77 protein-coding genes and 2 pseudogenes are annotated in these 90,589 nt (G+C 75.2%); 44 read left to right on the top strand and 35 right to left on the bottom strand.

The genetic code is table 11. The features are described from left to right. Window positions 1-512: 512 nt before the first annotated feature. Both ACFVHB_RS19870 and ptsP read left to right on the top strand, forming a co-directional pair. Window positions 513-962: a PTS glucose transporter subunit IIA gene (locus tag ACFVHB_RS19870; RefSeq protein WP_380323517.1), complete on the top strand. Its 450-nt coding sequence runs from the start codon at window positions 513-515 to the stop codon at window positions 960-962. Window positions 963-1,060: 98 nt separating this feature from the next. Further along, window positions 1,061-2,731, top strand: a complete 1,671-nt coding sequence (gene ptsP, locus ACFVHB_RS19865) for a phosphoenolpyruvate--protein phosphotransferase (RefSeq protein ID WP_380323514.1) — start codon at window positions 1,061-1,063, stop codon at window positions 2,729-2,731. Between the two features lie 102 nt (window positions 2,732-2,833). Here ptsP and ACFVHB_RS19860 read toward each other — a convergent pair whose 3' ends face one another. The 3 genes from ACFVHB_RS19860 to ACFVHB_RS19850 all read right to left on the bottom strand — a co-directional run bounded on the left by ACFVHB_RS19860 (window position 2,834) and on the right by ACFVHB_RS19850 (window position 6,570). Continuing rightward, window positions 2,834-4,861 (bottom strand): acetoacetate--CoA ligase, encoded by a 2,028-nt coding sequence (locus tag ACFVHB_RS19860; RefSeq protein ID WP_380323511.1) that lies wholly within the window; start codon window positions 4,859-4,861, stop codon window positions 2,834-2,836. A 131-nt stretch (window positions 4,862-4,992) separates the two neighbouring features. After that, a complete protein-coding gene (locus ACFVHB_RS19855; protein ID WP_380323508.1) occupies window positions 4,993-5,562 on the bottom strand; it encodes an NUDIX domain-containing protein in 570 nt (189 codons plus the stop codon). A gap of 39 nt (window positions 5,563-5,601) precedes the next feature. After that, window positions 5,602-6,570 (bottom strand): NUDIX domain-containing protein, encoded by a 969-nt coding sequence (locus ACFVHB_RS19850; RefSeq protein WP_380323505.1) that lies wholly within the window; start codon window positions 6,568-6,570, stop codon window positions 5,602-5,604. 171 nt (window positions 6,571-6,741) lie between these two features. Between ACFVHB_RS19850 and mmuM the strand changes: the two genes are divergently transcribed. From mmuM to ACFVHB_RS19820, 6 genes are all read left to right on the top strand, one after another. After that, window positions 6,742-7,698: a homocysteine S-methyltransferase gene (gene mmuM, locus ACFVHB_RS19845; RefSeq protein WP_380323502.1), complete on the top strand. Its 957-nt coding sequence runs from the start codon at window positions 6,742-6,744 to the stop codon at window positions 7,696-7,698. 129 nt (window positions 7,699-7,827) lie between these two features. Continuing rightward, window positions 7,828-8,592, top strand: coding sequence for an IclR family transcriptional regulator (locus ACFVHB_RS19840; protein WP_380323499.1), 765 nt, complete (start codon window positions 7,828-7,830; stop codon window positions 8,590-8,592). Window positions 8,593-8,886: 294 nt separating this feature from the next. Continuing rightward, a complete protein-coding gene (locus tag ACFVHB_RS19835) occupies window positions 8,887-9,624 on the top strand; it encodes an MIP/aquaporin family protein (RefSeq protein ID WP_380323496.1) in 738 nt (245 codons plus the stop codon). 107 nt (window positions 9,625-9,731) lie between these two features. After that, window positions 9,732-11,258 carry a glycerol kinase GlpK gene (gene glpK, locus ACFVHB_RS19830; RefSeq protein ID WP_380323493.1) on the top strand — a complete coding sequence of 509 codons (1,527 nt, stop codon included), beginning with the start codon at window positions 9,732-9,734 and terminating at the stop codon, window positions 11,256-11,258. Window positions 11,259-11,409: 151 nt separating this feature from the next. Next, on the top strand, window positions 11,410-13,005 hold the full coding sequence (locus tag ACFVHB_RS19825) for a glycerol-3-phosphate dehydrogenase/oxidase (protein WP_380323490.1): 1,596 nt from the start codon (window positions 11,410-11,412) through the stop codon (window positions 13,003-13,005). Window positions 13,006-13,150: 145 nt separating this feature from the next. Further along, entirely contained in the window at window positions 13,151-13,606 is a 456-nt protein-coding gene (locus tag ACFVHB_RS19820; RefSeq protein ID WP_380323488.1) for a hypothetical protein, read from the top strand. A 76-nt stretch (window positions 13,607-13,682) separates the two neighbouring features. On the opposite strand, the gene ACFVHB_RS19815 is transcribed toward ACFVHB_RS19820, so the two are convergent. Both ACFVHB_RS19815 and ACFVHB_RS19810 read right to left on the bottom strand, forming a co-directional pair. Next, window positions 13,683-15,077 carry a GntP family permease gene (locus ACFVHB_RS19815; protein WP_380323485.1) on the bottom strand — a complete coding sequence of 465 codons (1,395 nt, stop codon included), beginning with the start codon at window positions 15,075-15,077 and terminating at the stop codon, window positions 13,683-13,685. Continuing rightward, window positions 15,074-15,640: a gluconokinase gene (locus ACFVHB_RS19810; RefSeq protein WP_380323482.1), complete on the bottom strand. Its 567-nt coding sequence runs from the start codon at window positions 15,638-15,640 to the stop codon at window positions 15,074-15,076. Before ACFVHB_RS19810 ends, ACFVHB_RS19815 begins: the two co-directional genes overlap by 4 nt. Before the next feature lie 151 nt (window positions 15,641-15,791). Here ACFVHB_RS19810 and ACFVHB_RS19805 point away from each other — a divergent pair, with 151 nt between their 5' ends. Both ACFVHB_RS19805 and ACFVHB_RS19800 read left to right on the top strand, forming a co-directional pair. Continuing rightward, the gene (locus ACFVHB_RS19805; protein ID WP_380323479.1) at window positions 15,792-16,499 is read left to right on the top strand and encodes a FadR/GntR family transcriptional regulator; all 708 of its coding nucleotides are present in this window, start codon (window positions 15,792-15,794) and stop codon (window positions 16,497-16,499) included. Window positions 16,500-16,661: 162 nt separating this feature from the next. Then, window positions 16,662-17,000 (top strand): hypothetical protein, encoded by a 339-nt coding sequence (locus tag ACFVHB_RS19800; RefSeq protein WP_380323476.1) that lies wholly within the window; start codon window positions 16,662-16,664, stop codon window positions 16,998-17,000. On the opposite strand, the gene ACFVHB_RS19795 is transcribed toward ACFVHB_RS19800, so the two are convergent. The 4 genes from ACFVHB_RS19795 to ACFVHB_RS19780 all read right to left on the bottom strand — a co-directional run bounded on the left by ACFVHB_RS19795 (window position 16,982) and on the right by ACFVHB_RS19780 (window position 24,871). Further along, a complete protein-coding gene (locus ACFVHB_RS19795) occupies window positions 16,982-17,740 on the bottom strand; it encodes a metallophosphoesterase (protein ID WP_380323474.1) in 759 nt (252 codons plus the stop codon). The two genes, ACFVHB_RS19800 and ACFVHB_RS19795, sit on opposite strands and share 19 nt — an antisense overlap. 19 nt (window positions 17,741-17,759) lie before the next feature. Next, on the bottom strand, window positions 17,760-22,325 hold the full coding sequence (locus ACFVHB_RS19790) for a hypothetical protein (protein ID WP_380323471.1): 4,566 nt from the start codon (window positions 22,323-22,325) through the stop codon (window positions 17,760-17,762). A gap of 40 nt (window positions 22,326-22,365) precedes the next feature. Beyond that, complete coding sequence (locus tag ACFVHB_RS19785; protein WP_380323468.1) at window positions 22,366-23,241, bottom strand: hypothetical protein; 876 nt, start codon at window positions 23,239-23,241, stop codon at window positions 22,366-22,368. A gap of 85 nt (window positions 23,242-23,326) precedes the next feature. Continuing rightward, window positions 23,327-24,871: a hypothetical protein gene (locus tag ACFVHB_RS19780; RefSeq protein WP_380323465.1), complete on the bottom strand. Its 1,545-nt coding sequence runs from the start codon at window positions 24,869-24,871 to the stop codon at window positions 23,327-23,329. Window positions 24,872-25,014: 143 nt separating this feature from the next. On the opposite strand from ACFVHB_RS19780, the gene ACFVHB_RS19775 reads away from it, so the two are divergent. The 5 genes from ACFVHB_RS19775 (at window position 25,015) to ACFVHB_RS19755 (ending at window position 29,206) form a co-directional block, all read left to right on the top strand. Further along, window positions 25,015-26,049 carry an IPT/TIG domain-containing protein gene (locus ACFVHB_RS19775; RefSeq protein WP_380323462.1) on the top strand — a complete coding sequence of 345 codons (1,035 nt, stop codon included), beginning with the start codon at window positions 25,015-25,017 and terminating at the stop codon, window positions 26,047-26,049. A gap of 173 nt (window positions 26,050-26,222) precedes the next feature. Further along, the gene (locus ACFVHB_RS19770) at window positions 26,223-26,774 is read left to right on the top strand and encodes a hypothetical protein (protein ID WP_380323459.1); all 552 of its coding nucleotides are present in this window, start codon (window positions 26,223-26,225) and stop codon (window positions 26,772-26,774) included. Window positions 26,775-26,904: 130 nt separating this feature from the next. After that, window positions 26,905-27,681 (top strand): LamB/YcsF family protein, encoded by a 777-nt coding sequence (locus tag ACFVHB_RS19765; RefSeq protein ID WP_380323456.1) that lies wholly within the window; start codon window positions 26,905-26,907, stop codon window positions 27,679-27,681. After that, window positions 27,678-28,346 carry a 5-oxoprolinase subunit PxpB gene (pxpB, locus tag ACFVHB_RS19760; RefSeq protein ID WP_380323453.1) on the top strand — a complete coding sequence of 223 codons (669 nt, stop codon included), beginning with the start codon at window positions 27,678-27,680 and terminating at the stop codon, window positions 28,344-28,346. Before ACFVHB_RS19765 ends, pxpB begins: the two co-directional genes overlap by 4 nt. After that, window positions 28,343-29,206, top strand: a complete 864-nt coding sequence (locus ACFVHB_RS19755; RefSeq protein ID WP_380323450.1) for a biotin-dependent carboxyltransferase family protein — start codon at window positions 28,343-28,345, stop codon at window positions 29,204-29,206. The genes pxpB and ACFVHB_RS19755 overlap by 4 nt, the downstream gene beginning before the upstream one ends. 99 nt (window positions 29,207-29,305) lie before the next feature. Here ACFVHB_RS19755 and ACFVHB_RS19750 read toward each other — a convergent pair whose 3' ends face one another. After that, window positions 29,306-30,085 (bottom strand): alpha/beta fold hydrolase, encoded by a 780-nt coding sequence (locus tag ACFVHB_RS19750; RefSeq protein ID WP_380323447.1) that lies wholly within the window; start codon window positions 30,083-30,085, stop codon window positions 29,306-29,308. 146 nt (window positions 30,086-30,231) lie between these two features. Here ACFVHB_RS19750 and ACFVHB_RS19745 point away from each other — a divergent pair, with 146 nt between their 5' ends. Then, window positions 30,232-30,768, top strand: a complete 537-nt coding sequence (locus tag ACFVHB_RS19745) for a PadR family transcriptional regulator (RefSeq protein WP_380323444.1) — start codon at window positions 30,232-30,234, stop codon at window positions 30,766-30,768. Between the two features lie 120 nt (window positions 30,769-30,888). Here the strand turns inward: ACFVHB_RS19745 and ACFVHB_RS19740 are convergent, their stop codons facing one another. Further along, window positions 30,889-31,503: a DUF4396 domain-containing protein gene (locus ACFVHB_RS19740; RefSeq protein ID WP_380323441.1), complete on the bottom strand. Its 615-nt coding sequence runs from the start codon at window positions 31,501-31,503 to the stop codon at window positions 30,889-30,891. A gap of 144 nt (window positions 31,504-31,647) precedes the next feature. Here ACFVHB_RS19740 and ACFVHB_RS19735 point away from each other — a divergent pair, with 144 nt between their 5' ends. After that, complete coding sequence (locus ACFVHB_RS19735) at window positions 31,648-32,343, top strand: class I SAM-dependent methyltransferase (protein WP_380323438.1); 696 nt, start codon at window positions 31,648-31,650, stop codon at window positions 32,341-32,343. Between the two features lie 277 nt (window positions 32,344-32,620). After that, on the top strand, window positions 32,621-33,466 hold the full coding sequence (locus ACFVHB_RS19730; protein ID WP_380323435.1) for an undecaprenyl-diphosphate phosphatase: 846 nt from the start codon (window positions 32,621-32,623) through the stop codon (window positions 33,464-33,466). Window positions 33,467-33,583: 117 nt separating this feature from the next. On the opposite strand, the gene ACFVHB_RS19725 is transcribed toward ACFVHB_RS19730, so the two are convergent. Beyond that, entirely contained in the window at window positions 33,584-35,092 is a 1,509-nt protein-coding gene (locus ACFVHB_RS19725) for a HEAT repeat domain-containing protein (RefSeq protein ID WP_380323433.1), read from the bottom strand. A 289-nt stretch (window positions 35,093-35,381) separates the two neighbouring features. Between ACFVHB_RS19725 and ACFVHB_RS19720 the strand changes: the two genes are divergently transcribed. Further along, window positions 35,382-35,888 (top strand): hypothetical protein, encoded by a 507-nt coding sequence (locus tag ACFVHB_RS19720; RefSeq protein WP_380323430.1) that lies wholly within the window; start codon window positions 35,382-35,384, stop codon window positions 35,886-35,888. Window positions 35,889-35,984: 96 nt separating this feature from the next. Here the strand turns inward: ACFVHB_RS19720 and ACFVHB_RS19715 are convergent, their stop codons facing one another. Further along, window positions 35,985-37,469: a hypothetical protein gene (locus ACFVHB_RS19715; protein ID WP_380323427.1), complete on the bottom strand. Its 1,485-nt coding sequence runs from the start codon at window positions 37,467-37,469 to the stop codon at window positions 35,985-35,987. A gap of 463 nt (window positions 37,470-37,932) precedes the next feature. On the opposite strand from ACFVHB_RS19715, the gene ACFVHB_RS19710 reads away from it, so the two are divergent. After that, window positions 37,933-39,147: a phosphotransferase gene (locus ACFVHB_RS19710; protein WP_380323424.1), complete on the top strand. Its 1,215-nt coding sequence runs from the start codon at window positions 37,933-37,935 to the stop codon at window positions 39,145-39,147. Between the two features lie 94 nt (window positions 39,148-39,241). On the opposite strand, the gene ACFVHB_RS19705 is transcribed toward ACFVHB_RS19710, so the two are convergent. The 3 genes from ACFVHB_RS19705 to ACFVHB_RS19695 form a co-directional block, all read right to left on the bottom strand. Next, window positions 39,242-40,561: an acyl-CoA dehydrogenase family protein gene (locus ACFVHB_RS19705; protein ID WP_380323421.1), complete on the bottom strand. Its 1,320-nt coding sequence runs from the start codon at window positions 40,559-40,561 to the stop codon at window positions 39,242-39,244. A gap of 464 nt (window positions 40,562-41,025) precedes the next feature. Beyond that, a complete protein-coding gene (locus ACFVHB_RS19700) occupies window positions 41,026-41,520 on the bottom strand; it encodes a hypothetical protein (protein ID WP_380323418.1) in 495 nt (164 codons plus the stop codon). An 810-nt stretch (window positions 41,521-42,330) separates the two neighbouring features. After that, window positions 42,331-42,594, bottom strand: coding sequence for a DUF397 domain-containing protein (locus ACFVHB_RS19695; RefSeq protein ID WP_380323523.1), 264 nt, complete (start codon window positions 42,592-42,594; stop codon window positions 42,331-42,333). A 397-nt stretch (window positions 42,595-42,991) separates the two neighbouring features. Here ACFVHB_RS19695 and ACFVHB_RS19690 point away from each other — a divergent pair, with 397 nt between their 5' ends. The 3 genes from ACFVHB_RS19690 to ACFVHB_RS19680 all read left to right on the top strand — a co-directional run bounded on the left by ACFVHB_RS19690 (window position 42,992) and on the right by ACFVHB_RS19680 (window position 44,601). Beyond that, window positions 42,992-43,531 carry a PTS-dependent dihydroxyacetone kinase phosphotransferase subunit DhaM gene (locus ACFVHB_RS19690; protein WP_380323415.1) on the top strand — a complete coding sequence of 180 codons (540 nt, stop codon included), beginning with the start codon at window positions 42,992-42,994 and terminating at the stop codon, window positions 43,529-43,531. A 141-nt stretch (window positions 43,532-43,672) separates the two neighbouring features. Beyond that, complete coding sequence (locus ACFVHB_RS19685; RefSeq protein WP_380323412.1) at window positions 43,673-44,089, top strand: NAD-dependent epimerase/dehydratase family protein; 417 nt, start codon at window positions 43,673-43,675, stop codon at window positions 44,087-44,089. Between the two features lie 242 nt (window positions 44,090-44,331). Next, window positions 44,332-44,601: a hypothetical protein gene (locus ACFVHB_RS19680; protein WP_380323409.1), complete on the top strand. Its 270-nt coding sequence runs from the start codon at window positions 44,332-44,334 to the stop codon at window positions 44,599-44,601. Between the two features lie 61 nt (window positions 44,602-44,662). Here the strand turns inward: ACFVHB_RS19680 and ACFVHB_RS19675 are convergent, their stop codons facing one another. From ACFVHB_RS19675 to ACFVHB_RS19660, 4 genes and pseudogenes are all read right to left on the bottom strand, one after another. Next, on the bottom strand, window positions 44,663-45,811 hold the full coding sequence (locus tag ACFVHB_RS19675; RefSeq protein WP_380323406.1) for a lipase: 1,149 nt from the start codon (window positions 45,809-45,811) through the stop codon (window positions 44,663-44,665). Further along, window positions 45,808-46,296, bottom strand: a complete 489-nt coding sequence (locus ACFVHB_RS19670) for an NUDIX domain-containing protein (protein ID WP_380323403.1) — start codon at window positions 46,294-46,296, stop codon at window positions 45,808-45,810. Before ACFVHB_RS19670 ends, ACFVHB_RS19675 begins: the two co-directional genes overlap by 4 nt. 702 nt (window positions 46,297-46,998) lie before the next feature. Beyond that, window positions 46,999-47,535: a sugar transferase gene (locus tag ACFVHB_RS19665; RefSeq protein WP_380323400.1), complete on the bottom strand. Its 537-nt coding sequence runs from the start codon at window positions 47,533-47,535 to the stop codon at window positions 46,999-47,001. Between the two features lie 73 nt (window positions 47,536-47,608). Further along, window positions 47,609-47,800, bottom strand: a pseudogene (locus ACFVHB_RS19660) (sugar transferase); the annotation flags it as partial. Window positions 47,801-48,009: 209 nt separating this feature from the next. Here ACFVHB_RS19660 and ACFVHB_RS19655 point away from each other — a divergent pair. Further along, window positions 48,010-49,198, top strand: a pseudogene (locus ACFVHB_RS19655) (IS110 family transposase). 51 nt (window positions 49,199-49,249) lie between these two features. On the opposite strand, the gene ACFVHB_RS19650 reads toward ACFVHB_RS19655, so the two are convergent. The 3 genes from ACFVHB_RS19650 to ACFVHB_RS19640 all read right to left on the bottom strand — a co-directional run bounded on the left by ACFVHB_RS19650 (window position 49,250) and on the right by ACFVHB_RS19640 (window position 51,963). Next, the gene (locus tag ACFVHB_RS19650) at window positions 49,250-50,551 is read right to left on the bottom strand and encodes a glycosyltransferase (RefSeq protein ID WP_380323397.1); all 1,302 of its coding nucleotides are present in this window, start codon (window positions 50,549-50,551) and stop codon (window positions 49,250-49,252) included. Then, the gene (locus ACFVHB_RS19645) at window positions 50,544-51,344 is read right to left on the bottom strand and encodes a polysaccharide deacetylase family protein (protein ID WP_380323394.1); all 801 of its coding nucleotides are present in this window, start codon (window positions 51,342-51,344) and stop codon (window positions 50,544-50,546) included. Before ACFVHB_RS19645 ends, ACFVHB_RS19650 begins: the two co-directional genes overlap by 8 nt. Window positions 51,345-51,690: 346 nt before the next feature. Then, a complete protein-coding gene (locus ACFVHB_RS19640; protein ID WP_380323391.1) occupies window positions 51,691-51,963 on the bottom strand; it encodes a hypothetical protein in 273 nt (90 codons plus the stop codon). Between the two features lie 550 nt (window positions 51,964-52,513). Between ACFVHB_RS19640 and ACFVHB_RS19635 the strand changes: the two genes are divergently transcribed. Beyond that, window positions 52,514-53,458, top strand: coding sequence for a polysaccharide deacetylase family protein (locus ACFVHB_RS19635; RefSeq protein WP_380323388.1), 945 nt, complete (start codon window positions 52,514-52,516; stop codon window positions 53,456-53,458). Window positions 53,459-54,472: 1,014 nt separating this feature from the next. Here the strand turns inward: ACFVHB_RS19635 and ACFVHB_RS19630 are convergent. Beyond that, window positions 54,473-55,249, bottom strand: a complete 777-nt coding sequence (locus ACFVHB_RS19630; RefSeq protein ID WP_380323385.1) for a glutamate racemase — start codon at window positions 55,247-55,249, stop codon at window positions 54,473-54,475. 18 nt (window positions 55,250-55,267) lie between these two features. Here ACFVHB_RS19630 and ACFVHB_RS19625 point away from each other — a divergent pair, with 18 nt between their 5' ends. After that, window positions 55,268-56,446, top strand: coding sequence for a glycosyltransferase (locus tag ACFVHB_RS19625; RefSeq protein WP_380323382.1), 1,179 nt, complete (start codon window positions 55,268-55,270; stop codon window positions 56,444-56,446). A gap of 24 nt (window positions 56,447-56,470) precedes the next feature. Then, window positions 56,471-57,220: an SAM-dependent methyltransferase gene (locus ACFVHB_RS19620; RefSeq protein WP_380323379.1), complete on the top strand. Its 750-nt coding sequence runs from the start codon at window positions 56,471-56,473 to the stop codon at window positions 57,218-57,220. 1,205 nt (window positions 57,221-58,425) lie between these two features. Here ACFVHB_RS19620 and ACFVHB_RS19615 read toward each other — a convergent pair. Both ACFVHB_RS19615 and ACFVHB_RS19610 read right to left on the bottom strand, forming a co-directional pair. After that, window positions 58,426-59,106, bottom strand: a complete 681-nt coding sequence (locus ACFVHB_RS19615; protein WP_380323376.1) for a thiol:disulfide interchange protein DsbA/DsbL — start codon at window positions 59,104-59,106, stop codon at window positions 58,426-58,428. Between the two features lie 170 nt (window positions 59,107-59,276). Next, window positions 59,277-60,200: a slipin family protein gene (locus ACFVHB_RS19610; protein ID WP_380323373.1), complete on the bottom strand. Its 924-nt coding sequence runs from the start codon at window positions 60,198-60,200 to the stop codon at window positions 59,277-59,279. 335 nt (window positions 60,201-60,535) lie between these two features. Between ACFVHB_RS19610 and mscL the strand changes: the two genes are divergently transcribed. The 5 genes from mscL to ACFVHB_RS19585 all read left to right on the top strand — a co-directional run bounded on the left by mscL (window position 60,536) and on the right by ACFVHB_RS19585 (window position 66,361). Beyond that, the gene (mscL, locus tag ACFVHB_RS19605; protein WP_380323370.1) at window positions 60,536-60,997 is read left to right on the top strand and encodes a large conductance mechanosensitive channel protein MscL; all 462 of its coding nucleotides are present in this window, start codon (window positions 60,536-60,538) and stop codon (window positions 60,995-60,997) included. 404 nt (window positions 60,998-61,401) lie between these two features. After that, complete coding sequence (locus ACFVHB_RS19600; protein ID WP_380323367.1) at window positions 61,402-62,226, top strand: DUF6643 family protein; 825 nt, start codon at window positions 61,402-61,404, stop codon at window positions 62,224-62,226. A gap of 208 nt (window positions 62,227-62,434) precedes the next feature. After that, window positions 62,435-63,328, top strand: coding sequence for an MOSC domain-containing protein (locus tag ACFVHB_RS19595; RefSeq protein ID WP_380323364.1), 894 nt, complete (start codon window positions 62,435-62,437; stop codon window positions 63,326-63,328). A 156-nt stretch (window positions 63,329-63,484) separates the two neighbouring features. Continuing rightward, window positions 63,485-65,908 (top strand): right-handed parallel beta-helix repeat-containing protein, encoded by a 2,424-nt coding sequence (locus ACFVHB_RS19590; protein ID WP_380323362.1) that lies wholly within the window; start codon window positions 63,485-63,487, stop codon window positions 65,906-65,908. Window positions 65,909-65,998: 90 nt separating this feature from the next. Beyond that, the gene (locus ACFVHB_RS19585; RefSeq protein WP_380323359.1) at window positions 65,999-66,361 is read left to right on the top strand and encodes a DUF6191 domain-containing protein; all 363 of its coding nucleotides are present in this window, start codon (window positions 65,999-66,001) and stop codon (window positions 66,359-66,361) included. A gap of 29 nt (window positions 66,362-66,390) precedes the next feature. Here ACFVHB_RS19585 and ACFVHB_RS19580 read toward each other — a convergent pair whose 3' ends face one another. After that, complete coding sequence (locus tag ACFVHB_RS19580) at window positions 66,391-67,509, bottom strand: PLP-dependent cysteine synthase family protein (RefSeq protein ID WP_380323356.1); 1,119 nt, start codon at window positions 67,507-67,509, stop codon at window positions 66,391-66,393. Between the two features lie 248 nt (window positions 67,510-67,757). After that, window positions 67,758-69,080, bottom strand: a complete 1,323-nt coding sequence (locus ACFVHB_RS19575) for an ROK family protein (protein WP_380323353.1) — start codon at window positions 69,078-69,080, stop codon at window positions 67,758-67,760. Window positions 69,081-69,097: 17 nt separating this feature from the next. Between ACFVHB_RS19575 and ACFVHB_RS19570 the strand changes: the two genes are divergently transcribed. The 4 genes from ACFVHB_RS19570 (at window position 69,098) to ACFVHB_RS19555 (ending at window position 72,136) form a co-directional block, all read left to right on the top strand. After that, window positions 69,098-70,330 carry an MFS transporter gene (locus ACFVHB_RS19570; RefSeq protein ID WP_380323350.1) on the top strand — a complete coding sequence of 411 codons (1,233 nt, stop codon included), beginning with the start codon at window positions 69,098-69,100 and terminating at the stop codon, window positions 70,328-70,330. A gap of 258 nt (window positions 70,331-70,588) precedes the next feature. Then, window positions 70,589-71,179, top strand: coding sequence for a Barstar domain containing protein (locus ACFVHB_RS19565; protein WP_380323347.1), 591 nt, complete (start codon window positions 70,589-70,591; stop codon window positions 71,177-71,179). 133 nt (window positions 71,180-71,312) lie between these two features. Continuing rightward, complete coding sequence (locus tag ACFVHB_RS19560) at window positions 71,313-71,501, top strand: barstar family protein (protein ID WP_380323344.1); 189 nt, start codon at window positions 71,313-71,315, stop codon at window positions 71,499-71,501. A gap of 32 nt (window positions 71,502-71,533) precedes the next feature. Further along, window positions 71,534-72,136: a HutD family protein gene (locus tag ACFVHB_RS19555; RefSeq protein ID WP_380323341.1), complete on the top strand. Its 603-nt coding sequence runs from the start codon at window positions 71,534-71,536 to the stop codon at window positions 72,134-72,136. Window positions 72,137-72,229: 93 nt separating this feature from the next. Here the strand turns inward: ACFVHB_RS19555 and ACFVHB_RS19550 are convergent, their stop codons facing one another. Next, a complete protein-coding gene (locus tag ACFVHB_RS19550; protein ID WP_380323520.1) occupies window positions 72,230-73,111 on the bottom strand; it encodes an esterase/lipase family protein in 882 nt (293 codons plus the stop codon). A gap of 201 nt (window positions 73,112-73,312) precedes the next feature. Between ACFVHB_RS19550 and ACFVHB_RS19545 the strand changes: the two genes are divergently transcribed. Next, on the top strand, window positions 73,313-74,590 hold the full coding sequence (locus tag ACFVHB_RS19545; RefSeq protein WP_380323338.1) for a PucR family transcriptional regulator: 1,278 nt from the start codon (window positions 73,313-73,315) through the stop codon (window positions 74,588-74,590). Between the two features lie 40 nt (window positions 74,591-74,630). Beyond that, window positions 74,631-75,095, top strand: a complete 465-nt coding sequence (locus ACFVHB_RS19540; RefSeq protein WP_380323335.1) for a hypothetical protein — start codon at window positions 74,631-74,633, stop codon at window positions 75,093-75,095. Window positions 75,096-75,148: 53 nt separating this feature from the next. Here ACFVHB_RS19540 and ACFVHB_RS19535 read toward each other — a convergent pair whose 3' ends face one another. Further along, complete coding sequence (locus ACFVHB_RS19535) at window positions 75,149-75,907, bottom strand: acyltransferase (protein WP_380323332.1); 759 nt, start codon at window positions 75,905-75,907, stop codon at window positions 75,149-75,151. A gap of 236 nt (window positions 75,908-76,143) precedes the next feature. Between ACFVHB_RS19535 and ACFVHB_RS19530 the strand changes: the two genes are divergently transcribed. Next, entirely contained in the window at window positions 76,144-76,917 is a 774-nt protein-coding gene (locus ACFVHB_RS19530; protein ID WP_380323329.1) for a maleylpyruvate isomerase N-terminal domain-containing protein, read from the top strand. A gap of 30 nt (window positions 76,918-76,947) precedes the next feature. Here the strand turns inward: ACFVHB_RS19530 and ACFVHB_RS19525 are convergent, their stop codons facing one another. Further along, complete coding sequence (locus tag ACFVHB_RS19525) at window positions 76,948-77,721, bottom strand: enoyl-CoA hydratase family protein (RefSeq protein WP_360184313.1); 774 nt, start codon at window positions 77,719-77,721, stop codon at window positions 76,948-76,950. 272 nt (window positions 77,722-77,993) lie between these two features. Here ACFVHB_RS19525 and ACFVHB_RS19520 point away from each other — a divergent pair, with 272 nt between their 5' ends. Both ACFVHB_RS19520 and ACFVHB_RS19515 read left to right on the top strand, forming a co-directional pair. Further along, window positions 77,994-78,791 (top strand): ATP-grasp domain-containing protein, encoded by a 798-nt coding sequence (locus tag ACFVHB_RS19520; RefSeq protein WP_380323326.1) that lies wholly within the window; start codon window positions 77,994-77,996, stop codon window positions 78,789-78,791. A gap of 65 nt (window positions 78,792-78,856) precedes the next feature. Next, window positions 78,857-79,297 (top strand): RidA family protein, encoded by a 441-nt coding sequence (locus tag ACFVHB_RS19515; protein WP_380323322.1) that lies wholly within the window; start codon window positions 78,857-78,859, stop codon window positions 79,295-79,297. Between the two features lie 37 nt (window positions 79,298-79,334). Here the strand turns inward: ACFVHB_RS19515 and ACFVHB_RS19510 are convergent, their stop codons facing one another. Further along, on the bottom strand, window positions 79,335-80,795 hold the full coding sequence (locus ACFVHB_RS19510) for an MFS transporter (protein ID WP_380323319.1): 1,461 nt from the start codon (window positions 80,793-80,795) through the stop codon (window positions 79,335-79,337). A gap of 83 nt (window positions 80,796-80,878) precedes the next feature. On the opposite strand from ACFVHB_RS19510, the gene ACFVHB_RS19505 reads away from it, so the two are divergent. Both ACFVHB_RS19505 and ACFVHB_RS19500 read left to right on the top strand, forming a co-directional pair. Continuing rightward, a complete protein-coding gene (locus ACFVHB_RS19505; protein WP_380323316.1) occupies window positions 80,879-81,871 on the top strand; it encodes an ArsR/SmtB family transcription factor in 993 nt (330 codons plus the stop codon). A gap of 250 nt (window positions 81,872-82,121) precedes the next feature. Further along, a complete protein-coding gene (locus ACFVHB_RS19500) occupies window positions 82,122-84,452 on the top strand; it encodes a glycosyl hydrolase family 18 protein (RefSeq protein WP_380323313.1) in 2,331 nt (776 codons plus the stop codon). A 98-nt stretch (window positions 84,453-84,550) separates the two neighbouring features. On the opposite strand, the gene ACFVHB_RS19495 is transcribed toward ACFVHB_RS19500, so the two are convergent. Beyond that, on the bottom strand, window positions 84,551-85,828 hold the full coding sequence (locus ACFVHB_RS19495; RefSeq protein WP_380323311.1) for a geranylgeranyl reductase family protein: 1,278 nt from the start codon (window positions 85,826-85,828) through the stop codon (window positions 84,551-84,553). 172 nt (window positions 85,829-86,000) lie between these two features. Here ACFVHB_RS19495 and ACFVHB_RS19490 point away from each other — a divergent pair, with 172 nt between their 5' ends. Beyond that, window positions 86,001-87,368, top strand: a complete 1,368-nt coding sequence (locus ACFVHB_RS19490; protein WP_380323308.1) for a dipeptidase — start codon at window positions 86,001-86,003, stop codon at window positions 87,366-87,368. 79 nt (window positions 87,369-87,447) lie between these two features. Here the strand turns inward: ACFVHB_RS19490 and ACFVHB_RS19485 are convergent, their stop codons facing one another. Together ACFVHB_RS19485 and ACFVHB_RS19480 are read right to left on the bottom strand one after the other, a co-directional pair. Continuing rightward, entirely contained in the window at window positions 87,448-88,272 is an 825-nt protein-coding gene (locus ACFVHB_RS19485) for a DUF4184 family protein (protein WP_380323305.1), read from the bottom strand. Window positions 88,273-89,033: 761 nt separating this feature from the next. Continuing rightward, entirely contained in the window at window positions 89,034-90,101 is a 1,068-nt protein-coding gene (locus ACFVHB_RS19480) for an NUDIX domain-containing protein (RefSeq protein ID WP_380323302.1), read from the bottom strand. Window positions 90,102-90,589 lie beyond the last annotated feature (488 nt).

Genomic DNA, 90,589 nt, shown 5'->3' with positions numbered 1-90,589 from the left:
CAACATATCTGGCGTTGACTTTTGGCACGCTGTTGAGTTCTCAAGGAACGGACACTTCCTTCGGACCGCCTTCCAGCGGGCCCTCCGGGCGCTTCATTCTTTCGTGTTCCCAGCTTACCAGATGCTTTCCGCTCCGTTTACCGGTGCTTTTCACATCTGAAATCTGCTGTTAACCGTCGTCTTGCGGCGACTCGACTAACCATAGCGGCTCCCGCGGCGGAGCGCGAATCGGGCCGCGTCGGTGTCACCCGGTCGGACGCATGATTTGTTGCTCTCGCGAGCATATACAGCAATGGTCCCGATTCGCCAAGATGCCTGTAGAGTGCGGCGCATCGGTGAAGAGGACTAGACCACTATCGGTCGACGAGGTGTCGGCCGGGGTGGTGGCAGGGCGTGGCTCTACGCCCAGGTATGTCAGCGGATGTCCGAAGTTGACATGATTTAGGCTTCAGTTGATCGTTGCGCCGCAGCTCGCGGCCGCTCGCTGTACTGCGCACTTGGGAGGCACCACCATGACCACTGTGACGTCGCCACTGACCGGCCGGGTCGTCGGGCTCGCCGGCGTGCCGGACCCGGTCTTCTCGGGCGCGATGGTCGGTCCCGGCACCGCGATCGACCCCGTGCGCCGGCCGACCGAGGCCGTCGCCCCGGTGGACGGTGTCGTCGTCTCCATGCACCCGCACGCGTTCGTCGTCGTGGACGCCGCCGGGCACGGTGTGCTGACCCACCTCGGCATCGACACCGTGCAGCTGAACGGCGAGGGCTTCGAGCTGCTCGTCTCCAAGGGCGACACGGTGACCCGCGGCCAGGCCGTCATCAAGTGGGACCCCGCCGCCGTCGAGGCCGCCGGCAAGTCGCCGATCTCGCCGATCGTCGCCCTGGAGGCCGCGGCCGACTCCCTCACCGGTGTCCGTGAGGACGGGGAGGCCGCCGTCGGCGACGCCCTGTTCAGCTGGAGCTGACCTCTTTTTCCGACACACCCGCCCCGGCCCACTCGACGGGGCGGCCCGGCACACAGCGGTACCCGGCGGGGCCGCTCCTCTCAGCGGAGACAGTGACAATGCAGAAGACGCTGCGCGGCGTGGGTGTCAGCCACGGGGTCGCGATCGGTCAGGTGCGGCACATGGGGACGGCGGTGCTGGAGCCGCCGGCCACCCAGATCCCCACCGAGGACGCCCCGCGCGAGCAGGCCCGCGCGCAGGCGGCGGTCGAGGCGGTGGCCGCGGACCTGACCGCGCGCGGCAACCTGGCCGGCGGCGAGGCGCAGGCGGTGCTGGAGGCCCAGGCGCTGATGGCGCAGGACCCCGAGCTGATGGCCGACGTCGCGCGCCGGATCGCGGTCGGCAGCAGCGCCGAGCGCGGCGTCTACGACGCCTTCGCCGCCTACCGCGCGCTCCTCGCCTCGGCCGGGGACTACCTGGCCGGCCGGGTCGCCGACCTGGACGACGTGCGGAACCGCATCGTGGCGCGGCTGTTGGGCGTGCCGATGCCGGGCGTCCCGGACAGCGACGAGCCGTACGTGCTGTTCGCTCGGGACCTGGCGCCGGCCGACACCGCGCTGCTCGACCCGACGCTGGTGCTCGGCTTCGTGACCGAGGAGGGCGGGCCGACCAGCCACAGCGCCATCCTCGCGCGGGCCATGGGCGTGCCGGCCGTGGTCGCGCTGCCCGGGGCGGCCGGCGTCGCCGAGGGCACCGTCGTCGCGGTGGACGGCAGCTCCGGCGACGTGCTGGTGGAGCCGTCGCAGGAGAAGCAGGACGAGCTGCGCCGGATCGCCGCCGAGCGCAAGGCCGCCCTGGCCGCCTCCTCCGGTCCGGGGCAGACCTCGGACGGTCACCGGGTGCCGCTGCTGGCCAACGTGGGCGGACCGGCCGACCTGCCGGCCGCGCTGGAGGCCGGGGCCGAGGGCGTCGGGCTGTTCCGGACCGAGTTCCTCTTCCTGGACGACTCGGCGAAGGCGCCCGGCGAGGAGAAGCAGGTCGAGGCGTACCGCAAGGTGCTGGAGGCGTTCCCGGAGGGCCGGGTCGTGGTCCGGGTGCTGGACGCGGGCGCGGACAAGCCGCTGGACTTCCTGACCCCGGCCGACGAGCCGAACCCGGCGCTCGGTGTGCGCGGTCTGCGGACGCTGCTGGAGCACCCGGAGGTGCTGCGGACCCAGCTGCGCGCGCTGGCGAAGGCCGCCGAGGGCCTGCCGGTCCACCTCGAGGTGATGGCCCCGATGGTGGCCGACCGGAAGGACGCCGAGGACTTCGCGGACGCCTGTCGCGAGGCCGGGCTGAACGCCAAGTTCGGTGCCATGGTGGAGATTCCGTCGGCGGCGCTGCGGGCGCGGTCGATCCTGCAGGAGGTGGAGTTCCTCTCGCTGGGGACCAACGACCTGGCCCAGTACACCTTCGCGGCCGACCGCCAGGTGGGCGCGCTGGCCCGGCTGCAGGACCCGTGGCAGCCGGCGCTGCTCGACCTGGTCGCGTTCTCGGCCGAGGCCGCCCAGGCCACCGGGAAGAGCTGCGGCGTCTGCGGCGAGGCGGCCTCGGACCCGCTGCTGGCGGTGGTCCTGACCGGTCTCGGGGTCACCAGCCTGTCCATGGGCGCGGCGTCGATCCCCTACGTGCGGACCACGCTGGCCAAGTACACGCTGGCGCAGTGCCGCCGGGCGGCCGAGGCGGCCCGGGCGGCGGACAGCGCCGAGGCGGCGCGGGCCGCGGCGCAGCAGGTGCTGTCCGGCGAGTAGCACCGGACCGCGGCGCGCCGTCGGGAGCGGCGGCGCGCCGGGACCGAGCCGTCGAAGGGGCGCCCCCGCCGTCGTGGGGGCGCCCCTTCGCCGTGCCGGGCGTCAGGCCTGGGCGGCCTGGCGCTCGCGGCGGAGCTGCTCGAAGAAGCGCAGGTGGTCGAGGTTGTCGACGGAGCCGGGGTTGACGGCCTGCTCCAGCGGGGTGCCGGAGAGCAGTCGCTTCACCGGGACCTCGATGCGCTTGCCGGTGAGGGTGTGCGGGAGGCCGCGGACGGCGATGACCTCGTCGGGGACGTGCCGCGGGGAGAGTTCGGTGCGCAGCGAGGTGCGGATGCGGCCGGTCAGGTCGTCGTCCAGGGTGGCACCAGGGGTGAGGACGACGAAGAGCGGCATCCAGTAGCCGCCGTCGGGCTCCTCCAGGCCGATGACCAGGGACTCGGCGATCTCGGGGAGGCGCTCGACGACCTCGTAGATGTCGGAGGAGCCCATCCGGACGCCCTGGCGGTTGAGGGTGGAGTCGGAGCGGCCGTGGATGATCACGGTGCCGCGCGAGGTGGCGGTGATCCAGTCGCCGTGGCGCCAGACGCCGGGGTACGTGTCGAAGTAGCTGTCGTGGTACCGGGTGCCGTCGGGGTCGTTCCAGAAGCCGGTGGGCATGGAGGGGATGGGCTTGGTGACGACGAGTTCGCCGACGGCGTCGGTGAGCGGGCGGCCCTGGACGTCCCAGGACTCGACGGCGGCGCCGAGGCAGGGTGCCTGGATCTCGCCGAGGTACACGGGCAGCGTGGGGACGCCGCCGACGAAGCAGGAGCAGACGTCGGTGCCGCCGCTGACGGAGGCGAGCCAGACGTCCTCCTTGACCTCGTCGTAGATCCAGCGGAAGCCGTCGGGCGGGAGCGGGGAGCCGGTGGTGCCGATGCAGCGGACGGCGGAGAGGTCGAGGTCGCGGCCGGGGTGGAGGTCGGCCTTGCGGCTGGCGATGACGTAGGCGGCCGAGGTGCCGAGGACGGTGGCGCCGGTGCGGGCGGCGACGGACCAGAGGGCGCCGGTGTCGGGGTGGCCGGGGCTGCCGTCGTAGGTGACGATCGTGGACCCGACGAGGAGGCCGGCGAGGAGGAAGTTCCACATCATCCAGCCGGTGGAGGTGTACCAGAGGAAGCGGTCCTCGGGGCCGAGGTCCAGGTGGAGGCCGGCCTGCTTGAGGTGCTCGACGAGGATGCCGCCCTGGCTCTGGACGATGGCCTTGGGCAGGCCGGTGGTGCCGGAGGAGTAGAGGACCCAGAGCGGGTGGTCGAAGGGGACGTACTCGTACGCCGGCTCGACGTCGTCGGCGACCAGGTCGTCCCAGTGCAGGGCGCCGTCGGGGGCGGGGGCGCCGAGCAGCGGGACGTGGACGACGGTGCGCAGGGTGGGGAGTTCGCGGCGGAGTTCGGCGACGACCTCGGTGCGGTCGTGGTCCTTGCCGCCGTAGTGGTAGCCGTCGACGGCGAAGAGGACGGCGGGTTCGATCTGCTGGAGGCGGTCGAGGACGCTGCGGGCGCCGAAGTCGGGGGCGCAGCTGGTCCAGACGGCGCCGACGGCGGCGGTGGCGAGGAGGGCGACGGCGGCCTGCGGGATGTTGGGCAGGTAGGCGCTGACGCGGTCGCCGGGGCCGATGCCGCGGGCGCGCAGGGCGGCGGCGAGGGAGGCGACCTGGCGGCGGAGCTCGGCCCAGGTGAGGGTGAGCGGCTGCTCGGTGGTCTCGTCGAGGTGGAGGACGGCCGGGCGGTCGTGGTTGGCCGGGTCCTCGGCGGCGCGCAGGGCGTGCTCGGCGTAGTTGAGGCGGGCGCCGGGGAACCAGCGGGCGCCGGGCATGGCCGGGTCGGCGAGGACGGCGTCCGGGGCCTGCTGGAAGCGGACGTCGAACCACTGGGTGACGGCGGTCCAGAAGCGGTCGAGGTCTTCGACGGACCAGGCGTGCAGGTCGGCGTAGCGGCGGGCCGCCTCGGTGTCGTCGGCGGTGGGGGCGAGCGGTGCGGCCGGTGCGCCGTGGTGCTCGGCGGCCCAGGCCTGGAACGCCACGAGGCCGGTGGCGGCGGCGCTCTCGGGGTTGGGGCGCCAGAGCGGCTGATCCTGGGGTGGGGTGCTCACGGTGGTGGTCTCCCGGCCGGTGGATGGGACGGGCGCGCTTGTGGCAGGGCCCGTCCGGTTGGGCTGTCGGTGCAGACCATGCCATGTGAGCGGCCCGCGCGCCAGGGTCCGCCGGGCGGACGCGCGGCTGGTCAGCCCGCTGCCGGGGGCCGGCCGCCGGGGGTGAACTCGCCGCGGAACCAGGAGCGGGAGACGTTGGTGTGGAAGTCCCAGGCGAGCCGGGTGTCGGGGGTGGCGAGCAGCCAGCCGTCGGTCTCCTCGGTGGGCTGCGAGGGCGGGAGGTCGGCGAGCGGGCGGGCGGGGAGCAGTCCGCAGAGGAAGACGAAGCGGCCGTGCGGGTCGGACGCGGTGGAGATCAGGGTGATGTCGGCGGAGTCGGCCAGGATTCCGGTCTCCTCCCGGAGCTCGCGGACGCAGGCCTGCTGCCAGGTCTCGCCGTAGTCGATGTAGCCGCCGGGGAAGGCGAGTTCGCCGTAGCCGGGTTCGATGGTGCGGCGGATGACGACCAGGGCGGGGTCGGAGTCGGGGCGGGTGACGGGGAGGACGGTGACCGCGACGGGCAGCGGGTTGCGGTAGCTGATCTCGGCGCAGCCGGGGCAGGTGCGGGGCCAGGCCTTGGTGTCGGCCGGGTAGGGCGTGCCGCACCAGTGGCAGTGGGAGTTGGGCCGGTTGCTCGTCCTGTTGACGTCTTGAGTGGTCATGGCCGGATGGTAGTGCGCGGGTGGGACCGGCGGCGCCGGTCAGCGGATCTCGTCCTCGCGGGTGGGGCGGAGGAGGGCGGGGTGGAGGAGCCGGGCGTCGCCGGCGTGGTAGGTGCGGGCGCGCGGGCCGCCGCGGGCGCCGCCGCGCTCGGTGGTGGTGCCGGTGCTCTCCACGAAGCCGGGGACGGAGAGGACCTTGCGGTGGAAGTTGCCGGGGTGGAGCTTCTCGTCCCAGACGGCCTCGTAGACGGCGCGCAGCTCGGGGATGGTGAAGTCGTGCTGGAGGAAGGCGGTGGCCAGCGGGCTGTACTCGATCTTGTCGCGGGCGCGGTCGAGGCCGTCGGCGAGGATGCGGGCGTGGTCGAAGGCCAGGGTGATCGGCGTGGACCGCTCGGGCTGGGGGCCGGTGGGCCCGTCGACGCCACCCCCGTGGGTGTCGACGGGCTCACCGGCTGCTCGTGACCGGCCGGTGGACGGCCGGAGTTCCAGGGCGCTGACGGGGTGCCAGGCGGCGGTCGCCGCGTCCGAGCCGGCCCGGGGGTCGGGCAGGTCGGGGGCGAAGGCCAGGTAGGCGACCGAGACGACGTGCATGCGAGGGTCCCGGTCGGGGGCGCCGTAGGTGCCGAGCTGTTCGAGGTGGATGCGGCTGAGGGCGGCCTCGGCGTCGGCGCTGCCGTGCAGGCCGGTCTCCTCGGCGAGCTCGCGGGCGGCGGCCTCGTCCAGGCCCTCCTCGCCGGCGCGCAGGAAGCCGCCGGGCAGGGCCCAGGAGCCCTGGTAGGGCGGGGCGGCGCGCTCGACCAGGAGGACGTGCAGGCTGCCGTGGCGCAGGGTGAGGGCGACGACGTCGACGGTGACCGCCACCGGGGTGTAGGCGCGCGGATCGTAGGCGGCCAGCCAGGCACGCTCGTCGACGCCGCCGGCTCCGGCGTCCGTACCGGCTCCGGCACCGGCATGCCGGCGGGCGTCCGTGCCGGTGTCGGTTTCGGCCGGGGGCTGCTCCGTGGTCATGGCCGGCTCCTCTCCGGTGCGGTTCTGCCGTGCGTGCGACGGTCGTCGTTCTCGGGATGAGCACAACGTAGCGACCCGTTGACTCTGCGGCAAATGATTTTCCGGGCGGCGCCCGGCCCGTCCCCTTCTCTAGGCTGTGAGCAGGGTCCCACCGTGAGGAAGGGGTCTTCGGTGACCGGGAAGGACTTCGCCGCGGCGCTGGCCGACGGCCCGCTGGTGCTGGACGGCGGGCTGTCGAACCAGCTGGCCGCGGCCGGGCACGACCTGTCGGACGAGCTGTGGTCGGCGCGGCTGCTGGCGGACGCCCCGGAGGCGGTCGTCGCCGCGCACCGGGCGTACTTCGAGGCGGGCGCGGAGGTCGCGATCACCGCGAGCTACCAGGCGAGCTTCGAGGGGTTCGCCCGGCGCGGGGTGGACCGGGCGGCGGCGGCCGGGCTGCTGGCGCGCAGCGTGGAGCTGGCCCGGGAGGCGGCGCGGCAGGTGGCGGGCGGGCGGCCGGGGGCGGGCCGGCCGCTCTGGGTGGCCGCGTCGGCGGGCCCGTACGGGGCGGTGCTGGCGGACGGGTCGGAGTACCGGGGGCGGTACGGGCTGACGGTGGGCGAGCTGGAGGCGTTCCACCGGCCGCGGCTGGAGGTGCTGGCGGCGGCCGGACCGGACGTGCTGGCGCTGGAGACGGTGCCGGACGCGGACGAGGCGCGGGCGCTGCTGCGGGCGGTGCGCGGGCTGGGTGTGCCGGCCTGGTTGTCGTACAGCGTGACCGGCGGGCGCACCAGGGCCGGGCAGCCGCTGGCGGAGGCCTTCGCCCTGGCGGCGGAGGCGGACGAGGTGGTGGCGGTCGGGGTGAACTGCTGCTCGCCGCGGGACGCGGACCGGGCGGTGGCACTGGCGGCGCGGGTGACCGGCAAGCCGGTGGTGGTCTACCCGAACAGCGGCGAGGACTGGGACGCCGCGGCGCGGGACTGGCGCGGTGAGCCGACGTTCCGCCCGACGGGGGTCCCGCCCGCCGGAGGCCGGGGGATGGTGACCGGCTGGCTGGCCGACGGAGCCCGGCTGGTGGGCGGCTGCTGCCGGGTGGGGCCGCGGGAGATCGCCGCGCTGGCCGCCGAGGTGGCGCGCGGCCGGGGCTGACGGCGTCGCCCCCGGCTTCCGCGGGTGTTACCGAGGGGGAAGGTGCACGGACCCGGGGAGGCCTGGCAGACTCATCCCGTTACCACTGCGGTCGACAATGTCGACCGCCTGTCAGCGCGGAGGTACCGAATGCCCGGCCCGATCCAGTCGCTCTCCCGGGCCGCCGCCATCATGCGCCTGCTGGCCGGCGGTGAGCGCCGCCTCGGTCTGTCCGAGGTCGCCACGGCGCTGGACCTGGCCAAGGGCACCGCGCACGGCATCCTGCGCACCCTGCAGCAGGAGGGGTTCGTGGAACAGGACCCGGAGAGCGGCAAGTACCAACTGGGCGCCGAGCTGCTGCGGCTGGGGCAGAGCTACCTGGACGTGCACGAGCTGCGGGCCCGCGCCCTGGTCTGGGCGGACGACCTGGCCCGGGCGGCCGGCGAGACCGTCTACCTGGGGGTGCTGCACCAGCAGGGCGTGCTGATCGTGCACCACGTGTTCCGCCCGGACGACACCCGGCAGGTGCTGGAGGTCGGCTCGATGCAGCCGCTGCACTCCACCGCGCTGGGCAAGGTGCTGCTGGCCTACGACCCGGTGGCCCGCGGGGAGCTGGGCGAGGGGCCGTTCGAGTCGTACACCGCGCGGACGCTGACCGAGCCGGCGGACGTGGACGCCGAGGCGGCGCTGATCCGGGAGCGGGGCTGGGCGGACTCGATCGAGGAGACCTGGGAGGGCGTGGCCTCGATCGGCGCGCTGATCCAGGACCGGCGGCGCAACCCGGTGGGCGCGGTCTGCGTCAGCGGCGCGGTGGAACGGGTCTGCGAGGACGGCTTCGTGAAGCCGTCGCTGGTCGCGTCGGTACGCAGCGCGGCCCGGGCGATCTCCCGGGACCTCGGGGCCGGCCGGTTCTGACGGCGCGGCGCGCGGAGCCCGCGCCGGACACCCCACGTTCACGCTGAGGCGCGGACAGGCAGCACGCCTGTCCGCGCCTTAGCGTTTTGTCCGTGTTCGTGGATAACCGACCGACTACTTCGGGTGAAGGGTCACAGCTGCGTAACCCGGCCTTGACGTGAAGGCGGCCCGGGGAGGAAGCTTCCGCATGACGGTCGACATTGTCGAACGATGGCCGAGCGGATCTCTCCCACAGAGCGCTCACCCGCACCGTGATCGCCCGGCCACCCGCCCCCACCCGCACCTCCGGGCCATATGGACAAGGGAGTCTTTGTGTCCGCGTTCTCCAACGGCGACATCTTCGTCGGCGAAACCCTCGGCACCGCCGCCCTGATTCTTCTCGGCGGCGGCGTCTGCGCCGCCGTGACGCTCAAGAAGTCGAAGGCCATCAACGCCGGCTGGCTGGCGATCACCTTCGGCTGGGGCTTCGCGGTGATGATCGCCGCCTACATGTCGGCTCCGAAGTCCGGCGCCCACCTCAACCCGGCCGTCACCCTCGCCCTCGCCGTCAAGAGCGGCGAATGGGGCGACGTTCCGCTCTACCTCGGCTCGCAGCTGCTCGGCGCGATGATCGGCGCCGTCCTCGTCTGGGCCACCTACCTCGGCCAGTTCAACGAGAACAAGGAGCCGACCCTGGGCATCTTCTCGACCGGTCCCGAGATCCGGAACCCCGTCCAGAACATGCTCACCGAGATCATCGGCACCTTCGTGCTCTGCTTCGCGATCCTCACCCAGAGCACCAACGAGGGCCTGGGCAAGTCCGGCCTCGGCATCCTGATCGTCGCGTTCACCGTCGTCGGCATCGGCCTCTCGCTCGGCGGCCCGACCGGCTACGCCATCAACCCGGTCCGCGACCTGGGCCCGCGCATCGTCCACTCGCTGCTGCCGATCCCGAACAAGGGCGGCTCCGACTGGTCCTACGCCTGGGTCCCGGTGGCCGGCCCGATCGTCGGCGGCCTGCTGGCCGGCGGTCTGTACAACGCCATGTTCTAAAGCCGGCCATCTTCGCCGGGCCAGGCTTCGCCCCACCCGAGTTCGGGGACTGACCCGAGAGTCGGACCCACCCACCCGAATCCCCCAACCTTGAGCCGAGGACCCTCATGACCTCCACTGGCACGGGCAACTACATCGCCGCGATCGACCAGGGCACCACCTCCAGCCGCTGCATCATCTTCGGTGCGGACGGGCGGATCGTCGCCGTCGACCAGCAGGAGCACCGGCAGATCTTCCCCCAGCCCGGTTACGTCGAGCACGACGCCGCCGAGATCTGGACCCGGGTCCAGTCGGTCGTCCGCGGCGCGCTGGAGAAGGCCGGTCTGACCAAGGACGACATCCGCGCGATCGGCATCACCAACCAGCGCGAGACCACCGTCCTGTGGGACAGGAACACCGGCGAGCCGGTGCACAACGCGCTGGTCTGGCAGGACACCCGCACCGAGGCGCTCTGCCGCGAGCTGGGCCGCAACGTCGGCCAGGACCGCTTCCGCCGCGAGACCGGCCTCCCGCTGGCCAGCTACTTCGCCGGCCCGAAGATCCGCTGGCTGCTGGACAACGTCGAGGGCCTGCGCGAGCGCGCCGAGGCCGGCGACATCCTGTTCGGCACCATGGACACCTGGGTGATCTGGAACCTCACCGGCGGCGTCGACGGCGGCAAGCACGTCACCGACGTCACCAACGCCAGCCGCACCATGCTGATGAACCTGCACACCCTGCAGTGGGACGAGAAGATCGCCGAGTCGATGGGCGTGCCGCTGTCCGTCCTGCCGGAGATCCGCTCCTCCGCCGAGGTCTACGGCGAGGCCGTCGGCGACCTGGCCGGCGTCCCGGTCGCCTCCGCGCTGGGCGACCAGCAGGCCGCGCTGTTCGGCCAGACCTGCTTCGACAAGGGCGAGGCCAAGTCGACCTACGGCACCGGCACCTTCCTCCTGCTGAACACCGGCGAGGACGTCGTCAACTCCTACCACGGCCTGCTGACCACGGTCGGCTACCGGATCGGCGACCAGAAGCCGGTCTACGCCCTGGAGGGCTCGATCGCCGTCACCGGCTCGCTCGTCCAGTGGCTGCGCGACCAGCTCGGCATCATCTCCACCGCCGCCGAGATCGAGACCCTCGCCAACACCGTCGAGGACAACGGCGGCGCCTACTTCGTCCCGGCCTTCTCCGGCCTGTTCGCCCCGTACTGGCGCTCCGACGCCCGCGGTGTGATCGCCGGCCTGACCCGGTACGTCACCAAGGGCCACCTGGCCCGGGCCGTCCTGGAGGCCACCGCCTGGCAGACCCGCGAGGTCGTCGACGCCATGCAGAAGGACTCCGGCGTCGAGCTCACCGCCCTCAAGGTCGACGGCGGCATGACCAGCAACAACCTGCTCATGCAGAACATCGCCGACGTCCTGGACGCCCCGGTCGAGCGCCCGTACGTGGCCGAGACCACCGCGCTCGGCGCCGCCTACGCGGCCGGCCTGGCGGTCGGCTTCTGGAGCGACCTGGACACCCTGCGGGCCAACTGGCACCGCGCCGCCGAGTGGACGCCGCGCATGGACGAGGCCACCCGGGAGCGCGAGTACAAGAAGTGGCTCAAGGCCGTGGAGCGCACCATGGGCTGGGTGGAGGAGGAAGAGCAGAGCTGACCGCGAAGCCGGTCGGGGCCCCGTGCCCCGACCGGCTTGCCCCCGTTTCACCGGCCCGCCGCACCGGGCCGACCGGCCTCTCCGCAGGGGCCGCACCGCACACCGAGAGGAGTAACGGCGCCGCCCGACCCGCGTCGCCGTAACACACACCATGGCAACCATCCCGACCCTGGGCGCCGAGCGCACCGCCGGCCGCACCGCCTCCCGCGCCGACACCCGCGAGCTGCTGGGCAAGGCCACCTACGACCTGCTGGTGATCGGGGGCGGCATCCTCGGCACGGCCGTCGCCTGGACGGCCTCCCAGGCGGGCCTCAAGGTCGCCATGGTCGACGCCGGCGACTTCGCCGGTGCCACCTCCAGCGCCTCCTCCAAGCTGGTCCACGGCGGTCTGCGCTACCTGCAGACCGGCGCGGTCAAGCTGGTCGCCGAGAACCACAAGGAGCGCCGCGCGCTCGCCACCGACGTCGCCCCGCACCTGGTCAACCCGTTGACCTTCTTCGTGCCGGTCTACAAGGGCGGCCCGCACAGCGCCCCCAAGCTCGGCGCCGGCGTCTTCCTCTACTCGGCGCTCTCCGCCTTCCGCGACGGCATGGGCCGGGTCTCCACCGCCGCCCACGCCGCCCAGCAGGTGCCCGCGCTGCGCACCGAGGGCCTGCGCTCGGTGGCCGTCTACGGCGACCACCAGATGAACGACTCGCGCGTCGCGGTGATGACCGTGCGCGCCGCCGTCGACGCCGGCGCCGTGGTGCTCAACCACGCCGAGGTCACCGGCCTGCGCTTCACCGGCGGCCGGGTCACCGGCGCCGAGCTGAGGGACCGCCTGGACGGCACCGAGTTCGGCGTCAACGCCCGCCTGGTGCTCAACGCCACCGGCCCCTGGGTCGACCACCTGCGCAAGATGGAGGACGCCGGCGCCGCGCCGTCGATCCGCCTCTCCAAGGGCGCGCACGTCGTCGTCAAGCGCCGCGCCCCGTGGCGCGCCGCGCTCACCATCCCGATCGACAAGTACCGCGTCTCCTTCGCCATCCCGTGGGAGGACCACGTCCTCCTCGGCACCACCGACGAGGAGTACACCGGCGACCCGCAGGACGTCCGCGCCACCGAGGCGGACATCGACCAGATCATGGGCGAGGCCGCGCACGCGATCCGCGACGAGCACCTCGACCGCGACCTGATCACCTACGCCTTCGCCGGCCTGCGCGTGCTCCCCGGCGGCCCCGGCGACACCGCCGCCGCCAAGCGCGAGACCGTCGTCACCGAGGGCAAGGGCGGCATGCTGTCCGTCGCCGGCGGCAAGTGGACGACCTACCGGCACATCGGCCGCACCGTGCTGGAGAAGCTGGCCCACGTGCCCGGCACCAGCCTCGGCGAGGACATGTCCCCGATCGCCCCGACCGTGCCGCTGCCCGGCGTCGGCGCGCCGAACGCCGTCGCGCACCGCCTGCTGATCGACCGCGAGCCCGGCTCCCGCATGGAGCCGCTGGTCGCCAAGCACCTGGCCAGCCACTACGGCACGCTCTCCTTCGAGATCGCCCGCCTGATCGACGAGAACCCGGAGCTCGGCCGGCCGATCCACGAGGACGGGCCGGACGTCTGGGCGCAGGTCGCCTACGCCGCCGACAACGAGTGGGCCTACACCACGGACGACGTGCTGCGCCGCCGCACCACGATGACCGTACGCGGCCTGGACACCCCGGAGATCCGGGCCGAGGTCGACGCCTTCCTCGCGAAGCGCGGTACCAAGTGAGCACAGCCTCGCGAAGCGCGGTACCAAGTGAGCACAGCCTCGCGAAGCGCGGGACCAAGTAGGCACAGCCTCGCGAAGCGCGGCGCGAAGTAAAGGGTGACCCGATCGAGTGGTTCGTCGTCGTCCGCCCGCTCGGGACCAGCTGATGGCGGCGGGGCGGCCGGTCGCGGTCGCGCTGGCGGCCGTGCTCTCGGCCGCCCTGCTGGCCGGCTGCTCGGACGACGGCGCGCAGGACCGGCGGCTCGCGTTCGCCGCCGACTACGCCGCCCACCCGCACCTGAAGGTCACGGGCTGCCCCGTGCCGGAGACGCTGGGCCTGGTCCAGCAGGTGGTGTGGCGGCTCGCCGACGGCTCCGCGGAGCGGCTGGCGCCGCTGGCCGCCGCCGAGGGGTCGGCCGACGGACGCCGGGCCGCGGCCGAGGCGTGGGTGCGCGACTACGCGCGGGGCGCCGCCGGCGAGGTCACCGCCGACTTCGGCGACGACCCGGCCGAGCGGCAGACCGTGCGGCTCACCTTCCACGGGACCGGCCAGGTGAAGGAACTGACGCTTCGCCCGGACGGTCCGGACGGCGGGGCCGGCTGGCGGGTGCTGCTCGCCTGACCCCGCGCCGCCGGCAACACGGAACGGGCGGGCGCCCCCTCGCGGAGCGCCCGCCCGTTCGCGTGTCCGGGGTCGGCTAGATGATCAGGCTGAGCGGCATGATCAGGGCTATCGCGACCACCGAGATCACGGTCTCCATCACCGACCAGGACTTCAGGGTCTGACCGACGCTCATCCCGAAGTACTCCTTCACCAGCCAGAAGCCGGCGTCGTTGACGTGCGAGAAGAACAGCGATCCGGCTCCGATCGCCAGCACCAGCAGCGCCGCGTGGGTGGAGGACATGCCGGCCGCCAGCGGGGCCACGATGCCGGCCGCGGTGATGGTGGCGACCGTCGCCGAGCCGGTGGCCAGCCGGATCAGGACGGCGATCAGCCAGCCGAGCAGCAGCGCCGAGACGTGCCACTTGCCCGACCACTCGCTGACCGCGTTGCCCACGCCGACGTCGATCAGGGTCTGCTTGAAGCCCCCGCCCGCGCCGACGATGAAGACGATGCCGGCGATCGGCGCGAGCGACCGGCCCACGGTCTCGGCGATCCGCTCCTTGGAGAAGCCGGCCGCCCGGCCCAGCGTCACCATGCCGAGCAGGGTCGCGGCGAGCAGCGCGATCAGCGGCGAGCCGATGAAGTCGAACACCCGCTGGGCCATCGCCTTCGGATCGTCGATGACGACGTCGGCCAGCGCCTTGCCGAGCATCAGCACGACCGGCAGCAGGATGGTGGCCAGCACGGCGCCGAAGGACGGCGTCCGCTCGTGCTCCGCGGTCTCCACCGGGGCGGTGGTCTCCGGCACGGCCAGCGGGCCCACCCAGCGCTCGGCGAGCCGGGCGAACAGCGGCCCGGCGATGACCAGGGTCGGGACGGCGATCAGCAGGCCGAGCGCCAGGGTGACGCCGAGGTCCGCCTTCAGCGCGTCGACGGCGACCAGCGGGCCCGGGTGCGGCGGGACGAGGCCGTGCAGCACCGAGAGGCCGGCCAGCGCGGGGATGCCGATCCGCATCAGCGGGACGCCGCCGCGGCGCGCGACCAGCAGCACGATCGGGATCAGCAGGACGACGCCCACCTCGAAGAAGAGCGGCAGGCCGAGCACCGCCGCGATCAGCGCCATCGCCCACGGCAGCGCCCTGGGCCCGGAGCGGGAGAGCACGGTGTCCGCGATGGTGTTCGCCCCACCGGAGTCGGCGAGCAGCTTGCCGAGCATCGCGCCCAGCCCGATCAGCAGGCCGACACCGGCCACGGTGGAGCCGAAGCCGGTCGAGAAGCTGGACAGCAGCTTGTCGAACGGAGCGCCGGCGACGGCGGCCAGCAGGCCCGAGCCGAGCGTCAGGGCGAGGAACGGGTGCAGCTTCAGCTTGGTGATCAGCAGCACGATGGCGCCGATGCTCAGCAGCACCGCGATCAGCAGCTGGGAGTCGCTGCCGGTGTGCGGCAACGCCGGTGGGGCGGCGGCCGCGAGGAGGGGGGTGCGGGTCACGCGAGGTCTCCATTGACGGGCCGCAGCAGTGCCACGGCCATCTCGACGAGTTCTTCGGGGGACGGTCCGACGTCCAGGACGGCGCCGCGCTCGTCCGCCCCGAGTGGTTCCAGGGCGGCGTACTGCGAGTCGAGCAGCGACGGCGGCATGAAGTGGCCGCTGCGGTGGGCGAGCCGGTCCCCGACCAGCTCGTGACCTCCGCTGAGGTGCAGGAAGAAGGCGCCCGGGCAGGCCGCGCGCAGGGTGTCGCGGTAGCGGTGCTTCAGCGCCGAGCAGGTGACCACGCCGCCGGTGCCGGCCTCGGTCCGCTCCTTGAGCCAGCCGCCGATGGCCCGCAGCCAGGGGGCGCGGTCCGCGTCGTCCAGCGGGACGCCGGCCGACATCTTGGCGATGTTGGCCGGCGGGTGGAAGTCGTCCGCCTCGGCGTGGGGGAGGCCGAGGCGGTCTGCCAGGAGGCGGGCCAGGGTGGTCTTGCCGACACCGGAGACGCCCATCACCACGACCGTGAGGGGGCCGGGGGTGGTGGGTGCCGGAGTGTCGTGGTTCTCGTCGCTGAGAGCCATGGGTGGTGCTCCTTCGTTGCCAGGCCGCCACTATCGTCCCAAAGATATGACGTATTCAAGTGACGGAAACCAAATCGTCATACTTTTGGCGAGCCGGCGGGGAGCCGGGCCCGACGCGGGCGCGCCGGGCCCGGGCGTCTAGGCTGGGCGGATGGAGATCCAGGGGCTGCCCGGCCGACTGCTCGACGAGCTCGGACCGGCCATCGCGTCCGGGGAGCTGCCCGAGGGCGCGGTCCTGCGCGGCGAGGAACTGGAGGAGCGGTTCGGGGTGTCGCGGACGGTGGTCCGCGAGGCGGTGCGGATCCTGGAGGGGATGCGCATGGTGGCGTCCCGGCGCCGGGTGGGCATCACCGTCCAGCCGAAGTCCGCCTGGGACGTCTTCGACCCGCTGGTGATCCGCTGGCGGCTGGCGGGCAGCGACCGGCCGGCCCAGCTGCGCTCACTGGGCTCGCTGCGGGTGGCCGTGGAGCCGGCCGCCGCCGCACTCGCCGCACGGCACGCCAGCGACGACGAGCGCCGTGAACTCAGCGCGCTAGCCGTTGAGTTGACCGTGACGGCGCGCGCCGCGGACCTGGAGACCTTCCTCCGGCACGACATCGCCTTCCACTCCGTCGTGCTGAAGGCCTCCGGCAACGAGATGTTCGCCCACCTCGGGGACACCGTCGGGGCGGTGCTGACCGGCCGCACCGAGTACCATCTGATGCCCCATCAGCCGGAGCCGTACGCGATCCGGCTGCACCGCGAGGTCGCGGAGGCGATCTGCGCGGGGGACGCGGAGCACGCGGAGCGGGCGATGCGGACGATCGTGACGGGTGCGCTGGAGGAGCTCGACCAGCAGCTGGGCCGGGACGCGCCCTGAGCCCGGCTTGAGGCTTTCCGGAGCAGATCACACCATTTGACGGCACTTCGGGGAATTCGGGCGCATAGTCGGGGTGCGGCGGGGCAGAGTAGGCGTGCAGGGGCGCGTTTCGCGCGCCCGGCCCGCACACCCCGACACCGTGACGCGCCTGGGGGTCGCCCGATGTCCGTCGCACGCCGTCGCCGCCGCCTGCCCGACGAGGTGCGCACCGCCGCCGTCCGGGCGGTGCTCTGCCTGGCGTTCACCCTGGTCGGCCTGCTGGTCGCGACGCTGGCCTCGTACGCGGACAGCTGGTTGTTGACACCCGCGCTGATGGCGATGGGGATCGGGGTGTTCGGTTCGATGTGGTGCCTGCTGGAGCTCCTGATCTCGCGCCAGATCGCCGCGCAGCGGATGCGCGGGCCGAACTCCGCCTCCCCGATGGCCGGCAGCCGGGCGGCCGGACCCGCACCGCAGGCCCGGCCGCCACAGCCCAGGGCGCGTCAGGCCAGCGCGCGGTAGTGGCTGGTCAGCCGGCCGTCGTCGGCCAGGACGTGGAAGACCAACTGCGGAGGGTGGTCGAAGCGGATCTCGGTCTCGCCCTCGCAGGGCAGGGTGACGGTGGAGACCACGCCCGGCGCCACCAGCAGCGGCAGTCCGGCGAAGGTGGTGGCCGCCCCGGTGTGCGAGTGGCCGCAGAGCAGCGCCCGCACCCGGGGGTGGCGGGCCAGCACCTCGGCGAGCCGCTCCTCCCCGAACTGGCGGATCGGGTCGACGTACGGCAGGTGGAGGGTGACCGGCGGGTGGTGGAAGGCGACCAGCGCCGGGAGCTCCTGGCGGCCTTCGGCGAGGGTGCGGTCCAGCCAGCCGAGCGTCTCCTCGTCCAGCAGGCCGTCGTCCCGCCCGGGAATCGAGGAGTCGAGCATCAGCACGTCGGCGCCGGGCAGCCGGTGCGGCCGGTTGACCGGCTCCTCCCCCGGTGCCTCGCCGAGCAGCACCTCGCGGTAGGGCGAGCGGCGGTCGTGGTTGCCGGGGCAGATCAGCACCGGGTGCCGGGAGGCCAGCACCTCGGCGACCTGCTCGTACTCCTCGGGCAGGCCGTGGTCGGCGAGGTCGCCGGTGACGAGCACCGCGTCCAGCGGGCCGGGCAGGGCGTCGAGGTACGCCATCACCTGCTCGGCCCGCCGCCGGGCGCGCTTGCCGTCGTCCCCGTGGTGGACCTGGCCGAGGTGGATGTCACTGAGGTGAGCGATCGTCAGCATGGGCCCCACGCTACGGCGGTCACGACGGGGCGGGAACCTCCGCCGGCCGCTTGAACATCCGGGTGGCGGTGATCTCGCCGTGGATGGCCGGACCGTCCGGGTCGGGCGCGGCGGGCAGGCCCGGGCGCAGGTGCTCCTCCACCGAGATGTACTTCAGGCCGGCCCGCAGGTCGGCGTCGTTGCGCAGCCGGATGACCAGCGGGAACTCGGCGAGCGCGGTGGTGTCGAACAGGCCGGTGGTGTAGATCAGCTGGACGCCGAGCGCGTCGGCGACCGCCCGCTGGAGCTCCAGCAGGTAGGTGGCGTTGGCGCGGCCGATCGGGTTGTCCAGGAAGAGCGTTCCGGCGTGCCGCAGCTGGGACTGGCCGCGGTCGTTGGCGCGCAGTGCGGCCATCGTGCAGTAGAGCGCGATGGCGGCGGTGAGCAGCTGGCCGCCGGAGAACACGTCGGACATCTGGCCGACGCCGACCCGCTCGGCGCGCAGCACGGCGTCCGGCTTGAGGATCTCGACGCTCACGCCGCGCGGGCCGATCGCGGCGGCGACGCCGCGCAGCAGCAGGGACATGCCGTCGCGGCGCAGGTCGCTGTTCTTCTTGACGGCGGCGCGGGTGGCTTCGTCGATCACCTCGCCGAGGCGCTCGACCAGGGTGGCGTGGTCCGGGTCCTCGAAGCGGATCCGCAGGAACTCCTGGCCGGACCACTCCCCCAGGCCCTCAGGGAGGCGGGAGAGCCGCTGGGCGGCGCGCAGGGTGGTGAGCGAGGACTCGACCAGGCCGCGCAGGCGGTCCACGATCGAGCCGCGGTTCTTCTCCAGCTGGGCGAGCTCGTCGGTGAGCACGCGCAGCCGGGGGGCGAAGGCGGTGGCCCAGGCGGCGGCGTGGTCGGGCAGGGCGGCGGCGGGCAGTTCGCGGATCTGCTGGCGGGCCGGGGTGCGGACGGCCTCGTAGCGGGCCGCGTTGGCGTGCCGGACGAGCGCGTCGGAGGCGTCGCGGACGGCGAGTTCGGCGGAGGACAGCTCGCCGGCGGCGGTGCGCAGGGCGCGGCGGGCCTCGGCGGCGGCGGTGCGGGCGTCGGCGAGGCCGCCGAGGTAGGGCTCGGCCGGCTGGCCGTCGTCGTCCGGCTGCTCGCGCAGGCCGTCGCGGAGCTGACCGGCGTGCTCGTCGAAGTCGGCGGCGGCGGCCTGGGCGGCGTCGAAGGTGCGCTGCAGGTCGGCGAGGGCGGTGCGGGCGGTGTCCACCGTCTCCCGGCGCTCGGCGAGGCGGGTGGTGGCGGTGCGCAGCAGGGCCTGGGCGTGTTCGGGGTCGGTGGGGACGAGGTCCTCGGGCAGCTCGGTGTGGGCCTCGCCGTCGGCGGGGGCGGAGCGTTCGGCCTCGCCGCGCAGCCGGCCGAGCTGCTCGCTGGCGGCGGCGGAGCGGGCCTCGAGGGTGGCGACGAGCTCCTCGGCGCGGGCGGCGGCGGCCTGGCGGGCCGGGCCATCGGCGCCGTCGGGGCTGCCGAGCAGTTCCTCGGCGCGGGTGCGGACCTTGTTGGTGAGGCGGTCGAGTTCGGCCGCGGCGGCGGCCTCGTCGCCCTCGGCGCGGGCCTGTTCGGCACGCAGGTCGGCGCCGACGCCGACCTTCTCGTACAGCTGGGAGGCGGCGCGGTAGGCCTCGCGCAGGGCCGGCAGCGCGGTGGGCGCGACGTCGGCCTCGGGCTCGTCGGCCTGCTCGGCGGCGGGGATCTCGGCGCGCTCGGCGCGCAGGGTGCGGGCGGTGCGGCGGGCGTCGTCGGCGGCGCGCTGGGCGGCGCGGCGGTCCTCGTCGCAGGTGCGGGCGCGTTCGGCGCAGAGGGCCTGGCGGCGGTCGCACTCGGCGGCGTCGTCGGCGAGTTCGCGCTGGCGGCGGGTCCAGCCGGCGCGTTCGCGCAGCCGGAAGGCGAGGCCGGAGAGGGCGTCGGCGCGGCGGCGGGCGCGCTGGGCGGTCTCGCGGTGCTCCTCGTGGGCGGAGGCGGCGACGGCGTGGTCGGTCTCGGCCTCGTCGTGGTCGGCGCGCAGGGTGGCGAGGGTGGCGGCGGCCTGCTCGGCGTGCTCGCGGGCGGCCTCGGCGGCGGCGGCGAGTTCGGCGAGGGTGCCGGGCGGGCAGTTGGCGTGCCAGGAGGCGAGGCGGGCGGCGAGGGCGCGGTCGCCGCCGAGGCGGGCGGCGAGTTCGCGGATGTGTTCCTCGCGGGCGGTGGCGCGGGCGCGCAGTTCGCGGCGCTCGCCGTCGGCGGCGGACTCGTCGTGCATGGCCGGGTTCGGCGGCACGAGGAAGAACGCGGGCTCGTCGGTGATCGGGGCGATCAGCGAGGCGGCGGCGCCGACGGCCACGGTGGAGCGCGGCAGCAGGGCGGCGGACCGCAGGGCCTCGCGGGCCCGCTCCAGGGAGTTGGGATCGGTGATGACGACGCCGTCGACCAGCTCGGGGCGGGCGGCGAGGATCGCCTCGTGGTCGGCCGGGTCGACGGACTGGGCGAGGTAGCGCCAGCCGGGCAGGGCGGGGATGCCGTGCTCGGCGAGGTACTCGACGGTGGCGAGGACGTCCGGGCCGGGCGGCAGCAGGCCGCCGTCGCCGAGGGCGGCGAGGATGCGGGAGTCGTCGGCGGCGGCGGTGCGCAGGTCGAACAGGGTGCGTTCGGCGGTGGCGATGGCCTCGTCGAGCAGCTCGCGCAGGTACTCGGCGTTGCGGTCGAGGACGGCGGGGGTGAGGAAGCCGGCGTCCTCCTCCGCGCCGTCCTGGTAGGGGGTGAGGGAGAGCAGGTCGGCCAGCCGCGGCTCGGTGGCGAGCAGGGCGGCGGTGCGCTGCTCGGCGGCGTGCGCGAGGGCGGCGGCCTTGCGGGCGTCGCCGGCGCGTTCGGCGGCGAGTTCGGCGCGGCCGGTGGCGGCGGCGGCCTCGCGCAGCCGGGCGGCGGCGGACTCGGCGGCGGTCCGGGCCTGGGCGAGCGCGGCGGCGGCGGTCTTCTCGACGTCGGCGGCGTGCAGGGCGGCGCGGGCCGGGTCGACGTCCCCGTCGGCGTCGATCCAGCCGGCCTCGACGGCGGCCTCGGTCTCCTGCTCGACCTCGGCGAGGCGCTGGCGCAGGTGCTCGGCCTCGCTGCGGGCCTTCTGGGCGGCGGTGGCGGCCTCGGTGGCGTCGTTCTGGGCCTTGGCGCCGTCGGCCTGCAGCTCGCCGGCGCGCTGCTCCTCGGTGTCGGCGCGGGCTTCGGCGGCCGCGGCGGCGGCTTCGAGGGCGCGGGCCAGGGCGGTGGCGGCGCGGGCACGGGCGGCGAGCGCGGGGGCGGCGTCGAGCTCGGCCTCGCGGATCGCGGCGGCGACCCGGGCGACCCGGTCGGCGGCGGCGCGCTGGCGCAGCACGGCCTCGGCGGCCTGCCAGGCGGAGTGCAGGGTGCGGGCGTCGGTGAGTTCGCGGCGCAGGGCGGCGGCCTCGGCGGTGGCGGCGGCCAGGCCGAGGGTGGCGTGCCGGTGGGTGAGTTCGGCGGTGATCAGGGTGTGCCGGGTGCGGTCGGCCTCGGCCGCGGTGACGGCGCTCGCGGCGGCGGCGACCTCGATCGCGAGGTCCTGGGCGCGGTCGCGCTCGGCGGTGGCGCGGGAGGCGAGGGCGTGGGCGAGCCGGCGGGTGCGGCGCTCGGCGGTGCGGTGGGCCTCGCGGACGGTCTCGCGGGCGGTGGTGGCCTCGGCGATCCGCTCCAGCAGGTCGAGCGAGCCGGCGGTGAAGTCGCGTTCGGCGGTGAGCTCGGCGCGGCGGCCGAGCTTGGCGGCGAAGCCGTGGACGAGGTCGGCGAGGCCGTCGGTGTCACGGGTGTCGGTGACGGCGCGCAGCAGCAGGTCGGTGAAGTCGCTGTCGTGCTTGACCGCGAAGAGGCCGGCCGCCTCGCCCTCGTCGGCGTTCATCTCGCGCTGGTAGCGGAAGAGTTCGGGGTCGAGGCCGAGGTCGCCGAGGTGTTCCGTCCAGCGGTCGTGGCCGTCCTCGAAGACCAGGTCGAGGTACGGGTGGGCCTTGCCGGCCTCGGTGAGCGCGTCGCGGAAGCCCTTCATGGTGCGGCGGCGGCCGCGGGCCTTCTGGTCGCCGGCCAGGCTGACCCGCTCGGCGACCGGGAGGGAGTCCAGGGTGAGGCCGGGGCCGGGGCGGAAGGAGTACCAGGTCTCGGCGAACTTGCGCGGATCGGAGGAGACCTGGCGGCCGCGCCACTCGCTGACCTTGCCGACCACGATCAGCTCGCCGGTGACGGTGTGCTGCCACTCCAGGGCGACGTGCCCGCAGTCGTCGGCGAGCAGGAACTTGCGCAGCACGCCGGAGCTGGCGCCGCCGAGGGTGTTGCGGTGGCCGGGGAGCATCACCGAGAAGATCAGCTTGAGCAGGACGGACTTGCCGCCGCCGTTCTCCAGGAAGAGCACGCCGGCCGGGGCGGGGCGGCGGACCGGGCCGTCGGTGTCCTCGCCGAACAGGCCGATCTGCTGCGGGGCCGGGTCGGCGACGGGCTCGCCGACGCCGCGCAGGTCGAGCACCGTGTCGGCGTAGCGGGCGCCGGCCGGTCCGATCGAGTAGAGGCGGACCCGGTTGAGCTCGTACATGTGCGGCGGTTCTCCAGGAGGTGCGGGGTGGTGAGGAGGCTCAGAGCGAGTGGAACGGCAGGCCGGCGTCGGCGACCAGCTCGTCGCCGAGGTCCGGCGGCAGCAGGCTGGCGGTGCCGTCGGAGACCGGGACGATGCCGAGGTCGAGCAGCTCGGCCATGGCGGCGCTTCCGGCCAGGTCGCGGACCTGGAGCTGGTAGCGGGCGGTGGTGCGGTAGGTGCCGCCGGCGTCGTCGGAGGTCTTCTGCAGGAAGCCGGAGTCGACCAGGAACATCACCGCCTTGGCGACGATGCCGATGGTCGAGCCGGAGAGCCGGCGGGCGTCCTTGGTGGCGCCGGTGGCGGTGCGGCGGGCCCAGACGCGCCACGCGGCCTCCAGCCCGGGGGCGTCGCTCTGCGGGTCGGTGTTGGCGCCGTCGGCCTCGGCCTGCTCCTCCAGCCGGCGGCAGGCCTGGCGGACGAAGGAGTCGACGCCGTTGACGGTGATCCGGCCGAGGTAGCCGTCGTCGGCGAGGTCCTCGGGGCGGGGGAAGGCCATCGCGGCGACGGCGAGGTGGGCCAGGCCGTGCAGGAAGCGGTCGGTGGACTCGGAGGCGGCGCGGCGCGAGTAGTCGCCCATCCGGACGGCGAAGACCGAGTCCTCGGCGGCGGCGACGGCCATGCCGGCTCGCGGCGAGACCTCCAGCACGACCAGGCCCATGCCGGTGGCGACGGCGTCGGCGAGCCGGGCGAACGGCGGGTCCTCGCGGTGGCGGCGGACCAGCTCGGCGTACTCGGCGTCGCGGGCGGGGAGCAGCTTGGCCTGGAGACCGAAGGAGACCAGCCGGGCGGCGTCGGCCACGTCGGCCGGGGTGATCGCGGCCGGCGCGGCGGGCTCGCCCTCGGGCGCCCAGGACGTGTCGTGGTGGGTCGTCACGGGCGGTGCTCCTCGGGGGTGTTGCCACTGGTACGGAAGATCTGACGGTGCGTGGTGCGGCGGGCCCGGCGGGCCCGGCGGGTCGTCAACCCGCGTCCTTGCGGTCGGCCGCCATGCCGGCCGCGTCGAGCAGGGCGCTGCCGACGATCAGGTCGGCGCCGCCGAACTCCGGGTCGCGCAGCGGGGTGCCGTCGTCGACGGCGAAGAGCAGCCGCTCCTCGCCCTGCCGGTAGGCGGTGCCGACCGGCGGGCTGGCCGCGTGGACGGCGAGCAGCGCCACCAGGTAGGGGAGCTCCGGGTCCTGCTCGCGGGCGTCGGCGAGCAGGCCGGAGAGCCGGCGCGGCGCGTCGGCCGGGAGGTCGAGCAGCTCCAGCGCGGCCTCCAGCTGCGCCTCGGAGAAGCGGCTGTCGTCGGGGGTGGCGACGAGGTCGGGGTCGGGCAGCTCGGCGCCCAGGTGTTCGCGCTCGACCGGCGGGGTGAGCAGCAGGTCGACCAGGTCGGCGACCCGGACGGAGACGGGGGTGCGCAGGCCGGTGCCGCGGGCGAAGAAGGCGCCGGTGGGCCGGACGGCCTGCTCCACCGGCAACCGCAGCACGGGCGCGAGCAGCTGGCCGTAGAGGTCGATGCCGCTGCGGGCGCCGGGCGTGGCGAAGGCCTGGCGGTCCTGCTCGGCGCGGAACAGCGGCCCGGCCTCCAGCAGGCGGGTCTGCAGCTGGGTGTGGCGGCGGATGCAGTCCTTGACGATGTCGACCAGCTCGGCGGCGCGGCGCTTGTGCTCCGGCTCCTCGGCCTCGTCGCGGGCCTTGCGGATGTTGGTGAGAATCGCGTTCTCGTGCCGGTAGCGGTCGGCGATGTGGTCGAGCGCCTCGTCGATGAGGTCGGGGATGGCCCGCATCCAGTCGACGGCGCGCACGTTGCGCCGGGTGGCGTCGAGGGCGCGGCGCAGCGTCTCGGCGTACTGGACGGTGCGGTAGCGGGCCTGCTCGGCGGCGAGCTGGGCGTCGGCCAGGCGGCCGCGGCGGATCAGCACCTCGAGCTTGACCTCGGCGGCGATCTGGGCCGAGGTGACGTCGGTGTCGAGCGCGCCGACCAGGACGTTGACCGCTTCGTCGGTGGTGCGCAGGTAGACGCCGCCGTCCGGGCCGGGCACCTCCTCGATCAGCTTGAAGTCGTAGTCGCGGCGGACGTACTCGCCGTCCGGGCCGAAGGTGCCGTAGACGGCGCGGAAGCCGCGGTCGACGCTGCCGACGTTGATCAGCGACTCGAGCACCCAGCGGGCGACCCGCTCGTGCTCGGCGGTGGGCCGGCCGACGGCCTGGGCGGCGACCCGGGGCAGCAGCCGGGCGAGCACTATGTCGCGGTCGGCGCCGGTGTCGAAGTCCATGTGCAGGGTGACCAGGTCGATCGCGGCGAGGCCGACCTCGGCCATCGCGTAGCCGCGGTACTCGCCGGCCAGCATCACCTTGCGGCTGTCCAGGTCGTGCAGCGGTGCGGTGCAGGCCAGCGCCTTGAGCCGGCGGGCCAGGCCCTCGTCGGCGGCGGGGCCGGGCGCGGGCCGCGCGGCGGCGGTGGCGGGCCCGGCGGGCGGCCGGGGCCCGTGCTCGGTGGGCAGGTCAGCGATGGCGGTCACGGTGGACAAGATTAGAGGCAGGCACCGACTTCGGCCGAAACGGACCTTACGGGCGGGCGGGAGCGACGTCGAAGATCCTCCACTAGAACTGGGTTTCGAGGAAACGCCTTCGCGGCGCACCCGCCCCCGCCATCATGCGTCCTATGATCACCAGACTGGTCCGCGGCGGCCTCGCCGCCGCACTCGCCACGACCACCCTCGCCGCCGGCGCCGCCGTCTCGGCCGCCGCGACCACCGCCACCACGGCGGCCACCGGCCCGAACGTCAGCGTGACCCAGGCCGGCAACTACCCGATCTTCCCCGTCGACAACACCAACTTCGCGGTCACCTGGACGTCCAACGGCACCGCCGACCTCACCGGCCCGACCCGGCTGACGGTCGACCTGCCGCCGGGGCTGACCACCAGCGGCGCGTCCATCACGTCGACCCCCGACTACACCTTCACCGAGACCGTTTCCGCCGACGGGAGGCGGCTGGAGGCGGTCTTCACGGGGACGAGGGCGCCGGGGCGCAGCGAGTTCATGAAGGTCTACGTCGCCTCGCACGGCACCCGGCCCTCCGGGGCGATCACGGTGACGGTCGCCAACGCGGGCGACACCGACCCGTCCGACAACGTGTCCACCTACCTGCTCGGCAGCGGCCTCCAGCCGCGGGTCACCGCGCCCGCGCCGGCCGTCACGGCCATCGGCACCACGACCGGCCCGGGCGCCGGCGGCACCGCGGTCACGGTCAGCGGCAGCCACCTGGCCGACGGCTTCGTGCTGGTCGGCGGCACGCCGGCGAGCGGCTCCTGCACCGAGACCGCGTGCACGGTGACGACGCCGGGCGGCTCCGGCAGCGTCCCGGTCACCGTGGTGACGCCCGGCGGTTCGGCCGCCGCGCCCGCCGCGTTCGACTACACCGGCGCGCCGCCCGCGCCGCCGGCCGCGCCGGTGGTCACCAACGTGACCGCGAAGAGCGGCCCGGCCGCCGGCGGCACCCCGCTGTACGTCCAGGGCACGAACCTGACGTACGGGACGGTGGCCTTCGGCGGGGTGCCGGCGACCCACGTCTCGTGCGGTCCGACGTTCTGCTCGGCCACCGCGCCGGCCGGGACGGGGACGGTCGACGTGACGGTGACGACGGCGGGCGGGACCAGCGCGCCCGTCGCCGCGGACCGGTTCACGTACACCGCGTAGCGGGCTCCGCGGGCCGGTGGCCGGGCACGTCCGCCGTGCCCGGCCACCGGCGTTCCCGGCCGCGCCCGGTCCGGGGAAGGGGCCAAGTTGAACGCGTTCAATTCCGCGGTCTAGAGTCGTGTCACGCGGATGGGACAAGGCCCCACCCGCCCTTCGGCATGGAGGTTCGCGCGATGGGCAACGACGCGACGGGCAACGATCCGGGCACGGCGAACGAGGCGGCCCTGCGGCGGGTCCGGCGGTGGCTCCGGTTCTTCGTGGTCTGCCTCGTGCTGAGCGGCCTGACCGCGTTCCCGCTGGAGACCGAGACCAGCTGGCTGGTCGACTTCGCCACCGGCCCGGCGGCCGGCCTGACCGACCACCTGCCGGTCCTGGTCGAGTGGCTCGCACGCGTGCGCGACGGCATCGCCGAGACCAACGACCGTTACCCCTTCCTCGCCTACGGCACCGACTGGCTGGCCTTCGCCCACCTGGTCATCGCGGCCGCGTTCTGGGGTCCGCTCAAGGACCCGGTGCGCAACGTCTGGGTGATCCGCTGGGCCGTCCTGGCCTGCGCGGGCGTCATCCCGCTGGCACTGGTCTGCGGCCCGCTCCGCGGCATCCCGCTGTACTGGCGATTCATCGACATGTCGTTCGGCGTCGTCGGCGTCGTCCCGCTGCTGATCGTGCTGCGCCTGCTGCGGCCGCTGGAGCGGACCGCCCACGCCGCCGCCGTCACCGGCTGAGCCGCCGGCGGGCCGCCCCGGCCGCGACCCCGCAGGCGGGGCGGCCCCGGGCCGCGACGGGCGGCGCGACACCGGCCGTGACACGCAGGCCCTACCATCTGGCTCAACAGCTGCTGGGAGGCGGACGGGCGTGGCCGATGCGGTGATCGATCTCAATGCGGACCTCGGCGAGGGGTTCGGACGGTGGACGCTGACCGACGACGAGGCCCTGCTCTCCGTGGTGACCAGCGCCAACGTCGCCTGCGGCTACCACGCCGGGGACCCGTCCACCATGCGCCGGGTGTGCGCGCTGGCCGCCGAGCGCGGAGTTCGGATCGGCGCCCAGGTCTCCTACCGCGACCTGGCCGGCTTCGGCCGGCGCGCGATGGACGTCCCGCCGGAGGAGCTGGCCGACGAGATCGCCTACCAGATCGGTGCCCTCCAGGTGTTCGCCCGCGCGGCCGGCTCCCGGGTCTCCTACGTCAAGCCGCACGGCGCCCTCTACAACCGGGTGGTGGCCGACTCCGAGCAGGCCGAGGCGGTGGTCGCCGGCGTGCTGCGGGCCGGGGCGGTCTGCGACGGCCCGCTGCCGGTGCTCGGCCTGCCCGGCTCCCGGCTGCTGGAGGTCGCCGAGGGCGTCGGGCTCCCGGTGGTCAGCGAGGCCTTCGCCGACCGGGCGTACACCCGGGCCGGCGCCCTCGTCCCGCGGCGCGAACCGGACGCCGTGGTGCACGACCCCGAGCGGGTCATCACCCGCGCCGTCGGCATCGCCCGGGACGGCGCGGTCGAGGCCGTCGGCGGCGAGCCGATCACGGTCGGGGCGCGCTCGCTCTGCGTCCACGGCGACACGCCCGGCGCCGCCCAGCTCGCCTGGCGGATCCGCGGCGCGCTCGCCTCGGCGGGCGTCCGGGTGGAGTCCTTCGCGTGACGGCGGCGGGGGGAACGGAGGCGCCGGGGGCCCCGCGGATCCTGCCGGTCGGCGAACGCGCGCTGCTGGTCGAGGTCCCCGGCCCGGCCGAGGTGGGCGCCCTGTACGCCTGGCTGCGCGAACGCCAGGAGGCGGGCGAGCTGCCCGCGGTCGAGGAGATCGTCCCCGCCGCGCGGACCGTCCTGCTGGACGGCGTGGCCGACCTCCGCGCGCTCACCGCGGTGCTGCGGGCGGCCCGCCCGGCCGCGGCCGGCGCGGTGCCCGGCCCGCTGCTGGAGGTGCCGACCGTCTACGACGGCGCCGACCTCGCCGAGGTGGCCGGGTTCTGGGGCGTCTCCGCCGAGGCGGCCGTACGGATCCACTCCGAGGCCGCGTACGTGGTCGCCTTCTGCGGCTTCGCCCCCGGCTTCGGCTACCTCACCGGCCTGCCGGAGCGGTACGCGGTGCCCCGCCGCGACACCCCGCGCAGCGCCGTCCCGGCCGGCTCGGTCGCCCTGGCCGGCCCCTACACGGGCGTCTACCCGCACTCCTCCCCCGGCGGCTGGCAGCTCCTCGGGCGTACCGGCCTGCCGCTCTGGGACGCCGACCGCGAACCCGCGGCCCTGCTCGCCCCCGGGGTGCGGGTCCGGTTCACGGCGGTGCGCGCCGGCCAGGAGCGGCCGTGACCGGGCTGCTGGTGGTCCGCCCGGGCCCGCTGACCACCGTCCAGGACCTCGGGCGGCGCGGTGTCGCCCACCTCGGCGTGCCCCGGGCCGGCGCACTGGACGCGCCCGCGCTCCGGGCCGCCAACCGGCTGGTCGGCAACGAGCCGGGCACGGCCGCGCTGGAGACCACGCTCGGCGGGGTGGCGCTGCGCGCCGAGGGGCCGGTGCTGGTCGCCGTCACCGGCGCGCCCTGCGAGGTGCGGGTCGACGGCCGGGCCGCCGCCTGGGGCGCGCCCGTCGCCGTCCCGGCGGGCGCCGTCGTGGAGGCCGGCCCGGCCACGCACGGCGTGCGCGGGTACCTGGCGGTGGCGGGCGGGATCGCCGTCCCGCCGGTGCTCGGCAGCCGCTCCGCCGACCTGCTCTCCGGTCTCGGCCCGGCCCCGCTGGCCGCGGGCGACCGGCTGCCGGTCGGGCCGCGCCCGCCGTACCGCGCGCGGCCCGGGCTGGTGCCGCTGCCCGCTCCCCCGGCCGAACTGGTGCTGCGCCTGCGGCTCGGACCGCGCGCGGACTGGTTCGAACCGCAGTCGGTGGCCTGGCTGGCCCGCGAGCACTACCGGGTGGCCCCGGCCAGCAACCGGATCGCGCTGCGGACCGACGGCCCCTCGGTCACCCGGGCACGCGGCGGTGAACTGCCCAGCGAGGGCATGGTGCTGGGCGCCGTCCAGATCCCGCCGGACGGCCGGCCGGTCGTCTTCCTCGCCGACCACCCGACCACCGGCGGCTACCCGGTGGTGGGCGTGGTGCCCGAGGCCGACCTCGCCGCGGCCGCGCAGGCCCGCCCGGGCACGCCGCTCAGGTTCGTCCTGCTCCGGGGGCGGTAGGGGCGCAGGCGCCCCGGTGCGGCGGGGCGACACGCCGGGCAAGGCGTCACGCTGGCGCGGGAGGCCTCGCCGGCGGGGCGTCACGCCGGGGCGGAGGCGTCACGCCGTGACGGGCCGGCGGGCGAGCGCGGCGGCGGCGGCCCCGGCGAAGGCCTGCGGATTGTCGATCATGATGTTGTGCCCGCACTCCGGGATCGCCACGAGCTCGACGCCCGCCGCCCGCAGCCGGTCCGCGCCCGCCGGCTCGCCGTCGGCCTGCGGGTACAGGAACGTCCGCGGGACGTCCAGGCCGAGCAGGAGCTCCCGCATGGTCGGGACGGTGGCCCGGGCGAGGTGGACGGCGCTGCGGTACAGCGCCTCCCGGCCGGCCAGCCGCATGGTGGACCACCAGAACGGGCCGACCCGGTGCTCGGTGCGCCGCCAGCCGTCGGCCAGGAACTCCTCCTCCGTGTGGGTCGCGATGGCACTGCTGCCCGGCCGGGGTACCGGCGGCGCGGGATCGAGGTTGGAGTCGACCAGGAGGAGGCTGGAGACCAGCCGCGGGTGCCGGTGGGCGAGCACGATCGCCACCGCGCCGCCCATGCTGTGCCCGACCACCTCGACGCCGGCCAGCCCGGCCTCGTTCAACGCCGCCGCCACCGCGTCCGCGTGCTCCTCCAGCGAGTACCCGAAGTCGGCGGGCCGGTCGCTGATGCCGAAGCCCAGCAGGTCGAGCAGGAGCGAGCGGCGCCCGGTGAGCAGCGGGTGGGCGGCGGCCGCGGCGAAGTAGACCGGCGAGGTGGCGCCGAGGCCGTGCAGGTAGAGCCGGGCGGGACCGGCACCGGGCAGTTCCACCCAGCGGATCCGGTCGCCGTTCGGGGTGACGGTGGCTTCGCGCATGGTCGTGCTCCCTCTCAGGTCCTCGTCGTACGGTCGCGGCTCGATCGCCACACCGACCATACATCGGCATCGAGGTATAACGGTAGCGAGCCATGGAATGACATCGGACGACCCTTCCCGGACGACCCTTCTGAGAGAGTGGCCCCATGCTGAAGCTCGCGATCCTCGGATTCCTCCACGACCGCCCCCTGCACGGCTACCAGCTGCGCCGCCACCTCGCGGCGCTCACCGGGCACGTCCGACCGATCAGCGACGGCACGCTCTACCCCGCCATCAAGCGACTGGAGTCCGACGGCCTGCTGGTCCGCGAGACCGAACCGGGGACGGCGGCCGCCCCCCGCCACACCCTGCACCTCACCGAGGCCGGGCAGACCGCGCTGCTCGACCGGCTCCGCGCGCCGGACGACCTGGACATCAGCGACGAGAACCGCTGGTTCACCGTGCTGGCCTTCCTCCGCCACCTCGACGGCGAACCGGCCGCGCAGGCCGCCGTGCTCCGCCGCCGCCTGGCGTTCCTCAGCGAGCCGGCCAGCTTCTTCTACGACGGGGAGCGCCCGGTCGGCGCCGAGGACGTGGACGACCCGTTCCGCCGCGGGATGCTGCTGATCGCCCGCGCCACCACCCAGGCCGAGCTGACCTGGCTGCACGACACGCTGGCCGAGCTGGAGCGCGGTCGGCCGTAACTCCCCCGCCCGCCGCGCGACACGCCCGACAACGCGCCGCGGCCCGCACCGTCCCCTCGGGTCGGTACGGGCCGCTGCGGCGTTCCGCGCGCCTCGGGTGCGCCTCGCGCACCCGGCGGTTCAGTGCTGGTGGTGGGCGTGGACCACCGCGTGGCCGCGACCCCGGCCGATCATCCACTTGTTGACCGGCACGGTCAGGGCGAAGGCGAGGGCGAGCGAGCCCGCCAGCGCGATCCAGAACAGCAGGTCGCCGAGGCCGGCGTCCATCGCGCCCGGGACGGTGACCATCACACTGTTGTCGATCAGCTCCATCACCAGGATCGACACGGTGTCGGCGGCCAGCGCGACCTTGACCGCGGCCCGGACGTCCAGGCCGGCCTTCAGGACGCCGCGCATGGTGAGGGCGTAGCCGAAGACGAAGGCCAGCAGCACCGAGAGCACGACGGTGGCTCCGTTGTGCAGGCCGAAGGCGGTGCCGAGCACCATGCCGAGGACCTCGCCGATGGCGCAGCCGGTGAGGCAGTGCAGGGTCGCCAGCGCGGCCATCCGCCAGCTCGCTCCGGCGGCGTGGCCGCCATGGCCGGCGTGTCCGGCGTGACGGCCGTGGGCCGCGTGGTCGGCGTGCCCCTCATGACCTTCGTGCCCCGAGTGGCCCGGGTGGCCCTCGTGCCCCTGGTGGCCGTGGTGCTCCTGGCCGGTGTGCTGCTGGTGCTCGTGCTGTGCGGGGTGTGCCATGTCGTCCTCCGCTTGCCCGGGTGCCTCGCTCGGCGCCGCGTTCCTCGCTCCGTCGTCGACGAATGTATACCCCCCAGGGGTATACGGCAACCCCTTTCCGACGCCCTCTTCCCAGCACCCGCCCGCCGTGTTCGGATGGAGCCCATGACGGATGAGCGACGCAGGGGCTACCACGGGACGGGGCCGGGCGCGATCACACCGGACGGCTGCGCCGTCGAGATGTACGCGCGACTGCCGGTGAACGACGAGCCGGAGGTGATCGAGCGGGCGGTGCCGGCCGGCGCGCGCATCCTCGAACTCGGTTGCGGCGTGGGCCGGGTGACGCACCCCCTGCTCGACCGGGGCTTCACCGTGACGGCCGTGGACGAGTCCGCCGAGATGCTGGCCCGGGTGCGCGGGGCCCGGACGGTCCGCAGCCCGATCGAGCGGCTGGACCTCGGCGAGCGCTTCGACGTCGTCATGCTGGCCTCGTTCCTGGTGCACGCGGGCGACCTCGCCGTCCGGCGCGGCCTGCTGGACACCTGCCGGCGGCACGTCACGGCGGACGGCTGCGTGCTGATCCAGCGCGAGGGCGAGGACTGGTGGCGGAACATCCCGCGCGAACGCTCGCTGGGCCCGGGCGCGCTGGTCCGGATCGCCTCGGCCACGCCGGTCGGCGACGGGGTCAACTCGGTGCACGTCGAGTACGAGTTCCCGGACGCCCGCTGGACCCAGACCTTCCTCGCCCGGCCGCTCACCACCGCCGCGTTCGAGCAGGCGCTCGCCGAGTCCGGCCTGGCCGTCGACCGCTACCTGACCGAGGACCGGACCTGGGTCCGGGCCCGCCCCGCGGCCGACTGAGCCCGCTCCCGGGCCCGCGCAGGCCCGGCGAAGGCCCGGTACGGGCCGGCGCAGGACCGGCGCGGACCCGGCCCGGGGGTGAACGACAACCCGTCACCTTCACCGCGTACCATCAGGCGCGCGCCGGGCCCTCGCGCGGCCCGAGCGTCGGGCGGGACCGGACGTTCGCATGCCATCGGCATGTGCCCCGCGCATGCCGTCGGGCATGCTCCCGCACCGATCACCAACAAGGACCGCTGATGCGCATCGAGCGACGGATACCCCGGGCGGGTGTCCGGTGACCGAATGGTTCCACGGGGCCGTCCTCGGCCTGATCCAGGGGCTCACCGAGTTCCTGCCGATCTCCTCCAGCGCCCACCTGCGGGTCTTCCCGGCCCTGCTGGGCTGGAAGGACCCGGGCGCGGCGTTCACCGCCGTGACCCAGCTCGGTACCGAGACCGCCGTGCTGATCTACTTCCGGCGCGACATCGCCTCGATCGTGAAGACCTGGACGCTCTCGCTGTTCCGGCCGGCCCTCCGCTCGCACCAGGACGCCCGGATGGGCTGGTTCGTGATCATGGGCACCCTGCCGATCGGCATCCTGGGCAAGCTGTTCCAGGACACCATCGAGACCAACCTCCGCGACCTGCGGATCATCGGCACCACGCTGATCGTCTTCGGCCTGATCCTGGCGGTGGCCGACCGCACGCGCGCGGTCCGGCACGCCAAGCCGATCACCGACCTGACCCTGCCGCACGCCGCCGGATTCGGCCTCGCCGAGTCGCTGGCGCTCATCCCGGGCGTGTCGCGCTCCGGCGGCACCATCAGCGCCGGCCTGCTGCTCGGCTACAGCCGCGAGGCGGCGGCCCGCTACTCGTTCCTGCTCGCGATCCCCGCGGTGCTCGCCTCCGGGGTGCTGGAGCTGTTCAAGATCGGCGAGGGCCCGGCGCCGGCCTGGGGCCCGACCGTCCTGGCCACCCTGATCGCCTTCGTGGTCGGCTACGCCGCGATCGCCTGGTTCCTGAAGTACATCTCGCACAACAGCTTCATGCCGTTCGTGGTGTACCGGGTGGCGCTCGGCATCCTGATCATCGTGCTGGTCAGCATCGGCACGCTGGCGCCCGACGCCGGGGTCGTCAGGTAACCGCACCCGCGACCGGGGCCGGGGACCGGGACGCGGTCCCACCGGACGCCGACGGGCCGGGCACCTCGACAGGTGCCCGGCCCGTTCCGTCATGTCGGGGCTCCGCCACCGGCTCCGCTACCGGCTCCGCTCGCGGGCGGCGGTCAGCCGGCCGCGCACGGCGGCGTGCACCTCGGCCTCCTCGGCCGGGTCGGCGGCGAGACGGCGCAGGCGCTCCAGCACGCGGGCGTCGCCGGTGGTGGCGACGTGCCTCGCGGCGAGCTCCCGGGTGGACTCCTCGCAGTCCCAGAGGCACTCGACGGCCGGCCCCTCGGGGAAGTGCACGTCGGTCGCGGCGAGCGCCCGGGCGGCGCGGCCGCGCAGTTCGGACGAGGCGGCCTCGCCGTAGATGTGGCGCAGGACGGGGACGGCTTCGGCGGCGGCCAGCCGCCCCGCACCGTCGACCAGCGTCCCGAGCCCGGCGCCGGCGACCCCGCGGACGGAGACCCAGCGGTGCAGTCCGGCGACCACCAGCGGCCCGTCGGCGGGCTCCCCGACGTCGGCCAGCAGCTGGACGGCGGCCTCGCCGAGGGCACTGTCGGCCCCGCCGGTGGCCGGGTCGGCCCAGCGGCGGGCGTGGGCCAGCGCCTCGGGGCCGCGCATCCGGCCGAGCAGCTCCAGTGCGGCGCGCACCAGGCGGTCGTCCACGTCGGCGACGGCCGCCTCGATCAGGCCGGCGGCGGCCGGGTCGCGCCGGTCGACGAGGTACCGGAGCGCCGCCCGGCGGGCGCCGGGCAGGCCGCTGCGGGCCGCCTCCAGCACGGCGGGGCGGTCCTCGGGACGGACGACCGCGGCCAGGCAGCGCGCGGCCGCGGCGGCACGGCGGTCGACGGCGTCGGGGGCGGCCGGGTCGGCGGCGTCGCGGGCGGGCTCGGGGCGGTCGGGCTGCCGGGCGAAGGCGCCGGCCCCGAGGTCACCGAGGTCGCCCTGGTCGGCCCAGGCCAGCACGTCGGCGGTGGACCAGCCGGGGGTGACGCCGCCGCGGTTCACCTGGCGCTGCCAGAGGTCGAAGGGGGACTGCTCGCTGGCCGCCGCGACCCGCGGGTGGTACGCCGCCCAGAGCCGCCAGGGCCGGGGCTCGTAGGCGCCGCGGATGAACTCGCGCAGCTCGGCGTCGCCCTCGGGGCCCGGCGGGAACCGGTCCAGCACGGCGGTGCCGAGCAGCAGCAGGCCGCGGTCGTCGTCGCGCAGCGCCAGCTCGTCCAGCGCCCAGGCCCAGTTGGTACCGGTGGCGGCGTACTCGCGCAGCATCAGCAGCGCGTCGCGCCGGCCGTAGGCGGCGAGGTGGCCCAGGACGGAGAGCGCGAGGCCGGTGCGGGTCTCGTCGTCGTCGAGGAGGTCCGCCGGGTCGTGGAGGTGGTCCTCGATGCCGTCGAGCGGCGCCTCCAGTTCCATGAAGAGGCGCGCGTAGTAGAGGGAGCGGTTCTCGACCTGCCAGTCGGCTCGCGGGTCCCTGGTGACGCACTCCTCCAAAGCGGCGATGGCTTCGGTGCGGTCGGCGGCCAGCGCATGGAGCTGCCCGTCACCGCGGCCTCGCTGAAGGAGGCCGAGGAGGCTGGCACTGGGTGCTATCACTGGCTCGAACATGAGGTCAGCATCCGTTGCGGCGGTCGTAGTGGCAACGGGATTTCCGTCGCCGGGGTCTCTGGTCGGTACTGCGGTGGGCGCCCGGGCGCCGGAATCACCGAAGGTTACCGCCTCGGACACCCCGCCGCACACAGGGCAACCGGCCCTTACCGTGCACTGGCATATGCCGGAGGAATTTTGCCAAAGATCTGCCCAAATGCCCCACGGGGGTGACTCCGCTGTGCGACAGTCTTCTCACCACCCGGACAGGCCCGTTCGCCGGCCGCCACCCCCGACCGATGGAACCGCCATGAACATGCCCAGCCCCGCCGGCCGCCCGCCGGCCACCGCGGCTGCGGCCGTGGCGGGCACGCCGGCGGACGGCGGGGCGAGCGGCGCGGCCGGCGGCCCGGGCGACGGAGCCGGCACCCCGGCCGGGGACGACCCGGTGGGCGACAGAGTGGACGGCACCGCGCAGGCGCCGCCCGGCCCCGGAGTCGGCTCGGCCGAGTGGGACCTGCTCACCGACGACGTCCGGTGGTCCGCCGAGGTGTTCCGGCTGCTCGGCTGCGACCCCGGGCGCGGCCCGCTCAGCCTCGACCGGCTGCCCGACCGGCTCGACGAGGTCGACCGGCCGCAGCTGCGGCGGATGATGACCGACACCCTGATCCACGGACGCCACGCCTACGGCACCCTCCAGGTGCGCCGCCCCTGCGGCGGGTACGAGCTGGTCGAGTGCGCCGGCGAGCCCGTGCTGGGCACCGACGGCACCGTCACCGCGCTGCGCCTGCTGCTCCGCCCCGCCGACCGGGCCTGAGGCACGCCGCCGCACCCGCGGCACCCACGGGGATCCACCGCCCGCACCCCGCACCCGCCCGGGACCCCGCGCCGACCCGCGCCGACGACGGCCCGCTCAGGCGAGCCTGGGCCGGTTCGTGGCGTCCGCCTTCCGCAGCTCGCGCCCCAGCTCCGCCCGGAGCTCGTCCACCACCGGCAGCCCCCGGTAGCGGGCGGTCAGCCGGTACATCTCGCGCAGCCGGTCCCACGTCCGGTGCGAGGAGTTCTGGCCGATCAGGTTCATCACCATCTTGGCCTGGAACTCCGCCTCGTCCGGCTCCCCGGTCAGCCAGTGCACCGAGGCGAGGGTGATCCGGTCGAACAGCGCCGAACGCAGCTGCCCGGTGCCCTCACGCAGCTTGATCACCCGCTCCGCGTGCTTCCGGGCCTGCGGCGCCGCCGCCGGCTCGTGCTCGGCGAGCGTGCGCAGCACCAGCGCCTGCATCCCGCGCAGCTCGGCCTCGTCGAAGACCTGCATCCAGGACGGCGGCGCCTCGGGGACCTCCTCGGCGAAGAGGTCCTCGGCCTCTCCGAGCAGCCGCCAGGTGTCCTGGGAGTGCCCGATCGAGGCGTGCGCCCAGGCCTCCACGGTGTTGAGCATCGCCCGCGTTCTGGGCAGCACCCGGCCGCCGCTCGCCTTCGCGGCGGACATCAGGTCGAGCGCGTCGTCGGCGCGGCCCAGGTGGACCATCTGCCGGGCGGCGCGCGAGATCGCCTCGCCGGCGCGCGGCCGGTCGCCCGCCTCCTTGGCCGCCTCGGCGGCGATCACGAAGTACTTCTGCGCCGTCGGCTCCAGGCCGACGTCGTGCGACATCCAGCCGGCCAGCACCGCGAGGTTGGCCGCGACCAGCCACAACCGCCGCTCCACCGCCGGATCGTGGCGGTGCGTCAACAGGCCGCCCACCTCGTTGAGCTGACCCACCACCGCCTTGCGCTGCAGGCCGCCGCCGCGCGCGGCGTCCCAGGCGCGGAACACCTGCACCGAGCGCTCCAGCGCCTCCACCTCGTCGAGCCCGACCGGGCCCGCGTCGTACACGTCCACCACCGGCCGGGCGGCGCCCTGGCCCGTGATCACCGGTCGCGGGCCGGGCACCGAGGCCGCGTACGCGACCGCGTCCCCGCCCAGCCAGCCCTTCAGGGAGTCGGCGACGACCGCCCCGGCCGTGAGCGCGGCACCCGCGCCCACCAATCCACGTCGGTTCAGCATGAGGTCCATTCCCGTGAACTCGGTGAGGACCGCGGCCGTACGATCCGGCTCCCATGGATGTGCTGCGGGCTGCGCCGCTCCGGTCCTGGTGGGCCGGTGTCGTTCCAGACCGAGGTCCTCAGTGGTGACGACACGGCCGAGCCGCTCAGTGAACACGGCCGCCAGCACCCTCGGCACCGGATCGCGCGGGATCTCGCCCTGCTCGATCCACCGCCGTACCCTCGAGGTGTCGGTGGACAGCTGCTGCTGCCCGATCGCGGCACCCCGCCGGTTGACCAGCCGCGCGAGCTCGCCCTTCGACCATCCGGTCAGGACGAACAGATCGGCCAGTCGGGTGTTCGGCCCCTTGCTCACGTGAAGCCCCCAGGTTCCTCGGCTGGTTCGAGGCTAGAGGCTCCGTCATGTGCCAGGCGAGCATTCGCCAGGCTTCGCCAGGGTCCGCCACATTACGAACCAGTGCCGTCCGGGTGTGATGTAGAGGTGCGCCACCTCGCCCCTCGGGTCGGGCGGCGCCCCAGGCCGGATCCGGGGACTCCCCCGTCCGCGTCAGCGGGCGTCCCCGGTCCTCACCCGAAGGGGTGGCGCGGCCGGGTGGCGCGGGGGCGCCGGGCACGGCCGCGGCAGTACCGGCCGACCGCATTTCCCCAGGGTGCGGGCGGCCGGAACACCGCCGCAGTCCGCGCCCGGCGCCCGCGCTCCACCCACAGCACCACCGACCGAGCGAGGGCCGCCGTCACGCCAGGAAGCACACGGCACCGGCCCTCCCCGCACCGCGGGGCGCACCCGCCGACGGACAGGAAGGGACCACCCTCACCCCATGTACTCCTCAGCGACCTCCCCCACGCCGACCGCGACCCGCACCGCGCTGCGTCCCCCCACCGCAGCCACCGGCCGTCCCGGCCCCAAGCAGGTCCCGCCGCAGAGCCGCCCGGTGGTGCCGCGCGGCACCGACGGCCGGTCCGCGGACGCGCGGGGCCAGGCCGCCCGTACGGCGCTCGGGCTGCGCGCCCCCGAAACCGTCCTGCCGGGCGGCGCGCGGGTCCCGGCCGCCCGCCCCGGCGAGGGCCGGCTGCTGCGCCAGCCGATGCGGCCGGGCCAGCCGGGCGCCGCCGAGCGGATCGACCCGGCGGCGCTGCAGACCCCGGCCGTCCGGGCCGCGCTGGCCGGTGTCGCGCGGATATGTCCCGCGTTCACCCCGCGCCAGGTGCTGCGCGAGGGTAGCCGCCACATCCTGGTGGCGGGCACCATCGGGCGGGCGCCGGTGGTCGCCAAGTGCCTGGCGCCGCAGGCGGTGCGGAGTGAGTACTTCGAGCAGCTGGTGGCCGACTTCCACCACGAGGTCGCGGTCTACCGGGCGTTCGTCCGGCACCGTCCGCCGGTGCGGCTGCCCCGGCTGGTCGCGGCCGACCACGACCGCTGCGTGCTCGTCATGGAGCGCGTCCCCGGCCGCCCGGCCGCGCGGGAGCGCCACCCCGTCAACGCGCCCACCCCGGGCGAGGTGCGGGCGCTGCTCACCGCCGTCCGCACGCTCAACCTGTGGCGGCCGCCGACCGACGTGTTCCAGCCGCGGATGGACTACCAGCTGGAGATCGCCCGGTACCACTCGGTCGGCCAGCTGACCGACCGGGACGCGGGCGACCTGCGCGGCCTGCTGCACGGCCTGGGCCACACCCCGCTCCAGCTCTGCCACGGCGACGCCCTGCTCAGCAACATGCTGCTGGCGCCGTCCGGTCCGGTGCTGGTCGACTGGGAGCAGGCCGGCTGGTACCTGCCCGGCTACGACCTGGCGGTGCTGTGGAGCGTGCTCTCCGGGGACACCGCGGCCCGTCGGCAGATCAGCCAACTCGCCCAGAGCGGCGGCACGCTGGCCCGGGACGCGTTCCTGGTCAACCTGGTGCTGGTGCTGATGCGGGAGATCCGGCTGTACGACGTGCCGGGCGCGGGCGAGGAGCAGCGGATCATGATCCGCCGGCTGTACGACGACGCCGCGCTGGCCCGCCGGGCCGTCCGCGCCGCCGTCGGCACCCGCTGAGGCGGTCCGGACCTCGACCGCGGGCCCGGTCCCGGCGCGGCGCCGCGGTCGGGCGCCGCGGTCGGGCGCCGCGGTCGGGCGCCGCGGTCGGGCGCTACGGCCGGGCGCCGCGGTCGAGGGCGGCCCGGCCGGCGTCCTCCAGGACGGCCTCGTCCGGGGCGCAGTGCACCCGGATGCTGAGCACGTCGCGCAGGTAGCGCTCCAGCGGGTGACGCCGGCTCAGGCCGGGGCTGCCGGTGAGCGCGACGGCCTGCTGGACGGCCGAGATCGCGGCGCGGGTGGCCAGCAGCTGGGCCGGGCCGGTCCGGGCCACGGCGTCCGGTTCGGCCCGGTCCACCCGGGCCGCCAGGCCGTGCACCAGCTCCTCCGCGCCGACCAGCCCGGCCTCGATCTCGCCGAGCGCACCGTGGTGGCGGGGCAGTCGGCCGAACGGATCGGTGGGATCGGCCGGAGTGCGCCGCTGCAGGAAGCGCACCAGCCAGTCCTGGGCGGCGCGGGCCACCCCGAGGGCGATCGCGGCGAGGGCCAGATCCTGCCAGGCGCGGGTCAGTTGGGCGGCCGGCGCACCGGAACCACCGGTTCCGCCTCCGCTTCCCGAAGGGGCGGTTCCGGCCACCTCGGAACCGGGACCAGAAGGGCCGGTTCCGCTTCCCGGAAGGGTGGATCCGGCCACCCCGGGGGGCACGGTGAGCCCGAGCGCGAGCTCGGCCGGCACCCGGACCGCGTCCAGCACCACGTCGTGGCCCGCGCTGGCCCGCAACCCGAGCTGGTCCCAGGTCGGATCGACCTCGACGCCCTCGCTGTCGCCCCGGACCAGGAAGGTGCCGACCCGCGGCACCGCCTCGTCGGTCCGCGCGGTGACCGCCATCCAGGCCAGCGCCTCGGCGCCCGCGCAGTACGTCTTCCGCCCGGTGAGCAGCCACCCGTCGCCGTCCCGGCGGGCCACCGTGGCCGGCAGCCCGCCGCCCCGGCCGCCGTACCCGCCGTTCTGGACGCCGTACCGCCCGTTCCGGCCTTCGCCCGGACCGTCGGGCTCCGCGTGCAGGGTGCTGACCAGCGCCGGGCCGCGGCGCGACTCCGTGAGCAGCCGCCGGTAGCCGGCCGCCGGCCAGCTCGCCACCCGGGCCTGTTCGGCGTGCTGGAGCAGGGTGAACGCGGTGAGCACGGCCACCGAGGCGTCCCCGCGCCCGAGTTGGGCGAGCACCCGGACGGTGTCGGCGAGCGTGCCGCCCGGTCCGCCGAACCGCCCGCCGACGGTGAGGGTGAGCAGCCCGGCCTCGTGCACCGCCTCGACGCCCTGGTAGGGGAAGGTCCCGTCGCGGTCGTGCTCCTCCGCGCGGGCGGCCAGCAGGTCGACGACCCGGGGCAGGCCGGCGAGGGCGGCGGCGACGGGCGACTGGTCGGCGGTGGTCATGGTGCTGGTGCCTCCGGGCGGCAGCGTGGGCTCTGACTCCTCACCCGCCTCCGGGGGCTCGGGTCCGGTGCCGAGGGATCGGCGGGCGGTGCGCCGGGTTCCTCCGTCGGCGACCTGGCCCTTCTCCCTCTCGGCGCCGGCGCCCCCTTCGGTTGGCGAGGGGAACTGCGGGCGGCACGCCGGACGGGCGCGCGGTACCGGTGGGCGGCCCCGGAGGTCAGCGCGGTTCCCGCCCCCGGATCGGCGCCGGCCGCTCGGCCGCCCGCCCACCGCCTCGGGGACGAATCCCCCTCAGCGGCCCGGACACGCCGCGCCGGCGGTGCGACGCAGGTCCAGGTAGCTGCGGCGGGTCAGCAGCGGGAAACGGCACGACATGTTCGCGACTGTACGAAGCGGTGATCGAAACCGTCAAGCGACGCCAGGGGCGCGGAACGACCCCCGCCCGGGGGCCGCCGGGGCGCCCGTCAGCCCTGCTGGAACATGTCCGCCGGGAGCGGCTTGAGCAACTGGTAGAGGTCGTCCGAAATCGGCCGGTCCCAGGACGCGATGGTGACCTGGACGCCGTCGCTGCGCCCGAACTGGGAGCAGAACACCCGCCCCTCGCTGACCTTGACCTTCTTCACGATCAGCAGGTCGTCCCCGAGCATGACCGGAAAGTCCTCGGCCGAGACGAACTCGACCGGTTCGTCGTTCTCGAGCGCCGCGAGCAGCTGCCGGACCTCGAAGGGCACCTCGTCCCCGGTGTCGCGGGCCGGCGAGCCCTCGGGGAGGTTGCCGATGAACATCGCCGGGCCTCTGCCGCCGAACAGGTCGTAGCGCAGGAAAATCCCCTGGCAGGAGCCGTCCGGGCCGGTCATCACGGCCGCACCGAAGTCGCCGGGCCAGTCGCCCGGGTCCATCGCGAGCACGTCGAAGTCCGGGCCGGCGGGCTGTCCGGAGCGACGGCGGAGAAAAGACATGGGAACATCGTACGTGCCCGGCACACCACGCTCGCGGGGTGGGTGGGGCACCGGACGGAGATCCACGCTCAGAGACCAATGTTGACTCTGAGCAACCGTCCGGGCTACGTTCGGTTCAGCACGACAGCCGTTCTGGGTTTCACCCTTCGGGGGGACGGCATGTCGCAACGCGGCCCTACACGCGTATCCCTCACTGTGCACATGTCGTGCCGAACCGCCGAGCACCCAGCTTCGTCGTCGCACACCGCACAGCACAGCGAGCACAACACACAAGCCAACAGTTCCATGCACACAAGCAAGGTCCGCGGGGCCCCGGCCCGTCGCTCCCGCGGATCTGCTCGGGACGCCGCCGCGTGGGGGCGTGCGGGTCCCGAGCAACCGGTACCGGCCACCGAGTCGCTCTCGGTTCCGGTGCCAGCCTCCCGGCGACTGCCGGCCCCCTCGTGGGGTCGGGACCGGCCGACGCACCCCGGTGCGCAGGGGATTTCTGGGAGGCGGGCCTGGCAGCGCTGCCGGGCTGCACAGCAGGCGCCGTGTCTGGCCGCGTGGGGGCGGTGGGCACGGCGTCTGCCTGTGCTCATACTCTGAGCTGCGTTTGTCTAACAGTCAACAGAAATTATGACCGGGTACGCTCAAAAGAGATCCGACCGATGCACAGCCGATGCACGGGAGGGGACGGGCCCCGGCCGGGGGCCCGTCCGAAAAGCGCCTCCGAGGATCCCTGACCGTCCCCCAGCACCGCTGAGGGGCCTCCCGGGTGAGGCGGAAGCTCCCGGGTGAGGCGGGACGTCTCAGGTGGGGCGGGACGTCTCAGGTGAGGTCGAACTCGCCGTCCCGCGCGCCGAGTACGAAGGCGCGCCACTCGCCCGGCGTGAAGACCAGGACCGGGCCGTCCTCCTGACGGCCGTCCCGCATGCCGATGTAGCCGTCCACGAAGGCGATCTGGACGTCCCCGACGCCCTGGCTGCTGCAGAGCCAGGTGGCGCCGGTGAAGTCGACCTTCGGCTTCCCGTTCGGCGCGAGCTCCGCTGTCGCGCCGGCGGCCGCCTCGGCCGGCTCCCCGGCCGGTTCCACGGCCGGTTCCACGGCCGACTCGACAGCCCCCTCCACGGCCGAATCCACGTCAGTCCCGATGCTGGCTGCCACTACTGGTCTCCTCCCGACGGTCCAACGGTGCCAGCCTAGTCACCGTCGCGGCGCCGGTCAGCGGGTTGCCGAGGACTCCCCCGGACCGGGGCCGGTGGCCGCCGACCGGCCGCACGGGGCGTCAGGTCTGTGCTAGGGCGGCCCCAGAACCGCTCAGGGCCGGCACCGCCTCGGGCCGGCACCGCTTCGGGCCTGGAGCCGCTCCCCGCCCCATGCCCGGAGCCGCTCCCCGCCTCGGCCCGCCGAGCGTGTCCCGCGCGGGCGGGCGGCGGACGAGCTGCCAGAGTGTGGGAAGCCCCCCACCGAACGCCCCCAGGAGCAGCCGATGACCCGCCGGGACGGCACCCGAGCCGATGTCATCCCCATCTCCGACGCCCCCTCGGCCCATCCTCCGGCGCCCCGCACCCCGACCTCCCGCACCCCGCTGCCCCGCCCGACGCCGGGCCGGCCGCCCGCGCACGGGCGGGTCGGGATCGTCCTGGTCTCGCACAGCCAGGAGCTGGCCGCGGCGGTCCGGGCCCTGGCCCTCGCGCTGACCGGCACCGAATCCCCCGCCCCGGTCGCCGGGACCGGCGGCGACCTGGTCTCCGGCCCGGGCATCAGCGCGGTGCTGGTCGCGGCCGCCACCCGCCGGGTCGACCAGGGCCACGGCGTGGTGATCCTCGCCGACCTGGGCGGCGCGGTGTCCACCGTCCGCGCCCTGCTCGCCGACGCGGACGAGCACGGCCTGCCGTTCCCGGTGCGGTTCGCGGACGCCCCGTTCGTGGAGGGCGCGGTCGCGGCCGTCGCCACCGCCACCGCGGGGGGCGACCTGGCGGCGGTGCTGGACGCGGCCGAGGAGGCCTACCGCCAGCACAAGGGCTGAGGCCCGCCGCCGGCACGAGGCCCGAACCGCCGCCGCCCGGCCGGCACTTGTCGGCGTTCCACCCCACGGCGGGTGACCGCCCCGCTACCATCGGCGCAGAACCCGGCCGAGCGGGCCGGACGGTCGGAGGGGGAACCCGCCATGCGCGTGGTCGTCACCGGTGGGGCCGGATTCATCGGAGCCGACCTCGTCCGGGCGCTGCTGACCCGCCCCGAGGTCGACCAGGTCCGGGTCGTCGACGACCCGTCCACCGGCGGCACGGCCAGTCCCGCCGGCACCGACGCCGTGCTGTACGAGGGCAGCGTCCTCGAACCGGCCCTGCTGGACGAGGCGTTCGGAGGCGCCGACGCGGTCGTGCACCTGGCCGCGCCGCCCTCCGTCCCGCGCTCGGCCGAGGACCCGCCGACCAGCCACCACGCCAACGCCGCCGACACCCTGGAAGTGCTGGAGGCGGCCCGCCGGGCCGGCGGGCTCCACGTGGCGGCCGCCTCCTCGTCCTCGGTCCACGGCGCCAACCACGAGCTGCCCGAGCACGAGAGATGCGGACCGCGCCGATGAGCCCGTACGCGGTCTCCGAGCCGGCCCCCGCGTCCTACCTGGGCGCCCACCACACTGCTACGGGCTGGGCGTGCTGCCGCTGCGGTCCTTCAATCCGTTCGGCCCGCTGCAGCCGGCCGGGCACGCGTACGCCGCGGTGGTGCGGCCTTCCTGGACGCGCGCCGGCCGGGCGGCCGCTGACCGGTGCACGGGGACGGCGGGCAGAGCCGGGACTGCACCTGTACGTCGGCACCGTCACCCAGGTGAGCACGGACGCGGTGGTCCGCCGGGTGTTGCACGCCGACCCGGTGAACCCGGCCTTCGGCTCCCGCACCTCGCTACTGGAGCTGATCGGCGAGCTGGCGTCGGTGCTCGGCCACCCGGTGGAGGTCACCCACACCGAGCCGCGGCGGGGCGACGTCCGGGATTCGCCGGCCGACGACTCCCGGTTGCGCGAGCTGTTCCCGGACGTCCGGCCGGTGCCGCCGCGCGAGGGGCTGGAGCGTACGGCGGAGTGGTTCCGGGCGCTCTGAGCCCTCGTCGCGGCTCCGCTCCTCGCGTCGGCTCCGCACCTCGGTCAGGGCTCTGCCCTCGTCACGGTTGCCGCCGCACGGCTGTCGCGAACGGGCCGCCCGGGCCGAAGGCCAGCCCGGCGAAGCGCTCGCCGATCAGCCGGTGCCCGGCCGGGTCCGGGTGCAGCAGGTCGGGCAGCAGGCCGGCGTCGGCCGGGCCGAGCAGCGCGAGACCGTCCAGGTAGTGCAGGTGCGGGTCGGCGGCGGCCCGGGCCGTGACGATCCGGGCCAGCTCGGTCCGGACCACCTCCAGGGTGAGCGCCCCGTCCGCGACGTCCGCCGGATCCCCCGCCGCCGCGAACCGGCGTCCGGCCCCGGCCTGCTCGAACCCGGCCGGACCCGGGGTCCGCTCGAACGGCGGGCTGAGGATCGGGGAGACCACCAGCAGCGGGGTGTCCGGGTGGCCGTCCCGGACGGTGTCCAGGAAGCCGTGCACGGCCGGGCCGAAGGCGCGCAGCCGGAACGCGGCCTTGGTGACCACGTTGACGCCAAGCTTGAGGCTGATCACGTCGGCCGGCTGGTCGCGGATGGTCCGGGCGGTGAACGGGTCCAGGTGGGCGTTGCCCGCCAGCGAGAGGTTGAGCAGGTCGACGCCGGCCCGCCGGGCGGCGATCCACGGCCAGGTGTCGGCGGCCGAGTCGGCCTCCGGGACCTGGCTGACCGAGCTGCCGTGGTGCAGCCAGCGGAGCCGGCCGGTCGGGTGCGGCGGGTGGACCGGTGCGTCCGCCCGCAGGGCGGTCAGCTCGACGGAGGTCCACTGCGGCAGCCAGAGCTCCACCTCGTGTTCCGTCCCGTGTTCCGCCTCGTGTTCCGTCTCGTGTTCCGCCGTCGGTGTGGTGAACCGCAGCACGACCGGCCCGCCGGCCGCGGGCAGCGCGGCCCGGTCGGAACGGACGCCGTCCAGCCAGAACTCGACCGCGCCCGGGAAGGGCGAACCCGGCTCGGCGTGCAGCGCGAGTTCGAGCACCGTGGCCGCCGTCCGGAACGCCAACCGCACGCCGGAGGGCATCGTGACCACCCGGCGCAGCGCCTCCTCCGGGAACTGGGCGGCCGTCCAGGCGGGCAGCCGCCAGGGCCGCAGACCGGCCGCGGTGCGCTCCAGGTGCAACGCGCCGCGGAACTCCACCGGCCCGTCCGCCAGCGGGACTTCGACCAACGGACGGCCGGTCACGACCGCTCCTTGCCGTCCCACGTGAAGAAGGTGCCGCCCTTGGCCTCGCGGCCCTCGCGCAGCCGCTGGTGCTCCTGCTCGATCATCGGCGGCAGCTCGTCCATGCCGAACCAGCCGACGGCGAGCGACTCGTCGTCGTTGATCCGGGCCTCGCCGCCGACCGCGCGGCAGCGGAAGACCAGCACCAGGTACTGCGTCACGTCGCCGTTCGGGTAGGTGACATCCGGCGTGACGCTCACCGAGGCGAGCACCTCGGGGACGACTTCGACGCCGGTCTCCTCGAAGCACTCGCGCACCACGCCGTCGGCGGGCTCCTCGCCCGGTTCCAGGATCCCCCCGGGCAGGGCCCAGCGGCCGTCGTCGGCCCGTTGGGCGAGCAGCACCCGGTCCTGGTCGTCCAGGACGACGGCGGCGGCGGCGCTCAGCCAGAGCTTGCGGGTGCCGACGAGGGCGCGGAGATCGGCGAGGAAGGTGGGAATGGCCATACTCCGCACCCTATCCGGCCGGTTCGGGCCGGGCCGTCGCTCACGGCTCCGGGCCGGGGGCACGTCCTCGGCGCGGCCGTCACGCCATCGGGGCCGGGCCCACACTGTCGGCGCGGCCGTCACGCCTTCCGGAGGGGGCGGGCTTCCTGGACCACCGGCAGCACGGCGCCACCGTCCGCGGCCTGCCCGTCCGCAGGCCCGCCGACCTCCGGGCCAGCGCGCTACCTGATGGGGCATCGCCGACCCGCCTGCCCGGCTGCGGCTCGCCGCCCTGCTGGACGGCCCAGCTGCGGTGCCCACCGCCCTGGTCCACCCCGGCGCTGATCGCCCCCGACACCGTGCTCGGCCCAGGCTGTCTGGTGAAGGGCGGCGCGTACGTGTCCAGCAGCGTGCGCCTCGGCGGGGCGCGCAGCCAGGTCCACTGCAACTCCACCGTCGGCCACGACACCTTGTTCGGCGAGCGGGTGACGGTCCACACCCGAGCGGGAACGTATCGGGCGCGGGGCTGCTCGCCGACGGCGCGACCGTCGGCAGCATGCGGTCGTCCCGCCGGGCCGCAAGATCGGCGCGGGCGCCTTCGTGGGCGCGGCCGCGGTGGTGGTCGGCTCGCCGGCCGCGACCGGGACGCCGGCCGCGAGTGCGGGGTCCAGCGCCTCGCGGCCGACGCCGCCGGCGCCGGCGATCCGGAGGTCCCGGTGATCGTTAGTGGTGGTGGCGGTCGTGGTGGTCGTCGCGGTCGGGGCCGTCATGGCGGTCATCCTGCCCGGCTCGGGGCCGCTCCCGGGGCCCGGTTCCGGTTCCGGGGCCCCGCTCAGGACACCTCAACGACGGCGGCGCGCACGGCGAGCCGCGGTCCGGTGGCCTGCCGGGGCAGCGTGATCGGGATGACCGGCTGAGCGGCCGGACCGGCTGCTCCGCGCCCTGGTGGGACGGCGTGTCGGCGGGCTCGGTCGGCACCGGGAAGCCGGGGTTGACCCCGCCGGCGGTGGTGATGCCGCTCAAGTTCAGCAGCACCCCGTCGGTGCCGACGAGGATGCGCGCGTCCAGCAGCAGCGAGCGGTGCTGGACGGACCAGAGGTCGAGCTCGATCCGCTCGGCCCAACCGATCGAGTGGCGGCCCTGGACCTGGGCCAACGGGAGCCCGGGCCGGACGTCGAGCCGACCGCGCTGGCGCTGGGAGTCGCTGGGAGTAGGGGACGACCCGCTCGGGTAGCGGGGGCCGGGCCCGATCACGCCCATCTCGCCGGCCGGCGACGTTCCACAGCTGCGGCAGCTCGTCCAGGCTGGTCCTAGGGAGCAGCTCGCCGAGCCGGGTGGTGCGTGGCTCGTCCGGCTCGTCCGGGAACCGTCTGTCCCGCACGGTGCGGTAGTCGAGGATCTCGAACTCCTCGGCGTGCCGCCCGGTTCTGGTCTGACGGAAGAGCACCGGTCCGCCCGTCGTGCGGCGGATCAGCAGGGCGATCACCAGGCCGACGGTGACCGCGAGGTCCCCCCCTCGCTTCATGACGGTCCCTAAGCATGTGAGGCGGTCCGGGAGGACCGGGTGTGGCTGATGACGGTCTGTTGTTGATGACTCCGAAGGACTGGCCGCCCGGTCCTCCGGGACGCTCCGACCTCTGATGGAGAACTGCGGTCATCGCTGGTTAGGGACCTGTCGGCGGAGTGTTCTTCGGGCCACGGAAGTGCTGGTCACGGTGGAACGGAGCGACGGGGTTGAGCACGGCTCACGCGCGGATATGGGTCGGCATCGATGCCGGCAAGGGGCATCACTGGGCGGTGGCGATCGACACCGACGGCGAGACTCTGTTCTCGACGAGGGCCAGATCCTCCAACTCATCGAGACCGCTCGCGCGAAGGCGGGCGAGGTGCGGTGGGCGGTGGACATCTCCGGCCGGGCCTCCACGCTGCTGCTGGCCCTGCTGATCGCGCACGGGCAGCACGTGGTCTACGTGCCCGGCCGCACGGTCAACCGCATGTCCGGCGCTTACCGTGGCGAGGGCAAGACCGACGCTAAGGACGCGCGCGCCATCGCTGACCAGGCCCGCGTGCGCCCGAAGGGCACACTCGGCTGAGGACGTCTCCGGAGCTGGTCACCAGGCTCCACGTGCTGACCAACTACCGGGCCGACCTGATCGCCGACCGGGTCCGGCTGATCAACCGGCTCCGAGACCTGCTGGTTGGCATCTGCCCCGCCCTGGAGCGGGCCTTCGACTACTCCGCAGCCAAGGGTCCGGTCCTGATGCTGACCGGGTACCAGACCCCGGCGGCCCTGCGTCGGATCGGCGTCAAGCGGCTGACGACCTGGCTGGTACGCCGCAAGGTCCGCAATGCCGGCGACGTGGCCGCCAGGGCCGTGGAGGCCGCTCAGTCCCCAATGGTGGAGCTTCCCGGCGAGAAGCGGGTCGCCAAGCCGGTCTGCGACCTCGCCCACCAACTCCTGGCCCTGGACGAGCGGATCAAGGACAGCGACCGGGAGATCCGCGAGAACTTCCGCACCGATGAACGCGCCGAGATCATCGAATCGATGCCCGGCATGGGCCCCCTCCTGGGTGCGGAGTTCGTCGCCATCGTCGGTGGCCTGTCCACCTACGGCGACGCCGGCCGCCTTGCCTCGCACGCCGGCCTGGCCCCGGTCGCCCGGGACTCCGGCCGCCGCACCGGCAACCACCACCGGCCCAAGCGCTACAACCGGCGCCTGCGGCACATCTTCTACCTGGCCCCGCAGACCGCCATGATGCGGCCCGGCCCGTCCCGGGACTACTACCTCAAGAAGCGCGCCGAGGGACTGCTGCACACTCAGGCCCTGCTCTCGCTCGCACGCCGCCGAGTCGACGTGCTGGGGGCCATGCTGCGTGACAAGAGGCTGTTCACCTCCGTCCCGCCGGCCACCCAGGCGGCTTGACACAGTCGTTGAGATTCCTTCCCCCTGATGCGGTGTGGCGTGCGAGGGGGCTCAGTCGGCCGTCCAGGGCAGGGCCTTGGCGCGGGCGACGGCCGCGTAGGTCTCCAGCGAGACCCCGGCGACGGCGCGCTGGTCGAAGTGCGCCGTGGCACGGCGACGGGCTGCGGCGCCGAGCCGGTCGCGCAGGCCGGGCTCGGTGAGGAGCCGGTCCAGCGCGGTGCTGAGGGCCCGGGCGTCCCCGGGCGGGGCGAGGAGCAGGTGCTCGTCGTGGCGGCCGATCTCGCGGCAGCCGCGGATGTCGCTGAGCACCATCGGGAGCCCTCCGGCGGCGGCCTCCATGGCCGAACGGGAGAACCCCTCCCGGTAGGGGAGTACGAAGACGTCGAGCGCCGCGTAGACGGCCGGCATGTCGCCGCGCGGGCCGAGGAACTCGACGCCGGACTCGGCACCGTGGGCGTCCGGCTTGTCCGGGTCATCCGGGCCGATCCAGACGAACCGGGCCTTGCCGGCCAGCGCCCGGGCCGCCTCGGCGTACTCGGCGATGCCCTTCCCGGCGACCCGGCGGCCGACCCCGCCGACCAGCAACTCGTCCGGCCCGACCCCGAGTTCGGCGCGCAGCCGGGCTCGGTTGCGGGCCCGGTCCCCGGGGTCGGTGGCGAACCGGGTGAGGTCCACGCCGTTGCCGACCACGCGGGACCGGTGGGCCGGGACGGCGCGGGACAGCGTGCGGCGGTCCTCGCCGTTCTGGTACAGCTCGGCGTGCGAGAAGCGGGCCGCTAGGGCCTCGGCACCGAGCAACAACGCCCGCTTGGCGAACGGGTCGTGGGCCTGCGCCTGGAGGCCGTGGCAGGTGTTGACGACCACGGGGACGCGGGCGAGGCGGCCCAGCACCCGGCCGAGCACACCGGTCTTGGGGTCGTGGGTGTGCAGCACGTCGGGGCGGATCCGGTTCAGCACGGCGAGCAGTTCGCGGGCGGCCGCGGCGTCGGCGCGCGGCTGCCAGGACCGGGTGAGCGCGTGCAACGGCTCGTGGCGGACGCCGATCGCCTCCAGGTCGGGGACGTACGGGCCGGGTGCGCTGATGCCGTAGGTCTCGAAGCCCGCCTCCAGGTCCACCTTGAGCTCGGTGGCGAGGAGGAGGTGCAGGCTCATGTCGACGGTGGTCAGGTGGGCGACCCGCAGCCGGCGGCCGCCGGGGCCGCGCAGGCGGAGCGGCAGCGCGGCCGGAGGCGTCCGGTCCTCGCCGTTCCGGTCCTCGGACGGCCGGTCCTCGGACGGCCGGCGCCCGGGATTCCGGCGCTCGGTTGTCCGGCGCTCGGACGGCCGGTGCTCGGGGGGCGGGCTCTCAGGCACGGGCGCCCACCGCCTTGGCGGTCGCCACGATCCGGGCGTACGCGCGCTCCGGTATCAGCCGGCCGTACAGCTTCGCCCGGAGGAAGTCGATCGGGTCGGTGCGGCGGACCGGGCGGACCGGCATCCGGCACAGCCGGACCGGGTCGGCGCCGGGCGTGTTGCGGCCGACCTCGCCCGTCGCGGCGGTCCGGCACCGGGCCCGCAGGGCCGGCTCCATGGGCGGGACCGGGACACCCCAGGTGTACGCGTAGTGCCGGGAACGGACGCCGAGGTGCTGCTCGACGTCGTCGTTGCAGGCGTCCGGCTCGGCGGTGCCGAGCGGTTCGGGGCGGGCGTGGCCGCGGCTGGGCCCCGGGGCGCCGGAGGTCTTCGCGATCGAGCCCTCCCAGCGCATCTCGCCGCCGACGTGGCCGCTGACGAGGTAGACGGTGAAGGGGAGGCCGCGCTCGCGCGGCAGCGTCCAAGCGTTGTCGTAGACGTCGGCGAAGCCGTTGTCGAAGGTGAGCACGGTACCGGGGGTACAGCGGCTGGCCTCGATCCGGTCCAGGGCCTCGTCCAGCGGGACCACCCGGCCGGGCGGCAGCTCGGCGGGCAGGTCGGCCTGGGCGGTGAAGTCGGCGGTGGCGACGTCCGGTTCGTCCGGGTTGCCGCCGCCGATCCGGTGGTAGACCAGGACGGTGGCGCCCTCACCCGGGCGGGCGCCGACCCGGCGGGCCGGCGCGCGCTCGACGTGGGCGCGGACGCCTCCGACGGTTCCGGCCGTCACGCCGGCCGCCGCCGTCGCTGTCGCCATCGCCCCGGCATCGCCGGTCGCCCCCGTCGCCCCGGCCTCTGACGGCCCGGCGATGCCGCTCATCGTTCCCCTTCGGTGCTTGCCACCCGCGTCCGCGCCCTCCCCGGCGCCGGCCCAAGTGGCCGTGCGTCCGGCGCAATTGGCAGCCGGACGGAATTCACAGTAGGGGGAAGTGTGGGGCCGCTGCCCCGGAATTGTGAAAGAAACGAGAAGGAGTCGGCGAATGAGCTGAAAACCAGCCGATCTGACCGATTGGAATCGATCAGCCGTTCAGGGGACGGCCGCCCTTTCCCGCTTTGCGGCTTACGGCTTTACGGCCTTGCGGCTTTCCGTTCCGGTTACCCGTTCAGAGGGTCGCGCCACGTCGGGCGCGGAACACGGCGAACGCGATCCGGCCCAGCAACAGCACCCCGGCCGCGAGACAGCCGGCCACCGCCATCGCCCAGGCCGGGCCGCCACTGTCCGGAACCACCACCGCGACCACGATGCCGAGCGCCAGGCAGGCCAGGCCGACCACCGCGAGCGGGATCTGGTGGGTGACCAGCGCGCCGCCGCTCCACGCGCGGGCCATCCGGCTCGCGCCGTGCAGGTGGAAGGGATCACGGTCCGCATCTGCCATGAGCCCAAGGTACCCCGACGCGGCCCCGGAGGCAGCCCGCGGGGAGTGATGCGCCCGCCACCCTACGCGACCGGAACGGCGCCGTTAACACTCCGGCACCCACCGGGCGCTGGCAGGTTCCGGCCTGCGAAAAATCCTCGCTCGTCCGGTACAACCATCTACGGGGTGTATGGGTCTCCACTACATTGAGCGATCCAGGAGCCGTCCGTGGTGCGGGTTGGGAGTCCCCACCGAGGACCGGAATAACACCAGGGGGCGGAGCCGCCGTGCCCTGGAGTCGGAGGCCGGGCTCCGTCCTCCGGCGGTACCGCCACGCCGCACCGGCGACCGAGGGGGAACCGTGCCGCAGTCCCAGTCCACCACGTCGACCAGCAGGGCCCGGCGGACCAGTTCCACGGTCCGCCCCCTGCCGAGCGTGAACGTGCGCCCGTTGTCGCAGGCGGCCGTCGGGCAGCCGGCCGCCCCGCAGCCCGCCGTTCGCCAACCCACCGTTCGCCAGCCCGCCGCCCGTCCGGCCGCGGCCCCGCGGCCCACTCCCCCGGCGGCACCCGTGCGGCACGCCACGCCGCCCGACCCCTGCCGGACCGACGCACGGGGCGACTGGCTGCGCTTCGCCCCCGTCCAGCCGCTGTTCCGGGCCCGGGCCGCGCAGCGGCTCGCCGTCCTCGCGTACCACGGCGTCACCGACCCGCGCTCCTTCGGCGCCCAGCTCGACCGGCTGCGAAGACTCGCCACTCCCATCTCGCTCGCCGCCGTCCAGCAGGCCGTCGCCGACCGGCGCCCGCTGCCCGCCCGCAGCGTGCTCGTCACCTTCGACGACGCCGACCGCAGCGTCCTCACCCACGCCCTGCCCGCCCTCAACGACCGGGGCATCCCGGCGGCCGCGTTCGTGATCTCCGAGCTGATCGGCACCGAGAGGCCGTTCTGGTGGCACGAGGCCGACTTCCTCGCCCGGCACGGCGGGCGCGCCCGGTCGCTCGACTGCGGACACCCCTCACAGCTGCTGCGGCGGCTGAAGGCGATGCCCGACCCCGACCGCCGGCGCAGCCTGCAGGAGCTCCGGGTCAGCGCCGACCGCCGGCCGCCCCGGCAGGAGCAGCTCACCCCGGCCGATCTGATCGCCCTGCGCGAGGGCGGCGTCGCCATCGGCAACCACACCCAGGGGCACCCCTGCCTCGGCCGCTGCGACGACGCCACCGTCCGCGCCGAGATCACCGGCGCCCACGACGCCCTCACCCGCTGGCTCGGGGAACCGCCGGTCGCGTTCGCGTACCCCGACGGCGGCCACGACCCACGGGCGGAGGCCGTCCTGCAGGAGCTCGGCTACCGCCTCGGCTTCCTCTCCGACCACCGACTCGGCCCCCGCCTCCCCGACCACCCCCTCCAGATCAGCCGCCTCCAGGTCGACTCCACCACCAGCACCCGCCGCTTCGACACCATCCTGTCCGGCCTCGAACCCGCCTACCGCCGCTGGCGCGGCCAAGCCGTCGCCTGACAACGCCCGCCTCACGCACGGAGCACCCGAAAAGTCGACCCCACCGACTTCCTGTCCCCGGGCCCGACCGCCCCCCAGGAAGTCGACGGGTTCGACTTTTCGTGCAGGTAGCTGGAGGCTGCACAACCACCTCGCGCACCAAAAGTCGGCCAGGCCGACTTCTCGCACCGCTCGCCCAAGAAGACCCGCCGGCCCAGACTCCTCTGCAGGGCCCAAACGCACAGGAAACCCCACGCGGTGCCCTTGACCCACGTCAGCGGCCCATCGCCCACCCACCAAAAGTCGGCCAGGCCGACCTCCTGGACCTCTCAACATGGGAGTGCCGCCGGCCCACAACGCCTCTACCGGCCCCCAACACCCACCAGACCCACGCAGCACTCACGACCCCGGGCACGCGGCCCCATCGCCCGCGCACCAAAAGTCGGCCGGGCCGACTTCCTGCACCGCTCAGCATGGGAAGGCCCGCCGGGGCCACGACGCCTCTACGGGCTCCCCATACCCACCACGCCCACGCGGCGCTCACAACCCCGGGGCACTCGGCCCATCGCCCACCAAAAGTCGGCCGGGCCAACTTCCTGCACCGCTCAGCATGGGAAGGCCCGCCGGGCCACGACACCTCTACGGGGCTCCCAACACCCCCCAGGCCCACGCGGCGCTCACGACCCCCGGGCGCACGACCCATCACCCGCGCGCGAAAAGTCGGCCGGCCCGACCTTCTGGACGGCTCAGCATGGGAGTGCCGCCGGGCCAGGTCGCCTCTGCAGGCTCCGAACACGTAGCACGCTCGCGTGGTGCTCACGACCACGGGCACGCGGCCCATCGCCCCCGCACCAAAAGTCGGCCAGGCCGACTTCCCGCGCGAACGGGTGCCGCACCGCACCACTCAGCAGGGACCGAGCCGGACTCCTGTGCGGGCCCCGCACAAGCAAGAGGCCACGCGGCTGATCGCCCGCGCGGCAAAAGTCGGCCGGGCCGACTTCTCGCGCGGGCTGGGCCGACGCCTCGTGGTGGGGATCAGGCGGCGGGGGTGGGGGTGGGGAGGGTGCGGCCCTGGGGGTAGAGGAGGGCGGCAGGCGGGAGGGCGGCGGGGGTGCCGGCGTGGAGGACGGTGAGGGTGCTGTCGCCGGTGCGGGTGGGGTCGGCGACGCGCCGCAGGGCCTGGGCGGCGACCGCGTCGGCCGAGCCGTGCAGGGTGAGGTGCGGGGCCGCGACGGGGGCGACGGCCTCGCGGATGCGGTCGGCGACCAGCTCGTAGTGGGTGCAGCCGAGGACGATGGCCGCCGTACCGGCCGGTGTGCGGGCGGCCGCGTCGGCGATGGCCGCGTCGATGGCGGCGTCGTCGCCGTGCTCGACGGCGTCCGCCAGGCCGGGGCAGGCGACCTCGGTGACCGCGGCCGGGCCGGCGAAGTCGCGGATCAGCCCGCGCTGGTAGGCGCTGCCCGTGGTGGCGGGGGTGGCCCAGATGGCGACCGGTCCGCCGAGCGCGGCGGCCGGCTTGATCGCCGGGACGGTGCCGATGACCGGCAGCGCGGGTTCGAGCTCGGCGCGCAGGGTGGCGAGCGCGTGGACCGAGGCGGTGTTGCAGGCGACCACCAGGGCGTCCGGTTCGAGCGCGGCCGCCGCCCGCGCGCAGCCGAGCGCGAGTTCGGTGACCTCCTCGGGCGTGCGCGGGCCCCAGGGCATCGAGGCGGGGTTGGAGGAGAGCACCAGGTCGACGTCCGGGCGGAGACTCCGCAGGGCGGCAGCGGCGGCCAGCAGGCCGATTCCCGAGTCCATCAGTGCGATCTTCACAGGGCAAGACTTTAGTCGATGCCCCGCTCCGGGCCCGGGGTGCGGCAGACTGCCCGGGTGACCGTCCTGCTGTGGATCGCCGTGCTCTCCCTGCTGGTCTGGCTCTGGCTGGCGTGCTGCCACGGGCTGTTCTGGCGCACCGACGTACGGCTCCCCGCTCGCCGGCCGCCGGCCCGCTGGCCGCAGGTCGTGGTCGTGGTGCCGGCCCGGGACGAGGCCGGGGTGCTGCCGGTGAGCCTGCCGAGCCTGCTGGCGCAGAAGTACCCGGGGCGGGCCCGGGTGGTGCTGGTGGACGACCACAGTTCGGACGGCACCGGCGAGCTCGCGGCCGCCCTCGCCACGCCCGACGGCCTGGAGCTGACCGTCACCACCCCTCCCCCGTTGCCGCCGGGCTGGACGGGCAAGCTGTGGGCACTGCGGCACGGCGTGGAGCTGGCCGGTCCGGACGCCGAGTACCTGCTGCTCACCGACGCGGACATCGCGCACGGTCCGGATTCGCTGGCCGAGCTGGTGGCCGCCGCCGAGAGCAACCGGCTGGACCTGGTCTCGCAGATGGCCCGGCTCCGGGTGGAGACCGGCTGGGAGCGGCTGATCGTCCCGGCCTTCGTCTACTTCTTCGCCCAGCTGTACCCGTTCCGCCGCAGCAACCGGCCCGGTGCCCGGACTGCCGCGGCGGCGGGCGGCTGCTCGCTGGTGCGGCGGGAGGCGCTGGAGCGGGTCGGCGGGGTGGCGGCGATCCGGGGCGCGGTGATCGACGACGTGTCGCTGGCCCGGGCGGTGAAGGCGGCCGGCGGCCGGACCTGGCTGGGCCTGGCCGAGCAGGTGGACAGCGTCCGCCCGTACCCGCGGCTGGCGCAGCTCTGGCGGATGGTCTCGCGCAGCGCGTACGCCCAGCTGCGGCACTCGGTGCTGTTGCTGGCCGGGACGGTGGCCGGGCTGGCACTGGTGTACCTGGTGCCGCCGGTGGCCACGGCGGCCGGGCTGGCCACCGCGCGGTGGCCGGTGGCCGCGGCGGGCGGGGCGGCCTGGGCGCTGATGGCCGGGACGTTCGTGCCGATGCTGCGCTACTACCGGCAGCCGGCGGCGGCCGCGCTGCTGCTGCCGTTCACGGCGGCGCTGTACCTGCTGATGACGGTGGACTCGGCGGTGCAGCACTGGCGCGGGCGCGGGGCCGCGTGGAAAGGCCGGACGTACTGAGCCCGGCTGGTCCACACTGTTCGGATGGACCGTCAGACGATCTCCCGCCTCGCCCATGCCCATCACCCGATCGCGGCGCCGATCGCCGACGAGTCGGTGGCCCGGTTGTTGTCCCGGGCGACCGCGCACACCGAGGCCGGTCGGGCCCTGGACCTCGGCTGCGGCGAGGGCGGCTGGCTGGTCCGGGCGCTGGCGGCGCGGCCGAGCTGGCGGGCGGTCGGGGTGGACCTCGACGCGGCGGCGCTGACCCGGGCCCGGGAGACGGCCACGGCCCTCGGCCTGGAGCGGCGGCTCGGCCTGCACCACCTGGACGCCCGGGAGTTCAAGGCCGTCGAGCCGTTCGACCTGGTGCTGAACGTCGGCGCGACGCACGCCTTCGGCGGCCTGCTGCCGGCTCTGGCGGCCGCCCGTGAGCACCTGGCGCCCGGTGGTGCGGTGCTGGTGGGCGAGGGCTTCTGGGAGCGCGAGCCCGACCGGGCGGCGCTGGAGGGCCTGGGCGTCGCCCGGGACGAGTACGCCGACCTGGCGACCACCACCGACCGGGTGATCGCGGACGGCTGGACGCCGGTGTACGGGTATGTCAGCAGCCCGCAGGAGTGGGACGACTACGAGTTCTGTTGGACGGGCTCGCTGGCGGCCTGGGCGCTGGACCACCCGGACCACCCCGACGCCGCGGCGGCCCGCGAGGCCGCGGACCGGCACCGCGCCGAGTGGCTGCACGGCTACCGGGGCACGTTCGGCTTCGTCACCTACCTGCTGCGTCGGAGCCGGTAACCGGCGCACGCCGGTAACCGCTGGTAGCCGGTAACGCACGCAGCAGCCGGCCGCGGGTGTCCGCAGGCCGCGGGTGCGCGACGGCCACCGCCCGGCGGCGGGCGCGGGCGAGGAGTCGTCGATCAGCGGGGCGATCTCCGGCAGCTCCTGGGTGGTCGACCGGTTCTCGCTGGAGAGCGTCACCACCGCCGTCGAGGAGCTGTACGCCCGGGTGCTGGCCGCCAGCCCGGCCCGGGCGGCGGACTGGCTGTGCTCGCGGTCCCGGGAGCCCAGCCGCGCCCGGCGATCCGGGTCGTCCAGCAGGCCGCGGATCTACCGGCCAGCGCCTCCGGGTCCCGCGAGCCCGTCCCGGAGCCGTCCATGCAGCGCGAGGCGTGCGGCTCGACGAGCGGGCCGGGCTCGTGCCCGGTGGTGTAGCCGGCCGCACCGCGCACCACCACCGGCTTGCCGAAGGCCAGCCCGCGCAGCGCCGAGCCGCCCGTCCCGCGGACGATGTCGGCGGCCTGGTACGCGGGCCGCGGTCCGCCAACTGGCGCGGGAACAGCACGATTTCGCGGCCGAGCGCGGGGCTGGCCTCGGCCCGCGCGGGCGCGCGGCCGCTCCAGGCTCGGGCCGACGCCGACGACGAGCCGCGCCCTCGGATCGTCCAGCCGCCGGACGGCGTCGACGGTCAGCTCGGCATCAGCGTCCTTCTTCCGCGGGCACCAGCCTGGTCACGATGGCGAGCAGCAACTCGTCGTCGTGGACGCCGTGTTCGCGCCGGAACGCGGCACCGTCCACCTGGCCGGGCGTGTCCGTGACGGTGGTGAAAAGCCGAGCACCGCCTGCTTGGAGCGGGCGCGCAGGTCGCGCTCGGCGAGCGCGCGGACGAGTTCACGCGCGCCCCAGTGCTCCCGGGCCGCCTGCGCGGGACTCGGCCGGCGTTTGAGGACGAGCTCCGGTGGCGGCCCGTCGGCGGCCGCGGGCCGCCCCGGAGTGGCGGTCGTCCGATTGTGGTTGCGGCTGTCGCGCTCGGCGACGAGCTGCGCGCGCCGTCCCCCCACGGACCCCTGCTCTCTCCGGTACCGCCGGTGTCGAGAAGTGGGCCCGCCACCACGGTGGTTGTGCGTCGCGGCGGTCCGGCCCGGCGTCCACTCCGGCACTCGGTGTGGACGCCGGGGGGGCGGTTCGGTGAAGGTGATCGGGTCAGCGGGTGGACTTGGTCGCTACCGGCCCTGGCGGGGGCGGCGCTGCTGGTCCTGCGCCACCAGCTGGTCCATGGCCGCGGGCATCGCCTCGACGCCGCCGGCCTTGGTCGGCGAGGTGCGGGCGTCACCCTGGACGACCACGGTGGGCAGCTCGTTGATCTGGTAGCGGATGAACTGCGCGGCGGCGTCGTCGACGGCCCGGCGCACCTCGTCGGAGCGGTAGGCGTCCCGGAACGAGGCCGGGTCGACGCCCTGGAGCAGCGCCCAGTCGGCGGCGGTGTCCTCGGTGGTGAGGTCCTGGTTGTTGGAGTGGATCGCGCGGAAGGCGCTGGTCTGCAGGCGCTCGACCAGGCCGAGGCGCTCCAGCGTGTAGTAGAGGCGGGCGTGGCCGCGCTGCACGACCTCCTCGCGGCTGCCCGGCCAGATCGCGGGCACCCGGCGCAGCTCGACGTCGGCGCGGTGCTTCTCGGCCCAGGCCTGGAGCGGCTGCTCCAGCTGCTGGGAGTGGCCGCAGTCGTACCAGAAGAACTCGACGGCCTCGGTGCGGGTGTTCTCGCGCACCGGCTGGACGTGGTCGAGGCGGGCGGACTGGGGGGCCTCGGTGGACGGTTGGGCGGTGGCTGCGCCGGCCTGGACGGGGGTTGCGGCGATCCCGGTGGCGACGGCGAGCAGGACGGTGGACCTCAGCAGCGACTTCACATCGGGCAGTGTGGCGGTGACGGAACGTCATCGGCCACTCGCCCCGGGGCGGTCGCACCGGGATTCGCCCGTTCGGCGCAGCCCGGCCGCCGCCGCGGCCACGACGGCAGCCACGACGGCGGCCACGGCCCGGGCCGGGACGCCGCCCCGGTGCCCCAGCGGGCCTCACGTCACTCGGCGCGCGGCGCGTGCTCCGGGCGCGGCGGGATCACCGCGGCCGCGGCGGCCGAGGCGGGGTCGGCCTTGGCGAGCGCGGGCGGCTCCCCCGCCGGACGGTGCTCACCGGCCGGCTCGGCCGGCGCCGTCGACCGCCCCGGGACGGTGCCCGCCTGCGGGCCGGTGCCCGCCTTCGGCGTCGCGCCGTCGAAGAAGCGCAGCAGTTCCACCGGGAACGGCAGGACCAGCGTGGAGTTCTTCTCCGCCGCCACCTCGACGACCGTCTGCAGCAGGCGCAGCTGGAGCGCGGAGGGCGAGTTGTCCATCATCTCCGCCGCCTGGGCGAGCTTCTCGGCCGCCTGGAACTCGCCGTCGGCGGTGATGATGCGGGCGCGCCGCTCACGGTCGGCCTCGGCCTGCCGGGCCATCGAGCGCTTCATCGAGTCGGGCAGCGCGACGTCCTTGATCTCGACCCGGTCGATCTGCACGCCCCACCCGACGGCCGGCGTCTCCAGCATCAGTTCCAGGCCGCGGTGCAGGTTCTCCCGGCCGGACAGCAGGTCGTCGAGCTCGCTCTTGCCGATGATCGAGCGCAGCGAGGTCTGCGCGACCTGCGACATGGCGAAGGCGTAGTTCTGCACGTCGACGGTGGCGAGCACCGGGTCGACCACCCGGAAGTAGACGACCGCGTCGACGCGCACCGAGACGTTGTCCCGGGTGATGCCCTCCTGGGCGGGCACCGGCATGGTGATGACCTGCACGTTGACCTTGCGCATCCGGTCGATGACCGGGACCAGCAGGGTGGGGCCGGGCTGGCGCACGTGGCCGTGCACCCGGCCCAGCCGGAAGACGACACCCCGCTCGTACTGCTGCACCACCCGCACCCCGGTGGCGAGCCAGAGAATTCCCAGGGCCGCGAGGCCCGCGAGTACCACCATGTCGGTGACCTTTCCCCGTGCCGGCGCCCCCGGGCGGAGTCCCTGTTGGCTCCGTCGTACGGGTGCGCCGCGCAGGGAAGTATGCGCCTGTGCCGGTCCGGTTCCCAGAGGCGGCGGAGCGATCTTGACGCCTTGTTAGCGCCGGCCGGGTCGGGGCCGCGGTGGCCCGGATCCAGCCGTACGCGGAGCGCCTGCGCGACGCCTGACCGGGCCCGGGCCCGGTTACGCGGTTCGGGTGAACGCGGTTGGACCGCGGGTACCGCCGGTCGGCAGGATGTCCGGCCGGGGCCCGCGGTCCCATCCCACCCTCCCCCGAACGGATTTGGAGTCGCCCGGTGCTCAAGGGATTCCGCAGCTTCCTGCTGCGCGGAAACGTCGTGGACCTCGCGGTCGGCATCGTCATCGGCGCGGCCTTCACCGCCGTCGTCACCGGGTTCGTCACCGCCTTCCTCACCCCGCTCGTCGGGGTCGCGACCGGCGCGGTCGGCGACTTCACCCAGAAGACCTTCTCGGTGGCCGGCACCCGGTTCCCGTACGGCGTGTTCGTGAACGCGCTGATCAGCTTCGTGCTGGTGGCCGCGGTGATCTACTTCGTCGTGGTGGTGCCGGTCGGCAAGCTGCAGGCGAAGCTCGAGGGCGCCAAGCCCGCGCCGGCCGCCAAGGCGGACTGCCCGGAGTGCCTCAGCCCGATCCCGGCGGCCGCGGTGCGCTGCTCGTTCTGCACCTCCGAGGTGGCCGGCCGGCCGGGGTTCCCCACCCAGGCCACCGCGTCGCCCCAGTCCGCCCAGGCCCGCTGAGACCCGCCCAGGCCCGCACCGGCTCACCGGGGCCGGGTGAGGCGCGGGACGCCCGGCTTCGCGCCCCTGACCTGCGCTCACCTGAAATTTATCCCCGAAACATTCACGAGCCCCCGTCGGCCCTCCGCCGGGGGCTCGAATGCGCCAGCGCACGCCCCGCCCGCAAAAGTTTCTTCGCCGGGCCCCGAACCGTTCACCGGCCCGTCACCGCACCGGCCTCCGCGGCCCCCGTCCGGGCCCTGTTCGACCCCGGACCCCGGCCCCGGGCTGGCCTGAACTCGCCGCCAGAATGTCCGTTCTTACTACTTTCGAGTCCTTTGTGCGAGCGAAGACTGTGTAAACACTCGAACTGCTCGGCCTCCCACTCTCCTCAGCAGCCGCATTGTGGGCTTACCGTATGCCCCATGACCTCGCCCCGCTCCTACGACGGAGTCGGCTACCCCTCTCCGTCCTTTTCCTCCGGCACGCCCATCTACGACTCCCTCGTCGCAGAACGCGGTGTCCCGCAGATCGCGCCCATCAACGTGCCGGCCGCCCTGCCGCCGGCGCTGTCCACCGGTTACGGATCCGGCCTCGGCCCGTCCTACGACAACCGGTACGGCGGTGGGTACGACACTCCCGGCAGCAACCTCCCCGCGCTGCCCCCCGCCCGCCTCGCCCTGGGCCCCGGCCCGAGCAGCGGCCCCTCCACCGGCCCCGCCACCGCGTACATCCCGGCGCAGCCCGCGCCGGCGTACGCCGTCGCGCCCCAGCCGCCCGTCCCCGGCTACGGCGGCCCGCAGCCCTACCTGGCCGCCCAGCGCCCGCAGGCCCCCGCCCCCGGCTTCGCCCAGGCCACCACCGGCGGCTACCAGCCGTCCGGCGGCCAGAGCTTCGGCGGGCAGAACACCTTCGTCGGCGCCGGACAGGGCGGCCAGCAGACCTTCGGCGCGCAGCCGCTGGGCGGCCCGGCCTCCTTCGGCGGCCAGCAGCCGGCCGGCCAGGCGCACGGCGGCCCGCAGAGCTTCGGCGGACAGCAGTCGTTCGGCGGACAGCAGTCCTTCGCCGGGACCGGCCCGGCCGGTGCCGGCTTCTCCGGCCAGGGCGACCAGAGCTTCGGCGGCACCCACCTGCGCCCGGCCGTCTCCCCGGTCGCGCCGGTCCGCCCGATGCAGCCGCAGCGGCCGGGCGGGTACGGCGAGCCCGGCCAGTTCCAGCAGGGCTACCAGCCGCAGGGCCAGGCCTACTGACACCTCCGGGCCGGCCCCACCCGGCCCGAACCCGCACCACCTGAGCACCACCCGGCGCCACCGCGCCGGGCGTACGGAGAAACGGGTCATCCACGGACCGCCCGGACCGCCTCCCCACGGCGTCCGGGCGGTCCGTGCGCGTACGGGCCCGGAACCCCCGGCGGAACGGGGGTGCCGGTGCGCGCGGGCCGCCTGGCAGGATGGGGGCATGCTGCTCACCGGACTCCACGTCTACCCCGTCAAGTCGATGTACCGCCTGAGCCCCGCCGAGGCGCGGGTCGAACCGTGGGGCCTGCTCGGCGACCGACGGTGGATGCTGGCCGACGACACCGGACGGTTCGTCAGCCAGCGCGAGAACGCCGCCCTCGGCCAGATCCGCACCGAGCTCGCCGACGACGGCACGCTCACCCTCACCGCCCCCGACGGCTCCCGCACGACCGTCCCGGCACCCGCCGTCGCCGCCGGCGACCCGCTCGTCGACGTCGAGGTCTGGGGCACCCGCTTCCGCGCCGCCGAGGCCGCCAAGGAGGCCCACCTCTGGATCGCCGAACACCTCGGCGACTACCGCCTGGTGCACCTGGACGACCCGCGCGCCCGGCCGACCGACCCGCAGTTCTCCGAGCCCGGAGACACCGTCTCGATGGCCGACGGGTTCCCGCTGCTGCTCGCCTCCACCGCCTCGCTGGCCCGGCTCAACGAACTGATCGCCGAGGAGAACCCGGAGGGCCACGAGGCGCTGCCGATGGAGCGGTTCCGCCCCAACGTGGTCGTCGACGGCGCCGAGCCGTGGGCCGAGGACGGCTGGCGCCGGATCCGGATCGGCGAGCTGACCTTCCGGGTGGTCAAGCCCTGCGGCCGGTGCGTCATCACCACCACCGACCAGGAGACCGGCGAACGGCGCGGGAAGGAGCCGCTGCGCACCCTCGCCAAGCACCACCGGCTGCTGAAGAAGGCCGCGTTCGGGCAGAACCTGATCCCCGAGCGCCCGGCCGGGGTCGAGGGTGACGTGCTCGGGACGCTCCGCGTCGGCGACGGGGTCGAGGTGCTGGAGGACGGCGCGCACTGGCCCGCGTCCGGAACCGTGACTGTGCGCGCTCGTTGAAGCATGTGGTGAAGACGAAACGGTCCCCGGCCCCGCCCGCCGCCGGGCGGCCGGACCACCCGCGCGGGCGCGCTACGGTGGGCGGACGGCCCGCGCACCCCCGCGCGTACGGCCCGTTGATCGCCGGCTCGACGAAGGTGGGGACGACAGACCGTCATGGCTGAGCACAGGGTCCGGGTCACCCAGGACAGCGCATCCCGCTGGCGGCGCCGCGCCGGCGAGTACGACACGCTCGCGGAGGCCCTCGCCGCCGCCGAACCGGGCGACACGGTGACCCTGCGACCGGGCACCTACCGGGAGAACGTGGTGCTGGACAAGCCGGTCACCGTCGTCCCCGCGCAGGGCCCCGGCACGGTCCGGATCGACCCGCCGAGCGGCGTACCGCTGACCGTCACCGCCGCGGCCACCGTCCGCGACCTGGTGGTCGAGGGCAGCGACAGCTCCGTCCCGGCCGTGCTGGTCACCGGCCCGGACGCGACCCCCGCGCTCAGCGGCTGCCGGGTGGAGACCCGCTCGGCAGCCGGCGTCGAGGTCACCGGCGGCGCCCGGCCCACCCTGCGCGGCTGCGTGATCGCCAACCCGGCCGGCCTGGGCCTGCGGCTGCGCGGCGAGGAAACCGCCGCCGCCTTCGACGACTGCGAGGTCGCCACCGCCGGGCAGGCCGGACTGGCCGTCCTCGGCGGCGCCACCGCCGCCCTCGAACGCTGCCGGATCCACCACGCGGCCGGCGCCGGCGTGCTGCTCACCGACCCGGGCAGCGCCGCCGAACTGACCGGCTGCGAGATCTACGAGATCCGCGGCAGCGGCGTGCAGGCCGAGGCGCGGGCCGGCGGCCGGCTGGTCGACTGCGACATCCACCGGGTCACCGGCAACGGCGTGACCCTGGACGGCGAGGCCGAACTGGTACTGACCGGCTGCCGGGTGCACGACCTGCCGGAGAACGGCGCCGACCTGCGCGGCCGCGCCCGGCTCAGCCTGGTCAACAGCACCGTGCGGGACTTCGGGCGCGGCGCGCTCTCGGTCTGGGACCAGGGCACCGAGGCCACCGCCGAATCCTGCGAACTCCACGGCTCCTCCGGCGAGTACCCGGCGCTCTGGGTCAGCGACGGCGCCCGGCTCACCCTCACCGACTGCTCGCTGCACGACCTCCCCGACGCGCTCTTCGTCCTCGACCGGGACTCCGCCGCCACCGCCGAGGGCTGCTCGTTCAGCCGGATCCGCAGCTCCGCCGTCTCGGTCAGCGGCGGCGCCGGCGTGACCCTGAGCCGCTGCCGGGTCCAGGAGGCCGGCACCGGGCTCTGGTTCCGCGACCACGGCAGCGGCGGGCTGCTCACCGACTGCGAGATCTCCGACGTGGCCACCGGGGTGATCGTCACCAAGGGCGCCGACCCGGTGGTGCGCGACTGCACCGTCCGGGCCAGCACGGACGCCGGGGTGTACGTCTCCGCGCAGGGCCGCGGCAGCTTCGAGGACTGCCGGGTCTCGCACGGCAAGGGCTTCGGCTTCCACATCATCGACGGCTGCCGCACCGTGCTGACCCGCTGCCGGGCGGAGCAGAACGAACGGGCCGGGTTCGAGTTCTCCGAGCCCGGGCCGGTGGTCGAGGCCTGCACCTCCGACGACGTCGTCCCAGCCGCCGCACCCGAGCTGCCCGCCCCGCGGACCGCCCAACCGGCCGCGCCGCCGGTGCCGTTGACCGCCGCGGCGGTGGCGGTGACGGCCGCCGCACCGCCCACGGCGGCGATCGGGCCGATCCCGGACTGCCGGCCCGCCGACGAGGCGCTCGCCGAACTCGACGCGCTGGTCGGCCTGGCCACCGTCAAGCAGGAGGTCCGCACGCTGATCGACCTGATCTCGGTCGGCCGGCGCCGCCGCCAGGCCGGGCTCAAGGCCCCCTCGCTCCGCCGCCACCTGGTCTTCACCGGCGCCCCCGGCACCGGCAAGACCACCGTCGCCCGGCTCTACGGCGAGATCCTGGCCTCGCTCGGGGTGCTGCAGCGCGGCCACCTGGTCGAGGTGGCCCGGGTCGACCTGGTCGGCGAGCACATCGGCTCCACCGCGATCCGCACCGCCGCCGCCTTCGACCGGGCCCGCGGCGGGGTCCTCTTCATCGACGAGGCCTACGCGCTCGCGCCGGAGGACGGCGCCCGCGACTTCGGGCGGGAGGCGATCGACACCCTGGTCAAGCTGATGGAGGACCACCGGGACGAGGTGGTCGTCATCGTGGCCGGCTACACCGCCGAGATGGAACGCTTCCTCTCCGCCAACCCCGGTGTGTCGTCCCGCTTCTCACGGACCATCACCTTCTCCGACTACACCGCCGACGAGCTGCTGGAGATCGCCCGCGCCCAGTGCGCCGAGCACGAGTACGCGCTCGCCGAGGCCACCGAGGGCGCGCTGCTGGAGCACTTCGCCGCGCTGGAGCGCGGGCCCAACTTCGGCAACGGGCGAACCGCGCGGCAGGTCTTCGAGACGATGGTCGAACGGCACGCCATGCGGGTCGCCCAACTGGCCGAACCGTCCACCGAGGAGCTCCAGTTGCTGGTGCCCGCCGACCTGCCGGGCGCCCGGCTGCCGTGACCCGGCGGGCGGCCGTCCGGACGCCGCAGCAGCGCCGCCCAAGTGTGACGGACGGGGAACCCGGGTGCGCCCGGCGCCCGTTGGGCCGGTATGAGCATGCTTCTCGGTGGCGCGGCGGGCGGGCTGCTGCTGCCGGCCGCCCTGGTCGTGGTGTTCTTCCTCGGCGGCGTCGCCCGCCGGCTGCTCGCCCGGCCAGCGGCGGCAGGCGCCCGGCCGGGCCCGCGCCCGGAGGCCGGCCGGGCGGGCGCGACCGCCACCGAGGAACTGCACGCGCTGCTCTACCCGGGCAAGCGGGCGCAGTTGGAACAGCGCCGGATCGCGCTGGTGCTGCGGGACGACGAGCACGACGGCGCGCCGAGGCGGACCGGCATCGACCTCGCCGCCGGCACGGCGGTGCTGCGCCGGCCGTCGGTCCGCCCGGGCCCCGCCCCCCAGCATCCGCTCGACCGGTAGCCGCGGGCCCGGCCGCCGGGCCTCCGGCGTCAGCCCGACCAGGCGCCTCCGGCCAGGAAGGACTCCAGCCGGGCCCGGTACGGCGCGATGTCGATCCGCTCGCCGGCCAGCCAGTCGTCCGAGTAGTACTTGTCCAGGTAGCGGTCGCCCGGGTCGCAGATCAGGGTGACCACGCTGCCGCGCTCCCCCGCCGCCCGCATCTGCGCGACGATCTTCAGCGCGCTCCACAGCCCCGTCCCGGTGGAGGCACCCGCCTTCTTGCCGAGCACGTCCTCCAGCACCCGCACGGCGGCGATCGAGGCGGCGTCGGGGACCTTCATCATCCGGTCGATCGCCCCGGGCACGAAGCTCGGTTCCATGCGGGGCCGGCCGATCCCCTCGATCCGCGAGCCGCTCTCGCAGACCGCGTGCGGGTCGTGCCCGACCCAGCCGTCGAAGAAGCAGGAGTTCTCCGGGTCGGCGACGCAGATCCGGGTGTCGTACTGCATGTAGTGCACGTACCGGGCGATGGTCGCCGAGGTGCCGCCCGTCCCCGCGGTGGCCACGATCCAGGCCGGCTCCGGGTGCGGCTCCAGGCGCAGCTGGGCGAAGACCGACTCGGCGATGTTGTTGTTGCCGCGCCAGTCGGTGGCCCGCTCGGCGTAGGTGAACTGGTCCATGTAGTGGCCGCCGGTCTCCTCGGCGAGCCGGGCGGAGGCCTCGTACACCTCGTCGGAGCGCTTGACCAGGTGGCACTCGCCGCCGTGGAACTGGATCAGGTCGATCTTCGCCTGGCTGGTGGACTTGGCCATCACGGCGATGAACGGCACGCCGATGAGCTGCGCGAAGTACGCCTCGGAGACGGCGGTGGAGCCGCTGGACGCCTCGATCACCGGCTTGCCGGGGCGGATCCAGCCGTTGCAGAGCCCGTACAGGAAGAGCGAGCGGGCCAGCCGGTGCTTGAGCGAGCCGGTCGGGTGGGTCGACTCGTCCTTGAGGTAGAGGTCGATGCCCCAGTCGGCGGGGAGCGGGAAGCGGAGCAGGTGGGTGTCGGCGGAGCGGTTGGCGTCGGCCTGGACCTTGCGCACCGCCTCCTTGAGCCAGCTGCGGTAGGCCGCGTCGGAGCGGTCCACGTCGTCGGTCCGCTCGGCACTCGGCTGGGCGCCCATGGTCACTCTCCTCGCTCGACCCCCCGTCTGCTCACTACGAGTGTACGAGAGTCACGATAAGTGACGGTTTTCGTAGCCCCAGGTTCCGCTTATCGCGTGCCCGGTTATCGCGTGCCCGGCAGCCCCCGCCCAGCTCGGCGCTCACCCGCCGGGCTCGGCGCCCACCCGCCCAGCTCGTGGGCGCTCACCCGCCGCTCAGGCCACCACGCGGGCCACTACGCCAGACCACCACGCGGGCCGCCCGCCGTTCAACCCGCCGCGACCGACTGCGGGTCGGCGAGGTACGGCCGCCAGGCCAGCTCCGCCGCCCCGGCCAGCGCGCTGTGCGCCAGCTCGGCGCCGACGATCGGCACCCGGCCGCTGCGCCCCCAGAGGCAGCGCTCGGCGACCACCGCGCGCAGCCGGTCGGGCGCGGCCTCCAGCAGGTCGCGGTGGAGCCCGCTGAGCACCACCCGGTCGGGGTTGAGGATGTTGGCGACGCCGGCCAGCCCCAGACCGAGCCGGTCGATGACGTGCTCGACGGCGGCCCGGGCCCGCTCGTCGCCGGCGGCGGCGTGGCAGAGTTCGCGGGCCTGGTCGAGCAGCGGCCGGTCCGGGTCGGGGGTGAGCCCGGCGGCGGCGAACAGCGCGTCCGGGTCGGTCTCGGAGTTGAGGCAGCCCCGGTTGCCGCACTGGCAGGGCCGGCCCTGCGGGTCCACGGTGAGGTGGCCGACCTCGAGCGCGAGCCCGGCGCTGCCGGTGTGCAGCCGGCCGTCGATCACCAGCGCGCCGCCGACGCCGCGGTGGCCGGAGGTGACCAGCAGCAGGTGGCGGGAGTCGCGGCCGGCGCCGTGCCGGTACTCGGCGAGCGCGGCCAGGTTGGCGTCGTTGGCGATGGCGGTGGGCAGCGGGTCGAGCGCGTTCGGCCCGTTGTCGGCACGGCCGACCTCGACGTCGTACAGGTCCGCCACGGGTGTGCCGCTGGGCCAGGCGAAGTGCAGGGCGGCGAGCGCGGTGCCGTCCGGTTCGGTGACCGGGTTGGGCAGGGCGAGCGCGGCGCCGAGGCAGCGGCGGCCGCTGTTGCGGGCCAGCTCGGCACCGGCCTCGGCGACGGCGCGCAGCATCCGGACCGGGTCGGTGGCGGCGGGCAGCGGCCGGTGCACCGGGGGGTCGAGCAGTCCGCCGAGGCCGGCCAGGGTGACGCTCAGGCCGTCGGCGTGGATCTGGCCGGCGATCACCACCGGGCCCTCGGGGTCGATGGCCAGCCGGTGCGAGGGGCGGCCGCGGCCGCCGCCGGCCGGGCGGGAGTCGACGGTGATCAGGCCGAGCGCCTCCAGCTCCGCCGTGACCGCGCCGGCGGTGGCCCGGGTGACGTCGAGCGCGCGGGTGAGCGCCGAGCGGGTCGGGGTCTGGCCGGTGTGGATGAGCGAGAGCGCGGGGCCGAGCAGCGTCCGGCCGCGGTCGGGGGCCGCGCGGCGCTGGGCGTCGCGCTGCGCCTCGCGATCGGCCTCGGCGCCGGGCCTCGGGCCGGCGGGCTTCCGACCGGGGGCCTGCGGGCCGACGGGCTTCGGACTTGAGGGAGTGAGCTGCACGCCCCTATTGTGACTTTGTGCCGCTTCGAAACAAAATCCGTTCCCACGCCCGAACCGACCGGCCGTCCACCCAGTCTCGCAGCACACCCGCCGTCCCCGACACCCCCTGGAGCGCCGCCCGCCTCGCGCTCACCGCCTTCTTCGCCGTCGACGGCTTCCTCTTCGCCGCCTGGGTCGTCAGGATCCCGGACATCCGCAGCCAGGTCAGCGCCTCGCACAGCGCGCTCGGCCTCGCCCTGCTCTGCGTGTCGGCCGGCGCCGTCGCCACCATGCCCCTGGTCGGCCGGCTCTGCCTGCGCTACGGCTCGCGGCCGGTGACCGTCGGCTCGCTCGCCCTGCTCGGCCTCGCCGTCCCGCTGCCCGCGCACGCCCACTCGGTGGCGGCGCTCGGCGGTGTCCTGCTGCTCTTCGGCGCGGGGTACGGCGGGGCCAACGTCGCCATGAACAGCGCCGCCGTCGACCTGGTCGCCCAGCTGCGGCGCCCGGTGATGCCCAGCTTCCACGCCGGGTACAGCCTCGGCGGCCTGCTCGGCGCGGGCGTCGGCGGGCTCCTCGCCACCACCCTCAGCACCGCCTGGGCGCTCGCCCTCGGCGGCCTGCTCGGACTGACCGTCACCGCGGTCGCGGGCGTCGTGCTGCTGCGCGGGCCGGCGGCGCCGGTGGTCGCGCCGGACCGCGCCGCCACCCCGCCCCCGGGGAAGACCCGCCTTCCGCACGCCGGGCTGCTCGTCCTGCTGCTCGGCCTCACCGCCTTCTGCACCGCGTACGGCGAGGGCGCCATCGCCGACTGGACCACCCTGCACCTCACCGACGACGTCCACGCCACGGCCGGCGCGGCCGCCGCCGGGTACGCCGCGTACGCCTTCGCGATGACCGGCGGCCGGGTCGCCGGGACCTGGCTCTCCATCAGGCTCGGGCAGACCCGGCTGATGCTCCTCGGCGGCCTCACCGCCGCGGCCGGCATGCTGCTCGCCGCGCTCGCCCCCGCGGTGCCGCTCGCCCTCGCCGGCCTCGTGCTGGTCGGGCTCGGCCTGGCCAACCTGTTCCCGCTCGCCATCGCCCGGGCCGGCGCCACCGGCGGCCCGCAGGGCGTCGCCCTCGCCTCCACCCTCGGCTACGGCGGCATGCTGATCGGCCCGCCCGTGATCGGCTTCCTCGCCGACGCCGCGAGCCTCCCGCTCGCCCTCACCACCGTCGCCGCGGCCGCCACCGTCGCCGCCCTGCTCCCCCTCACCGCCCGGGGGCGCTGAGCCGACGGCGAGTCGTCGTCCGCTCGCCCCCGGAGCGGACGAGGCACGCCACCACTCTCCGCACGGGCGACCGCGGCGGCGGCCCCGGCCGTCGCCGTCGTCGCCGCACCGAACGATCCCGAGGACCTACCGGAGGCCCCCAGCCTCTCCCGGACCTCGTGGCTATCACCACCGTCCTCGCCGACCACCGACGTCGAGCCCCCGGCACCACGGGAAAACCCGTCGAGCCGCTCCACCGGGCCGCCCTACGCTGTCGCCATGGACGGAGCCCTGTACCGCCTGACCGGCGAGGACGACGACGAGCTCTGGGCGTACGCCCGGGACGCGACCGGCCTGTTCGATCCGCTGCCCGGCGACCGCCGCCGGGTCCGGCTCCTCGGCTGCGCGCCGCAGGGCGGCCTGGAACGGGCCCTGCGGCACCTGGGCGGCAGGCGTGCCGAGGCGGGCCGCGGCTACCTCGAACTGCTGGACCACGCCGGTGCCGCGATGGGCTCCTACTTCGTCTCCGAGGTGACGGCCCGGGAGGTACGGCCGTCCGGCCACGGCGCGGAGCTGGTCGACCTCACGCTCGACCTCTGGTGCGCCAACCTGCTGCCGCACTCCGCCTGGCCGTGGGAGCTCCGCCGCGCCGGGCGGCTGGACCGACCCGGCCTCTGGCGCTCCCTCGGCCCGGCCGGACGGCACGCCTGGCTCTCGGTGGCCCTCTGGCACCACGGCCACCGTGGGGTCACCGACGCCCCGCCCGGCACGGTCCACGTGCTCGACGGCCGCCACGTGCTCGACGAGGACAGCTTCTACTGCGCCATCGGCGAAGCCGTGAACGGCCCCGGCGGCCAGGGGCGTGTCTGACAATTCCCGCCGGGCGCCCGGCGCTGGGGCACGCACCTCGCCGCGTTGTCGTCAGTCGCCGATGCTCCGCATGGACTCCCTCCTCCGCCTTGCGATGCACGCACCCCAGCGCCGCGCGCTGATCCGACGCGAATTGTCAGACACGCCCCACTTCGGCTGGAACCTCGACGCACTGGACGACTGCCTGGACGGCCGCTGGGGCGCCACCACCCCGTTCACGCTCCGCTGGTCGCACTCCGCCCTCGCCCGGGACCGCCTCGCCCGCTTCCCCACCGTGCTGGAGATCCTCCGCGATCACCGGGTCGAGGTCGACCTGCTCTGACCGCCGCGCGCTCCCGTGGCAGGATGCCGCCCATGACGACCAGTGGGCGGATCCAGGTACTGCGGGCGGCCGAGCGGCCGGCCACTCCGTGGCTCAACGGGGGCGGGGTGACCAGGGAGGTGGCCGGGTTCCCGGCCGGGGCCGGGCCGGCTGCCTTCGACTGGCGGGTCAGCCTCGCGGACGTGGCCTCCGAGGGGCCGTTCTCGCTGTTCGCCGGGATCGACCGGGTGATCACCCTGGTGGACGGCGACGGCATGGTGCTGACCGTCGACGGGGCCGAGCACCGGATCGACGAGCCGTTCCGCCCCTTCGCGTTCTCCGGCGACGCGGCCACGGACTGCCGGCTGCTCGGCGGCCCGGTGGTCGACTTCAACGTGATGACCCGGCGCGGCCGCGCGACCGCCGACCTCGCCCTGGCCACCGCACCCCGGACCGTGGACGTCCCGGCCGGCGGAACCCTCCTCGTGCTCTGCCTCGCCGGCAGCGCCGCGCTCACCGGCACCACCCCGGTCACCAGTACCGCCCCGGTCACCGGCACCACGCTCGCCCGCTTCGACGCCGCCCTGCTGGACGGTCCCGGCGGCCCGTACGAGCTGCGGCCCGACGGCGTGACCGCCGTCGTCACCTTCCGCTGACACGCCGCTGCGCGGGAAGTCGGGCCGGCCGACTTCCCGTGCAGCCATGCGGGCAGCAGCCCGCGGGCCACAGCCCTACCCGGGCGGACGCCGTCAGCCGCAGTACACCGGCGTCGCGTGCGCCGGGTCGAGGGCGTTGGTGACCAGGTGCAGCGCGGTCGGCGTGAAGGCGATCGCCACGTGCTCGGCGAGCGAGACCGGGCAGCGGTCCTGCAGCACCACGTTGTCCACGTTCGGACCGCTGAGGAACTGGGTGCGGTACGGCGTGACCACCTCGTCGTACACGGTCGCGATCACCGTGTAGCGCACGCCCGGCACGGTGTCCGGCAGGGTGGCCATCTTCTGGTTGAACGCGGAGCCGACCGCCTGGTCCCGGCAGCCCTTGCAAGCGGTGTAGATCAGGTCCGCGACCCCGGGGAAGTACGGCGCCAGGTTGGTGATGCCGTCGAGCGTGGTGCCGTGGTTGGACGGCGCCAGGCCGACCACCTTGTCCACCTTGGCCGCGCCCCCGAGGAACTTCACGTAGTAGTTCGGGAGCATGCCGCCCTGCGAGTGGCCGACCAGGTCGACCTTGGCCGCGCCGGTCGCGGTCCGCACCAGGTCCACGAAGCGGCCGAGTTGGGCGGCCGACTCGTCGGCCGGACCGAGACCGCCGATCGGCAGCAGCAGGCCGCTGCCGGAGGAGGTGATGCCCGGCACCGTGCCGTAGTCGAGGGCGAAGACGCAGTAACCCCGGCTCTTCAGCAGGGGGGAGAGCGCCAGCCAGTTCTCGTACCGGTTGGCGAAGGTGCCGTGCACCAGGACGACCGGGTTGGGGTGGGCGGCGGTGGGCCGGCAGGACCAGTCGTTGGCCCCGGGCGGCGAGGCCACCTGGTCACCGTCCGGCGGGAGTTGGGCCGCCGGGGCGGACGCGGTGGGGGTCGCGTCCACGCCGTCGGCCGCGTACGCGGCACCGGCCGGGCCGCCCGCGAGCAGGGCCCCGGCCAGCAGGGCCGCACCGAGGGCGCCGAGCAGCCGGTGGCGTGCCGGTCTTGCCGAGAAGCGGAGAAGTGGGGTTCTCAACTGTTGCCTCCACAGCAGATGTTTGTTACCAACAGGTAACCCGAGTGCCTCCATCATGCGGTCGCCCCTCCGACCCGGCCCTTGGGTGTCCCCCAGACCTGGACGGTGTTTTCTGTGACCGGTCACAACCCCCCTGCCCACACCCCCGGTTGGCGGATCCCGGTGATCGGCGGCGTGCCCGCCGACCAGCGACTGCTCGGCGCCGTACCGGAGTTGGTCGAGTCCGTCATCACCGCCCTGCTGGCCCGGGTGCCGACCTACCGCCGGCTGCCCCGCGAACAGGTCACCGGTGAGCTCGCCCAGGTCACCGAGCGCCGGATCCGCGCCCTCGCCCAGGCCGTCCGCACCGGACTCCCCGCCCCCGGGGCCGAGTTCACCGACGTCCGGGAGGCCGCCGCCCGCCGCGCCGAGGAGGGGGTGCCGCTCGACGCCGTCCTGCTCGCCCACCACCTCGGCATGGAGGTCTGCTGGGAGCTGGTCACCCGGCAGGCCCGCGACGGCGACGCGACCGACCTGCTCGTCCTCAACCGGCTGCTGCTCGACCAGCTCCGCCGGGCCACCACCGCGGCCGGTGCCGGCTACGTGGAGGGGCGCCGCAGCCTCGCCGACGAACAGCACGCCGCCCGGCGCGCCCTGCTCACCGCGCTGCTCGACGGCACCCCCGCCGAGGACCACGCCGCCCGCGCCGGACTGCGGCTGCCACCCGCGTACGCCGTGCTCCGCCTCGCCGTCGCCGACCACCCCGACGAGCTGGCCCCCGGCGTCGACCGGACGGTGGCCGGCCACCGCAAGCTGCGCCGGCTCCGCGCCGAACTCGACCACCGCACCCGGCAGTCGGTGCTCGGCTCACTGTCCGCCTCCGGCGGGGTGGCGCTCGTCCCGCTGGACTGCCGGCCGGACGGCGTCCCCGCCGCCACCTGGCAGTTGCTCGCCGACACCGTGCACCGCACCGCCCGTGCCGCGGGCGCCGCCGTCCGGGCCGGTGCCGCGGCGGCCACCCCCGCCGGGGTGCCGGAAGCGGCCGCGCTCGCCCACGAGGTGCTGCGGGTCGCGCAGGCCTTCGACCGCCCGCCCGGGCTGCACCGCCTCGACGACGTGCTGCTGGAGTACCAGCTCAGCCGGCCCAGCCACGCCCGGTCCGGACTCGCCTCCCTGATCGAGCCCTTGGCGGGCTCCGGCGACCTGCTCACCACCCTGCGCACCCACCTCGCGGGCGGCCTCAACCGCCGCCACACCGCCCGCGCGCTCCACCTGCACCCGAACACCGTCGACTACCGCCTGCGCCGCATCGCCGTCCTCACCGGCCTCGACCCCACCCACCCCGCCGACCTGCTCCGCATCACCGCCGCCATCGCCGCCCACGACGCCGTGCGCACCCAGGAACCGGCCTGACGCCGGCCCGCCCCCGAGCGTGTCGGTACCGGCGGGCACGATGGCGGACGTGGAACTCCGAGCAGAACTGTCACCCCCGCCGGTGAGCCCGGCCCGGCTGGACGACCTGTGCCGCGAGATCGACCGGATCGCCGAACTCGTCCTGACGGGCGCCCAGGAGGCACCGGCGGCGATCGCGGCCTTCAACGCGGCCACCGGCCACGCCTACCGCGCCCCCGACTTCGCCGAGTACGACGGCAGCCGCAGCCGGGAGGACTTCGCCCGGGAGGCCGCCCGGCCGTCCTGGCCCCGGGTGCCCGGCATCACCCGGGCCGAGCTCGCCGAGATCGTCCGCCGGATCCTCGCCGTCGACCCGGAGTGCGGCTTCTACCTGCGACTGCTGGAGGCCAACGTGCCGAACCCCGCGGTCTCCGACCTGCTCTTCCGTCCCCCGGCCGCACTCGCGGACGCGACGGTCGAGCAGCTCGTCGACGCGGCCCTCCGCCACCGCCCGATCGCACTCTGAGCCCTCCCGGCCGACCGGACGCGCCCTGCGCCTCCCGGCCGGCCCGCGGTCCCTCAGACCCCCGACTCGCCCGGCAGGCGCAGGTCCCAGCCCGCCAGGGCGCGCAGTTGCTCGGCGGTGATGTGGTCCGGGAGCGGGCTGGGCGCGTCGTGACGGAAGGGGGGTTGCCAGCCCTCCTCGGCGGTCCAGCGCCGGACGATCTTGGCCGGGGCCCCGGCGACGACGCAGTGGTCGGGCACCTCGCCGCGCACCACCGAGCCGGCCGCGACCACCACGTTGCGGCCGAGCCGGGCGCCGGGGAGGATCACCGCGCCGGTGCCGATCCAGCTGCCGGCGCCGATCTCGACCGGCTCGTTGCGCGGCCACTGCTTGCCGATCGGCAGGTCGGTGGCCCGGTACTCGTGCGCCTGGTCGGATATGTAGACGCCGGGGCCGGTCCACACGTCGTCGCCGAGGACGATCGACTGGTGGCCGACGATGTGGCTGTCGCGACCGATCACGCAGCCGCCGCCGATCCGGACGATCGGCTCGGGCCCGAGGTCGAGGCCGGGCAGGAAGCCGGCGCTGATGGTGACGCGCTCGCCGATGATCGAGAACGGGCCGATGGTGATCCACTGCTCGTTGAAGACCGCACCCAGCGGGAAGCTCAGCTTCGTCCCGGCACCGAGCTCGCCGAACCGGTACGGGCCGGGGCTCTCGCTGGACACCGCCCCGACCCGCTGCACCCACTGCCAACCCCGGTGGACGAGGCGGCCGGCGGCTCGGCGGCCGCCGGACCGGGCAGCGGAGAACAGGGAACGGGTGATCGACATGGCGGCCACGTTACCGGCCCGTACACCGCCGCCACCGGGGAGGCGGCCAACATCACACCGGGTCGGGCTCCCACCCACCGGGCCCGCGTCCGGTGACCGCCGGCCACCGCGGACCACTGCCCGCCACCCCCGACCGCCGGCGGCACCGCCCGCCCCGCCCTCCCCCGCCGGGCCCGCCGGGCCCGCCCGGAGCCCACGGCCACCGAAGTCCGCGGACGGTGCCAGACTCGTCGACCATGGAGATCACCGATCACATCGACGCCCTGCGCCGCGAGGGCCGGCTGCTCGCCGACGCCGCCGCCCGCACGGACCTCGCCGCGCCCGTCCCCACCTGCCCGGACTGGCGGCTGCGCGACCTCGTGCTGCACACCGGCCGGGTCCACCGCTGGGCCACCGCCCACGTCCGGGACGGACTGGCGACGCCGCTGGACGACGACGGGCAGCGCGCCGCCTGGGGGCCGGCGCCGTCGGACGACGCCCTGCTGGACTGGTTCCGCTCCGGCCACACCGCGCTGGTGGCGGCGCTCGCCGCGGCGCCGGCCGACCTCGCCTGCTGGAGCTTCCTCCCGGCCCCGGGCCCGCTGGCGTTCTGGGCCCGCCGCCAGGCGCACGAGACCGCCGTGCACCGCTTCGACGCCGACGCGGCCGCCGGGGCCGAGGGCCCGCGAGTGGCCACCGACCTGGCACTGGACGGGATCGACGAGCTGCTGCGCGGGTTCATGGCGCGCGGCCGGGCGCAGGTGCGCAGCGAGCGGCCGCGCACGGTGCTGGTGCGGGCGGACGACGGGCCGGGCTCCTGGCTGCTGACCGTCAGCCGGGAGCCGCTCGTCGTCACCGTGCCGGCCCCGGCCGACGCGCGGGCCGACCTGACACTGGCCGGCCCGGCCCGCGAGCTCTACCTGCTGCTGTGGAACCGGCTGCCGGCCGAGCGGGTGGAGGTCAGCGGTGACCGGTCGCTGCTGGAGCTGTGGCGGGAGACGGCCGCCGTCCGCTGGAGCGGGGCGAGCTGAGCTCCCGCCGCCGTGCCCGCCGCCGGGGGTTCAGCGGGCCCAGGGCGCCGGCCGCTTCTCCAGGAACGCCCGCATGCCCTGCTGGGCCTCGTCCGAGCCGAACAGCCGGGCGGACAGCTCGACCAGTTCGTCGGCGTCCCGCTCGAAGGAGCGCACCACCTCGGCGTTGGCCAGTCGCTTGGACTGCGCGAGGCCCTGCGGGGAGCCCTGGCGCAGCGCGTCCAGCAGGCCCTTGAGCGCGGTGCCGGTGGACTCCGCGGAGTCCGTCGCCTCGGTGATCAGGCCGATCCGGGCGGCCTCGGCGGCGCCAAAGACCTCTCCGGTCAGGTAGTAGCGGGAGGCCGCGCGGGGGTCCAGCTTGGGGCGCAGCGGCAGCGAGATGACGGCGGGGGCGAGGCCGAGGCGGACCTCGGTGAAGGCGAAGGTGGCGGCCGGTCCGGCGAGTGCGAGGTCGGCGGCGCCGACCAGGCCGAGTCCGCCGGCCCGGACGTGCCCGTCGATCACGGCGATGACCGGCTTGGCGCAGTCGACGATCGCCCGCTGGAGGTCGACCAGGCCGCGCGGGCCGACCGTCGGGTCCGCGCCGGTCGCCTCGGAGAGGTCGGCGCCCGCGCAGAACACCTTGCCGGCGTGGCCGAGCACCACGGCGCGGACCTCCGGGTCGGCCGCGGCGGCGGCGAGGCCGGCCGTCAGCTCGGCCATCAGCCGGGTGGAGAGCGCGTTGCGGTTGTGCGGCGAGTCGAGGGTGAGCGTGGTGACGGCGTCGGTGGTGGTGACGCGGACCAGGGGCACTTCGCGGGTCATCGGTGCGGGCCTGCTTTCCGGCTGAGGGTGGGTCGGACTGCGGCGGCGCCGGTCCCGGCGGGGACGGCGCCCGGACGACTCTGACATGCCCACCCGCCGCTCGGCCAGAGTCACCCGCCAGGGAAATCCGTGCCCGGCGGTCCGGTCGGCCGTGCGGTGGGCCGTGCGGTCAGCCGTGCGGTGGGCCGTCCGGGAGGCCGGCCGGGCGGGCGGCGGCGGGCCGGAGAAAACCGCTGGTGGGCCCGGTGCCCGGCACGGCACCATCGTTGACCATGACCACCGACGCCGTCCTCCTCCTCTCGCCCCGGATCAACGACACCGGCCTGCAGCTGCGCACCGCGGCGGGCCGGCGCGGGCTGCGCGTGCACACCGCGGCGGCCTGGCGGGCGCCGGAGGAGCTGCTGGGCGAGTCCGTGCACGTGTACGGCGGGCCGTTGTTCGGCGACGCGGTCGGCGGTGCGTTCGGTCTGGGCCTGCTGCAGCCGGGCGACGACTGGCTGGCCCGCCTGCCGCGGGAGCTGACCGGACGGTCCGTCCGGCTCACCACGCTGGCCGAGGCCCGTGGGCTGCGTCGCCCGATGTTCCTGAAGCCGCCGGGCGACAAGCTGTTCCCGGCCAAGGTGTACCGGGACGGTTCCGGTCTGCCGGGCCCGGACGCGCTGGAGGACGACACCCCGGTGCTGGCCAGTGAGGTGGTCCGGTTCCGCCGCGAGTACCGGCTGTTCGTCCTGGACGGCCAGGTGCGGACCGGCTCGCGCTACGCGGTGGACGGTGACCTGGACGTCGCGCCGCTCGCCGAGGACGGTCACCGGGCGGAGGTGGCCGCCTTCGCCGCCGAGGTGCTGGCCGCCGCGGCGGGGACGCTGCCGAGTGCCACGGTGATCGACGTCGGCCCGGTGGGCGATGGCCGCTGGGCGGTGGTCGAGGCCAACTCCGCCTGGGCCAGCGGCGGTTACGCCTGCGACCCGGACGCGGTGCTGGACGTGGTGCTGCGGGCGGGCGGTCCGGCCGCCGTGCTGGGCGAGGCCGACCGCCGGTACTGCCGCGCGCTGCCCGAGGTGGTCCACTGAGCGTGGGCCCCGGCCCGGTCGGAGTGGCCGGAAAGCGCTGGTGTGCTGATCATCCGTCGGCCACGATGGACGCCATGACCTCTCACACCCCGCACCTCACCCACATCGCCGAGCCGCCCGGGGTCGCCCCCGGGACCGGGTACACCCAGGTCGTCAGCGGCACCGGCCGGCTGGTCGCCGTCTCCGGCCAGGTCGCGTTCGACGAGCAGCGGCGACTGGTCGGGGCCGGCGACCCGAAGGCGCAGGCGCGTCAGGTCTTCGAGAACCTGAGCCGCTGTCTGGCCGCCGCCGGGGCCGGCTTCGCCGACGTCGTCAAGCTGACGTACTTCGTCACCGACATGGCGTTCATGCCGGCCGTCCGGGAGGCCCGGGACGAGCACTTCGGCGCCACGCCATTGCCGGCCAGTTCGGCGATGCAGGTCGCGGCGCTCTTCCTGCCCGAGGTGCTGATCGAGATCGAGGCACTCGCCGTGGTCCCCGACGAGCGCCCGGCGGCGCAGGGCTAGGCCCCTGACCGGCGGGTCGTGCCGGACAGGCCCCGGGCTACGCCAGCGCGCCCCGCCGCCGGCCCCACCGGACGGCGGGGCGCATGGCCAGCCCGGCTGCCGCGAGCAGTGCGCCGAGGGCGGCCCAGCCGAGCAGGCCGAAGCCGACGACGGCGGTGCTGACCACGGCCGGTCCGATCATCATCGCGGCGGCCGTGCCGGCGTTGTAGACGCCCTGGTAGGCGCCGTGGTCGCGGTCGCCGGCCAGGTCGTAGCTCAGCGCCCAGCCGCCGGCCTGGGCGAGCACCTCGCCGAGCGCCTGCAGCGCCACGCCGCCGAGCACCGCCGCCGCGGCGACGAGCGGCGGCAGCCCGTGGGCGAGGGCGATCACCAGGCTGGAGGCGGCCAGGATCAGGCCGGCCCGGCCGCAGATCCGGGCGGCGGTGGTCGGGTCCTCGGTGCCCCGGGTGGCCCGGACCTGCAGGGCGATCACCAGCACGGTGTTGACGATCAGGGTGCCGGCCACGGTGATCCGGGGCGCGTCGGTCTGCTGGACGACCCAGAGCGGCACGCCGACCTCGAGCATCGCGAACTGCAGGCAGAGCAGCGAGTTCAGCACCGTCACCACCAGGAACGGCCCGTCCCGCAGCGCCGGGTTGCGCCGCCGCACCGCCTTCGCCTTCGCGCCGCTCCCACCGGTCGCACCGGTCGCACCGGCGTCGCCGGGGCCGCCGTCCTCCGCCGGTGCCGCGACCGGCCGCTCGGCCGCCGGGACGCGCAGCCGGTGGAACAGCACGGCGACCACCGCGTACGACACGGCGTCGCCCAGGATCGCCGTCAGGTACGCCGGCCGGCTGTCCACCTGGAGCGCGATCGCGCCGAGCGCCGTGCCGAGGCAGATGCCGACGTTGGTGACCACGCGCAGGTAGGCCCGGCCCGCCACCCGGCGGTCGGCGGGCAGCACCTCGGCGTAGAGCGCGTTGCGCACGGCGGCCGAGCCCCGGTCGACCGCGCAGACCAGGCAGGCCAGCGCCAGGAAGGCCGGGTAGCCGTGCACCAGGGCGTAGCAGGCGGTGCCCACGCCGTTCGCCGCGACCAGCAGCACCAGGACCCGCCGCGCTCCCCACCGGTCGGCGGCCCGCCCGGCGGGCACGCTGGCGGCGACCCCGCAGAGCCCGGCGACGGTGAGCCCGACCCCGAGCTGAGCGGCGCTCAGCCCGAGCACGCGGGTGAAGAAGAGCACGCTCACGCTGAGCGAGAGGCCGCTGCCGATGGTGTTGACGAGCGTCAGCGCCGCCAGTCGGCGGACCATCGGGTCGGGGTGCAGCAGCCGCGCGGCCCGCGCGGAGCCGGGCGATCCCGGGCCGGGCCGTCCCGCGTCGGCCGGTCCGTGGCCGGTCGGTGCGTGGCCGGCCGGTCCGCCGGCGGACGAGCCGTCGCCGGTCCTTCCCGTGCCGGTCGATCCGTGGCCGGGCAGGCCTGAGTCGGGGGTGGCGGTCTCCGCCGGTGAGCTGGTCATGCCCACGATCCCACCCCCTTCCCCCGCTCCCGCAGTATTGATTTAGGCTCTGGCTCAAAGTCCGAGCGGGCCGGGGGTGGGACGTGCACAGGTTCAGGCTCTCCCTGGCCGACCTCGCCACCACCTGGTTCGCCTGCTCGCCGATCCAGGAGGCCGTGCTCAGCCTGCGGATGTGGACCCACCCGGGCTTCTACACGCTGCAGTCACCCGCCTTCGAGCGGCTGCGCCCGGCCTTCGAGCGGCTGGACTCCGCGCTGCTGCTCTCGCTGGTCGCCGTCAACCGCTGGATCCCCGACTTCCTGACGCCCCGTCCGGCCACCCCGTCGGCCGACTTCCGTACCGAGCTGGCCGTGGTCCGGTCCCTGCCGCCCGAGCAGCTGCGCCCCGAGCTGGAGCAGACCTTCCTGCCGCACGGCCAGCCGCTGCCCGCCCTGCTGGCCGCCGGGCTCGGCGATCCGGCCCGGCTGCTGGCCCGGATCGCCGACGCGCTGGAGGAGTACTGGGAGGCCTGCCTCGCCCCGGGCTGGTGGCCGCAGGCCCGCACGGTGCTGGAGGCGGACCTGGTGTACCGGGCGCGGGTGCTCTCCCAGCACGGCGCGGCGGCGCTCTTCGCCGACCTGGACCACCGGCTGCGCTGGGAGGACGGGGTGCTGGCGATCGACCGCCGCTGGTCGGAGCAGGACGGCGACATCACCGTGGACGGGCGCGGGCTGGTGCTGACGCCGACGTTCTTCGCCCGCGGCGCGATCACGATGATCAGCAACGACCGTCCGCCGCAGATCAGTTACCCGGCCCGCGGGCAGGGCGGGATGGCCGGTCCGGCGGCGCCGGTGACCCGGCGCGCCCTGGAGCTGTTGCTCGGCGCGCCGAAGGCCCGGCTGCTGGCCCTGCTGGCCGAGCCGGCCTCGACCACCGAGCTGGCGTACCGGCTGGGTGTCACCCCGGGCGCGGTGAGTCAGCACCTGGCGGTGCTGCACGAGACCGGCCTGGTGACGCGGGCCCGGCACGGCCGTTCGGTGCTCTACAGCCGCAGCCCGCTGGGCGACGAGCTGACCGGCGGCGCGCGCCGGGCCTGAACCCGGCCGGCGGCGCCAACTCTCCACTGGTACAGACCTGTTGACGCATTGGTCCAGTCCTCCTACAGTGCCCATGCCCCCGCCTCCCCACGGCGCGGGCACCGGTCGGCCACGCACCACCGACCGCGACCCACCGCGACCGACCGGCCGCGCACCACCGGAACGCCCCACCGGCCCGCGCCCACCCGGCCGGGCACCACCCGCACGGTTCTGCACCACCCTGTCCACCCCCACAGCCACAGGGAGAACCATGTCCGTCCCACCCCGGCCCGCGCACCTGTGGGCCCGCCGCCCGGCCCGCCGCCCCCGGGCGCGCAGCAGACTGCTGACACTGCTCGCCGTCCTGCTCCTCCCGCTGCCCGCGCTCACCGCGCTGGCCGCCCCGGCGCACGCCGCCGGCCGGCTCACCGCCGCCTTCACCACCGCCGACAACGGCTCCTGGTGGAAGGGCACGTACGTCGTCCGCAACGACAACGCCGCCGCCGTTCCGGGCTGGACGCTGGAGTTCGACCTGCCGGCCGGCGTGTCGGTCCAGAGCAGCTACAACGGCACCGCGACGGTCAACGGCCGCCACGTCACCGCCACCAACGCGTTCTACAACGCGAACGTCCCCGCGCACGGCACCACCGAGCCGTACAGCTTCTGGTTCGTGGCCAACGGCCCGATCGGCGCACCGACCGGCTGCCGGATCAACGGCGACAAGTGCGACGGGAGTCCGGACGTGCCGCCGTCCGCGCCCGGGACGCCGGTGGTGACCGAGGCGACCGCGCACAGCCTCGCGTTGACCTGGCCGGCCGCCGTCGGCGGGGACTTCCCGGTCGCCTCGTACGAGGTGCTGAACGGCGCCACCGTCGTGGGCTCCGGCGCGACCACCGACACCGTGGTCACCGGGCTCACCCCGGCCACGTCGTACACCCTGACCGTCCGGGCCAAGGACACCCGGGGCAACACCGGCCCGCTGAGCCCGCCCGTCACCGCCGCCACCGTCGACCCGGCGACCGACCCCGTCCCGCCCACCGCGCCCACCGGCCTGCGCGCCACGGCGGTGAACTCCACCGACGTGACGCTCGCCTGGAACGCCGCCACCGACAACGCGCGGGTCGCCGCGTACGACGTCTACCAGGGCGCCTCGCTGGTGCGGTCGGTCACCGGCGGCACGCTGACCGCGACCGTCAACGGCCTCTCCCCGTCGACCGGTTACACCTTCACCGTGAAGGCCCGGGACGGCGCCGACAACGCCTCGCCCGCCTCGGCGCCGCTCACCGTCACCACCGCGGACCTGGTCGGCGCCGGTACGTACGCCCGGGTCGGCTACTTCACCCAGTGGGGCATCTACGGCCGCCAGTACTTCGTGAAGAACCTCGACACCTCGGGCAGCGCGGCCAAGCTCGACGTGATCAACTACGCCTTCGAGAACATCGATCCGGTCAACCTCACCTGCCTGGCCGGCGTGACCAAGGGCACCACCGCCGACCCGCAGGACCCGGACCAGGGCACCGGCGCGGGCGACGCGGACGCCGACTACGCCCGCCCGATGAGCGCCGCCCAGTCGGTGGACGGCACGGCCGACGACGGCTGGGGCGAACTGCGCGGCAACTTCAACCAGTTGAAGAAGCTCAAGGCGAAGTACCCGCACCTGAAGGTGGTCGTCTCGCTCGGCGGCTGGACGTACTCCACGTACTTCTCCGACGCGGCCGCCACCGACGCCTCCCGGCAGAAGTTCGTCAGGTCCTGCATCGACGTCTGGATCAAGGGCAACCTGCCGCTCTACAACGGCGCCGGCGGTGACGGCGTGGCGGCCGGCGTCTTCGACGGCATCGACCTCGACTGGGAGTGGCCCGGCTCCGCCGACGGCCACGCCGGCAACCACCACAGCACCACCGACCAGACGAACCTGACGCTGCTGCTGGCCGAGTTCCGCAAGCAGCTGGACGCGCTCGGCGGCCCGCACAGGCTGCTGACCGCCTTCACCCCGGCCGACCCGGTCAAGATCGGCCAGGGCTGGGACCTCTCGAAGATCTTCGGCTACCTGGACATCGCCAACGTCCAGGGCTACGACTTCCACGGCGCCGGCAGCGACAACTCGTGGGAGCCCAACCGGACCGGCCACCAGGCCAACCTCTACGCGGACGCCCAGGACCCGTACCCGAACCGCTTCAGCGTCGACGCGGCCGTCCGGGCCTACCTCGACGCCGGGGTCAACCCGCGCAAGCTCACCATCGGCTTCCCGTTCTACGGGCGCGGCTGGCAGGGCGTCGCGGACGGCGGCGCGGCGGGCGAGTGGCAGAGCGCGACCGGCGCGGCGCCCGGCCAGTTCGCCGAGGAGGCCGGCACCCGCGGGTACCACAACCTCGTCACCGCCCTCCCCGGCCTCACCGTCCGGCACGACACCCAGTCGGCCGCGACCTACGGCTACACCGGCGCGGGCGGGCAGTGGTGGACCTTCGACGACGCCTGGTCGATCGGCCGGAAGACCGCCTACCTGAAGTCGAAGAACCTGCTCGGCGCGATGATCTGGGAGATGTCCGGCGACACCCCGGACGGCACGCTGATCACGGCGCTCGACACCGGCCTCAGGTGAGCACCGGCACCGGCTGAACCGCCCCCGGGGCGGGCGCCGTCCGCGCCCGCCCCGGGGATCCGTCCCGCCACCACCCGCTACCGCCTACCGCCAACCGCCTACCGCGAGGCGACCGCGGCCAGCCGCCGCGCCGACCGGTACTGCCGCAGCACCTGCGCGAAGGTGGTGTGCCCCTGGGTGGTCCGGGCGAAGGCCCGCCAGGCCGGCGCCACCAGGCAGACCGCGGCGTGGAACAGGTACGGCCGGCGCTCGAAGGCCGCCAGCATCTGCTTGCCGGCCCGCATCTCCACGCCCAGCCCGGCCTTGATGGCGAAGGCGTAGTTCAGCGCCTCCCGCCGCACCTCCGCCGCACTGCCCGCCTCGGCCACCTTGACCGCCCACTCGCCGGCCAGCCGGCCCGAGCGCAGCGCGTACGAGATGCCCTCGCGGGTCCAGGGCTCCAGCAGGCCGGCCGCGTCGCCGGCCACCAGCACCCGGCCGCGGGAGAGCGGCGAGTCCTCGGCCCGGCAGCGGGTCAGGTGTCCGGACTCCACGCTCGGCGGGAACCCGGCCAGCCCCAGCCGACGGATGTAGTCGGCCAGGTACTGCTTGGTCCGCTCGCCGTCGCCGCGGGCCGAGATCACCCCGACGGTGAGGCTGTTGGACTCCGTCTTCGGGAACACCCAGCCGTAACTGCCGGGCAGCGGGCCCCAGTCGAGGTGGATCCGGCCGGCCCAGTCGGCCGCGACCGAGGCCGGGACGGGGATCTCCGCCTCCAGGCCGAGGTCGATCTGGTCGAAGGAGACCCCGACGTGCCGGCCGATCCGGCTGGCGCTGCCGTCCGCGCCGACCACCGCGCGGGCCTCGAAGCCGCGCCCGTCGGAGGCGGTGACGACGGCGGTGCGGTGGTCGCCGCCCCGCTGCTCCACCCCGGTGACGGTCACTCCGGTGACCAGCACCGCGCCCGCCTGCTTGGCCGCCTGCACCAGGCGCAGGTCGAACTCGTCCCGGTTGACCAGCCCGAACAGCATCCGCTTCGAACGCCGCGTCCGGGTGAACCGGCCGCCGTACGCGAAGGTGACGGCGTGCACCCGGTCCTGCAGCGGCAGCCGGAAGTCCGGCGGCAGGCTGTCCCGGGACGGGCCGATGATGCCGCCGCCGCAGGTCTTGTACCGCGGGTGTTCGGCCTTGTCGAGGAGCAGCACGCGGCGGCCCTGCGTGGCGGCGGCGTGCGCGGCCGACGCCCCCGCCGGTCCGGCACCGACCACGACGACGTCCCAGACGCCGTCGAGGCGGTCGGGGCCGGCCGCCGCCTGGTCAGGCTGCGGCCCGGACGGCTGTCCGGACGCCGCGGCGTCGAGCGGGCTACGGGGATCGGAGCTTCCGGAGTCAGTCACGTCGAGCAATCCTATGCGGCCGGGTGAGGCACCGTCCGCCGCGGCACCCCGAACATCCACCCGTACCCGCGACCGTCCGTTCGGGCTCGGCCTATGATCGGCGGTACCCCAACCCGACGCCGTCCGTCCGGGTCACCCCGCCGGACGGACGCCAGCCCCCCGGAGCACCCGCATGCCGCAGCAGCCCCTGGCCGACGCCGTCCGGTCCCTGATGGACCGGGCCCGCACCGACCTCGCCGAGCTGGTCGCCTTCCCGTCGGTCGCCGACCCGCGCCAGTTCCCGGTCGAGGAGTGCCGCAAGGCCGCCCGGTGGGTGGCCGACGCCTTCGCCGCCGAGGGCCTGACGAACGTGCAGCTGCTGGACACCCCGGACGGCACCCAGTCCGTCTACGCCGAGCTGCCCGGCCCGGCCGGCGCGCCGACCGTGCTGCTCTACTCCCACTACGACGTCCAGCCCCCGCTCGACGAGGACGCCTGGCTCAGCCCCGCCTTCGAGCTGACCGAGCGCGACGGCCGCTGGTACGGGCGCGGCGCGGCGGACTGCAAGGGCAACATCCTGATGCACCTGACGGCCCTTCGGGCGCTGCGCCGGGTGTACGGCGACGAGTACCCCGTCGGGCTGAAGATCATCGTGGAGGGCTCGGAGGAGCAGGGCACCGGCGGCCTGGAGCGGTACGCCGAGGCGCACCCCGAGCTGCTCGCCGCCGACGCCATCGTCATCGGTGACACCGGCAACTTCGCCCCCGGCCTGCCCACCGTCACCGCCTCGCTGCGCGGCATGACGGTGGTCGAGGTGGCGATCACCACGCTGGCCGGCAACCTGCACTCGGGCGCCTTCGGCGGCGCCGCCCCGGACGCCCTGCAGGCCCTGGTGAAGGTGCTGGCCTCGCTGCACGACGAGAACGGCGACGTCGCGGTGGCCGGGCTGACCAACGACCAGACCTGGCCCGGCGTGCAGTACGCCGACGAGCAGTTCCGGGCCGACGCCAAGGTGCTGGACGGCGTCGAGCTGACCGGCACCGGCAGCGTCGCCGACCGGCTGTGGGCCCGCCCGTCCGTCACCGTGCTGGGCATCGACGCCCCGCCGGTGATCGGCGCCACCTCCTCCGTCCAGTCCGCCGCCAAGGCGCTGGTCAGCCTGCGGGTGCCGCCGGGCACCGACACCGACGCCGCGCAGGACGCGCTGGTCGCCCACCTGGAGGCCCAGGTGCCGTTCGGCGCGCAGGTGCGGATCGAGCGGCACGGCAACGGCGCCCCGTTCAGCGCGGACACCTCCGGCCCGGCGTACGAGGCGATGGGCGAGGCGATGGCCGAGGCCTTCGGCACCCCGATGGTCGCCTCCGGCGAGGGCGGCTCGATCCCGCTCTGCAACACCCTGCAGACCCTCTACCCGCAGGCCGAGATCGTGCTGATCGGCGTCGAGGAGCCGACCACCCAGATCCACGCGGTCAACGAGAGCGTCGACCCGCTGGAGCTGGAGCGGATGGCGCTGACCGAGGCGCTCTTCCTGCGCCGCTACGCGGAGCTGCGCAAGGCCTGACGCCCCGCGCGCCCGCCCCCACCGCGCCCGCCCGGGCCGACAGCCGCCCGGAGCGGCGGGCACGCGGGCCGGCGACGGCTCAGACCGGCACCCGCTCGGCCGACCGCTCCCGGTCGGCCGGCCGGGTGCCGCGCCGTCTCCCCGCCCGCGCGGCCGCGGCGTGCGCCAGCGCGTACCCGACGGCGCCCACCGTGAGGCCGGCTCCCGCCCCGAAGCAGAGCTCCGGGACGAGGTTGCGCCGCAGCGGCGTGAGCCGGTGCCACGCTCCGACCGCCGTCGCCGCGCCCAGCGCCGCGACCACGGCCCGCCGCACCCCCGCGGGGAGCACCACCGCCGGCCGCACCGGCTCCACCGCCCGGCCCGCGCGCGCCGCCCACCCGGCGAGTGCGGCCAGCGCCGGCACCGAGCCGCCGTACTGCAGCACGGTGTACAGCGGAAGTCCGGCGACCGTCCGCTCCAGCACCGGCAGCAGCGCGACGCCCAGCCGGCCCTCGTGCGTGAACGCGTCCCAGCCGACGTGGGTGGCCGCGCCGATCGCGGCCGAAGCGGCGAACCAGGCCGCCGTCGCGGCACCGCCCGCACCGCCGCCGGCCCGCCGGGCCGTCAGCGCCTCGGCCGCGCCCGCCCAGCGCCCGGGCAGCAGGGCGACCAACGGGCCGCGCAGCAGCCCGTGCCACCCGGCCACCAGCACACCCGCGAGCGCCACGTCCACCGTCGGCACCGCCCACCAACGGTGGGTCAGCCCGCCGAGCCCGTACACGCCGGGCAGCAGCGACTCCGCGAAGAACGGCACGTCGGGCGCCATCGAGCCGGCCACCAGCGCCGAGGCGACCAGCGGCCCGCGCGCCCCCGCCGCACGCAACAGGGGCAGGACGGCGGCCGGGTGGCTCAGCGTGAAGGGCATGCCCCCATCCTGCCGTCCCCCGCCCCGCCCCGCGGCCCACGACCACCCGGTACGCCGCCCCCGCCCACCCGGCCGCCCCCGTACGCCGCACCCGGCCCACCGCACCGATCCACCCAGCCCCCAGCCGCACCCCGTCGGGCGGGCCACGCCGCGTCGGCCGCCCGACCTCACCCGACCCGCCGCACCAACCCACGCAGCCACACCCGGTCACACCGGCCCACCTAGCCACACCGAGCCACCCAGCCCGCCGCACCGGCTCACCCGGCCCACCGCACCGACCCACCCAGCCCCCAGCCGCACCCCGCCGGGCCGGCCACGCCGCGTCGGCCGCCCAACCTGACCCAGCCCGCCGCACCGGCTCACCTGGCCCACCGCACCGACCCACCCAGCCCCCAGTCGCACCCTGCCGGGCGGGCCACGCCGCGTCGGCCGCCCGACCTCACCCCACCCGCCGCACCAACCCACGCAGCCACACCCGCCCACTCGGCCGCACCAGTCCGCCCAGCACGCCACACCGACCCACTCGGCCGCACCCGTCCACCCGGCCGCGCCCACTCCCGCACGCCGCACCCCGCCGAACCGACTACGCCGCGTCGGCCGCCCATCCTCACCCAGCCCGCCGCACCAACCCACGCAGCCACACCCGGCCATACCGGTCCACCTGGCACGCCACACCCGCCCACCCGGCCACACCAACCCACTCGGCCGCACCCGTCCACCCGGCCGCGCCCACTCCCGCACGCCGCACCCCGCCGGGCCGGCTACGCCGCGTCGGCCGCCCGGGCAAGGCCGAGCGCGGCCCGCCGCCCCGCCTCCAGGTAGCGCAGCTCGCCGCTGCGGCGGGCGTCCAGCGCGGCGGCGAGCCGGCGGTACCGGCCCGGGGGCAGCAGGCCGGCCGCCTCCTCCAGGCTGACGAAGCGCCAGCCGCGCAGCTCGTCCTGCGGGAGCAGCAGGCGCTGGCGGGCGGCCGCATCGAGCAGGCCGCCGTCGTAGACGAGCCGCAGGCCGCCGCGGCGCGGGCCGGTCCGCGGCTCCCAGTCGACCGCGAGCAACCGCAGGGCGGCCGGGTCGAGCCGCAGTCCCAGCTCCTCGGCGGTCTCCCGCAGGGCCGCGTCGGTGGGCGCCTCGCCGCGCTCGACCACGCCGCCGGGGAACTCCCAGTCCGGCTTGTAGACCGGGTCGACCAGCAGCACGCGGTCCTGCTCGTCGAAGAACAGGACCGCGGAGGCCACGGTGTCGCCGGTCGGGTCGGAGGCCTGCACGATCGGGCAGCGGGCCGAGCCGTCCCGGACCAGCTGGGCGAGCCGCTCGGCGGTCCCGCGCGGTGTCAGGCCGGCCGTGTCGACCAGCCGGGCGTCCCGGGCGAGCCAGCGGCGGGCGGCCCGGTAGCGGGGCAGGTGCTCCAGGCACCACTGTCGGATCCGCGCGCTGCGCTCCGGGTCGCCGGGGATCTCCTCGCGCTGGGCTATCCGCTCACGCAGGATCGTTTCTTCAGGGTCCAGCACGAGGTGGTGCACCGTGATCCCGTGCGAGGCGAGCGCTCCGAAGATCTCGTCCCGGTAGTCCTCGCGGAGCAGCGTCATCGGGACGACCAGCGGTCCCGGGACCTCGCCGAGCAGCGCGGCCGCCGTCTCGGGGACGAGCCGGCGCCAGGCCGGCAGGTCCTGGAAGTCCGACACCGCGGCCAGCCGGTCGGCCGGCAGCATCCCGCGCAGCCCGAAGCCGATCTGCTCCGGGTCGAACAGCGTGCTCCCGGGCAGTAGCTCGACCAATTCCCGGCAGGCACTCGTCTTGCCCGCGCCGAACGTGCCATTGACCCAGACGATCACAACGTCCCCTGCCCTTCGACCTCCCCCGGTGCCGTTCGCACCGGGCGGCGCCCCCGTCAGCCGAACCAGCGCCACCCGTGGTGGTACCCCCGCCGCGCCGGTCCCCATACCTCCCGACGAGGCCCGCCCGCGCTACGGTTCCCGGCCCCGTGACAGCGGCATGTGCCCAGGCCAGACGCCCTGCCCGGGCCTCCGTACGCCCGCGTGACCGCCGGTCCGCACGCCCCCGTTCTCCGGCGTCCGCGCCATCCGTACGCGCCCCTTCCACGCCCCGCAAGCCCTCTCCGTACCCGACCTCCGCCTCCGGCCGGGGCGCGGGAAGTCGGACCGGCCGGCTTCCCGTGCGCCGGGCGCGCCGGCGGTCGCGCCGGCGAGGGCGGCCGCCGGGCCGGCCGGGAGGAGCTGCCTCCCGGCCGGGCCCGGCGCCCGGGGGGTAGGCCGCGGGGGGGGGGCGGCGGGGCCGGCGGGGCCGGCGGGGGGGCCCGGCG

This window comes from Kitasatospora sp. NPDC127111 (assembly GCF_042677465.1).
Classification (GTDB): domain Bacteria; phylum Actinomycetota; class Actinomycetes; order Streptomycetales; family Streptomycetaceae; genus Kitasatospora.
Note: the sequence above shows the minus strand (reverse complement) of the source record. Positions and strands in the feature narration are given on the sequence as shown.

Coding starts and splice junctions, on each gene's coding strand:
- ACFVHB_RS19520 (WP_380323326.1), top strand. CDS start 77,994: ATGACCACCGACGCCGTCCTCCTCCTCTCGCCCCGGATCAACGACACC.
- ACFVHB_RS19585 (WP_380323359.1), top strand. CDS start 65,999: ATGAGCATGCTTCTCGGTGGCGCGGCGGGCGGGCTGCTGCTGCCGGCC.
- ACFVHB_RS19835 (WP_380323496.1), top strand. CDS start 8,887: ATGGACAAGGGAGTCTTTGTGTCCGCGTTCTCCAACGGCGACATCTTC.
- ACFVHB_RS19640 (WP_380323391.1), bottom strand. CDS start 51,963: ATGGCAGATGCGGACCGTGATCCCTTCCACCTGCACGGCGCGAGCCGG.
- ACFVHB_RS19510 (WP_380323319.1), bottom strand. CDS start 80,795: ATGACCAGCTCACCGGCGGAGACCGCCACCCCCGACTCAGGCCTGCCC.
- ACFVHB_RS19525 (WP_360184313.1), bottom strand. CDS start 77,721: ATGACCCGCGAAGTGCCCCTGGTCCGCGTCACCACCACCGACGCCGTC.
- ACFVHB_RS19625 (WP_380323382.1), top strand. CDS start 55,268: ATGCCCCGCTCCGGGCCCGGGGTGCGGCAGACTGCCCGGGTGACCGTC.
- ACFVHB_RS19855 (WP_380323508.1), bottom strand. CDS start 5,562: ATGACCACTCAAGACGTCAACAGGACGAGCAACCGGCCCAACTCCCAC.
- glpK (WP_380323493.1), top strand. CDS start 9,732: ATGACCTCCACTGGCACGGGCAACTACATCGCCGCGATCGACCAGGGC.
- ACFVHB_RS19490 (WP_380323308.1), top strand. CDS start 86,001: ATGCCGCAGCAGCCCCTGGCCGACGCCGTCCGGTCCCTGATGGACCGG.
- ACFVHB_RS19810 (WP_380323482.1), bottom strand. CDS start 15,640: ATGGCTCTCAGCGACGAGAACCACGACACTCCGGCACCCACCACCCCC.
- ACFVHB_RS19580 (WP_380323356.1), bottom strand. CDS start 67,509: ATGGGCGCCCAGCCGAGTGCCGAGCGGACCGACGACGTGGACCGCTCC.
- ACFVHB_RS19485 (WP_380323305.1), bottom strand. CDS start 88,272: ATGCCCTTCACGCTGAGCCACCCGGCCGCCGTCCTGCCCCTGTTGCGT.
- ACFVHB_RS19720 (WP_380323430.1), top strand. CDS start 35,382: ATGAACATGCCCAGCCCCGCCGGCCGCCCGCCGGCCACCGCGGCTGCG.
- ACFVHB_RS19740 (WP_380323441.1), bottom strand. CDS start 31,503: ATGGCACACCCCGCACAGCACGAGCACCAGCAGCACACCGGCCAGGAG.
- ACFVHB_RS19705 (WP_380323421.1), bottom strand. CDS start 40,561: ATGACCACCGCCGACCAGTCGCCCGTCGCCGCCGCCCTCGCCGGCCTG.
- ACFVHB_RS19610 (WP_380323373.1), bottom strand. CDS start 60,200: ATGGTGGTACTCGCGGGCCTCGCGGCCCTGGGAATTCTCTGGCTCGCC.
- ACFVHB_RS19685 (WP_380323412.1), top strand. CDS start 43,673: ATGCGCGTGGTCGTCACCGGTGGGGCCGGATTCATCGGAGCCGACCTC.
- ACFVHB_RS19555 (WP_380323341.1), top strand. CDS start 71,534: ATGACGACCAGTGGGCGGATCCAGGTACTGCGGGCGGCCGAGCGGCCG.
- ACFVHB_RS19535 (WP_380323332.1), bottom strand. CDS start 75,907: ATGTCGATCACCCGTTCCCTGTTCTCCGCTGCCCGGTCCGGCGGCCGC.
- ACFVHB_RS19790 (WP_380323471.1), bottom strand. CDS start 22,325: ATGTACGAGCTCAACCGGGTCCGCCTCTACTCGATCGGACCGGCCGGC.
- ACFVHB_RS19735 (WP_380323438.1), top strand. CDS start 31,648: ATGACGGATGAGCGACGCAGGGGCTACCACGGGACGGGGCCGGGCGCG.
- ACFVHB_RS19750 (WP_380323447.1), bottom strand. CDS start 30,085: ATGCGCGAAGCCACCGTCACCCCGAACGGCGACCGGATCCGCTGGGTG.
- ACFVHB_RS19515 (WP_380323322.1), top strand. CDS start 78,857: ATGGACGCCATGACCTCTCACACCCCGCACCTCACCCACATCGCCGAG.
- ACFVHB_RS19770 (WP_380323459.1), top strand. CDS start 26,223: ATGGGCAACGACGCGACGGGCAACGATCCGGGCACGGCGAACGAGGCG.
- ACFVHB_RS19565 (WP_380323347.1), top strand. CDS start 70,589: ATGGACGGAGCCCTGTACCGCCTGACCGGCGAGGACGACGACGAGCTC.
- ACFVHB_RS19500 (WP_380323313.1), top strand. CDS start 82,122: ATGTCCGTCCCACCCCGGCCCGCGCACCTGTGGGCCCGCCGCCCGGCC.
- ACFVHB_RS19540 (WP_380323335.1), top strand. CDS start 74,631: ATGGCGGACGTGGAACTCCGAGCAGAACTGTCACCCCCGCCGGTGAGC.
- ACFVHB_RS19825 (WP_380323490.1), top strand. CDS start 11,410: ATGGCAACCATCCCGACCCTGGGCGCCGAGCGCACCGCCGGCCGCACC.
- ACFVHB_RS19840 (WP_380323499.1), top strand. CDS start 7,828: ATGCCCGGCCCGATCCAGTCGCTCTCCCGGGCCGCCGCCATCATGCGC.
- ACFVHB_RS19690 (WP_380323415.1), top strand. CDS start 42,992: ATGACCCGCCGGGACGGCACCCGAGCCGATGTCATCCCCATCTCCGAC.
- ACFVHB_RS19645 (WP_380323394.1), bottom strand. CDS start 51,344: ATGGCGACAGCGACGGCGGCGGCCGGCGTGACGGCCGGAACCGTCGGA.
- ACFVHB_RS19725 (WP_380323433.1), bottom strand. CDS start 35,092: ATGTTCGAGCCAGTGATAGCACCCAGTGCCAGCCTCCTCGGCCTCCTT.
- ACFVHB_RS19665 (WP_380323400.1), bottom strand. CDS start 47,535: ATGGGCGTGATCGGGCCCGGCCCCCGCTACCCGAGCGGGTCGTCCCCT.
- ACFVHB_RS19620 (WP_380323379.1), top strand. CDS start 56,471: ATGGACCGTCAGACGATCTCCCGCCTCGCCCATGCCCATCACCCGATC.
- ACFVHB_RS19600 (WP_380323367.1), top strand. CDS start 61,402: ATGACCTCGCCCCGCTCCTACGACGGAGTCGGCTACCCCTCTCCGTCC.
- ACFVHB_RS19800 (WP_380323476.1), top strand. CDS start 16,662: ATGTCCGTCGCACGCCGTCGCCGCCGCCTGCCCGACGAGGTGCGCACC.
- ACFVHB_RS19595 (WP_380323364.1), top strand. CDS start 62,435: ATGCTGCTCACCGGACTCCACGTCTACCCCGTCAAGTCGATGTACCGC.
- ACFVHB_RS19820 (WP_380323488.1), top strand. CDS start 13,151: ATGGCGGCGGGGCGGCCGGTCGCGGTCGCGCTGGCGGCCGTGCTCTCG.
- ACFVHB_RS19795 (WP_380323474.1), bottom strand. CDS start 17,740: ATGCTGACGATCGCTCACCTCAGTGACATCCACCTCGGCCAGGTCCAC.
- ptsP (WP_380323514.1), top strand. CDS start 1,061: ATGCAGAAGACGCTGCGCGGCGTGGGTGTCAGCCACGGGGTCGCGATC.
- ACFVHB_RS19745 (WP_380323444.1), top strand. CDS start 30,232: ATGCTGAAGCTCGCGATCCTCGGATTCCTCCACGACCGCCCCCTGCAC.
- ACFVHB_RS19710 (WP_380323424.1), top strand. CDS start 37,933: ATGTACTCCTCAGCGACCTCCCCCACGCCGACCGCGACCCGCACCGCG.
- ACFVHB_RS19700 (WP_380323418.1), bottom strand. CDS start 41,520: ATGTCTTTTCTCCGCCGTCGCTCCGGACAGCCCGCCGGCCCGGACTTC.
- ACFVHB_RS19870 (WP_380323517.1), top strand. CDS start 513: ATGACCACTGTGACGTCGCCACTGACCGGCCGGGTCGTCGGGCTCGCC.
- ACFVHB_RS19805 (WP_380323479.1), top strand. CDS start 15,792: ATGGAGATCCAGGGGCTGCCCGGCCGACTGCTCGACGAGCTCGGACCG.
- ACFVHB_RS19590 (WP_380323362.1), top strand. CDS start 63,485: ATGGCTGAGCACAGGGTCCGGGTCACCCAGGACAGCGCATCCCGCTGG.
- ACFVHB_RS19850 (WP_380323505.1), bottom strand. CDS start 6,570: ATGACCACGGAGCAGCCCCCGGCCGAAACCGACACCGGCACGGACGCC.
- ACFVHB_RS19530 (WP_380323329.1), top strand. CDS start 76,144: ATGGAGATCACCGATCACATCGACGCCCTGCGCCGCGAGGGCCGGCTG.
- ACFVHB_RS19670 (WP_380323403.1), bottom strand. CDS start 46,296: ATGGCCATTCCCACCTTCCTCGCCGATCTCCGCGCCCTCGTCGGCACC.
- ACFVHB_RS19775 (WP_380323462.1), top strand. CDS start 25,015: ATGATCACCAGACTGGTCCGCGGCGGCCTCGCCGCCGCACTCGCCACG.